We start from the raw sequence: 113,900 nt of genomic DNA, 5'->3' as shown, positions 1-113,900 counted from the left end.
AGGGGCGCTACAGCGAAGGGCCGATCAATGAGATCGCCAATTTGAAACCCTACACCAACGCCCGACTGATTTTCGAGCTGGATGACTATGTCATCCAGGCCCCGAAAAAAAACGCGCACATTCGCAATATGCCGGACAACGTCGAGATGGAACGTCTGGTCCGGCGCGCCATCGGTCTGTGTGATCGGGTGGTGGTATCGACCCAGCCTCTGGCCGATGCGTTGTCGTCCATGCACCATGACATTCGGGTCGTACCGAACATGCTGGCGACCGAGCTATGGGGCGATCTGCGCAGTCAGCGCCGCACCTCGAGAAAACCACGGGTAGGTTGGGGCGGTGGCACCAGTCACTCGGGTGATCTGGCAATCATTGCCGACGTCGTCCGCGAATTGGCCAGCGAAGTGGATTGGGTTTTCTTCGGCATGTGCCCGGAGGAATTGCGCCCTTACATGCACGAATTCCATGGCGTTATCGACCTCAGTATCTACCCGGCGAAACTGGCCAGTCTGAATCTGGACCTGGCCCTGGCGCCGCTGGAGTTTCATATCTTCAACGACTGCAAGAGCAATCTGCGCTTGCTGGAGTATGGCGCCTGTGGCTACCCGGTGGTGTGTACCGACACCGCAGCCTATCGAGGTTATCTGCCGTGTACACGAGTCATCACCAACAGTACTGATGAATGGCTGCAGGCCATTCGCATGCACCTGGCCGACCCGGATGCCAGCTACCGCATGGGTGATGAGCTGCGCGAAGCGGTGCTGCGCGATTACATGCTGCGCGCAGATAATTTACGGTATTGGGAAAATGGCTGGCTGGCCGATTAAAGTCGCCCGCCATCAAAAGATCGCAGGCTCCTGCGATCTTTTGATTCTGACCGCTCTATCACCCCGCCTCACACACCGTCGCAAAGCCCCTTGAAAAGATTGCAGTCTGCGCCGGCGCCGGTGGCGGTTCGAGCTGGCGCGTTTCCTGCAAGTCCCCCATATATCGCCATAAATCGTGCATTTCCGGCGCTGCCTGAAAGGCATCGAGCGGCGTTGAGCGTTTTATCCAGAAGGCCTGCAAAAGCTTGATACAGCTTGGCTGAGCCCTGTGACGAACAAGAGGGGACAAGATGAAGGCAGTTATTCTGGCGGGTGGCCTGGGTACGCGGATCAGCGAAGAATCGCACCTCAAGCCCAAGCCAATGATCGAGATCGGCGGCAAGCCAATTCTCTGGCACATCATGAAGCAGTACTCCGCACACGGAATTCACGATTTCGTGATTTGCCTGGGGTACAAGGGCTACGCGATCAAGGACTTCTTCGCCAACTACTTCCTGCACACCTCTGACGTCACTTTCGACATGTGTAACAACCGCATGGACGTTCACCAGAACTACAGCGAGCCTTGGCGTGTCACCCTGATCGACACCGGTGAAGAGACCATGACCGGCGGGCGTTTGCGTCGCGCCAGTCGTTACGTCGAAGACGAGAAGGCGTTCTGTTTTACCTACGGCGATGGCGTGTCGGATCTGAATATCGGCGCGCTGGTGGATTTCCACTTGAGCAACGGCAAGCTGGCCACGGTCACGGCGGTGCAGCCGCCGGGGCGTTACGGCGCGCTGGAGCGTGACGGTGATCTGGTTCGTGGTTTCACCGAAAAACCTCGCGGTGATGGCGGCTGGATTAACGGTGGCTTCTTTGTCTTGTCGCCCAAAGTGCTGCCGCTGATCACCGCTGACGAGACGGTCTGGGAGTCCGAGCCGTTGACGACCCTGGCCGCCCAGGGCCAGTTGAATGCGTTCCAGCACGATGGTTTCTGGCATCCAATGGACACCCTGCGTGACAAGAACCATCTGGAGCATCTGTGGCAAAGCGGGGAGGCCCCGTGGAAGCAATGGGACTGAGTCCGCAGTTCTGGCACGGCAAGCGGGTGCTGTTGACCGGTCACACCGGTTTCAAAGGCAGTTGGTTGACGTTATGGCTGCAAAGCCTGGGGGCCGAGGTCAGCGGTTTTGCCCTGGATCCGTCCACCGGGCCGAGCCTGTTCGAACTGGCGCGCGTCGCTGAAGGCATCAACGATCAGCGTGGTGATTTGCGTGATCTGGCCGCCTTGCTGGAACTGATCGCCGAGGTTCAGCCAGAAATCGTCCTGCATCTGGCGGCGCAGCCGCTGGTGCGTGAAGGCTACCGCGACCCGCTCGGGACCTACTCGAGCAATGTCATGGGTACGCTCAACCTGCTGGAAGCGATTCGCCAGGTCGGCGGGGTACGTGCCTGCGTGTTGGTGACCACCGACAAGGTCTACGCCAATCAGGAGTGGCCGTGGCCCTATCGTGAGGACGAAGCCCTCGGTGGCCATGATCCTTACAGCAGCAGCAAGGCCTGTTGCGAGTTGCTCGCGCAGTCATACGCTGCCTCGTTTTTCCCCACAGAACGTTATGCCGAACACGGCCTGGCCCTGGCCACCGCGCGCGCCGGGAATGTCCTCGGTGGCGGCGATTTCGCCCCGGAGCGTTTGATCCCCGATGTGCTCAAGGCCTGGTCGGCGAATGAGCCGGTCACCCTGCGTTATCCACAGGCCGTTCGCCCTTGGCAGCATGCTCTGGAACCCCTGGCAGGTTACCTGCAACTGGCGGCGGGGCTCTTTGAGCATGGGCCGAAATTCGCCGGTGCCTGGAACTTCGGGCCTGGCGAAGGCGACATGTGCAGCGTCGGCGAAGTGGTTGAGCTGCTCTCCAGGCGCTGGCCGCAAGCGCGGGGTTTGCGCATAGAACCGAGTGATTTGCATGAGGCCGGTCTCTTGCGCCTGGACAGCAGCCGTGCCCGTCAGTTGCTGGCGTGGCAACCGCGCTGGTCGTTGCAAGAGTGCCTGACGCAGACCCTGGATTGGCACCTGGCCTGGGAAAATGGTGATGACATGCGTGCCATCACCCTGGATCAGTTGAGCCTTTACCGGGGGGCGCTGTGAGCGAGTTCCGGATCAGTGCATTGCCTCTCAACGGTTTGTTCAGTGTTCAGCACAAGCGTCATGAAGATCCGCGCGGGCACTTCGCCCGACTGTTCTGCGAAGGCAGCCTGAGCGCCTTTGGCGAGCCGTTCCATATTCGTCAGATCAATCACTCCTGCACCCGTGAGCGCGGTAGCGTGCGTGGTTTGCATTATCAGAATGCCCAGGCGCCGGAAGCCAAGCTGATTACTTGTCTGCGCGGTGAAGTCTGGGACGTTGCGGTCGACCTGCGACCGGACTCGGCCACCTTCCTGCAGTGGCACGCCGAGCATCTGTGCGCTGGCGACGGCCGCAGCCTGTTGATTCCGGCCGGCTTCGCCCATGGCTTCCAGACCCTGAGCGACGACGCCGAGCTGCTTTATCTGCATAGCGCCGATTATGCCCCGGATCACGAGGGTGGCCTGTCGGTGCTCGACCCGCGCCTGGCGATTGCCTGGCCCAACCCTGTCAAAAATCTGTCGGCCCGGGATGCCGCTCATCCCCGGATCGATGACCATTTCCCTGGAGTGCGTCTATGAACTGCCGAGGTTGCGGCATCCCGTTGGCTTTGCCGTTGATCGATCTGGGCACCTCGCCACCGTCCAACGCGTACCTGCGGGCTGACCAGTTGGAGCAGGCCGAGCAGTGGGTGCCGTTGAAAGTGGCGGTCTGCCAGGCATGCTGGCTGGTTCAGACCCAGGACTACACCAGCGCCGATAGTCTGTTCGATGCCGACTATGCGTACTTCAGTTCCTTTTCCAGCACCTGGCTGGCCCATGCCGAGCGCTATGTGGCCGAGATGGTCGAGCGTTTCGGGCTGAGCGCCGACAGTCGTGTGGTGGAAATTGCCGCCAACGATGGTTACTTGCTGCAGTACGTTGCACAGCGCGGTATCCGTTGCCTGGGCGTCGAGCCGACCCGCAGCACGGCGCAAGCTGCGCGGGAGAAGGGGCTGGAAATACGCGAACTGTTCTTCGGCCGCGACACGGCGTTGCAGTTGCTCGGCGAGGGTTGGGCGGCGGATTTGATGGCGGCCAACAACGTGTTGGCCCATGTGCCGGAGATCAATGATTTTCTCGGCGGGTTTGCAACCCTGCTCAAGCCGACCGGCGTCGCGACGTTCGAATTTCCTCACTTGCTGACGCTGATGGCCGGTCAGCAGTTCGACACTCTTTACCATGAACACTATTCCTATCTGTCGCTGAGCGCCGTACAGCGTTTGTGCGAACGCAACGGTCTGGAAGTCTTCGATGTCGGCGAACTGCCGACCCATGGCGGCTCACTGCGGGTTTTCGTGCAGCGCGCCGATGGCCAGCGTCGTGAGGTGCAACCAGCGGTGCAGCAGCAATTGCAGAGCGAGTTGGCAGCAGGCGTGAAAACCCCGGAGTACTACGCCACCCTGGCCCCCGCTGCCGAGCGCATCAAGCACGAACTGCTGCGCTTTCTGTTGCAGGCCAAGGCCGACGGCAAGCGGGTGGTCGGCTACGGCGCCGCAGCCAAAGGCAACACCTTGCTCAACTATGCGGGGGTCAAACCGGACCTGCTGGCCTGGGTGGCGGATGCCAGCCCGCACAAGCAGGGCAAGTTCTTGCCGGGCAGTCGCATTCCCGTGGTTTCTCCCGAACGGATTGAAATCGAGAAGCCGGATTACGTCCTGGTGCTGCCATGGAATCTGCTGGATGAGATCACCCAGCAATACGCAGTTGTGCGCAACTGGGGCGCTCGTTTTGTCGTTGCCATTCCGGAGTTGAGCTTCAGATGAGCCGAATTCATTACACCAAGCCCAGTGTGGGCGAGCTGGAAGCCAAGTATGTGCTGGATGCCGTGCAGCATGGCTGGGGCGAGCGTTGCTACGAATACATCACGCGTTTCGAAAAAACCTTCGCGCAGCACATGGGCGTGCCGTACGCCATCGCGACATCCAGTTGCACCGGTGCCTTGCACATGGGGATGGCGGCGCTGGGTATCGGCCCGGGCGATGAAGTGATTCTGGCCAACACCAACTGGATCGCCTCGGCGGCGCCCATCGATTACCTGGGTGCCACACCGGTCTTTGTCGACGTGTTGCCGGACAGCTGGTGCCTGGATCCGCAGCAGGTCCGGCAAGCCATTACGCCGCGGACCAAAGCCATTGTGGCGGTGCACCTGTACGGCAACCTGTGCGATCTGGACGCATTGCTGGATATCGGTCGCGAACACGGCATTGCCGTCGTCGAAGACGCCGCCGAAGCCATTGGCTCGCAATGGCGTGGAAAAGCGGCCGGCTCGCTGGGGGCCTTCGGTGCGTTCTCCTTTCATGGCACCAAGACCATGACCACCGGGGAAGGCGGGATTTTCGTGACCTCGGACAAGGCGCTGTATGAGCGGGTGCTTACGCTCTCCAATCACGGCCGGGTCAATGGCAGCACGCGCCAGTTCTGGCCGGATTTCATCGGCTTCAAATACAAGATGAGCAACCTGCAGGCGGCGATCGGGTGTGCCCAGATCGAACGTGTCGATGAGCTGATCGCACGCAAGCGCGCGATCTTCGATCGTTATGCCCAAGGGCTGCTGGATATCCCGGTGCTGTCCATGAACCCGCAACCGGATCATTCCAGGAACGGCTACTGGATGCCCACGGTGGTGTTCGACGCCAGTACCGGTGTCACTCGGGAGATGTTGATCGAAGCCTTTCAAGCTGCCGACATCGATGCCCGGGTGTTTTTCTGGCCGTTGTCGGCGCTACCGATGTTTGCCGATAAACCGGTGGATACACCAATGGCGTTTTCGCTGTCGGAGCGGGCCATCAACCTGCCGAGCTATCACGACATGAGCGATGCCGATCAGCAGCGGGTGATCGATGTTATTCGCACCGTCTGCAAGCAAAGGAATCTGCTGTGAACGTCTACTTGTTGGGCGCGGCGAACCCTGAAGCGGTGCGCATGATTGGTTCAGTCCAGCGTGCCAGCCCCACGGTGAAATTTGCCTTCCTGGACAACGATGCGGCCAAGCACGGCACGCTGTTTTACGGCATTGCGGTGATCGGCGGGGTGGAGCGGGTGGCCGACTTGAAGGGACCGGACACGCGCTTCGTGAACCTGATCACCCGCGATACCAAAACCCGTTACGAGACGACCCGGCAGATCATCGAAGCCGGCGGAACACTGGGCAACTTTCTGCACCCGGGTATTGACCTGGCCATGACGCAATTGGGGACGGGCAACTATCTCCAGGAAGGCGTGATCATTCAGGCCGAAGTGTCCCTGGGCGATAACAGCAGCATCAGTTACGGCAGTCTGATCGGACACGAGGGCCGGATCGGTCACTCCGTGTTCATGGCGCCTGGTGTCGCTATCGCTGGCTGTGTCGAGGTCGGCGATGGGGCCTTCATCGGCACCAACGCCACCATCCTGCCGCGTTTGCGCATCGGTCGCTGGGCCACGGTCGGCGCCGGGGCGGTGGTCACCAGGGATGTCCCTGACTACGCGGTGGTCGTGGGTAATCCCGCCCGAATTATCAAGACTCAGACTGTTCCTTATCGGGACGGCCGGGTTTTCAACTAATAAAAACCCCCGTATCGGAGTGTTTGCATGAATCCTCATGAGCAGTTTCGTGAAGAAGTAAGCCAGAACATCGAAGGCTTGCAGCAAGACAAAAAGCTTCAGGCTGAGTCGCTGGATTGGGTCGGTGTCACGGCCAGGCACAAGTACACCTACAACTTCAGCTGGATGGGCCGGCCGATCATTCAGTTCCCTCAGGACATGGTCGCCATGCAGGAAATCATCTGGGACCTGCGCCCTGATGTGATCGTCGAAACGGGCATTGCCCATGGCGGCTCCCTGGTGTTTTACGCCTCAATGCTGGAGCTGATCGGCCACGGCGAAGTGCTGGGTGTGGATATCGACATTCGTCAACACAATCGCGAAGCCATTGAAGCCCACCCGATGGCGAGACGGATCAGCATGATCCAGGGGTCGAGCATCGATCCGGCCATCGTTGATGAAGTTCGTGCGCGGGTTGCCGGCAAGACAGTGCTGGTGGTTCTGGACTCCAACCATACCCACGAACACGTGCTTGAAGAGTTGCGCCTGTATGCACCGCTGGTTTCGGTCGGCAGCTACTGCGTGGTGATGGACACCGTGGTCGAAGACATGCCGCAAGATGCCTTCCCGGATCGTCCCTGGGGCAAGGGCGACAATCCGAAAACCGCGGTCTGGGCCTACCTGGAAGAGAACCGCGACTTCGAGATCGATGCACGGATTCACAGCAAGCTGCTGATCACCGTGGCGCCGGACGGCTATCTGCGTCGGGTTCGTTAAGCAACGACATCATTGTTGAGTTCATCGGGCGATACGCCGGTTGTGGGGAAAAATTATGCAAGGCAAGTACGGTTCTGAAAGCGGATTACCACTGAACGAGTTGTTGACGGTGGTCCTGATTACCCACAACCGTCCGGCATTTGCGCGCCGGGCGGTGAAGTTTTACAGCGCCTTGCCTTGCAGGATTCTGGTGCTGGACTCTTCGACTCAGGCCACCGATGGCATCGATGGCGTGTACCCCTCGGTCGACTATCAGCACCTGCCGCAGTACGGCTACTGGGGCATTCGGGCCAAGCTCGACTACGGCGTGCAGCAAGTCACCACGCCCTACATGGTGTTTGCCGCCGACGATGACTTCATCGTGCATGATGCCCTCGACGCTTCGGTCTCGTTCCTGGAAGCGAACCCCGATTACGGCATGTGCCATGGCTATTGCCTGATGTACCTGGCCCTGGCCAACAGCGTGAGCTACTACCGTCGGGACAAGAAGGTCTGTGAAGACTATTCGTCCGAGCGCGCTCAGGATCGTGTCATCGATTTCATGCATCAGTACATCCCGCCGTTCTATGCCGTTCACCGCACCGCGTTGTTGCGTGACTGGTACGCGGTCATGCCGGAGGACACCATCTTCGAATGGCAGGAAATCGGCCATGCGTACTACATGCTGGCAATGGCCAAGGCGCGAATTCTGCCGATTCCTTATGTGGTGCGAGAGGTCAATTACCTGGAGTCGGAGCACAACACCGAGATCTACAGCACCCTGACCCTCGGCGATGCCAAATCGGTGGCCGATCGTGAGGCGTTTGCCCAATTACTGGCGACGCTGCCGAGTACCCGCACCGGCCTCGACCCGGAACAGGCCAGGCAGTTGGCACTGGACAGTTTCGAGGCGATGGCCGACAGCTTGCGCACCCGTCGGGCGCTGACGGCGGAGCCGATTTTCGAGTCGCGCTGGACCAATGTGCAGAAGGGGCCGGACCGCCGATTCGGGCTTTTGCAGTACGTCGAAATGCCTTTTTACAATCAGGCGTTCTTCGACCTGTTGAGCCAGTTCGAGTTTCTGCTGCACGCCATGCCGGCCGGCCGCGTTCAGCTTCAGGGGCTCGAAGGTATCTGGACCCAGCAGGAAGACCTGATGCGGCCCCGCAACAACGACACCGCCGAAAGCGTAGTCGAGCGGCTGGGGTATGCGTACGACAGCAGCCCGTTCAACCGTCGGGTGGTCAAGCGCCTGGCGCAACAGTTGGAGCTTATGGGCGAAGCGCACGACGCACGTGACATGTTCGCCTGGGCCGAGCGTCTGGACGCGGTATCGACTCAAGGCAATGACGAGGTGTTCGGTGCCATGCGTTCCGGTCGCCTGCTCAAGTGGCTGGCGGCACGCACCCCGGACGCTGACGAAGTCGCCGCGACGTCGCGTTATCTGGCCGCCCACAACGGTGGTCCGCAGTTTGGCATTCTGGTGCTGGACCTGGACAACGACGCAGCCAGGCTACAGACCACCCTCGACAGTCTGCTGGAAGGTCACAGCCACGCGTTCAAGATCGTGGTGTTCACTACCGGCGAGGCGCTGGCGGCGACGACGGTGCACAACACTCTGCACTTTGTTTGCGTGACCCAGGCCAACTATGTCGACAAACTCAATCAGATCGCGCGTCAGTCGCCGTGCGACTGGTTGCTGCTGACTGAGGCGGGCGACGAGTTCACCGCCGGTGGCCTGTTGCGCGCCGGTCTGGAACTGCAAGCCGCCCCCGAATGCCGGGCGGTGGCCACCGATGAGATTCAGCGTGACGCCAATGGCGCATTGGTCGATGTATTCCGTCCAGGCTTCAACCTCGACCTTCTGCAAAGCCTGCCGGCGCTGATGGCGCGGCACTGGCTGATCCGCAAGGATGTGCTATTGGAGGCGGGCGGTTACAAGGCCGACTTCAGCAAGGCCCTGGAATTCGACTTGCTGCTGCGCATCATCGAGGAGGGTGGCATGGCCTGGCTGGCCCACCTGGACGAGCCGTTGTTGATCGCCCGGGCACCAGTGCCGCAAGACAACGCCCACGAACGTCAGGCGTTGATTCGTCACCTCGCGACTCGCGGATACAAGGCGCAAATCAGCTCAACCGAACCGGGTACCTATCACATCGATTACCGCCACCCCGAGCGTCCGTTGGTGTCGATCATCGTTCACAGCCAGGACAACCTGCAGGAGTTGCAGCGTTGCCTGACCGGCATTCTGCAGAGAACCCGCTACACCCGTTATGAAGTACTGATCGCCGACAACGCGAGCCAGTCGCCCGAGGTCACGCAGTGGCTGGCCGGCCTTGGACAACCGGGTGACAAGGTCCGTGTTCTGCGGGCCGAAGAGCGACTCAGTGTGTCGGCTTTGTACAATCTGGCCGGTCAGCAGGCTCAGGGTGAATACCTGGTGCTGCTGGCGGCGGACAGTGAAGTGGTCAACCCGAACTGGCTCGAATCCCTGCTCAACCAGGCCCAGCGTCCAGAGGTTGGCGTGGTCGGCGCCAAGCTGCTCGACCGCGACGGCAAAGTGACTCAGGCCGGGTTGATTCTGGGCATGAACGACAGTGTCGGTTCTGCCTTCGTCGGTGAGTCGAAGGATGCCAAGGGCTACCTGAATCGCCTGGTGCTGGAACAGAACTATTCGGCCGTCTCGGCAGTGTGCCTGATGATCCGCAAAGCACTGTTCGACGAAGTCGCAGGGCTGGACGAAAACGCATTCGCCGAAGCCTTCGGTGATGTCGACCTGTGCCTGAAAGCGGGCCAGGCCGGCTATCTGGTGGTGTGGACTCCGCAAGTGCAGGTCATCCACCCAGGCAACCTGCCCGACGCACCGCAGGCCCTCGAAGCCTTGCGCGAAAAGTGGGCCGGGCCGTTCCAGCACGATCTGGCCTACAACAAGAACCTCGCCCTGACCGGCAAGGGGTTCACCCTTGGCAGCGCTTGCGGTGTGGATTGGGCGCGGTTGCTGGTTTAAGTCTGGCGCACAGGTAAAAGGATTCACGGCATGTTCAACGGTAAATCGATTTTCATCTCCGGCGGCACCGGTTCGTTCGGCCGCAATTTTATCCGCCGGCTGCTTGAGCAGTACCAGCCCAAGCGCGTGGTGGTGTTCTCGCGCGACGAACTCAAGCAGTACGAGATGCAGCAGACCTTCAATGCACCCTGCATGCGTTATTTTCTGGGTGACGTGCGCGATGCCGAGCGTTTGCGCCAGGCCATGCGCGGCATCGATTACGTGGTGCACGCAGCGGCCCTCAAGCAAGTGCCGGCGGCCGAGTACAATCCCACCGAATGCATCCGCACCAACGTCAACGGCGCGGAAAACATCATCGCTGCGGCCATCGACAATGGTGTGAAAAAAGTCATTGCCTTGTCCACGGACAAGGCCGCGAGCCCGATCAACCTGTATGGCGCGACCAAGCTGCTGTCGGACAAATTGTTCGTCGCGGCGAACAATATCGCCGGCGATCAGCAAACCCGCTTTGCCGTGGTGCGCTACGGCAACGTTGCCGGTTCCCGCGGGTCTGTCGTGCCGTTTTTCAGCAAGTTGATTGCCGAGGGCGCGCGGCAGCTGCCGATCACCGACGAGCGCATGACCCGCTTCTGGATCACTCTGGATCACGGCGTGCAGTTCGTGCTCGACAGCTTTGCCCGTATGCACGGTGGTGAAGTTTTCGTACCGAAGATCCCGTCGATTCGTATTGTCGATCTGGCAAGTGGCATGGCCGGACATCTGTCGCATAAAAACGTCGGGATCCGTCCGGGTGAAAAGCTCCACGAACTGATGGTGCCCCTCGACGATGCGCGCATGACCCTGGAGTTTGCCGATCACTACACCATTCAGCCGTCGATTCGCTTTACCAGTGTCGATGTCGACTTCTCTGTGGATGGTCTGGGCGAGCGGGGCAAGTCGGTGAATGAAGACTTCGAGTACCGCTCCGACACCAATCCGCAATTCCTCTCGGTCGGGCAGATCGCCGAGCTGCACGCTGAGCTGTCGGCATGATCCCGTACGGTCGGCAAAGCCTGGATCAGGCGGATATCGATGCGGTGGTTGCCGTGTTGCAGTCCGACTGGTTGACCCAGGGCCCGACTATCGAGCGTTTTGAGCAGGCAATGGCTAAACGTTGCGAGGCCGGTTTTGCGGTGGCAGTCTGCAACGCCACCGCGGCCTTGCACATCGCCTGCCTGGCAGCCGGGCTCGGACCGGGTGACCGACTCTGGACCACCCCGAATACTTTCCTGGCGTCGGCCAACTGCGGACGTTACTGCGGCGCCGAAGTGGATTTCGTCGATATCGATCCGCTGACCTGGAACCTCGATGCCAACGCGCTGGCGATCAAGCTCCAGGCGGCGGAGCGCAGCGACACGTTGCCAAAAGTGCTGGTGGCGGTGGCCTTCTCCGGGCAGAGCTGTGACCTGCAGGCCATCGGCAAACTCGCCGGGCAGTATGGCTTCACGGTGATCGAAGATGCCTCTCACGCGGTCGGCGCTTCTTATTGCGGGCGCCCCGTGGGTTGCGGTGAATACGCGGCAATGACGGTGTTCAGTTTTCATCCGGTGAAAATCATCACCAGTGCCGAAGGCGGGATGGTGCTGACCAATCGCCCGGAATTGGCTGAACGTTTACAGCGTTTGCGCAGCCACGGCATGACTCGCGACCCTGCGCAGATGACTGAACCGAGCCACGGCCCCTGGTACTACCAGCAGATCGAGCTGGGTTTCAACTACCGGATTACTGACCTTCAGGCCGCGCTGGGGCTTTCGCAACTGGATAAACTTGAAGGTTTTATCGCGCGGCGTCGTGAGCTGGCCGCCCGCTATGATCGGTTACTGGCAGATCTGCCGTTGACCCTGCCAAGTGCTCAATCCGGTGCAGAGTCAGCCTGGCATCTGTACGTGGTACGCCTGCAGCTCGAGCGGATCAAACTCAGTCATCGAGAGGTCTTCGAGGCGCTGCGCGCGTCCGGGGTCGGGGTTAATCTGCACTATATTCCGGTACACCTGCAGCCGTATTACCGCGAGCAGGGTTTCACCGAAGGCGACTTCCCTGAAGCGCAGCGCTACTACGCGCAAGCCATCAGCTTGCCGATGTTTCCAATCCTGAGTGATGAGCAACAGGATTATGTGGTCGAGCAGTTGCGGCGCTTGGTCGGCTGAACAGCTGCCCATTGGCCTTTGATAAGAGTGATCTATGCGTGAAGCAAGTGAGCAGGAAATTTTCTGGCAAGGTGACTTCGGCGACGACTATGTGGCTCGCAATCAGGGCCATCAGCTAGTCGCGGCCAATCTGGCGCTGTTTTCCAAGGCGTTGGCGCGCACCTCCCGAATCGACAGCCTGATCGAATTGGGGACCAATACCGGGAACAATCTGCAAGCGCTGCATCAGTTGCTTGCGGGGTGTGCCTTGCACGGTGTCGAGATCAACGCGAAGGCTTACGCCCAAGCCCGAGCCTTGGGTATTGCCGATATCTGGCACGGGTCGTTGTTCGATTATCCCCGTGACCGGACCTTCCAGTTGACCTTGAGCAAAGGGGTGCTGATCCACCTGGCGCCCGAGCTGTTGCCTGCCGCCTACGCACAGCTCTATGAGTTGAGTGAGCGCTATATCCTGATTTGTGAGTATTACAACCCTGCACCGGTCGAGGTGCCGTATCGCGGCAACAGCGGCAAGTTGTTCAAGCGCGATTTCGCCGGCGAAATGCTCGATCGCTACACTGATCTGCAATTGCTCGACTATGGCTTTGGATACCATCGTGATCCTCAGTTTCCCGTCGACGATATCACCTGGTTTCTGCTGGAAAAACGCACGTGAACAGCGTCGCAATCATCCCAGCCCGCGGGGGCAGCAAGCGCATCCCGCGCAAGAACCTCAAGCTGTTCGACGGCGAACCGATGATTGCCCACTCGATACGTACCGCGCTGAACTCAGGCTTGTTCGATCAGGTGCTGGTCAGCACTGATGACGAAGAAATTGCTGAGCTGGCCCGCGCCCGTGGAGCAACAGTGCCGTTCATGCGCCCGGCGGAGCTGGCAGATGATTTCACCGGAACCGCAGCGGTGATCGCTCATGCCTTGAATACACTGCATGAGCAGGGACAGCACTACGAGTACGCCTGCTGCATTTACGCGACCGCTCCGTTGCTGCAAACGCGGTATTTGCATCAGGGCCTGGACGTGTTGGAGCAGCATCCAGAGAAATCCTTTGCCTTCTCGTTGTGCAGTTTTGGCTTCCCCATTCAACGTGCGTTGACCATCGATGCGCAAGGCACTCTGACTTCGCTCTATCCGGAGTTTCGCGACACCCGCTCCCAGGATTTGCCCGCCGCCTATCAGGATGCCGGGCAGTTTTACTGGGGGCGAGCCGAGGCCTGGTTACGCGGGGACAGGCTGTTCTCTGAAAAGAGCCTGCCAGTCATTTTGCCTCGGCATCTGGTGCAAGACATCGACACCGAAGAGGACTGGAAGCGCGCCGAATACCTGTACGCCGCGTTGAAGGCCGGTGGAGAGCTTTCGTGAGAGTCCTGATCCGTGCCGACGCTTCGCTGGCGATTGGCAGTGGTCATGTGGCGCGATGCCTGACGCTGGCAAACGTGCTTCGTCAGCAGGGTGTGCAGGTGGCGTTCGCCTGTCGTCGGCTGCCGGGCAATCGCCTGGAGAGTCTGCAAACCCAGGGTTTCGAGACTTTCGCGTTGCCTGATGAGTATCCGCAGGAACATCCCGAGCAGGGCATTGAGGCGTTGTTGCCCTGGCAGGCCGAGATTGTTGAACTCCAGAACGTTTTAAAGACCACGCAACCCTTCGACTGGATCATCGTCGACCATTACGGCCTCGATCATCGTTGGCAGACGGCGGCCCGACAGTGGGCGCAGCGGATTGCGGTGATCGACGATCTGGCCAACCGGCAGCACGATGCCGATCTGCTACTGGACCAGAATCTGACGGCGACCGCGCACGTCTATGGGCCATTGACCGATCCCGGGTGCCAACAGTTGCTCGGCCCGCGCTTCGCCTTGTTGCGCGACGAGTTCCGTCGCGAGCCGATTGCGATCAAGGATCAGGCACGTCGGGTACTGGTGAATTTCGGCGGCTTTGACGCTGTGGGTGAGACCTGGAAAGCAATGTTGGCAATGGCTGACTTTGGTGAATTGGACGTTGATTTCGTGGCGGGCGTCGACAATCCGGCCTGGACGCAAATGCAGGTGCTGGCTGCCAGCCGTCCCCATTGGCGGCTGCACAGCCATGTCAGCGATTTTGCCCGGTTGATGGCCGAGGCCGATCTGTTTGTCGGCGCGGGCGGCGGTACCAGTTGGGAGCGCGCGGCCATGGGGCTGCCAACGATTTGCATTGCGGTGGCCGCCAATCAGCAACTGAACGCCGAACGCTTGGCGAGCGCCGGCGCCCATGTATATCTAGGGGCCAGCGCCCAGGTCAGTATTGAGCAGCTGCGCCAGGCCATTGGTTTTTTGCTGGGTAATGCTGGTTTGCGGCAAAGTCTGGCGCAGCGCTCCCGACAGTTGGTCGATGGGTTGGGTGCGCGGCGTGTGGCTGTCGCGTTGTCTGGAGTTGTCCTGCAATTACGCAGGGCCACGCTTGAGGATGCGCGACTGCTGTTTGATGGCCGCAATGCCGAGGCGGTCCGCCGTTGGGCCGTGCAGTCCGAAGAAGTAAGCTGGAAGAACCATCAGGCCTGGCTCGCGGCCAGTCTATGCAACCCTCAGCGCTTGCTGTTGATCGCTTGCGCCGCTGACGGCCCTGTCGGGGTGCTGCGCTATGACCGCGTCAAGGCTCAGGCCGAGGTGTCGATTTATCTGTTCGAGGGGCGTTCAGGGTTGGGTTGGGGCAGGGCGTTGCTGGCGCGAGGGGAAGCGTTTGTTGCAGCGCTATGGCCTGATCTACACCTCATCACGGCTCAAGTGCTTGCCGGCAATCAAGTGTCGTCTGGTTTGTTTCGCCGCGCCGGCTACCAGCAAAATGCCTGTGAATTCAGGCGGGTGTTAAAGGATCATCCTAATGACTAGTTTCAAGATCGGTTCGCGTTCGATCGGTGCCGATGCGCCGCCATTTATCATCGCCGAGATGAGCGGCAACCATAACCAGTCGCTGGAACTTGCGTTGCAGATCGTCGAGGCGGCAGCGAAGGCCGGTGCCCATGCCTTGAAGCTGCAAACCTATACCGCCGATACCATGACCCTGGACCTGGATCATGGTGAGTTCTTCATCAAGGATCCCAACAGCCTCTGGGCCGGCTCGTCGCTGTACGCATTGTATGAAAAGGCCCATACGCCATGGGAATGGCATGCGCCGATTTTTGCCCGAGCCAAAGAGCTGGGCATGCTGGCATTCTCGACGCCCTTCGATGAGAGCTCGGTGGATTTCCTCGAAAGCCTGGACGTGCCGGCGTACAAAATCGCCAGTTTCGAAAACACCGATTTACCGTTGATTCGACGGGTCGCCGCCACCGGTAAACCGTTGATCATCTCCACCGGCATGGCCAGCATCGCCGAACTGGACGAGACTGTCCGCGCAGCCCGTACCGCTGGCTGCACAGATCTGGTGTTGCTCAAGTGCACCAGCACCTACCCGGCCTCCCCGGAAAACAGCAATGTGCGCACCATCCCTCATTTGCGGGAGCTGTTTGGCTGTGAGGTGGGGTTGTCCGATCACTCCATGGGTGTTGGTGTTTCAGTGGCGGCGGTGGCGCTCGGGGCGACGGTGGTGGAAAAACACTTCACCCTGGACCGTAGCGCTGGCGGTGTGGATGCGAGCTTTTCTCTGGAACCGGCCGAGTTGGCCAGCCTGGTAATCGAAACCGAACGCGCCTGGCAGGCCATGGGCCAAGTGCGTTATGGCGTGAGCGAGGCGGAGCGGAAATCGCTGGTTTATCGCCGCTCACTCTACGTGACACGGGATATGGCGGCCGGTGAAGTCTTCAATTCGGGCAACGTGTGGGCCATCCGTCCGGGCCTCGGACTGCCCCCCAAGCACATTGATGCGATACTCGGTCGACACGCTCGAAACCCTCTGAAACGTGGTACGCCACTGGATTGGTCGTTGGTCGAGTAGCAGCTTGTGTGGTTGATTCGGCAAAATAGCGTGACCTGCGAGTCATAACGCGCATCTTCACTGTATTGTATTGTATTGACCGGGAATATGGCGCCTGGCCACTGGCTGGCCCAGTGATGGCCTTTTGTTTTTCCCGCTGGCGCCCTCTTGGGGTGATGTAAAATCTCTGTTTGTCGGCGCCCCTCGATTCCTGCGAGCGGTGGTATTCAGCTGTTTATTATTGGGAAGCCGTAATGATTGGCATAAAGAGCATTGCGAGCTACGTACCCGTAGCCGGCGTAGACAATTACGCGCAAGGTGCAAAATTCGACAAGGATGAAGAGTTCATTCTGGGTAAAATCGGTTCCGCTTTCCTGCCGCGCAAACACGCCGGGCAGGAAACCTCGGACCTGTGCGTCGAAGCAGTCAATGCACTGTTCGCCAACAATCCCGAGCTCAAGCGCGAATCGATCGATGCGTTGATCGTCGTCACCCAGAACGGCGACGAAGAGGGCCTGCCGCACACCGCAGCCATCGTTCAGGACAAACTTGGTCTGCCGACTACCGTGGCCGCCTTTGATATTTCCCTGGGTTGCTCGGGCTATGTCTATGGCATCTACGCAATCAAAGGCTTCATGGAAGCTGCGGGCCTGAAGAATGGCCTGCTGGTGACCGCTGATCCGTATTCAAAAATCGTCGACCCGGAAGACCGCAATACCACCATGCTTTTTGGTGATGCTGCGACGGCTACCTGGATGGGCGAAGACGCGCCGTGGCAACTGGGTAAAGCCAAGTTCGGCACCGATGGCTCTGGCGCGCCGCACTTGAAAGTCACCGATGGCGTGTTCTTCATGAATGGTCGTCAGGTGTTCAACTTCGCCTTGTTGAAGGTTCCGGCGCATTTGCATGAGCTGCTTGACGATTCCGGCCTGCAGGCCAGCGATATCGATGCGTTCTGCATTCACCAGGGTAGCGCGGCAATCGTCGATGCGGTGGCGCGACGCTTCGAAGGCGAACCGGAAAAGTTCATCAAGGACATGGTCGAGACCGGGAATACGGTGTCATCGAGCATTCCACTGCTGCTGGAAAAGCACGTGCTCGACAGCTCCTGGAAGCGTGTCGCGCTAAGCGGTTTCGGCGTTGGCCTGTCTTGGGGCTCTGCGATTATCTATCGCCCTTGAACTAAAGTCCCCGGCAGCAAAAATAGCGCTCCAAGGTGTAACCTTGAGCGCTATTTTTTTGCATGAATGATGAGCGAGGCAGCATGAGCGAGAGCTTTGAGCACAATGCCCAGGTAATACAGAACCGTTGGCCGGCGCTGCTCGCCCGTCTGTTGGATGAAGACAGTCAGGCCTTGCAGGCCGATTTGGTGGAGGGCCTGGGTTCGACCCTGAGCATTGCCGGCATTCAGCTCACCAGTCGCCATGATCGTACCCGCGAGGCTCGCTTACAGGCCGACAGCCTGCCTCCCGAGAGCCCGGTGCTGCATGTCTATGGCACGGGGCTGGGCGACCTGCAGCACGTGTTGCTGGAGCGGCCGATGCTTCAACGTCTATATGTTCATATCCTCAACGGCGCGATTTTCGCGCTGGTACTGCAGTTGCTCGACCAGCGGCAATGGCTCAACGATCCGCGCGTCGAGCTGATGTATGCAGGTGACTTGTCAGACATTCGGTTGCCATTTTTTGTGCTGCCCTCCGAGATGGTGCTGGCGGATGACTTCAATGCCAGGATCCGGGATCGATTGGTCAGCGAAGTGCATTTGAGCTTCAACAATCGCGAGTTCGATCCGCAGTCCCCGCAGATCATCCAGCGCCTGCAGGACAGTCTTGAACTGGTGCGCAGCGATCGTGATGTTGCCGAGCTATTTGGCTCGCGGGCGGGTCAGGAAATCTACGTGATTGCTACCGGGCCGAGCCTGGAGCAGCACTTTGACAAACTACGGACTATTCGCGCCCAGGCGCAGCGCCCCTTGTTCATCAGTGTCGATACGGCCTACCGGCCGTTGATTGAACACGGCATCAAGCCAGATCTGGTGGTGAGCGTCGACCAGCGGATCAGCGCCCGACACTTGCCGCCTGAAGACTCCGACAACATACCTCTGGTGTATCTGCCGATGAGTGATCCACAGGTGATGTCTGCCTGGAAAGGAGTGCGCTACGCGGCCTACTCTGCCAGCCCGATCTATGCCGCGGTGCGCAAGCAAATCGCTAAAGCCGAACTCTACGTCGGCGGCAGTGTGATTCATCCGGCGGTAGATCTGGCGGTGAAGATGGGGGCGGCGCAGATCACCGTATTCGGAGCCGACTTTGCCTTCCCGATGAACAAGACCCACGCCGGCTGGAATGATGGTGAGCTGGGGCCGGGCGTTAACCTGGCCAGGCACTGGGTGCTCGATGGTCATGGGCAGCGAGTCAAGACGCAATTGAATTTCCGCCGATACCTGAATGAGCTGGAGCGTTACATCGCCAGGCATCCACAGGTGCGTTTCTTCAATAGCAGTCGGGCGGGCGCGATGATTACAGGCACGACGTTCAATCAGGAGTTCGTGCAATGAACCGGATTGCGCAGTGTGTTATTGACAGTCGGCAGTGTGCCGGGCTGTTCCGCCTGGGACGCGATGTCGAGGCGGCGTTGAATATGGTCGAGGTGTTTGACGAGGCGCAGAGCCTGTTCAGCCGAGCCTCGCCGGATATCCAGCAGCAGTGGGCGCAACTCCTGATGCGCATACTGGCCTGTCAGCAGGCCCAGGATTGGTCAGGGCTTGCTGATTACATGGAGTATGAACTGGTCGAGCTGCTGGATGCCGGCCTGAGTTATTCCTGAAAAATCCTGTTCCGGTAAAAAGCGTCCTGCTCTCCTCATTGCCGGCAATTCTCTGACGTCATTTTTCTTTTGCATACCCTCCCAAACCTTTGTTTTGTGGGGGGGTGGCAGTGTGATGGCAATTTTTTTTAAAAAAGCCCTAAAGCAACCTGCTATCGCGACGATAACTATTACGAAGGTTCTCTAGGCCACACCCGGCGGTTGCCAGGGCCGGAAGCCGCTGTACCCATCCAATGAGGAACTCACCATGTCTTTAGGCGTAAACACTAACGTTGCTTCCCTGTCTGTTCAAAAGAACCTGAACAATGCCGCGAACGCTCTGTCTCAATCGATGACACGCCTGTCTTCCGGCCTGAAAATCAACAGCGCCAAAGACGACGCTGCCGGCCTGCAGATCGCTACCCGTATGAGCAGCCAGATCCGCGGTCAGACCGTAGCGATCAAAAACGCCAACGACGGTATTTCGATGGCTCAGACTGCTGAAGGCGCTCTGCAAGAGACCACCAACATTCTGCAACGTATGCGTGAACTGGCTGTTCAGGCCCGTAACGGCACTAACGGCACCGCTGACCAGACTGCGACCAACGCAGAATTCACGCAGATGTCCGACGAGCTGACTCGTATTTCGCAAAGCACCAACCTGAACGGCAAAAACCTGCTGGACGGTTCCGCTGGTAGCATGACCCTGCAAGTGGGTTCCAACACCGGTACCGCCAACCAGATCACCCTGACTCTGAGCAGCAAGTTCGACGCCGTCAGCCTCTCCGTAGGTAGCGGTACTACTGTACTGACCGGTGCCACCAGCGCCGCAGCGGGTTCCGCCATCGACGGCGCAATCACTGCAATCGACGCTGCAATCGCCTCCGTAGGTGCCACTCGTGCAGCCCTGGGTGCTTCGCAAAACCGTCTGACCAGCACTATCTCCAACCTGCAGAACGTTAACGAAAACGCCACCGCTGCACTGGGTCGCGTACAAGATACCGACTTCGCTGCGGAAACTGCTCAACTGACCAAGAACCAAACTCTGCAATCGGCTTCCACCGCTATTCTGGCGCAAGCCAACCAGCTGCCAAACGCCGTACTGAAACTGCTTCAGTAATTTCGCAGTGAGTTTTGGCGGGGGAGCGCGCTGGTCGTGCTCTTCCGCTTTTTTACTTTAGGAGGTGATGGACATGGATATGAGCGTAAAGCTGAACTTGTCTTACCCGGCGGTTAAACCGGTGGGCAGCACGACCGATAAACCGGCTGGGGCGCCTGGGGTCGACAGCGTACAGGCTGTGGCTGGTAGTAAAGACTCTGATTCGGAGAAGTTGAAAACCGCCGTGCAGGAAATCGAAAAGTTCGTGCAGTCGATCAAGCGCAACCTGGAGTTTTCAATCGATGAAGCCTCCGGCAAGGTCGTTGTAAAAGTGATTGCTACTGCAACGGGGGAAGTGGTGCGACAGATCCCTTCCGAAGAGGCGTTGAAGCTGGCGGACAGTTTGAATACGGCGAGTAATGTGTTGTTCGACGCGAAAGCCTGACAACTGGCATGAATAGTGTCTTTACATTCTTTTGATGGCGATTGTGGTCAAAAGGCTGGCAACAGACTGAAAGGGAGATGTACATGGCAAGTCCAATTACAACGTCTACAGGCCTTGGCTCTGGTCTTGACATCAATTCGATCGTTACTGCGTTGGTCAATGCCGACAAGGCGGCCAAGCAGGCGCAGATCAACACTCAAACCACGCTCACCACGTCGAAGATTTCCGGTGTTGGCTCGCTGAAAAGCGCCCTGGCTGCTTATCAGGCCGCCATGGACAAGCTCAACAGTGCTACAAGTCCGGCTTTTGCGGGCTTTTCGGCGACTTCGTCGACGCCGGCAACGCTCACGGCTACCACTGACAATACCGCAGTCAACGGTAGCTATAACGTTGTTGTCAATAATCTGGCCACCGGTTCGAAAGTCGCCAGTGCTTCCTTTGCTGGCGGTGCTACCAGTGCCATTCCGACTGGTACCTTGCAAATCAGTCAAAATGGCACTGCCTACAACGTCAGTATTCCGTCCGGTGCGACCTTGCAGTCAACCCGTGATGCGATCAACAGCACGCTGAAAACCCAGGGCATCACGGCCAACATCGTCACCGACAGCAATGGTTCGCGCCTGGTGATCGGGTCGACCACCACAGGTAAGGGCTCGGATCTTACGGTCAGCGGCATTGCCGGTCTGGCAATCGACGGCACGAAGCTGGCGGACACCACTAATACCGCAAGTGCCGGGACTATCGGCGCGTTTGCCAGCGACGCGAGTCTCACAATCGACGGTCTGGCAGTGACCAGCAAGAGCAATACTGTCAATCAGGCGGTGGGTGGCCTGAGCATGACGCTGGTTGCACCGGGTTCCTCGACGGTGACAGTGGCAACCAATACCACGGGTTTGCAGACCTCGATCCAGTCGTTTGTCGATGCCTATAACACGCTGGTGAAGACTGTAACCTCCCTGACCCAGGCCACTGCGGATGCGAATGGCAAGCTGACCGTCTCTGCTGCGATGACCGGTGACTCCCTGCCGCGTTCGCTCATTGCCGATGTGCGTAACGTGTTGGTCACTCCCGGGGCGGGGGGGCAGTTATCGGTGCTGTCGCAATTGGGTATCACCACTGATCAAAAGGCCGGCACGCTGAATTTCGACACGACCAAGTTCACCAAGGCGATGACCGATAAGGCGCTGGGTGGTCAGGTCCAGACGCTGTTTACCGGTACCAACAGTACCAATGGTCTGCTGGCCCGAATGGGGGCGGCGATCAAGCCCTACTCGCAAACCGGCGGCCTTCTTGATCAGCGCAACAGCAGTCTGGGCAAGCAGAAAAGCGATCTGACCAATCAGCAGGCGGCACTGGATCTGCGGGTCACCAGTCTGACGACCACTCTGACCGCCAAGTACAACGCCATGGACTTGCTGGTTGGGCAGATGAAGGCGACGGCGACCAATATTTCGTCGTTCTTCACATCCCTTAATGCGCAGAAATCCTCTGGCTAGTCATGAACTGGTGCCAAAAACCCGGCTGCGTTTTTAGCGCGCCGGGTTTTTGCCTTTCGATCTAAAGTTTTTTGACTCGTAGACGATACATTGGTTATACGAGCCCTTGAGTTGTGATGAGGTAGAACATGAATCCGATGTTAGCCCTTCGGCAATATCAGAAGGTTGGAGCGCAAGCCCAGACCTCCGAAGCCAGCCCGCACCGCTTGGTGCAGATGCTGATGGAGGGCGGGCTGGATCGTATTGCTCAGGCCAAAGGCGCCATGGAGCGCAAGGATATTCCGGGTAAAGGTGTGTTGATCAGCAAGGCTATCGGGATCATCGGTGGCTTGCGTGAGGGGCTGGATCTCGAGACTTCGGCCGATTCATTGGGGGACCTGGATAATCTCTATGTCTACATGATGAAGCGTCTCGCTGAGGCCAATATCAACGGCGATCCAAAGATTCTCGACGAGGTCGCCGGCTTGCTTCGCACCGTTAAAGAAGGCTGGGATGCCATTGCTGTGCCTGGTCCGCAGTTCTAGGGAGATCACCATGAGTCTTGTACTGCAGCGTATCGAAGAAACCCGTGAGGCCCTTGTAGGGGCATTGGCCGAGCGTGACTGGGAGGCCATCGGCCAGTTGGACCTGGCATGCCGTGCCTGCATGGAAGATGTGCTGAGTGAGGCTTCGCTGGACGAGATGGCGCTGCGTAATAATCTGGAAGAGTTGCTAGGGGTTTACCGGCAATTGCTGGAAACCGCGATGGGCGAGCGTCAGGCGATAGTTGACGAGATGTCGCAGATCCATCAAGCACAGAGCGCGGCAAAGGTTTACCATCTATTCGGTTAATACTCAGTTAATCCGAACGTAGTGCGTCATAAATTTGACTGTGCACGCTTTTTTGACTTAACTAGTGGCTGATTTCAGAATTCAGGCGTCTATCTGGCAGAAAGTGCCTACAAGCGTCTAGCTTGCCCCTCATGTTGGGCATTGAGTTGACTAGGGAAGTTGCTATTGCATGTGGCGTGAAACCAAAATTCTGCTTATTGATGACGATAGCGTCCGTCGCCGCGACCTTGCGGTGATTTTAAATTTTCTTGGCGAAGAAAATTTACCCTGTGGTAGCCATGATTGGCAGCAGGCTGTCGGCTCTTTGTCATCCAGTCGTGAAGTAATCTGTGTCTTGATCGGGACCGTAAATGCTCCTGGCGCGGTTTTGGGTTTGTTAAAGACACTCTCAATGTGGGATGAGTTCCTTCCGGTTTTGTTAATGGGCGATATTTCTTCCATTGACCTGCCTGAAGACCAGCGCCGCCGAGTGCTTTCCACGCTGGAAATGCCTCCCAGCTACAGCAAATTGCTGGACTCCCTGCACCGTGCCCAGGTCTATCGCGAGATGTACGACCAGGCCCGCGAGCGCGGTCGTCATCGCGAACCCAATCTCTTTCGCAGTCTTGTTGGCACCAGTCGGGCGATTCAGCATGTCCGCCAGATGATGCAGCAAGTGGCCGACACCGATGCCAGCGTGCTGATCCTTGGCGAATCCGGCACCGGCAAGGAAGTGGTAGCGCGCAATCTGCACTACCACTCCAAGCGTCGTGACGGGCCGTTCGTGCCGGTCAACTGTGGTGCGATCCCGGCCGAGTTGCTGGAAAGCGAATTGTTTGGCCACGAGAAGGGCGCTTTCACTGGCGCGATCACCAGTCGTGCCGGACGTTTTGAACTGGCTAACGGCGGTACGCTGTTCCTCGACGAAATCGGTGACATGCCGTTGCCTATGCAGGTCAAGCTGCTGCGTGTGTTGCAGGAGCGGACCTTCGAGCGTGTCGGCAGCAACAAGACCCAAAGCGTCGATGTGCGAATCATTGCGGCGACCCACAAGAACCTCGAAAGCATGATCGAGGTTGGCAGTTTCCGCGAAGACCTGTACTACCGCCTGAACGTATTCCCGATCGAAATGGCACCGCTGCGCGAGCGCGTCGAAGACATTCCGTTGCTGATGAACGAGTTGATCTCGCGCATGGAGCACGAGAAGCGCGGTTCGATCCGCTTCAACTCGGCGGCGATCATGTCGCTGTGCCGTCACGGTTGGCCGGGCAACGTTCGTGAGCTGGCCAACCTGGTGGAGCGCATGGCGATCATGCATCCGTACGGGGTCATCGGTGTGGTCGAGCTGCCGAAGAAATTCCGTTACGTGGACGATGAAGACGAGCAAATGGTCGACAGTCTGCGCAGCGATCTGGAGGAGCGGGTGGCCATTAATGGGCATGCCCCGGACTTCGCGGCCACAGCGATGCTTCCGCCGGAAGGTCTGGACTTGAAGGACTACCTTGGTGGTCTGGAACAAGGCTTGATTCAGCAGGCGCTGGATGATGCCAATGGCATCGTGGCGCGGGCTGCCGAGCGTTTGCGCATTCGTCGTACCACCTTGGTGGAGAAGATGCGTAAGTACGGTATGAGCCGTCGTGATGGCGATGAACAGGCGGATGATTGACGCCTGTTTTTTAACGTGCTGAAAAGCACGTACCCCGCCTCGACAATAACTGTTCGTCTTTGACGGCATCTCTTGCCGTCATACGGCGTTGCCGCTCCTCGCCATGGCGGGCTATGACTCGTCGCGGCGCCTTGTCTGGCGGCAAGAGCCGCTCGTCAAAAACTGAACGTATTGCCGAGGCGGGGCACGCATTATTTTTCGGCACGGGTATTGCTATAGCTCTCGCAACGTTCCGTTTAACTGACGGTCAGCCAAGCGAGAGAGCACGATGCCCCAAGCCGCCCAGATGTCTCCTGCCCCTGATGCGCAAGGGCAATCGTCGTCCGTAGAGCAGGCAAGCCGGCTTGGGCTTGAGCAGGCGTTTGCACTGTTCAACCAGATGTCGAGCCAACTTACCGACTCCTACAGCATGCTTGAAGCGCGAGTCACCGAACTCAAGGGTGAGCTGGCGGTGGTCAGTGCTCAGCGCATGGAAGAGCTGGCCGAAAAAGAGCGCTTGGCCAATCGACTGCAAAACCTCCTTGACCTGTTGCCCGGTGGCGTCATCGTCATCGATGCGCAAGGCATGGTCCGTGAAGCCAATCCGGCGGCGTGTGAATTGCTCGGCCTGCCGCTGGAGGGTGAGCTCTGGCGTCGGGTCATCGCGCGCTGCTTTGCGCCCCGCGAGGACGACGGTCATGAAATTTCCCTGAAAGATGGTCGACGGCTGTCGATTGCCACCCGGTCGCTGGATGCCGAGCCGGGTCAATTGGTGCTGCTCAACGATCTGACTGAAACCCGTCACCTGCAAGATCAACTTGCCCGCCATGAGCGCTTGTCGTCCCTGGGGCGGATGGTCGCTTCTTTGGCCCACCAGATTCGCACGCCGTTATCGGCCGCCTTGCTGTACGCCAGTCATCTGACCGAACAGGAACTGCCGGTAGCCACTCAGCAACGCTTTGCCGGACGGTTGAAAGAGCGCTTGCACGAGCTGGAGCATCAGGTGCGCGACATGCTGGTGTTCGCCCGTGGCGAGTTGCCGTTGACTGACCGTGTTACCCCTCAGGCATTGATGCAGTCGCTGCAAGCCGCAGCACTGACCCATGTTCAGGATTTACCGGTGCGCTGGCAGTGCGACAGTCATGCTGGCGAGCTGCTGTGCAACCGCGACACGCTGGTGGGGGCTGTGCTCAATCTGATTGAAAACGCCATTCAGGCCAGTGCCGGCAATGTCTGTTTGAAGGTGCATCTCTATACCCGTGAAAACACCTTGCGCTTGTGCGTCAGTGACAACGGCAGTGGTATCGATGCGGCCGTGCAGGCCAGATTGGGTGAGCCGTTTTTCACCACTAAAACCACTGGGACCGGCCTCGGCCTGACGGTAGTCAAGGCGGTGGCGCGTGCTCATCAGGGAGAATTTCTGTTGCGCTCACGGCCGGGCCGCGGCACCTGCGCGCTGGTGGTTTTGCCACTTTTTTCTTGTGAGCAGCCCAGTGTTCAAGGAGTGGAATGAGGCTCATGGCAGTCAAGGTTTTACTGGTCGAAGACGATCGTGCGCTGCGCGAGGCGTTGACGGATACGCTGCTGCTGGCCGGGCATGACTACAAGGCTGTCGGCTCGGCAGAGGAGGCTCTGGAGGCGGTCGCCGCCGAAGCGTTCAGTCTGGTGGTCAGTGATGTGAACATGCCGGGGATGGACGGTCATCGGTTGCTCGGCCTGTTGCGTGCGCGTCAGCCGCAGTTGCCTGTCTTGTTGATGACGGCTCACGGTGCGGTCGAGCGGGCGGTGGACGCCATGCGCCAGGGGGCAGCCGATTATCTGGTCAAGCCGTTCGAGCCCAAGGCGTTGCTCGATCTGGTGGCGCGTCATGCCTTGGGTTGTCTGGAGGGGGCGCAGGATGAAGGCCCGGTGGCCTTCGAGCCAGCCAGTGCACAGTTGCTTGAGTTGGCGGCGCGGGTCGCCCGAAGTGATTCCACGGTGTTGATTTCTGGTGAGTCCGGTACGGGTAAGGAGGTGCTGGCACGTTACATTCATCAGCATTCTCATCGAGCGAGTCAGCCGTTTATCGCAATCAACTGTGCGGCGATTCCCGACAACATGCTCGAGGCCACCTTGTTCGGTCATGAGAAGGGCTCGTTCACGGGCGCCATTGCCGCTCAGGCCGGCAAATTCGAGCAGGCTGATGGCGGTACTATTCTGCTCGACGAAATCTCCGAAATGCCTTTAGGGCTACAGGCCAAGCTATTGCGTGTATTGCAGGAACGCGAGGTTGAGCGCGTTGGTGCGCGCAAACCGATCGCGCTGGATATTCGCGTGGTTGCGACCACCAATCGTGATCTGGCTGGCGAAGTGGCGGCGGGGCGGTTTCGTGAAGATCTCTACTATCGTCTGTCCGTGTTTCCGTTGGCCTGGCGTCCGTTACGCGAGCGCACCGCCGATATCCTGCCACTGGCCGAGCGTCTGCTGGCCAGGCACGTCAATAAAATGAAACACGCCGCCGCGCGGTTTTCGAGCGAGGCTCGGGCTTGCCTGGTCGGTTATCCGTGGCCGGGCAACGTACGTGAGTTGGATAACGCGATCCAGCGTGCGCTGATCCTGCAGCAAGGCGGATTGATTCAGCCTCAGGATTTTTGTCTGGCGGGACCTGTGGCCTGTGCGCCGCTTCGTGCATTGGGTGTGCCCAGCTCGCCGCAAGTGCGCGGCACGCCGGTAGATATGGAGCAGGGTGAGTCGGCGGGCGGGCTGGGGGATGATCTGCGTCGTCGCGAGTTCCAGATGATCATCGACACCCTGCGTTCCGAGCGCGGTCGCCGCAAAGAAGCGGCCGAGCGCCTGGGCATCAGTCCACGGACATTGCGCTACAAGCTGGCGCAAATGCGCGATGCCGGAATGGACGTTGAGGCTTACTTGTTCGCGACCTGATGGGTCGGCAAAGACCGGGAGCGGGTTTTGTTCATGGTTGCCATGGAGCTGGCACCCTTGTTGCTAACACCTGTCTATCCGCTGTGTGAGTGTCAAAAAATTGCGGGTCGTCAGAGAGAGTAGACCATGAGCCAGGGTATTGAATTTAATCGATTGATGTTGGATATGCGTTCCATGCAGATGGATGCCATGGCTCAACCTAAATCGGCTGTCGCAGTGCCGGAAATGGGCGGCAGCAGCTTTTCCGACATGCTCGGGCAGGCTGTCAACAAGGTCAACGACACTCAGCAGGCATCGAACCAATTGTCGAGTGCCTTCGAAATCGGCAAAAGCGGCGTCGACCTGACGGATGTGATGATTTCCTCGCAGAAGGCCAGCGTCTCTTTCCAGGCATTGACACAAGTGCGTAACAAGCTGGTTCAGGCGTACCAAGACATCATGCAGATGCCAGTTTAAGGAAGAGATTGAGTCATGGCAGAAGCAGTCGCCGATAACGTTCCGGTCAAGGCCAGCCCAGCAGGCGGCAAGCCGCCGCTGTTCGGTTTGTCCTTTCTGGAAAACCTCTCCGAGATGACCATGCTGCGTCAGGTTGGCCTCATGGTTGGTCTGGCAGCGAGCGTGGCGATTGGGTTTGCCGTGGTGTTGTGGTCCCAGCAGCCCGATTATCGTCCGCTGTATGGCAGCCTTGCCGGTATGGACGCCAAGCAGGTCATGGACACTCTGGCCTCCGCAGACATTGCCTATACCGTTGAGCCTAATTCCGGTGCGTTGCTGGTCAAGGCTGATGATTTGCCACGGGCGCGACTCAAACTTGCCGCTGCCGGTGTGACTCCGCGCGACGGCAATATCGGTTTCGAAATCCTCGATAAGGACCAGGGCCTGGGTACCAGTCAGTTCATGGAGGCGACCCGTTATCGTCGCGGCCTTGAAGGGGAATTGGCGCGGACCATCTCCAGTCTGAATAACGTCAAGGGCGCGCGCGTGCACCTGGCGATTCCGAAAAGCTCGGTGTTTGTGCGCGACGAGCGCAAGCCAAGTGCTTCGGTACTGGTTGAACTGTATTCCGGCCGCTCGCTGGAGCCGGGTCAGGTTGTGGCGATTATCAATCTGGTGGCAACCAGTGTTCCCGAGCTGAGCAAGTCGCAGATCACTGTGGTCGATCAGAAGGGCACCCTGCTCTCCGACCAGGCGGAAAACTCCGAACTGACCATGGCCGGCAAGCAATTCGACTACAGCCGCCGCATGGAAAGCATGCTCACTCAGCGTGTGCACAACATTCTGCAGCCAGTACTGGGCAACGACCGCTATAAGGCCGAAGTGTCCGCTGACGTGGACTTCAGTGCCGTCGAGTCGACTTCCGAACAGTTCAATCCTGACCAGCCTGCATTGCGCAGCGAGCAGTCAGTCAACGAACAACGCTCCAGCAGTAACGGCCCGCAAGGTGTGCCGGGCGCCCTGAGCAACCAGCCTCCGTCCCCGGCCTCCGCGCCGCAAACCACGGCCGGCGCTGCGCCTGCTTCCGGTATGGTGCAGCCGGGGCAACCGTTGCTCGATGCCAACGGTCAGCAAATCATGGACCCGGCCACAGGTCAGCCAATGCTGGCGCCGTACCCGGCGGACAAGCGTCAACAATCCACCAAGAACTTCGAGCTTGATCGCTCCATCAGCCACACCAAGCAGCAGCAGGGACGCTTGAGTCGTCTGTCGGTTGCGGTGGTGGTCGATGATCAGGTCAAGGTCAATGCAGCCAACGGCGAAACCACCCGCGCGCCATGGAGCGCCGACGAATTGGCGCGCTTCACTCGCCTGGTGCAGGACGCCGTCGGTTTCGACGCCAGCCGGGGCGACAGTGTCAGCGTGATCAATGTGCCGTTCTCCGCCGAGCGCGGTGAAGTGATCGCCGAAATTCCGTTCTACTCGCAGCCATGGTTCTGGGACATCGTGAAACAGCTGCTCGGGGTATTGTTCATCCTGGTGCTGGTGTTCGGTGTGCTGCGTCCGGTGCTCAACAACATCACCGGCAAAGGCAAGCAGTTGGCGGGTATCGGTAGCGACGCCGAGCTGGGCGGCATGGGTGCTCTGGATGGCGAACTGAGCAACGACCGCGTCAGCCTTGGTGGCCCGCAAAGCATCTTGCTGCCTAGCCCGAGCGAAGGCTATGACGCACAGTTGAATGCAATCAAAAGTCTGGTGGCAGAAGACCCGGGTCGGGTGGCTCAGGTCGTGAAAGAGTGGATTAACGCAGATGAGTGATAACCGAGCTGCTACCGAAAAACTCACTCGAGTCGACAAAGCCGCGATTCTGCTGCTGTCCCTGGGTTCAACCGATGCCGCGCAAGTGTTGCGGCACATGGGGCCCAAGGAGGTTCAGCGTGTCGGCGTGGCCATGGCGCAAATGCGCAATGTGCACCGCGAGCAGGTCGAGCAGGTCATGAGCGAGTTCGTCAATATCGTCGGCGACCAGACCAGCCTCGGCGTCGGTTCCGATGACTATGTCCGCAAGATGCTCACTCAGGCCCTGGGCGAAGACAAGGCCAACGGCCTGATCGACCGGATCCTGCTGGGTGGCAACACCAGCGGCCTGGACAGTCTGAAGTGGATGGAGCCGCGGGCGGTGGCGGACGTGATCCGTTACGAGCACCCGCAGATCCAGGCCATCGTCGTCGCTTATCTGGACCCGGACCAGGCCGGTGAAGTGCTCGGGAATTTCGATCACAAGGTGCGGCTGGATATCATTCTGCGGGTTTCCTCGCTCAATACCGTGCAGCCGGCGGCGCTGAAAGAGCTCAACCAGATTCTCGAGAAACAGTTCTCCGGCAACTCCAATGCGGCTCGTACCACCCTGGGTGGTATCAAGCGTGCTGCCGACATCATGAACTTCCTCGACAGCTCGATCGAAGGTCAGTTGATGGACTCGATCCGCGAAGTCGACGAAGACCTGTCCGGTCAGATCGAAGACCTCATGTTTGTGTTCAACAACTTGTCCGACGTCGACGACCGCGGTATCCAGGCGCTGCTACGCGAGGTCTCATCCGACGTGCTGGTGCTGGCTCTCAAAGGCTCGGACGAAGGCGTCAAGGAAAAGATCTTCAAGAACATGTCCAAACGGGCGGCCGAACTACTGCGTGACGACCTCGAGGCCAAGGGCCCGGTACGCGTCAGCGATGTGGAAACCGCTCAGAAAGAAATCCTCACCATTGCCCGCCGTATGGCCGAAGCCGGAGAAATTGTTCTCGGCGGGAAGGGCGGCGAAGAAATGATCTAAGGCAGGTCCATGTCTTCCAGAAATGATGAGTCCCCAAGCGACCTGATTCGCGCCCGGGATGTCGGCGGTTTCGACATCTGGTCGTTGCCCAGCTTCGACCCGCATCAGCCGGAGCCGGAACCTGAGCCGGAGCCTGTAGAAGAAACACCGGCCGAGATGGAAGAAGTGCCGCTGGAAGAAGTCCAGCCACTGACCCTCGAAGAGCTCGAAAGTATCCGCCAGGAGGCTTATAACGAAGGTTTCGCGACCGGTGAGAAAGAGGGCTTTCACAGCACTCAACTCAAGGTTCGCCAGGAAGCCGAGGTTGCCTTGAGTGCCAGGCTCGCCAGCCTCGAGCGGTTGATGGAAAACCTCTTCGAGCCGATTGCCGATCAGGATTCACAGATCGAGAAGTCGATGGTCGGGTTGGTCGAGCACATTACACGTCAGGTGATCCAGCGTGAGCTGGCTATCGACTCGACACAGATCGAACAGGTGATGCGCGAAGCGTTGAAGCTGCTACCGCTCGATGCCGAAAATGTCCGCCTCTTTATCAATCCGCAGGATTTCGACCAAGTCAAAGCCCTGCGCGAACGCCACGAAGAAAAATGGCGGATCGTCGAGGATGCGGCGTTGCAGGCCGGTGGTCTGCGGGTTGAAACCGCCCACAGCCGCATTGATGCGACCATCGAAACCCGTATCACCCAGGTCATGGCCAAGCTCTTCGACCAGTTGCACGAACAGGCCCTGCATCCAGCCAAACCTGACCTGAGTGTCGAGCTTGCTGCTGTTGAGAATCATCGCGTCGAACTGGATCGTGCGGATGCGTCTTGAGCGAACCAGCTTTGGCAAGCGCCTGAGCAGCTACGCCGAAGCCACCGAGCTGGCGGGCCAGCCGATCCTTGAAGGGCGATTGCTGCGCATGGTCGGCTTGACCCTTGAAGCAGAAGGCTTGCGTGCTGCCATGGGCAGTCGCTGCGTGGTGATCAACGATGACAGTTATCACCCGGTACAGGTAGAAGCTGAAGTCATGGGTTTCTCCGGCAATAAAGTCTTTCTGATGCCGGTGGGCAGTGTCGCTGGCATCGCGCCGGGCGCGCGGGTCGTTCCGTTGGCCGATACCGGTCGTTTGCCAATGGGCATGAGCATGCTCGGGCGGGTGCTCGATGGCGCCGGGCGCGCGCTGGACGGCAAGGGCGGCATGAAGGCCGAAGACTGGGTGCCGATCGACGGTCCGACCATCAACCCGCTCAAGCGTCATCCTATCAGCCAACCGCTGGACGTCGGCATTCGCAGTATCAACGGATTACTGACCGTCGGCCGCGGTCAGCGTCTCGGGCTGTTCGCCGGTACCGGTGTCGGCAAGAGCGTGCTGCTGGGCATGATGACGCGCTTTACCGAGGCTGACATCATTGTCGTCGGGCTGATCGGCGAGCGGGGTCGTGAAGTTAAAGAGTTCATCGAGCACATTCTCGGTGAAGAAGGCCTCAAGCGTTCGGTGGTGGTGGCCTCGCCCGCGGACGATGCGCCACTGATGCGCCTGCGTGCCGCCATGTATTGCACGCGTATTGCCGAGTATTTTCGCGACAAGGGCAAGAATGTTCTGTTGCTGATGGATTCCCTGACCCGTTTCGCTCAAGCCCAGCGAGAAATCGCCCTGGCCATCGGCGAGCCGCCGGCGACCAAGGGCTATCCGCCTTCAGTGTTCGCCAGATTGCCGAAACTGGTGGAGCGCGCAGGTAACGCCGAAGCGGGCGGGGGGTCGATCACGGCTTTCTATACCGTGCTTTCAGAGGGTGACGATCAGCAGGACCCTATCGCCGATGCGGCGCGAGGCGTACTTGACGGTCATATCGTGCTGTCGCGGCGCTTGGCCGAGGAAGGTCACTACCCGGCCATCGACATCGAGGCGTCCATCAGTCGGGTCATGCCGTCGGTGGTCAGCCCGGAGCATATGAGGCGTGCGCAGCACTTCAAACAACTCTGGTCGCGCTACCAACAGAGCCGCGACTTGATCAGCGTCGGTGCCTATGTGCCCGGCGGCGACCGGGAAACCGACACGGCCATCGCCTTGCAACCGTCGATGCTTACCTACCTTCGCCAAGGCTTGAACGACAACATCGGCATGGGCGAGAGCGAGGCTCATCTGGCATCGGTGTTTGCTCCTGTGGCCGGCGGTTAAGTCGTCGTGGTCCAGAGCCGTGCGGCGCGCCTGGCGCCAGTGGTCGACATGGCTGAAAGCGCCGAGCGCACTGCCGCCCAGCGTCTGGGGCACTTTCAGGGGCAGGTCCGTCTGGCGGAGAGCAAGCTGGGCGACCTGGAGCGCTTTCGTGGCGAGTACCAGCAGCAATGGATCGACCGTGGCAGTCAGGGGGTGTCCGGACAATGGCTGATGAATTACCAGCACTTCCTCAATCAACTGGAAACGGCGGTCGGCCAGCAGCGACAAAGTCTTGTCTGGCACCAGAACAATCTGAACAAGGCGCGAGAAACCTGGCAGCAGGCTTATGCGCGGGTCGAGGGGTTGCGCAAGCTGGTTCAGCGCTATATCGATGAAGCGCGTCAGCTTGAAGACAAGCGCGAACAGAAGCTGCTCGACGAATTGTCGCAGCGCTTGCCGCGTCAGGATCAGTATTGATCCGCTATTTCCGGTTTTGCCGGTTGCCCGCGGGCGTGCGGGGTGCTAAACCTTTTACACGTTGCCAATGACAAGGAAGCATTATCATGTCGGTCGTTACTGAAGTTTCACCGGACGGGCAAAAGCTGACGATCTCGATCAAGGGTCGTTTTGATTTCGGCAAGCATCAGGAGTTTCGCGAGTCCTATGAGCGACTCAATAAAACACCCGAGTACATTGTGGTCGATTTGAAAGAGGCCACTTATCTGGACAGCTCCGCGCTGGGCATGCTGCTGTTGCTGCGTGATCATGCCGGCGGAGAAAAATCCGATATACGGGTGATCAACGGTAGCTCGGACGTTCGTAAGATCCTCGCCATCTCCAACTTCGACAAGCTCTTCGACATCAGTTGATCGCCATGCAGCCGGTGTCTGAACCGCTGACCGTCCTGATCGCCGAAGACAGTGCAGCCGATCGCCTGCTGCTGTCGAGTATCGTCCGTCGCCAGGGGCATGAAGTGCTGACGGCCGGCAACGGTGCCGAGGCGGTGGCCGTGTTCGGGCAGCAGCGACCGCAGCTGGTATTGATGGACGCGATGATGCCGGTGATGGACGGTTTCGAGGCCGCCCGGCAGATCAAGCAGTTGGCCGGCGAAACGCTGGTGCCGATTATCTTTCTGACCTCTCTGACCGAAAGCGAAGCCCTGGCTCGTTGCCTGGAAGCGGGTGGCGACGACTTTTTGGCCAAGCCTTATAACCAGGTGATTCTAGCCGCCAAGATCAAAGCGATGGACCGATTGCGCCGGTTGCAGGCGACGGTGCTTGAGCAGCGCGACCTGATTGCCAGTCACCATGACTATTTGCTCAATGAGCAGCGGGTCGCCAAGGCGGTATTCGACAAGGTGGCGCATGCCGGGTGTCTGAATGCGCCGAATATCCGTTACCTGCAATCGCCTTATGCCTTGTTCAACGGCGACTTGCTGCTGGCAGCGTTTACGCCCGCCGGCGATATGCACGTTCTGTTGGGTGACTTCACCGGCCACGGTTTGCCGGCGGCGGTGGGGGCCATGCCGTTGGCGGAAGTCTTCTATGGCATGACTGCCAAAGGCTATGGTCTGTCGGAAACCCTGCGCGAGATGAACGCCAAGCTCAAGCGCATCTTGCCGGTCGATATGTTTTGCTGCGCCACGATGCTTTGCCTGAGTGGTCAGCGACGGGCAGTGGAGGTCTGGAATGGCGGGATGCCGGATGGCTATCTGCATTGCAGCGCAACGGGCGAGCGTACGTCGCTGTTGTCGCGGCATTTACCGTTGGGTGTACTGGGTGCGCAAGACTTCGATGATCGAACCGAAGTCTTCCCCATGGCGCTCGGGGACCGGATCTTTCTGTTGTCGGATGGGGTGATCGATACCTGTGACGCCAATGAGCAATTGTTTGGCGTTGAACGATTAGAGCGGGTATTTGCTGCCAATAGCCATCCAGCCCGGCTGTTCGAGGAGATCGAGCAAGCGCTGAAGGATTTTCGCGGTGAGGCGCGCGACGATGTCAGCATGGTCGAGGTGAGCCAGCTTGCGGCAGAGCTGCTGAGCGCTCCAGTGATGGTTTATTCAGACAGCGGCCAATCCTGCCCGCTGGATTGGTCGGTGAGTTTCGAGTTCCGTGGGGCTACGCTCAAACGCTTCAATCCCCTGCCTTATTTGCTGCGGTTGTTGCTTGAAGTGCATGGGCTGCGGGCGCAAAGCGGAGCGCTTTACAGTGTGATGTCCGAGCTCTATTCCAATGCCCTGGAGCACGGCGTGCTGGGGCTCGATTCAAGCCTCAAGCGCGATGCCCTGGGCTTTACGCAGTACTATCACCAGCGCAACACGCGCCTCACCGAGCTTGAAGACGGCTACGTGCGGGTGCACTTGCAGGTGGAGCCGCGAGGCGAAGGTGGATGCCTGGTGGTTCGGGTCGAGGACAGTGGTGCAGGTTTTGATGTGCAGCGAGTAATGGCCAGACCCATTGATACCGGCAGGTTGTCGGGGCGTGGAGTGAGCCTGATTCGCCAGTTGAGTCGCAGTGCGAGCTGGTCTGACGATGGCCGCAGCGCCCGCGTGGAGTTTTACTGGGAGGCTCTGGCATAATCCGCGAATTCTTGATCAAGGAGCGAGCAAGTGGATGAGATTCATCTGGACCACGATGTGCTGAGCGCATTGCAGGAAGTCATGGAGGATGAGTATCCGCTGCTGCTGGATACCTTTCTCTCAGATTCGGAAGAGCGTTTGAGGCAGTTGCATAAAGCCGATGATGCACACCAGCTCGTAGCTGCGGCTCATAGTTTCAAGGGCAGTAGCAGTAATATGGGCGCTACCCGTCTCGCCGAGCTGTGCCATCAACTTGAGCTGCGGGCCAAAGAGCCGTCGCCTGCCGATATCGAAAAGCTGGTGGCAGAGATTGACGGCGAATTCGCTATCGTCCGCCCTCTGTATGAGGAGGAGCTCGAGCGTTTCCATTGTTGAAAAAAAGCCGCCGCCTGGCGGTTTTTAACTTTACTGAACCAATCTGGCTCGACCTTTGCTAGATATCCTCCAACTGTGCCTACGATCCCAGTGCAGCGGAGACCGTTTTATGCCCCTCACCCCGAACATGCTTCTTCAGGCCGCGTCGAAGGCCAAGACTCCGGCCGCCACTGCCAATACCCCGGCAGTCGTTGCCGGGCCTGGGGATAAGGCTTCAAGCTTTGCACAGGTCTACGCCAAAGAGTCGCAGAGCAAACCTGCCGCGACAGGTGTGGGATCAGTCAGGCCGGTGCGCGACACGGTCGCGGTTAGCGCCGGCAAGAAGGGCACGGTCAGTGATAAAGCTGCCGCCCCGGAGCCGGCAGTTGCCGATAGCGGCAATTCCTTGCCTGCCGATAAAACGGCCGATTCGCACGATAAGCTCGCCAGTGATAATGCGCCCGCGACCGACACCCCGGTGGCTGACAGTGTGCCGGCCGACCCGACATTGGACCCTGCGTTGATGCAAACAGTGCAGCCGGTCGTGTCGGCCCCTGCGCCCGAAACGCCGCCAGTGGTTGCTGCCGTGCAGCCGCAGGTTGAAGCCCCGCTCGCCGCAGTGGCGACTGCCCCATGCGCGCCTGCCCAGGCGGCGGTGGCAGATCCCCAATTTGATCCGCAAGCCGATCCGCTCGATGCGCTGCCCGCCGTGCGTCTGGCCCTTGAGCAAAGCGGGCATGTGTCGGCTTCCAGTCAGGTTCAGTCCAAAGCTGCACCGGATCAGTCTGAGCTGACTGCGGCGCAAACCTTTGCCAACGGCCTGGCGACCATGGTGGATCAGCAAGCGGCTAAAGACAGTACCGACCAGGGCGGTGACAAGGCGTTCAGCGGCTTGATCGACGGTGGCCTCAAAGATCTGAAAGATGCCTCCAGCGATACCCGTGTCGATGACTTCGCCAACCGCTTGGCGGCGCTGACCCAGGCTGCAACGCCAAAGACCGCCAATGCGCTGCCGGTGAATCAACCGTTGGCCATGCATCAGAGTGGCTGGACCGAAGAGGTGGTCAATCGGGTCATGTACCTGTCCAGTGCCAATCTCAAGTCCGCCGATATTCAGCTGCAGCCGGCAGAGTTGGGGCGTCTGGATATTCGCGTGAACATGGCAGCGGATCAGCAGACTCAAGTGACCTTCATCAGTGGTCACGCCGTCGTGCGTGAGGCGCTGGAAGGGCAGGTACACCGCTTGCGCGACATGTTCTCCCAGCAAGGTATGGGGCAGGTCGACGTCAACGTGTCCGATCAGTCCCGTGGCTGGCAGGGCCAGCAGCAGGCCCAGCAAGGGCAGAATCGCAATGGCGGCAATGGCGGTCGGCTGGATTCGGGCGACGATGAGCTGCCGATGAGTGTGGCTGAAGTCGCCGCCAGCACCACCAGTGTGGTGGGTTCCAGTGCGGTGGATTATTACGCCTGATTGAATCTGCATCGCCTGTTGATCGTTCCCACGCTCGCGCGTGGGAACGATCATTCACCATTCCGTTCGTTTTCCGTCCTGACAACTCTGGCATAACACTTGCTCTTGCCTTGCCGTGCGACTGTGAAAACCCGAATAGTGACGGATTATTGGCATGGCGAAGAGCGAAGCAGTGAAAGACCCCGCCGGGAAAGGCAAACTCAAGCTTATTCTCCTGATTGTTCTGGCTTTACTGCTGGTTATCGGCGTGTCAATCGGGGCGACCTGGTACGTCATGCACAGTGCCAAAAGCAAGCCTGAACCGACTGCTGCGGATGTGGCCAGCAGCGTCAAACCGGCAGCGATCTATGAGCCAATGGCTCCGGCTTTCGTGGCCAATTTCAATCAGAACGGTCGTCAGCGTTACCTGCAGGTGAGCATTACGATGCTCGCGCGCAATCAGGCCGATCTGGATGCGCTGAAAGTCCACATGCCGGTGATCCGCAATAACCTGGTCATGCTCTTCTCCGGGCAAAGCTTCGACAGCCTGGCGACCCCGGTCGGCCAGGAAATGTTGCGCCAGAAGGCGACTGCCAGCGTGCAGGAAGTGGCGCAGAAAGAAGTTGGCAAAGTGGTGGTCGAGCAGTTGCTCTTTACTAACTTCGTACTGCAGTAGGAACACGACATGGCCGTGCAGGACCTGCTGTCCCAGGATGAGATCGATGCGCTGTTGCATGGTGTCGACGACGGTCTGGTTCAGACCGACAACGCTGCTGAGCCCGGTAGCATCAAAAGCTATGACCTGACCAGCCAGGATCGCATCGTCCGCGGACGCATGCCCACCCTGGAAATGATCAACGAACGGTTTGCCCGCTATACCCGCATCAGCATGTTCAACATGCTGCGTCGTTCGGCGGACGTTGCCGTCGGTGGCGTGCAGGTCATGAAGTTCGGTGAATACGTTCACTCGCTGTATGTGCCAACCAGTCTCAACCTGGTCAAGATCAAGCCGTTGCGCGGTACCGCATTGTTCATCCTGGACGCCAAGCTGGTGTTCAAGCTGGTGGATAACTTCTTTGGTGGTGACGGTCGTCACGCGAAGATCGAAGGGCGCGAATTCACACCCACCGAGTTGCGCGTGGTGCGCATGGTGCTGGAGCAGGCCTTCATCGATTTGAAGGAAGCCTGGCAGGCGATCATGGAAGTGAATTTCGAGTACATCAACTCGGAAGTAAACCCGGCCATGGCGAACATCGTCGGGCCGAGTGAGGCCGTCGTGGTCTCGACCTTCCACATCGAACTCGATGGTGGCGGCGGCGATCTGCACGTGACCATGCCGTACTCGATGATCGAACCGGTCCGGGAAATGCTCGATGCGGGCTTTCAGTCGGATCTCGATGATCAGGACGAGCGCTGGGTCAAGGCCTTGCGCGAGGATGTGCTGGACGTCGATGTGCCACTGAGCGCCACGGTCGCACGCCGTCAATTGCGTCTGCGGGACATCCTGCATATGCAGCCCGGCGATGTGATTCCGGTAGAGCTTCCGGAAGAATTGGTCATGCGCGCCAACGGTGTGCCGGCCTTCAAGGTCAAGCTGGGCTCCCACAAGGGCAACCTGGCATTGCAAGTGGTTGAGCCGATCGAGCGCCGTTAAGCGGCGCCTGTACTAATTCGCTTTGTTAAATGATTTTTTGCCCGCCGAGGATAACTGATGGCTGACGAACACGATGTAATTTCCCCGGATGATCAGGCCTTGGCTGATGAGTGGGCTGCCGCTCTGGGAGAAGCCGGTGATGCCGGTCAGGACGATATCGATGCCTTGCTGGCGGCCGATGCGCCGACGTCCAACCGATTGCCGATGGAAGAGTTTGGCAGCGTGCCAAGGAATAACGACCCGGTCACTCTCGACGGTCCGAACCTGGATGTGATCCTGGATATCCCGGTATCGATTTCCATGGAAGTCGGCAGCACCGATATCAATATCCGTAACCTGTTGCAGTTGAACCAGGGTTCGGTGATCGAGCTCGATCGTCTGGCGGGTGAGCCATTGGACGTGCTGGTCAATGGCACGCTGATCGCTCACGGCGAAGTTGTGGTGGTCAACGAGAAGTTCGGCATACGCCTGACGGACGTGATCAGTCCTAGCGAACGCATCAAGAAGCTGCGCTAAGTGAAGACGTTTCTCGGTGTACTCCTGGCCTTGCCATTCAGCGTGCTGGCGGCCGAACCACTGGCTCAGGCCGCAGCGCCGGTGGCCAGCAGCGGTGTTGCCGGGCAACTGACGCAGTTGGTGGTGGGCTTGTTGCTGGTGTTGGGCTTGATCTTCTTCCTGGCCTGGCTGTTGCGCCGGGTTCAACAGGCAGGGCCGGGTGGCAAAGGGCAGGTGATCGAGCTGATCGGTTCGCGGGCCCTCGGGCCGCGGGATCGGCTGGTGTTGGTGCAGGTCGGCAGCGAGCAGATTCTGCTGGGGCTGACGCCGGGCACCATCACCGCGTTGCATGTACTCAAGGAGCCGGTGCAGGTGCCCAGCACCGAGCAAGCGGCCCCCGAGTTCGCCCAGCGCCTGATGGAATTGTTGGGCAAGGATCAGAAGGAAAAGAAGTAATGGGCGCATTGCGCATAGTGCTGACGCTGGTGCTGATGCTCGCGGCGCCGTTGGCGTTCGCCGCCGATCCGTTGTCGATTCAGGCGATCACCTTGGGTACGGGGGCCAACGGGCAGCAGGAATACTCGGTCAGCCTGCAGATTCTGCTGATCATGACGGCGCTCAGCTTCATTCCGGCGTTCGTCATGCTGATGACCAGCTTCACCCGGATCATCATCGTGTTCTCGATTCTGCGTCAGGCCCTGGGCCTGCAGCAGACGCCGTCGAACCAGATTCTCACCGGCATGGCGTTGTTTCTGACCATGTTCATCATGGCGCCGGTGTTCGATCGAGTGAATCAGGACGCCTTGCAGCCATACCTGGCTGAAAAGCTCACGGCCCAGGATGCAGTAGCCAAGGCGCAAGTGCCGATCAAGGACTTCATGCTGGCGCAGACCCGCAGCAGCGATCTGGAGTTGTTCATGCGTTTGTCCAAGCGCACTGACATTGTCACTCCGGACCAGGCGCCGCTGACCATTTTGGTCCCGGCCTTCGTCACTTCCGAGCTGAAAACCGCGTTCCAGATCGGTTTCATGATTTTCATTCCGTTCCTGATCATCGACCTGGTGGTGGCCAGTGTGCTGATGGCCATGGGGATGATGATGCTCTCGCCGCTGATCATTTCCCTGCCGTTCAAGATCATGTTGTTCGTACTGGTGGATGGCTGGGCGTTGATCATCGGTACGCTGGCGAGCAGTTTTGGCGGTGTTTAAAACCTTGTTGGCGGGTGGTGCGTTATGACTCCTGAAGTCGCTGTAGACATCTTCCGTGAAGCGCTCTGGCTGACCACGATGATGGTTGCCATATTGGTCGTTCCGAGTTTGCTGGTGGGTTTGCTGGTGGCAATGTTTCAGGCGGCCACGCAGATCAACGAACAAACCTTGAGCTTCCTGCCGCGTTTATTGGTGATGCTGGTCACGTTGATCGTCGCCGGGCCCTGGTTAGTGCAAACCTTCATGGAATACATCCTGCAGTTGTACGGCAGTATTCCACAGGTCATCGGTTAAACCATGTCGATGCTTGCGCTGACCGACACACAGATCAGCACCTGGGTGGCGTCCTTCATGCTGCCACTGTTTCGTGTCGGCTCCTTGCTGATGGTCATGCCGATCTTCGGCACGACCCTGGTGCCCAGGCGCGTGCGTCTGTACTTCGCTCTGGCGATCACCGTGGTCATTGTTCCGGGTTTGCCACCCATGCCTGAGGTGCACGCGCTGGACCTCAGTGGGCTGCTGTTGATTGCCGAGCAGATCATCATTGGCGCCGTGCTGGGGTTCTCCTTGCAGCTGTTCTTCCAGGCGTTCGTGGTGGCTGGGCAGATCATTGCGATTCAGATGGGCATGGGCTTCGCCTCGATGGTCGACCCCACCAACGGCGTGTCGGTGGCGGTGATCGGGCAGTTCTTCACCATGCTGGTGACGCTGCTGTTTCTGTCGATGAATGGCCACTTGGTAGTCTTCGAGGTGCTCACCGAAAGCTTCACCACCTTCCCGGTGGGCGGTGGCCTGGTGGTCAATCATTTCTGGGAATTGGCCGGCAAGCTGGGCTGGGTGCTGGGCGCGGCCCTGTTGCTGGTGTTGCCGGCGGTCACCGCGTTGCTGGTAGTCAACATCGCCTTCGGTGTGATGACCCGTGCGGCGCCGCAATTGAACATCTTCTCCGTCGGCTTTCCGCTGACGCTGGTGCTGGGTCTGGTGATTTTCTGGGTCAGTCTGGCCGACATCTTCAATCAGTATCAGCCGCTGGCCAGCGAGGCTCTGCAATTTTTACGCGAACTGGCACAGGCGCGCTGAGTCATGGCAGAGAGCGAAAGCGGTCAGGACAAAACAGAAGATCCCACGGACAAGCGCAAGAAGGATTCGCGGGACAAGGGTGAGGTGGCCCGCTCCAAGGAGCTCAATACCTTGGCGATCATGCTCGGTGGGGCAGGTGCGTTGTTGGTATACGGCGGCGGCCTGGCGCAGGATCTGCTGGAAATTATGCGCCTGAACTTCTCTCTGCCCCGTGAAACGCTGCTCAGTCCGGGGGCTATGGGGCTGTACCTGCTGCATTCAGGCAAGATCGCGATACTGGCGGTGCAGCCGGTGCTGCTCACGCTGTTACTGGTGGCGTTTCTCGGCCCGATTTCGCTGGGTGGCTGGTTGTTTGCCGGCAGTAGTCTGGCGCCCAAGTTCAGCCGGATGAACCCGGCCAACGGGCTCAAACGGATGTTTTCCTCAACGTCGCTGATCGAGCTGCTCAAGGCACTGGCGAAGTTTTTGCTGGTGCTGTTTGTGGCGCTCTCGGTGCTTTCCTCGGATATCGACGACCTGCTGCGCATCGCTCATGAGCCGCTGGAGCAGGCGGTCATTCACAGTGTTCAATTGGTGGGGTGGAGCACCTTGTGGATGGCCTGCGGCCTGATTCTGATCGCTGCGGTGGACGTGCCGGTGCAGCTCTACCAGAGCCATCAAAAGCTGCTGATGACCAAGCAGGAAATACGTGACGAGCACAAGGATCAGGAAGGTCGGCCTGAGGTCAAACAGCGGATTCGTCAGTTGCAGCGAGAGATGTCCCAGCGGCGGATGATGGCGGCGATTCCCGAGGCGGACGTGGTCATCACCAACCCGACTCACTATGCGGTGGCCCTCAAATACGATCCGGAAAAAGGCAGCGCGCCGGTGCTGCTGGCCAAGGGCAGTGATTTCCTGGCCTTGAAAATTCGTGAAATCGCCGTAGCCAACGAAGTCCTGCTGCTCGAATCGCCAGCCCTGGCCCGTTCGATCTATTACTCCACCGAACTTGAGCAGGAAATCCCGGCGGGGTTGTATCTGGCGGTGGCCCAGGTCCTGGCCTACGTCTACCAGATCCGTCAGTACCGAGCCGGCAAAGGCAAGCGTCCGGATCCGTTGAAAGATCTGCCGATTCCGCAGGAATTGCGGCGCGACTCGTAATTACCGGTGATAGTCCCGGCCCCCGCATGTTTTCTGAATAAACTCGTTGCCCTTGAGTCCATCGCGAGCAAGCTCGCTCCTACGTGGGTAGGGGTTTGATGTCCGAATGTGGCCCATTGTAGGAGCGAGCTTGCTCGCGATGGCGCCCTCCCGGGCACTGCAAATCCTTGATCCTTATGCATCTTTCATAGCCCACTATTTCCTGTCTGCGCAAAAGTTGGAAGGCTTCTTGCAGTAGCCCCCGTGCGTCGCTTCAGGCGTCAAAAGTTTGCTTCAGGGAACGGGGAATACCGGTGGATCGCTCTCAGTTAATCAACGCCGCTCGCAGCAACCTGGCTGACCTCTCTCGAGGCAATCTGGGTGTGCCGCTGTTGCTGTTGGTCATGCTGGCCATGATGATGTTGCCGGTTCCTGCGTTCCTGCTGGACGTGTTCTTCACCTTCAACATTGCCCTGTCGATCGTCGTGCTGCTGGTCTGCGTTTACGCGTTGCGGCCGCTGGACTTTGCGGTGTTTCCGACCATTCTGCTGGTGGCCACGCTGTTGCGGCTGGCGCTGAACGTGGCCTCCACTCGGGTGGTGATGCTCCACGGTCAGGAAGGTCATGCCGCCGCCGGTAAGGTGATCCAGGCCTTTGGTGAGGTAGTGATCGGCGGCAACTACGTGGTGGGTATCGTGGTCTTCGCGATTTTGATGATTATCAACTTTGTGGTGGTGACCAAGGGTGCCGGACGGATTTCCGAGGTGAGCGCGCGTTTTACCCTCGATGCGATGCCTGGCAAACAGATGGCGATCGACGCCGACCTCAACGCTGGCCTGATCGACCAGCCGCAGGCCAAGCTGCGCCGTCTTGAAGTGGCACAAGAGGCAGAGTTCTACGGCTCGATGGACGGTGCCAGTAAATTCGTTCGCGGTGACGCCATCGCAGGTCTGCTGATTTTGTTCATCAACCTGATCGGTGGTATGGCGGTCGGCATCTTCCAGCACGGCATGGGCTTTGGCGATGCGGGCAAGGTTTATGCGTTGCTGACCATTGGTGACGGATTGGTGGCGCAATTGCCTTCACTGTTGCTGTCGACGGCGGCGGCGATCATGGTGACCCGTGCTTCCGGTTCCGAAGACATGGGCAAGCAAATCAGCCGGCAAATGTTCGCCTCGCCCAAGGCCCTGGCGGTGGCGGCAGGGTTGATGGCGGTTATGGGGCTGGTGCCTGGCATGCCGCACGTTTCGTTCCTCAGCCTGGCTGCGGTGGCCGGTGGTATGGCTTATCTACTCTGGAAGAAGCAAAACGTTGTCAAGGTTCAGGCTCTGGAAGAGGTCAAGCGTCAGCAGGAGCTGCTGCCTTCACCGGCGCGTGCTCAGGAAACCAAGGAGTTGGGCTGGGATGACGTGACGCCGATCGACATGATCGGTCTGGAAGTCGGCTATCGACTGATCCCGCTGGTGGACCGTAACCAGGGTGGTCAGTTGCTGGCGCGGATCAAGGGGGTGCGCAAGAAGCTCTCCCAGGATCTGGGCTTCCTGATGCCGACCGTGCACATCCGTGACAACCTCGATCTGGCGCCGAGTGCCTACCGCCTGACCCTGATGGGGGTGATCCTCGCCGAGGCGGAGATCTATCCGGATCGCGAACTGGCGATCAACCCTGGGCAGGTCTATGGCACGCTCAATGGCATCACCGCCAAAGATCCGGCCTTTGGTCTGGAGGCAGTCTGGATCGAAATCAGTCAGCGTCCTCAGGCGCAGTCTCTGGGTTACACCGTGGTCGACGCCAGTACGGTAGTGGCGACTCACCTCAATCAGATTTTGTACAAGCACTCCAGCGAGCTGATCGGCCACGAAGAAGTTCAGCAGCTCATGCAATTGCTGGCCAAAAGCTCGCCAAAACTGGCCGAGGAGCTGGTGCCGGGCGTTGTTTCGCTGTCGCAACTGCTCAAAGTGCTGCAAGCATTGTTGGCCGAACAGGTTCCGGTTCGCGACATTCGCAGTATTGCCGAGGCCATCGCGAACAATGCGTCCAAGAGTCAAGATACTGCCGCTCTGGTGGCAGCCGTGCGGGTTGGCGTATCACGCGCTATCGTCCAAAGCATTGTAGGCACTGAGTCCGAGCTACCTGTGATCACCCTGGAACCAAGGTTGGAACAGATATTGCTCAATAGTCTGCAGAAGGCAGGACAAGGTCAGGAAGAGGGCGTTCTGCTGGAGCCAAGCATGGCTGAGAAGTTGCAGCGCTCGTTGATCGATGCGGCGCAACGTCAGGAAATGCAAGGTCAACCGGTGATTCTGTTGGTAGCAGGTCCGGTGCGCGCGATGCTCTCGCGGTTCGGACGTCTCGCAGTCCCGGGTTTGCACGTGTTGGCGTATCAGGAAATTCCTGACAACAAGCAAGTGACCATCGTTGCGACAGTAGGGCCCAACGGCTGAGGTAGTGGTTTATGCAAGTTAAGCGTTTTTTCGCCGCCGATATGCGTCAGGCCATGAAACTGGTTCGCGATGAGCTGGGCGCTGATGCCGCCATTATCGGCAATCGCCGGATCGCCGGTGGTGTCGAGCTGACTGCAGCCCTGGATTACAAACTGTCCGCGCTGGCGCCTCGTGTACCGAACATCGAGCTCGAAGACGAGTTGCGTAAAACCCAGTCGCGAATCGTCACGGCTCAGGCTGAACTGAGCCTGCGCGGTGACGGCGATTCAACCACCAATCGTCAGTTGTTCGCCGGTTTGCCGCTGACCGCCGCCGAACCGTTGATCGAGCCGACCTTCGCTGAGCCCCGTCGTCCAGCACCGGCACCCGCTGCTTCGCCTTCCGTGGATCAGCGCGTGTTTGACTCGATGCGATTCGAGCTCAGCGGTCTGCGTGAGCTGCTGGAAGTGCAGTTGGGCTCGCTGGCCTGGAACCAGTTGCAAGGCAGCCGGCCACAGCAGGCCAATCTTTGGCGTCGCCTGCAACGTATCGGTTTGTCCGGTCCGCTGTCGCGCGACCTGCTGGCACTGATTACTGAAATTGAAGAGCCACGTCAGGCCTGGCGCATGCTGTTGGCGCACCTGGCGCGGATGATCGCGACCCCCGAGATCGAGCCGCTGGAAGAGGGCGGGGTGATTGCCATGGTCGGTCCTGCCGGCATGGGCAAGACCACCACGCTGGCCAAGCTGGCGGCGCGTTATGTGCTCAAGTACGGCGCGCAGAACATCGCGCTGGTGAGCATGGACAGCTACCGTATCGGGGCCCAGGAACAGCTCAAGACCCTGGGGCGTATCCTCAATGTCTCCGTGACCCACGTCGACCCGGGCCAGTCCCTGGCGCAGGCGCTCGATCCGCTGTTGCGCAAGCGCGTCGTGTTGATCGATACCGCCGGCCTTCAGGCCAGCGACCCGGCGTTGCGCATGCAGCTGGAAAGCCTGGCCGGTCGCGGGATCAAGTCAAAGAATTATCTGGTGTTGGCAACAACCAGCCAGAAACAGGTACTAACCGCCGCTTATCACAGTTACAAACGCTGCGGGCTGGCAGGGTGCATCCTGACTAAACTGGATGAAACGGCAAGCCTGGGCGAAGTGTTGAGTCTGGCGATCAGTCACGAGTTACCCGTTGCTTATCTGACCGATGGGCCGCGGATTCCGGATGATCTGCATTTACCACGCCGCCATCAATTGGTCAGTCGCGCCGTGAGTGTGCAGATGCAGGAAGAACCCAGCGAAGAAGCCATGGCTGATATGTTCGCTGACCTCTACCACAGCCCGACCAAGCGGGTCGGCTAAGGTAATAACGAATAGATTGCAGTGAATCTACATCGATGGTCTGCCATGCATTGTTTCAGTGGTGAACGCGCAGCCAGTTATGTGGCCTCCGTCTAAGTAAGACAAGGTATAGAAAGAACATGGGCAGCATGCATCCCGTACAGGTGATTGCGGTGACCGGCGGCAAAGGTGGCGTCGGGAAGACTAACGTGTCAGTGAACTTGTCCCTGGCTCTAGCTGAGCTCGGCCGGCGCGTCATGCTGCTGGATGCCGATCTGGGGCTGGCGAACGTCGACGTTCTGTTGGGACTGACACCCAAACGCACTCTGGCCGATGTGGTCGAGGGGCGTTGTGAGTTGCGCGATGTACTGCTTCAGGGGCCAGGCGGCATTCGCATCGTCCCGGCAGCATCCGGTACGCAGAGCATGGTGCATCTGAGCCCGGCCCAACATGCCGGCCTGATCCAGGCCTTTAGCGATATCGGCGACAACCTCGACGTGCTGGTGATCGACACCGCCGCCGGTATTGGTGATTCGGTTGTCAGTTTTGTTCGCGCGGCCCAGGAAGTGCTGCTGGTGGTCTGCGACGAGCCGACCTCGATCACCGATGCCTATGCCCTGATCAAATTGCTCAATCGTGACCATGGCATGAACCGCTTCCGTGTGCTCGCCAACATGGCGCAGAGCCCGCAGGAAGGTCGCAATCTGTTCGCCAAGTTGACCAAGGTCACGGATCGCTTCCTGGACGTAGCCTTGCAGTACGTCGGTGCGGTTCCCTACGACGAGTGTGTGCGCAAGGCTGTGCAAAAGCAGCGTGCGGTCTATGAGGCCTTCCCTCGTTCGAAGTGCGCCCTGGCGTTCAAAGCCATTGCTCAGAAAGTCGATACCTGGCCGCTGCCTGCCAATCCACGCGGGCATCTGGAATTCTTCGTCGAGCGGCTGGTGCATCAAACGGCAGGGCCGGTGCTATGAGCGCCAGCGGGTACAACCTCTACAAGGCGTCGGCACGTGACAGCCAGTACGAGCTGATCGAGCGCTATGCGCCACTGGTCAAGCGTATTGCCTACCACTTGCTGGCACGCCTGCCAGCCAGTGTTCAGGTCGAGGATCTGATCCAGGCCGGGATGATCGGCTTGCTGGAAGTGTCGACCAAATACGACGCCAGCAAGGGCGCGAGTTTTGAGACTTATGCGGGGATCCGCATTCGTGGCGCGATGCTTGATGAAGTGCGTAAAGGTGACTGGGCTCCACGTTCGGTACACCGCAATACCCGGATGGTCAGTGACGCAATCCGCTCAATTGAAGCTAAAACCGGACGTGACGCTAAAGATCACGAGGTTGCGGCCGAACTCCAATTGAGTCTCGATGATTATTACGGGATTTTGAACGACACCTTGGGTAGTCGGTTGTTCAGCTTCGACGATCTGTTGCAGGACGGCGAGCATGAAGGGCTGCACGAGGATGGCGCGAGTGCTCATCTCGAGCCGTCGCGTGATCTGGAAGATGAACGCTTCCAGGCTGCGTTGGCGGACGCGATTGCCAATTTGCCGGAGCGTGAGCGACTGGTGTTGGCGCTGTACTACGACGAAGAGCTGAACCTCAAGGAAATCGGTGAGGTCCTGGGAGTCAGCGAATCGCGGGTCAGCCAGTTACACAGCCAGTGCGCGGCCCGTTTACGGGGGCGTTTGGGGGAGTGGCGAGCGCGCTGACAGGCAGTGTGGGGACACTGCGAACGAGGCTGGTATGGCGTAGCCGCACCGGTCACGGCCCGTTGTGCTCCATGCAACCGTTGAGTGTTACGCCGAATTGATTGAATGGCGCGTTCAGGTGCTGGGCGCGTTTTAAGACTGCTTGGAGGTCGAATTGGACAAGAACATGAAAATCCTCATCGTTGATGACTTCTCAACGATGCGGCGGATCATAAAAAACCTGTTGCGTGACCTTGGGTTCACCAACACGGTCGAGGCGGATGATGGTACTACCGCGATTCCGGTCCTCAACAGCGGGAGCATCGACTTTCTGGTAACGGACTGGAACATGCCCGGCATGACCGGTATCGACTTGCTGCGCCACGTGCGTGCCGATGAAAAGCTCAAGCACCTGCCGGTGTTGATGGTGACGGCCGAAGCCAAGCGCGAGCAAATCATCGAAGCCGCTCAGGCCGGCGTGAACGGCTATGTGGTCAAACCATTCACGGCTCAGGCGCTGAAAGAGAAGATCGAAAAAATCTTCGAGCGCATCGGTTGATATGCGGAGCCAGTCCGCCACGGGGGAGCTATGGAGCATAACGAATCTTCACTGGGCGATTTTGAATCGACCCTGAAAAAACATGCCAGCGAACTGGTCGAAAGCCTTGAAAAAGGTAAATTCGGCGACGCCGTGCAACTGATCCATGAGCTCAACCAGACCCGTGATCGCGGCCTGTACCAAGAGGTAGGCAAGCTCACCCGCGAGCTGCATAGCGCAATTGTCAATTTTCATATTGACCCGCACATGCCGCAAGCCGAGGAGGTTTCACAGATCACGGATGCCACTGAGCGCCTGTCCTATGTGGTCAGGCTGACCGAGGCTGCGGCCAACCGCACCATGGACCTGGTCGAGAACAGCACCCCGTTGGTCAATGGCCTGAGCACCGAGGCTCAGGCCTTGAGCGTGGACTGGGGACGGTTCATGCGTCGTGAAGTCGGTGCCGAGGAGTTCCGTGAACTGGCCCGGCGGGTAGACGGTTTCCTGACGCGTAGCGAGCAACAGACTCGTGTCGTGTCGAGCAATCTCAACGACATCCTGCTGGCTCAGGATTACCAGGACCTCACAGGCCAGGTGATCAAGCGCGTGACCCAATTGGTCACGGAAGTCGAAAGCAATCTGCTCAAACTCGTGTTGATGGCCAGTCACGTCGACCGGTTTGCGGGCATTGAACATGACCGCGAATCGATCCTCGCGGAAAAAGATCCGGAAAAACATCTGTCTCAGGGTGAAGGTCCGCAGATTCATGCCGATAAACGTGAAGACGTTATGTCCGGTCAGGACGATGTAGACGATTTGCTTTCCAGCCTTGGATTTTAGGCCGACTTATCAGGAGCACCCATACACATGAGCTTCGGCGCCGATGAAGAGATCCTTCAGGATTTCCTGGTTGAGGCCGGCGAGATTCTTGAGCAACTGTCCGAACAACTGGTTGAGCTTGAAAGCCGACCAGATGATGCGGACTTGCTCAACGCAATTTTTCGCGGTTTTCACACTGTAAAAGGGGGCGCCGGCTTCCTCCAGCTCAACGAGCTGGTGGAGTGCTGTCACATCGCCGAGAACGTCTTCGACATCCTGCGCAAGGGTGAGCGTCGGGTCGACTCGGAATTGATGGACGTGGTTCTGGAAGCGCTGGATGCCGTGAACGGTATGTTCACCCAAGTCCGCGAGCGCACCGCGATCACCGCTGCAACACCTGAATTATTGGCAGCGTTGGCGCGGCTGGCCGAGCCTGCCGCTGCCGATGTTGCACCGGCGGTTGAAGTGAGCGCCGAACCTGTCGTCGAGAGCGAATCGGGCGACATCACCGACAATGAGTTCGAACAGCTGCTCGATTCGCTCAATGCGGTCAAAGCCCAGGCAGAGACGCCTGCGGTGGTTCAGCTGGCTCCAGCGGCTCCAGGCAGCGATGAAATCACCGATGCCGAGTTCGAGTCGTTGCTCGATCAGTTGCACGGCAAGGGCCAGTTCGCCGTTGACGCCGTCACGGCACAAGCTGAGCCTGCTGCGCCAAAGGGCGAAGCGGCCAGCAACGAGATTACCGACGACGAATTCGAAGCATTGCTCGATCAGTTGCACGGCAAAGGTACATTCGCGGTAGATGCACTGGATGCGGCGATCGCTTCGGTGCCAGCTGCTGCCCTGCCAAGTGCTCTGGCGGCTGGCAGTGATCTGATTTCCGATCATGAGTTCGAGTCGTTGCTTGACGAGTTGCACGGCAAAGGCAAGTTCACTGAAGTACCTGCTGCTGCGACTGCGGTAGTGGCGGCGCCTGTTGCCAAAGTGGTTGCACAGCTGGTCACAAAAGCACCTGAAGCCAGGGCCCAAGCCCCAGAACCGGCGGCTCCTGCACCGGCTGCAGCCAGAGCGCCTGCGGCTGCGTCATCGGAAAAACCGGCCAGTGAAGCCGAGACCACCGTGCGGGTCGATACCGCGCGGCTGGACGAGATCATGAACATGGTCGGCGAATTGGTGCTGGTCCGTAACCGCTTGGTCCGTCTGGGCCTCAATAGCGGCGATGAAGCCATGTCCAAAGCCGTGTCGAACCTCGACGTGGTGACGGCCGATCTGCAAACCGCGGTGATGAAAACCCGGATGCAGCCGATCAAGAAAGTCTTCGGTCGCTTCCCGCGACTGGTACGCGATCTGGCTCGCCAGTTGAAGAAAGAGATCAACCTGGAGCTGGTCGGCGAAGAAACCGACCTCGACAAGAACCTCGTCGAGGCCCTGGCCGACCCGTTGGTCCACTTGGTGCGCAACGCGGTCGACCACGGTATCGAGTCCCCGGAAGAACGCGAAGCATCGGGCAAGTCCCGTGGCGGCAAGGTGATTCTGGCGGCCGAGCAAGAAGGCGACCATATCCTGCTGTCGATCTCCGATGACGGCAAGGGCATGGACCCGAGTGTCCTGCGTTCCATTGCGGTGAAACGCGGTGTGATGGACAAGGATGCCGCTGATCGTCTGAGCGACACCGAATGCTACAACCTGATTTTTGCACCAGGTTTCTCGACCAAAACCGAGATTTCCGACGTGTCGGGTCGTGGTGTGGGCATGGACGTGGTGAAAACCAAGATTTCCCAGCTCAACGGTTCGATCAACATCTACTCGACCAAGGGCCAGGGCTCGAAGATCGTCATCAAGGTCCCGTTGACCCTGGCGATCATGCCGACGCTGATGGTCATGCTCGGCAACCAGGCCTTTGCTTTCCCGCTGGTCAACGTCAACGAGATTTTCCATCTCGACCTGTCGCGCACCAACGTGGTCGATGGCCAGGAAGTGGTGATCGTGCGCGACAAAGCGCTGCCTCTGTTCTATCTCAAGCGCTGGCTGGTCGCTTCCGCCGCTCACGAAGAGCAGCGTGAAGGCCATGTGGTGATCCTTTCAGTGGGCACCCAGCGGATCGGCTTTGTCGTCGATCAACTGGTCGGTCAGGAAGAGGTGGTCATCAAGCCATTGGGCAAGATGCTTCAGGGAACCCCGGGCATGTCCGGCGCCACCATCACCGGTGACGGCCGCATTGCGCTGATTCTCGATGTTCCGAGCATGCTCAAGCGTTACGCCGCACGGCGTATTTGATTCTGATGGAGCGGGGCGACTGAGCCTCGCTCCGTCTAACGGAGTGTTTATGGCAGTCAAAGTCCTGGTGGTGGACGATTCGGGGTTTTTCCGCCGCCGCGTCTCGGAAATTCTTTCAGCGGATCCGAGCATCCAGGTCGTCGGTACGGCGACCAACGGCAAAGAAGCGATCGATCAGGCGCTGGCCCTCAAGCCAGACGTGATCACCATGGACTACGAGATGCCGATGATGGATGGCATCACGGCGGTGCGGCACATCATGCAGCGCTGCCCGACTCCGGTATTGATGTTCTCCTCGCTGACCCATGAAGGCGCCCGGGTAACCCTCGACGCTCTGGATGCCGGTGCGGTGGACTTCCTGCCGAAGAATTTCGAAGACATCTCGCGTAATCCCGAGAAGGTCAAGCAACTGCTGTGCGAGAAGGTTCACAGCATTTCGCGCAGTAACCGTCGTTTCAGTGCCTACAGCGAACTCGCCTCGCAACCGGCCGCTGCGCCCGTGCCTGCACCGTCGCCCTCTGTCAGCACTTTCGGCAGCAGCGCGCCTGTACGTCCCGCACCCGCGCCGATGCCTGCCCGTGTTCCTGCGGCCAGCCCGAGCTCGCCCGCACCGAAACGCAAATCCTACAAACTGGTCGCCATCGGTACGTCTACGGGCGGCCCGGTAGCGTTGCAGCGGGTGCTGACTCAGCTGCCAGCAAATTTCCCGGCGCCGATCGTGCTGATCCAGCACATGCCAGCGGCCTTCACCAAGGCGTTTGCCGAGCGCCTGGACAAGCTGTGCCGCATCACTGTCAAGGAAGCGGAGGACGGCGATATTCTGCGTCCAGGCCTTGCTTTGCTGGCACCCGGTGGCAAGCAAATGATGATCGATGGCCGTGGCGCGGTGAAAATCCTTCCGGGCGACGAGCGTCTGAACTACAAGCCGAGCGTGGACATCACCTTTGGTTCGGCAGCCAAATCCTACGGTGACAAAGTTCTGGCGGTGGTGCTCACCGGCATGGGTGCCGATGGTCGCGAAGGCGCGCGTCTGCTCAAGCAGGGTGGCAGCGCCATCTGGGCCCAGGATGAAGCCAGCTGCGTGATCTATGGCATGCCGATGGCCATTGTCAAAGCCGATCTGGCGGATGCTGTGTACGGCCTGGACGATATAGGCAAACATCTGGTCGAGGCTTGCCTCTGATGGATGTTTTAAGCCTTATCGGGATCATCATGGCGTTTGTCGCCATCATTGGTGGCAATTACCTGGAAGGTGGTCATCTCACCGCACTGGCCAATGGCCCGGCGGCGCTGATTGTGTTGGGCGGCACCGTCGGCGCTGCGTTGTTGCAGTCGCCAATGAGCGCCTTCAAACGCGCCATGCAGATCTTTATCTGGATTTTGTTTCCGCCCCGTGTCGATCTGCCCGGTGGCATCGATCGGGTGGTGAACTGGAGCCTGATCGCCCGCAAGGAAGGTTTGCTGGGTCTTGAAGGCGTGGCTGATACCGAGCCCGACAGCTACTCGCGCAAAGGCTTGCAGTTGTTGGTCGATGGCGCCGAACCGGAAGCGATCCGCAGCATCCTCGAGGTGGACTTCTACACCCAGGAAAGCCGTGACACCGACGCTGCCAAGGTTTTTGAAAGCATGGGCGGTTATGCGCCAACCATCGGCATTATCGGTGCTGTCATGGGCCTGATCCATGTCATGGGCAATCTGGGCGACCCTTCGCAACTGGGCAGCGGGATCGCCGTGGCGTTCGTTGCGACCATCTACGGTGTGGCCAGCGCCAACCTTGTATTGCTGCCGATTGCCAGCAAGCTCAAGTCCATCGCGTTGCGCCAGTCGCGTTATCGCGAAATGCTGCTCGAAGGAATCCTGTCGATAGCCGAAGGTGAGAACCCTCGTTCCATTGAGTTGAAGCTTCAGGGCTTCATGGACTAATGGAGTAGCCCATGGCACGTCGTCGCCAACCTGAAGAGCACGTCAACCACGAACGTTGGTTGGTGTCCTACGCCGACTTCATCACACTGCTGTTTGCTTTCTTCGTGGTGATGTATTCGATCTCGTCGATCAACGAAGGCAAATACAAAGAGATTTCCCAAGCCCTGATCGGCGTGTTCAACGACTCGCAACGCACCCTCAAGCCGATTCCCATCGGTGACGAGCGGCCCCAGACGGTCACGCCGGCCAAGCCGTTGGTCAAGGACAGCGAGCAGATTGACGCGGGCATTGCTCAGGCGAGTAACGACCCGTTGAAGTCCATTGCCGATGACATCAGCGCCGCGTTCGGTGACTTGATCAGCTCCAATCAAATGACCATCCGCGGTAACGAGTTGTGGGTCGAAATCGAATTGAATTCCAGCCTGCTGTTCGGCAGCGGTGACGCCATGCCCAGCGATGTCGCGTTCAATATCATCGATAAGGTGGCGAAAATTCTGAAGCCCTTCGACAACCCGATTCACGTTGAAGGTTTCACCGATGATCAGCCGATCCGCACTTCGCAATACCCGACTAACTGGGAGCTGTCGTCAGCTCGCTCCGCCAGCATTGTGCGCATGCTGGCCATGGAAGGAGTGAATCCGGGCCGTCTGGCTTCGGTCGGTTATGGTGAATTTCAGCCGGTGGCCAATAACGCGACCTCCGAAGGCCGTGCGCGCAATCGCCGCGTGGTGCTGGTGGTGTCGCGCAACCTCGATGTGCGCCGCAGTCTGACGGGCACCGGCACGGCAAATGCCAAACCCGATGCCGCATTGAAGCGTGCTGGCACACAAACTGCACCCTCGTCCGTAAAGTCGACGAGACGAGAGAGTGCCGTCAATTCTCCGTCGCCCGCCCTATAACTTAGCGCTATTTCTCGGTTGAGCCTGTTCGACCGGGAGGAACAATCTGAATGAGAGTCTGGGCAGTTGCCAATCAAAAGGGTGGTGTCGGTAAAACCACCACCTCCATCGCTCTAGCCGGTTTGCTGGCTGAGGCGGGCAAGCGCGTGGTCGTGGTTGATCTCGACCCCCACGGCTCCATGACCAGCTACTTCGGCTATGACCCCGACAGCCTGGAACACAGCAGCTACGACCTGTTCCTGCACAAGGGTAGCGTGCCGGCGGGGTTGCCCGGTCAACTGCTGCTGCCCACCAGTGACGAACGCATTTCCCTGTTGCCCTCGAGCACCGCGCTGGCGACCCTTGAGCGTCAGTCACCAGGGCAGAGCGGTCTGGGTCTGGTGATCGCCAAGAGCCTCGCGCAGTTGTGGCAGGATTTTGATTACGCGGTGATCGACAGCCCTCCGTTGCTCGGCGTGCTGATGGTCAATGCCTTGGCGGCCAGCCAGCAGTTGGTGATCCCGGTACAGACTGAACACCTGGCGGTCAAAGGCCTCGAGCGCATGGTCAACACCCTGGCGATGATCAATCGTTCGCGCAAGCAGGCGTTACCATTTTGCATCGTGCCAACCCTGTTCGATCGCCGAACCCAGGCGTCCATGGGCACATTGCGGGTACTGCGCGACATGTATCCCGAGGACATCTGGCAAGGCTACATTCCGGTCGATACCCGTTTGCGCGATGCCAGCCGGGCAGGGCTGACGCCTTCTCGGTTCGACGGCAAAAGTCGTGGGGTTCTGGCCTATCGGTCATTGCTCAAGCACCTGCTTTCCCTGCAACTCGTCCCACAGGTGGCCTGAGATGACGCTTCTTTCTGCGGGGAGTGTTCCAATGAACAGTCCGGTAAAAATCACTACTCGCCCGCAATTGGCGCTGCAGTCTTATCTGGACGCGTTGTTGCAGGACGCGACCGAGGAGCTTGAGCTCGAAGCGTTGACTGAGGTCATAGCGCCGCAAGACACGCTGGATGAGTTTCAAGCCGCCGTGCTGGAAGAGCAGGCCCGTGATGCGCAACAGCGAGGCATGGCCGTTCCGGCTGTAGCTGCCGCCGTGCGGGTGCAGGCGCCGATGCCGATTGCCGTGCCGGTGCTGGAAGCGCCTGCGCCGATTCTCGCGCCGGTTTCACTGGTCGCACCAATGTTGCAAGCGTTGGTCGAGCCGGTGGCCGAAGTCCATCTGCCGCCGAGCAACACACCGCCACCTGTGGAAAACGATGGTCGCCCGTCGTGGGCAGCCGAGCCGTTCGAATGCCTGCTGTTCGATGTGGCCGGTCTGACGCTCGCAGTGCCGCTGGTGTGCCTGGGTTCCATCTATTCCCTGGCCGGTCACGAGTTGACGCCGCTGTTCGGTCAGCCGGAATGGTTCCTCGGGATTCTGCCGAGCCAGGCTGGCAATCTGAAAGTGCTGGATACCGCTCGCTGGGTCATGCCGGATCGTTACCGCGATGATTTCCGCCAGGGCCTGCAATACGTGATCTCGGTTCAGGGCTATGAATGGGGGCTGGCGGTGCATCAGGTCAGCCGTTCCTTGCGCCTGGACCCGAACGAAATCAAATGGCGTAGCCATCGTGGTCAGCGGCCATGGCTGGCCGGCACGGTAATCGAGCATATGTGCGCGTTGCTGGATGTCTCGGAGCTGGCGGAGCTGATCGCCAGTGGCGGTGCCAAACACATGAACGGCCGCAAGCCGATCCACAAACCTACATAACAAGCACCTGGCCGCATACAAGATGCGGTCGGCCAGAACATACACCGCACAGGCGGTTTTTCGAGGGGTCAGGGTATGAATGATAAGGCGTCGTCTGCAAAAGGTTCCGAAGATCCGATCCTGCAATGGGTAACCTTCAAGCTGGACAATGAAACCTACGGCATCAACGTTATGCGCGTTCAGGAAGTCCTGCGTTACACCGAAATCGCCCCTGTGCCGGGTGCGCCAAGCTACGTGCTGGGCATCATCAACCTGCGCGGCAATGTGGTCACCGTGATCGACACCCGCCAGCGCTTTGGTCTGATGAACGCCGAGATCAGCGACAACACCCGTATCGTGATCATCGAAGCCGACAAACAAGTCGTCGGGATCATGGTCGACAGCGTGGCGGAAGTGGTTTACCTGCGTCAGTCCGAGATCGAAACCGCGCCAAACGTCGGTAACGAAGAGTCGGCCAAGTTCATTCAGGGCGTGTGCAACAAGAACAACGAGTTGCTGATCCTGGTCGAGCTGGACAAGATGATGAGCGAAGAAGAGTGGTCGGAACTGGAGAGTATCTGATTGATTCTCGAGGTTGCTGTGATTGTGCTGGGGCTCCTCTGGGTAGGGACCCTGGCAATTTTCCTGGCTTACACCCGTAAACAGCGGCAGCAGGCCATCCTCAAGGCTCAGGGTGATGCGTTGCGTGATCAGCGCATCAAGGATCTGGCAAAGCGCGTTGACGATTACCAGAACGGTAGCGTGCGCATGGGCGAGGACTTGCACGAACTGCGCGCGGTGGTCAGGCCGTTGCCGGACAAACTGACCCAACTGGAGCAGCGCGATCCGACCAGCCTGTCATTTGCCCAGGCTGCACGCCTGGTCGGAATGGGCGCCAGCGTCGACGAATTGACCCAATCCTGCGGATTGACCCAGGCCGAAGCCGAGTTGATGAGCAAGTTGCATAAGGGTTAAAAAAGTGACGCGGTCAACGTAGCAGCTGCCGAAGGCTGCGTTCGGCCGCGGAGCGGTCGCAATCCGGCCGCCTCGGTTATCCTGATATACCGCCAGCAGTGAATTTACGACTGCTGCGCAGCCGAACGCAGCCTTCGCCAGCTGCTACGGGGCCTGCGTTCATCTTGCTGATCAATAATCCTCCCCCCGATCTGTCACATCCCGCTCCACCCTCGGCGCCTGCGGGTCATGGCCTTCGGGGAACTTGCCTTTCAGGTTCCAGGCAAAGGCGATGATCTCGGCGATGGTCCGGTATAACTCCTCCGGAATGCTGTCGCCCAGTTCCATTCTTGCCAATAGTCTTACTAGCTCGGCGTTTTCGTAGATCGGCACTTCATAGTCGCGGGCGATTTTCAGGATCGCTTCGGCCAGTTCGTCGTCGCCCTTGGCGGTGAGGGTCGGGGCCTGGTGGCCATCGTATTTGAGGGCGATGGCCTGGCGGGGTGGGGTGGGGTTTTTCATGCGGTTTCGTCGACCCAGCGTTGTTCGAGACGGGTTTGATTGCCTTGGGGCGCAGTGCCGAGGTGGCAATTCAGGTCGCCTACATTGAGCCCCGACGCCAATAACCGGGCGCGCAAACTGCCCAAATGACTCTCGATCAGGCTGGCGGCGTAGGGGCGTTCGGCCCAGAGCTGGCTGGAGAGCTTTCCCGAAACCAGCTGCGCCTGAACCTGCAGCGGCCCGAGGGGCTCCATGTCGAAGGCCAGCTCAACTCGCCACAACCGCTGTTTTGGCTCGCGCTCGGCGGGTTTTTCGTTGTGTTCCTTTGTCGATGCGTCTTCGCGCTGGAACTTGACCTGCAGCGGCACAATGTCTTGCTGGTTGCGCATGGGGATTTCCAGCTGCCAAGTGGTTTGTAGATTGCCATTGGCGGTGATACCCGTCTGCTCCAGGCTCGACAGTTGATGGCTTTGCAGGCGCGAAACGGCCGCAGCGGCTAAACGCAGCAAGTGTTCCAGGTCGCCTTCGCCCTCCAGGCTTTGCAGTAAACGTGAGGGTAGAGGGAAGTTGGTTGGCTGGGGTTTGGCGCTGACCTGACCGAGGGTGCCGAGGGCGCTGCGCACAAAACCTGGAAGCACCTGAGCCAGGGTATTGGCGGCGATGATCGCGTTGAAACTGGTGTTGCCCGGCAGGTCGGGGGTAATTTGCGCAATCAATCGCAGCAGATTGCCTTTCATGTCCGGTGTCAGCGACGGGTTCTGACCGGCGAGTAATTTCGCTTCAAGGAACAGACCGCTGTTGACCAGTGCCTGGGCCAGTCCTTTTGGCGTGCTCAGTTGCTGAGCGTCCGGCAACCCGGCCAGCAACTGGTCGATCGCGGCGCGCAAGTCGGCCGATGTCGCGTCGGACGGCACCTGGTTTTGCAGCGCGTTGATCAGCCCGTCCAGCGAGCCCTGGCGGCTTTGTTGGGCGATCAATTGTTGCGCCACGGCCAACTGTTCCTGGCGACTGCTCAGCGGCACGAAGCTGAGGGTTTGCGAATCCTGGACCATGGCACTGAGCAACGTGCCGATGCGCAACGGCTGTGGGCTGTCAATGCTCAAGGTGCTACCACTGAGCGCGGTATTGAGCAAACTCACCAGCGAGCGATACACCGCCGGTTGGCCAGTGGCTTGCGGCATCAGTTGGGTGGTCAGTACCTTGCCTTGCAACAAGGTGCCGACCGGTAATTGTGAAGTGTCCAGGCGGGTGAGGGTGGCGACGTTAGAGGCGATGGCCTGCTGCACTGTGATCGCCAGATTGCCGGCCGACGGTTGGCTCACCGCCAGGCTGGTGCCTTGCGGCAGCGGCTGGTTGCTGGTGGCCTGAACCGTGGTCTGGCGACCGCTGTCGAGGGTGACCTTAAGCAGCAACTGAAAAGTCTGATCCGCTTGTTTGAGCGACAGCACTTCAGCCTTGGCAGTTTGCCCGGCGGCGATCAAGCCTTCCAGCGGTTGCGCAAGCGTGAGCAACTCACCACTCACCACGGCCGGGCGCGTGACGCCGGGGCTTGGCTGCGGCAGCGGGAGGATGTTCATTTCGCCTGTCATCGGGTCGCAGCCTGTGGAAATTGCCCTCTTGAGGGCGGGGTACAGCATGTATAATGCCGCCCCGTTATCAGCGGAGTGCTAAAAACATCGCAAATGTTTGACGCAGCTCTCTAGTACAGGCCGCTAATACATCTATTCTGCATCACTATAACGGCCGTTCCACCGCCGACTTGAACCGTAAAGGCCCGCGATCTCTTGACCAGCCCTCTTCTAGAAGCCGTAGCGCTCGCCTGTGAGCGAGACTGGCGGATGCTCTTCGAAAACCTCGAATTTCGTCTGGCGGGCGGCGACATGTTGCAGATCAGCGGCCCCAACGGCAGCGGCAAGACCAGTCTGCTGCGCCTGCTCGCCGGGTTGATGCATCCGACCAGCGGCCAGGTGCTGCTCAATGGCCAGCCGTTGACCGCGCAGCGCAGCGAACTGGCGCGCAACCTGCTGTGGATCGGCCACGCTGCCGGGATCAAGGATTTGCTGACCCCGGAAGAAAACCTCAGCTGGCTCTGCGCCCTGCATCAGCCGGCCAGCCTTGAGGCCATCCGGGAAGCGCTGGCAGCGGTGGGCTTGCGCGGTTTCGAGGATGTGCCGTGTCACACCTTGTCCGCAGGTCAGCAGCGCCGCGTGGCCCTGGCCCGGCTGTATCTGGACAGCCCACCGCTGTGGATCCTTGACGAACCCTTTACCGCCCTCGACAAACAAGGTGTGGCGCAGTTCGAAGAGCATCTGGCCGTTCACTGTGAAAAGGGCGGGATGGTGGTGTTGACCACTCACCACACCTTGAACCGCATGCCTGCCGGTTATCGTGACATCGATTTGGGGCGCTGGGCCGTATGAGTGTTTTCGGACTACTGGTCGCCCGTGAGGCGCGGTTGTTGTTTCGGCGTCCGGCGGAACTGGCCAACCCTCTGGTTTTCTTCGCAATCGTCATCGCGTTGTTTCCGTTGGCGGTCGGTCCTGAGACTCAATTGTTGCAAACCTTGTCTCCGGGACTGGTCTGGGTAGCGGCCTTATTGTCCGTCCTGCTCTCGCTGGACGGGCTTTTTCGCAGTGATTTCGAGGATGGATCACTGGAGCAGTGGGTCCTTTCGCCGCACCCTCTGCCTCTTCTGGTTTTGGCCAAGGCACTGGCACACTGGGCGTTTTCCGGCCTGGCACTGGTTTTGCTCGCACCGTTACTAGCCTTGATGCTCGGTTTGCCTACCGCCTGTCTGCCGGTGTTGCTGCTTTCCCTGTTGCTGGGTACACCGGTGTTGAGCCTGCTCGGTGCGGTGGGCGCGGCGCTGACGGTTGGGTTGAAGCGTGGTGGACTCCTGCTGGCGCTGTTGATTCTGCCGTTGTACATCCCGGTATTGATTCTCGGCAGTGGCGCCTTGCAGGCGGCATTGCAGGGCATGCCGGCGACCGGGTATCTGCTGTGGCTTGGTAGCCTGACTGCCTTGGCGATAACCCTGACACCCTTTGCAATAGCCGCTAGTCTGAAGATCAGCGTCGGCGAATAATGAGGTCTGGTCAGTTTTGATCAGTAAAGACCCTGGCGGCTCGTGATAGCGAGCAGCAACCGTGATGGAAACAGTAATGAACTGGACTTGGTTTCATAAGCTCGGCTCGCCCAAGTGGTTTTACGGCATCAGCGGCAAACTGCTGCCTTGGCTGAGTGTTGCGGCGTTGCTGCTGATTGGCGTCGGTGTGGTCTGGGGCCTGGCGTTCGCGCCGCCGGACTACCAGCAAGGCAACAGCTTTCGGATCATCTACATCCACGTCCCGGCCGCCATGCTGGCGCAGTCCTGCTATGTGATGCTGGCGGTGTGCGGCATTGTCGGACTGGTGTGGAAGATGAAACTGGCCGATGTCGCGCTGCAATGCGCGGCACCGATCGGTGCCTGGATGACCGCCGTGGCGCTGCTCACCGGGGCGATCTGGGGCAAGCCGACCTGGGGCTCGTGGTGGGTCTGGGATGCACGACTGACGTCCATGCTGATTCTGCTGTTTCTGTACTTGGGTCTCATTGCGCTGGGCAATGCCATCAGCAATCGTGACAGCGCGGCCAAGGCCTGTGCGGTGCTGGCAATCGTCGGTGTGATCAACATACCGATCATCAAATACTCGGTGCAATGGTGGAACACACTGCATCAAGGTGCGACATTCAGTCTCACTGAGAAACCGGCCATGCCCGCCGAAATGTGGCTGCCGCTGCTGCTGACTGCACTGGGTTTCTATTGTTTCTTCGGTGCGGTGCTGTTGTTGCGCATGCGCCTTGAAGTGCTCAAGCGTGAAGCCCGCAGCAGCTGGGTCAAGGATCAGGTGCTGAATACTCTGGAGGCTGCACGATGAATTTTGCATCCTTCGGTGATTTTCTCGCCATGGGTCATCACGGTTTATATGTCTGGTCAGCCTATGGCATCTGCTTTGCAGTGCTGGCCCTCAACGTCGCGGCGCCGGTCCTGGCCCGCAAACGTTATCTGCAACAAGAGGCGCGTCGTCTGCGCCGGGAGAACGGCAAGTGAATCCGCTGCGTAAAAAGCGTCTATTGATCATCCTCGCGATCCTGGTAGGGGTCGGAAGTGCCGTTGGCCTGGCCTTGAGCGCCTTGCAGCAGAACATCAATCTGTTCTATACCCCGACCCAGATCGTCAACGGCGAAGCGCCGCAAGACACCCGCATTCGTGCCGGCGGTATGGTCGAGAAGGGTTCGCTGCAACGCTCCGGAGATTCTCTGGACGTGAAATTCATCGTCACCGACTTCAATAAATCCGTCACCATCACGTATCGCGGCATCCTTCCGGATCTGTTCCGCGAAGGGCAGGGCATTGTCGCCCTCGGCAAGCTCAATGGTGATGGCGTGGTTGTGGCCGACGAAGTGCTGGCCAAGCACGACGAGAAGTACATGCCGCCGGAAGTGAGCAAGGCCCTGAAAGACAGCGGTCAGTCGGCGCCTTCACCAGCCAAAGAGGGTTAATCGATGACTTCCGCACTCTTTATTCCCGAGCTGGGCCACCTGGCAATGATCCTGGCCCTGTGCTTTGCCATCGTTCAGGCCATCGTGCCGTTGCTGGGTGCCTGGCGCGGTGATCGGCTGTGGATGGGTCTGGCTCAGCCGGCGGCCTGGGGGCAGTTTACCTTTCTGGTATTCGCTTTCGGCTGCCTGACCTACGCCTTCATGACCGATGACTTCTCTGTCGCCTATGTCGCCAGTAACTCCAACAGCACCTTGCCCTGGTACTACAAGTTCAGCGCCGTATGGGGTGCCCATGAAGGTTCGTTGCTGCTCTGGGCGCTGATCCTCGGTGGCTGGACCTTCGCAGTGTCGGTGTTCTCCCGGCAGTTACCGCAAGTGATGCTGGCGCGGGTGCTGGCAGTAATGGGCATGATCAGCACTGGCTTCCTGCTGTTCCTGATCCTCACCTCCAACCCGTTCGCGCGCATCCTGCCGCAGGTTCCTACCGACGGTCGCGACCTCAACCCGTTACTGCAAGACATTGGTTTGATCGTTCATCCGCCAATGCTCTACATGGGTTATGTCGGTTTCTCCGTGGCGTTCTCCTTTGCCATCGCTGCCTTGCTTGGCGGTCGTCTTGATGCGGCCTGGGCTCGCTGGTCGCGGCCATGGACCATCGTCGCCTGGGCCTTCCTCGGTGTTGGCATCACCCTCGGCTCCTGGTGGGCCTACTACGAACTCGGCTGGGGTGGCTGGTGGTTCTGGGACCCGGTGGAAAACGCTTCCTTCATGCCTTGGCTGGTCGGTACCGCGTTGATTCACTCGCTGGCCGTTACCGAAAAACGTGGCGTGTTCAAAAGCTGGACCGTGCTGTTGGCCATTGCCGCATTCTCCCTGAGCCTGCTGGGAACCTTCCTGGTGCGTTCCGGCGTGCTGACTTCGGTGCATTCCTTCGCCTCTGATCCTGCGCGCGGCGTGTTCATCCTGATCTTCTTGCTGTTCGTGGTCGGCGGTTCGCTGACGTTGTTCGCGTTGCGTGCACCGGTGGTCAAGAGCCATGTCGGCTTCAACCTGTGGTCGCGGGAAACCCTGCTACTGGGCAACAACCTGGTACTGGTCGTCGTCGCGTCAATGATTCTGCTCGGCACCCTGTACCCGCTGGTGCTCGATGCCCTGACCGGCGCCAAGTTGTCGGTCGGCCCGCCGTACTTCAATGCGCTGTTCATTCCGTTGATGGCGCTGCTGATGGTGGTGATGGCGGTCGGGATGCTGGTGCGCTGGAAGGACACCCCGGTCAAATGGCTGGGGAGCATGCTCACCCCTGTGCTGCTCGGCAGTGCCGCGCTGGCCGTGGTGGCCGGCATCGCATATGGCGACTTCAACTGGGCCGTGCTGGCCACCTTCATGCTCGCTGCCTGGGTGTTGTTGGCCGGTGTGCGAGACATCTTCGACAAAACCCGCCACAAAGGCCTGATCAAAGGTCTGCCAACCCTGACCCGTAGCTATTGGGGCATGCAGGTTGCGCACCTTGGGATCGCGGTCTGCGCCTTGGGCGTGGTGCTTTCCAGCCAGAACAGTGCTGAGCGTGATTTGCGTCTGGCGCCGGGCGAATCCATGGACCTGGCCGGTTACCATTTCATCTTCGAAGGCGCCAGGCACTTCGAAGGCCCGAACTTCACCTCCGACAAAGGCGCTATTCGTGTCATTCGCGACGGCAAGGAAGTCACCGTGCTGCACCCGGAAAAACGTCTCTACACTGTGCAGAACTCGATGATGACCGAAGCCGGGATCGACGCCGGTTTCACTCGTGACCTGTACGTTGCCCTGGGCGAACCTCTGGGCGATGGCGCCTGGGCGGTCCGGGTGCACGTCAAACCGTTCGTGCGCTGGATCTGGTTCGGTGGCTTGCTCACTGGTCTGGGTGGCTTGCTGGCGGCGCTGGATCGACGTTATCGGGTCAAGGTGAAAAGCCGTGTGCGGGAAGCACTGGGCATGTCGGGAGCCACTGCATGAAGCGTTGGATAATGTTGTTGCCGCTGGTGTTGTTTCTGGTGGTGGCGGTGTTCCTCTACCGAGGGCTGTACCTGGACCCGGCCGAGCTGCCGTCGGCGATGATTGGCAAGCCATTCCCGGCGTTCTCGTTGCGGTCTGTGCAAGACAGCAAGACCCTGACCCGGGCCGATCTAATCGGCAAACCGGCGTTGGTCAACGTCTGGGCCACCTGGTGCGTTTCCTGCCGGGTCGAACACCCGGTGCTGAACAAACTGGCCCAACAGGGCGTGCTGATCTACGGCATCAACTACAAGGACGACAATGCCGCGGCATTGAAGTGGTTGAGTGAGTTTCACAACCCGTATCAGTTGGATATCCATGACGGGGAGGGCTCTCTGGGCCTGAACCTCGGTGTGTATGGCGCGCCGGAAACCTTCTTCGTCGACAGCAAAGGCATCATCCGCGACAAGTACGTGGGGGTGATCGACGAAGCGGTCTGGCGTGAAAAACTGGCCGCCAAATATCAGGCGCTGGTCGATGAGGCCAAGCCATGAAGCGCTGGATAGCCGCGGCCGTTCTCGGCCTGAGCATCGTAGGTGTGGCTCACGCCGCGATCGACACTTACGAGTTCGCCAATGACGGCGACCGCGAGCGTTTTCGTGAGCTGACCAAAGAGCTGCGTTGCCCCAAGTGCCAGAATCAGGACATCGCTGATTCCAACGCACCGATTGCCGCTGATTTGCGCAAAGAGATTTTCCGCATGCTCGGCGAGGGCAAAGACAATCAGCAGATCATCGACTTCATGGTCGATCGCTACGGCGATTTCGTGCGCTACAAACCGGCCCTGACCTCGAAAACCGCGTTGCTCTGGTTCGGTCCGGCGGGGCTGTTGCTCGGTGGTGTGGTGATCATTGGCGTGATCATCCGCCGGCGTCGCGTACAGCGCACTGATGCCCCGGATACGCTTTCCTTTGATGAGCGCAAGCGCCTCGATCAACTTTTGGATAACGATAAGAATGATTGATTTCTGGCTCGCTGCAGGTCTGCTCTTGTCAGTTGCCCTGAGTTTTCTGCTGATCCCTGTTTTACGCGGCCGCCGTGCCCAGCGTGAAGAGGATCGTACCGCGCTGAACGTTGTGCTTTACCAGGAGCGCGTGGCTGAGTTGCAAACTCAGCAGGAAGAGGGCGTACTCACTCCAGTGCAAATGGACACCGGCCGCGCGGAAGCGGTCCGTGAACTGCTGAACGACACCGAAGGCGCCGACACCGCGCGGGTTTCGCGTTTGGGCAAGCCGCTGCCGTTGCTGGCGGCGATACTGGTGCCGGTGTTGGGCCTTGGTCTGTACCTGCATTTCGGTGCCAGCGACAAGGTCGAACTGACCCGCGAATTCGCCCAGGCGCCGCAATCAATGGAAGAGATGACCCGCCGTCTTGAGCGTGCCGTCGCCGCGCAGCCGGACTCGGCTGAAGGCCTGTACTTCCTCGGTCGAACCTACATGGCCCAGGATCGCCCGGCGGATGCGGCGAAGATCTTCGAGCGCACCGTGGCGTTGGCCGGTCCTCAGCCGGAACTGCTCGGCCAATGGGCTCAGGCGCAGTACTTTGCCGATAACAGAAAATGGTCGGACAAGGTTCAGGCGCTGACTGACGAAGCGCTGAAGGCTGACCCGAAAGAAGTCACCAGCCTTGGCCTGCTGGGCATCGCCGCCTTTGAAGGCGAGCGTTATCAGGACGCCATCGACTACTGGAATCGTTTGCTGGCGCAACTGCCGCCAGATGATAACTCCCGTACTGCGCTGCAAGGCGGGATCGCCCGGGCCAGTGAAAAACTGCAGGCCAGTGGTGGCAAAGTCGCTCAAGCCCCGGCGGTTGTGGCGAAGGTTGCGGCACTGCTCAAGGTTCGTGTCGATCTGGCGGCGGATCTGAAAGCCAAGGTCCAGCCGGGCGACAGTGTATTCATCTTCGCCCGCGCCACCTCCGGCCCACCTGCGCCATTGGCCGCCAAGCGTCTGACCGTTGCTGATTTGCCTGCGACCGTCGAGTTGGGGGATGCCGACGCGATGATGCCGCAGTTGAAACTGTCGAACTTCCCTGAAGTCCAACTGGTTGCGCGCATCTCCCGCGCCGGCCAACCGACTGCCGGCGAATGGATCGGTCGCAGCCAGCCCTTGGCCAGCAGCACCACAGCGTCGCAACAACTGACCATCGACAGCCCGGATAAATAACAGAGAAGTCGCTTATGACCACCATCGCTCGTATCACTCTGCTCAGTCTGGTCCTGGGATTAAGCGCATGTGCGGTCCAGCAGCCGACCACCTTGCCACCCATCCCGCCTTCGGGGCCGGGCACTCAGCCGGTTCCAGCAAAAAAGCCCAGTACGCCGACGACACCCTCGAAACCCGCCAAGTCGCTGCCACGCACGTCCGCCAGCTTCGCCCCACCACCGGGCGGTAATAGCCATTGGGATGCGCGATTGGGTGTCTACGTCCTCGACGATCAGACCAACACCTTCTACCGCCAGCGCACTTACTACCGCTGGAACAACGGCTGGAGCCGCTCCGTCAGCCCGAACGGGCCTTGGGAAGAGACGGATATCCACGGCGTGCCATCGGGATTGGGGCGTCAGTTCCACGATTGAATCGCGTTGCGTGGCCGGTAAGGATCGCAGCCTGGCGACAGTTCCTACACCCACCGAGTACCCCCTGATTCATGGGGGGCGCGGAACTTGCAGGACAGGGCCGGGCGGCGCTTCGCTTGCTGGCGAAGCTTTTGAGCATTACACAGCCGCCAGCGACCCTTTCCCGGATACACTCAAAAACCGCACCAACGCCAACAGCGCAAGCGTGCTGCCGATGATCACGATTCACAACCGCCCACCCTGTTCGTGCAGTGCACTGGCGATCGCAGCACCAAAGGCGCGCCGCTCACCTGTGTCCGACGTCAGCGTCCGATGAGACATTCGCTCAAATCTCGTTAGATAGCTTGCTTGTGCTATCTACACTCTATGAATGTGACCGGCTCTCCAGCGTCTCTCTTGGATGTTTCCTCAAAGGAAGCCAAACCCATGAATCAGATTTGCAGCAGCGTGATACGAAGTACGGCACTGGCGTGGGCCATCATTTTATTGGCATTGATGCCCGCAGGCGCCGCTCAGACCCAGGACGCTCCGGGTATGCGCGTCGCCGTACGCGGTGAAATCATCGAGGTCGCCGGGGACGTGATGCAGGTGCGCGCCAATAGCGGAGAAAACGTGACCATCAACCTCACCCCGAACACCGTGGTGCGCGCGGTGACCCTGGCCAACATCGAAGACATTAAACCTGGCAGCTACATCGGTTCGGCCGCGGTGCCGCAGGCGGATGGGACGCTCAAGGCGCTGGAGGTTCACGTGTTCCCCCCACAAATGGCTGGCACCGGCGATGGCCATCGACCCTTCGATCTGGTCAAGGGCAGCAGCATGACCAATGGTAGCGTCGGTGATCTGGTGGTCAGCAACGGGCGCACCCTGACGGTCAATTACAAGGGCGGCCAACAGACAATCCTGGTGCCGGATGACGTGCCCATCGTCAACCTGGCTCCGGGCGATCGCAGCCTGCTCAAGGTTGGGGTCAAAGTTGTGTTGTTCGCCTCGCAAAGCGTCGATGGTACGCTGACTGCTCAATCGATTTCGGCCGGCAAGGATGGCGTGACGCCACCCATGTGAGCATCTTTCCGGCATGAAAAAGGCGACCCGAAGGTCGCCTTTTTCATGGGAGCCCAGCGCTTATTGCCCGCTGTAGACCTGATCGAAAACTCCACCATCGTTGAAGTGGGTCTTCTGCACGGTTCGCCAGTCACCGAAGGTTTTCTCTACCGAGAGGAAGTCGACTTTCGGGAAGCGGTCGGTGTACTTGGCCAGGACCTTCGGGTCGCGTGGTCGCAGGAAGTTGGCGGCAGCGATTTCCTGACCTTCTGGAGACCAGAGGTACTTCAGGTATTCGTCCGCTGCGGCGCGGGTGCCTTTTTTGTCGACGACTTTATCGACCACGCTCACTGGTGGCTCTGCTTCGGCGGAGACGCTCGGATAGATCACTTCGAACTGGTCGCGACCGAATTCGCGGGCAATCATTTCGGCTTCGTTTTCGAAGGTCACCAGCACGTCGCCAATCTGGTTGGTCATGAAGGTCGTGGTGGCGGCGCGGCCACCGGTGTCGAGTACCGGCGCTTGCTTGAACAGCTTGCCGACGAATTCTTTGGCCTTGTTTTCGTCGCCGCCGTTTTTCAGTACGTAGCCCCACGCCGAGAGGTAGGTGTAGCGGCCGTTGCCGGAAGTTTTCGGGTTCGGCACGATGACTTGCACACCGTCTTTTAGCAGGTCCGGCCAGTCTTTCAGGGCTTTCGGGTTGCCTTTGCGGACGATGAACACGGTGGCCGAGGTAAACGGCGCGCTGTGGTCCGGCAGGCGGGTGACCCAGTTGTCGGGAACCAGTTTGCCATTGTCGGCCAAAGCGTTGATGTCGGTGGCCATGTTCATCGTGATGACGTCAGCCGGCAGGCCGTCGATGACCGACCGGGCTTGTTTGCTGGAACCGCCGAAGGACATCTGCAGGGTGATGTTTTCGTTGTGCTCGGCTTGCCAGTGTTTCTGGAAGGCAGTGTTGTAGTCTTTGTAGAAATCTCGCATCACGTCGTAGGAAACGTTGAGCAGGGTCGGTGCGGCCTGAGCCACGCTACCCAAGGCCAGGCCAGCGGCCAAAAGTGAGGCGCTAAAGAGTCTTTTCACTGCGCATTCCTTGTTCTATTAAAAGTGATGCAAGTTGCCAGCGACTATAGCCGGGGCTTCATATCTCTTTAAAGATTAAAAAGAACTTTGCTTATTCTATTTTTTTGAATAGCGCATTGCCGCAACGTGAACAGAACGCTGCGTCGTGTTCATGATTGTTTTTTGGGCACACCGGGCAGTTGTGCTGCAACTGGGCGCCGCGCATGGCGCTGGCCAGTTCCGCAGTGAAAATCCCGGTGGGCACGGCGATAATCGAGTAGCCGGTGATCATCACCATGGCCGAGATCACTTGTCCCAGTGACGTCTTGGGCACGATATCGCCATAACCGACGGTGGTCAGAGTGACGATCGCCCAGTAGATCCCCTTGGGGATGCTGGTAAAGCCGTGTTCAGGGCCCTCGACCACGTACATCAGCGTTCCGAACACGGTCACCAGGGTGCAGACGCTGAGCAGGAACACGAGGATTTTCTGTTTGCTGCCGCGCAGGGCATCCAGCAGGTAGTTGGCCTGTTTCAGGTACGGGCTGAGCTTGAGTACGCGGAAAATCCGCAGCATCCGGATGATCCGGATGATCAGCAGGTACTGAGCGTCGCTGTAGTACAGCGCGAGGATCCCCGGGACGATGGCCAGCAGGTCCACCAGTCCGTAGAAGCTGAAGGCGTAACGCAGCGGCTTGGGCGAGCAGTACAGACGCAAGCCGTACTCGATGACGAAGATGACCGTGAAGCCCCACTCGATGTAGGCCAGCAGGTCTGCGTAGTTTTGATGGACGCTGTTGATGCTGTCGAGGATCACGATCACCAGACTGGCGAGGATGATTAACAGCAGTGCGCTGTCGAAACGTCTTCCGGCCATCGTGTCGGTCTGGAAAATCATGACGTAAAGCGGTTCACGCCAGTTTTTGCTGCTGTTCATGGAGAGCGCCTGAAGCAATGATCAGCGCAGCCTAGGGTGATTGTCCCTGATAGCGCAAGGCGCACTGTCCACGGCGGCCTGACGCAGTACGCGGGTGCCGGCGCGGATCAGCCAGCAGGCGAGGATGAAGGGTGCGGTGAGCGCCGATAGGCCCAAGGCGCTGAAGCCGGGTGTCAGCAGTATGGCCAGGGCAATGCCGAACAACGGTAGCCAGGGTTGGCGACGTTGCTGGCTGAAGGCAAGGGCGGCGAGCACTGCGTTGTAACCGCTCAAACCCAGCAGCGCGTTTGACGTTTCGTGATGCAGCAAGGCAAAGCACAGACCCGCGGCAGAACCCAGCAGCGCCCATAAGAAAGCGCGGCGGTCGGCGATCAGCAATCCGATAGCAATCAGTGCACCGGCCAGCGGATGACCCAGAAACATGACCTGACCAAGCCCTTTCAACGAGGCTGCGACCAGGTTGAGGGTGTTCATTTCAATCAAGGGTGCAGGAGACTGGGGTGCAGCAAAGTTCAGGAGTAACCAGCTCAATCCAACGAAGGGCGCGGTGTAGGCGGGCAGGCAATGCTGATCGCGGGCGCGCTTGAGCCATTGCTGAGTGAGTATCGCACTCAGGCCACCGCAGGCGATGATCAGCGGCGGCAACATCGCTGACCAGGGGAAATAAAGGCTCAGCAGCAAGCCGAGCAAAACACCGTTGTAACTGAACAGACCGGCCTGACGCTCAGCCTTGGCATAACCGCGACGTTGCGCGGTGAGCAACCCGGCGACACCGCCCAGCAGCGCACCGCCGAGCAAGGCTGGAGCAGTAAACAGAATGGCCAGCAGGCACAGCAGACCAAACAGCGGATGGCGCTGGAGGAAAATCTGGCTGAAGCCGTTGAGCAGGGCAGTGGCCCAGTCGGGGCAGTGGGTGTTGAAGTGGTTTGAGGGCATTTCGAGTCTATGTCTGGTAAACCGAGGCGCCCCCATCGCGAGCAGGCTCGCTCCCACACTGAATCTTTGTTCAGTTGTCAGATCTGCGAACAACACAAATCAACTGTGGGAGCGAGCCTGCTCGCGATGAGGCCGGAACAGGCGCTAAATCAACGTCTCGATGCGCAACGAGTTAGTTGATCCCGGCTGACCGAAAGGCACACCCGCAGTGATCAACAACGTGTCGCCACGCTTGGCCATGCCTTGCGCCTGGGCGATTTCCAGGGCCGTGGAGCAAACTTCGTCAACCTGACGCAATCGATCATTGACCACCGAGTGCACACCCCAGGCCACGGTCAGGCGGCGTGCGGTTTGCAGGTTTGGTGTCAGGTTGAGAATTGGCACTGTCGGTCGTTCCCGCGCTGCCCGCAAACTGGAGCTGCCGGATTCGCTGTAGTTCACCAGCACCGCCACTGGCAGGATGCTGCTGATGCGGCGGATCGCACAGCTGATGGCGTCGGACACCGTGGCTTCGGCCTGAGGCCGGCCGACGTCCAGTTGCGCCTGATAATCCGGGCCGCTTTCGACCTGGCGGATGATCTTGCTCATCATCTGCACCGCTTCCAGCGGGTAATCACCGGACGCGGTTTCTGCCGAGAGCATCACCGCGTCGGTACCCTCGGCCACGGCGTTGGCAACGTCAGTGACTTCGGCGCGGGTCGGTGCCGGGGAGAAGCGCATCGACTCGAGCATCTGCGTCGCCACCACCACGGGTTTGCCGAGCTGGCGGCAGATAGTGATGATGTTCTTCTGAATCTGCGGCACGCTTTCGGCCGGCACTTCCACGCCCAGATCGCCACGGGCAACCATGATCGCGTCGCTCAGCCCGGCAATTTCTCGCAAGTGTTCGACGGCTGACGGCTTCTCGATTTTCGCCATCAGAAAGGCTTTGTCGCCGATCAGTTCGCGGGCTTCGAGGATGTCTGCCGGACGCTGCACAAACGACAGCGCTACCCAGTCCACACCCAGCTCCAGGCCGAAGCTCAGGTCGCGACGGTCCTTGGCGGTCAGTGGGCTCAATTCGAGCAGGGCTTGCGGGACGTTGACGCCTTTACGGTCAGACAGCTCGCCGCCGTTGAGCACCGTAGTGTCGATGGCATCGGCATGTTTGGCGGTCACTCGCAGGCGTAGCTTGCCGTCGTCCAGCAGCAGGTCCATGCCCGGTTCCAGCGCGGCGATGATTTCCGGGTGGGGCAGGTTGACCCGGCGTTGATCGCCGGGCGTTGCGTCCAGGTCCAGACGCAGGGCTTGACCGCGCATCAGTTGAACCTTGCCCTCGGCAAACTTCCCGACCCGCAGTTTCGGACCTTGCAGGTCCATCAGAATCCCCAGCGGGTAATTCAGCTGTTTCTCGACTTCGCGAATCCACTGGTAGCGCTGAGCATGATCAGCGTGGTCGCCATGGCTGAAATTGAGGCGAAAGATGTTCACCCCGGCTTCGACCAGCTCACGGATATCGTCGATTCCGTCTGTGGCAGGGCCAAGGGTGGCGAGGATTTTGACCTTCTTGTCAGGCGTCATGTTTAGGGCTCTCGAGAATCAGGATGGCGCGAAAGTCGTTGACGTTGGTGCGGGTCGGTTCGGTGACGATCAACGCATCCAGCGCGGCGAAGTAGCCATAGCCGTTGTTGTTGTCCAGCTCATCGCTGGCGCTCAGACCCAGGGCGGCGGCGCGAGCGTAGCTGTCCGGGGTCATGATGGCGCCGGCATTGTCTTCGGAACCGTCAATGCCATCGGTGTCGCCGGCCAGCGCATAGACGCCGGGCAGACCCTTGAGGTTATCGGTGAGGCTGAGCAGGAACTCGGCGTTGCGCCCGCCGCGGCCATTGCCACGCACGGTGACGGTGGTTTCACCGCCAGAGAGAATCACACACGGCGCCGCCAGTGGCTGGCCGTGGAGCACAACCTGGCGTGCGATCCCGGCGTGGACCTTGGCCACTTCCCGGGACTCGCCTTCCAGGTCGCCGAGAATCAACGGGCTGAAACCGGCCTGACGAGCTTTCACCGCCGCCGCTTGCAACGATTGCTGCGGTCGCGCGATCAGCTGGAAGTGACTGCGGGTCAGGCCCGGATCACCAGGTTTGACCGTTTCCGATTCGGCGCTTTGCAGCCAGCTGCGCACGGTCGCCGGAACATCAATGGCATAGCGCTTGAGAATAGCCAGGGCTTCGGCCGAGGTGCTCGGGTCGGCCACGGTCGGCCCGGAGGCGATCACCGTTGCCAGGTCGCCCGGTACATCGGAAATCGCGTAGGTGTAGACCGTCGCTGGCCAGCAGGCCTTGGCCAGGCGGCCGCCCTTGATCGCCGAGAGGTGCTTGCGCACGCAGTTCATCTCGCCGATGGTGGCACCGGATTTGAGCAGGGCTTTGTTGATCGACTGTTTGTCGGCAAGTGTGATCCCGGCCGCCGGCAGTGCCAGCAATGCCGAGCCGCCGCCCGAGAGCAGGAAGATCACCCGGTCGTCTTCAGTCAGATCGCTGACCAGTTCCAGCACCCGTTTTGCCACGGCCAGACCGGCCGCGTCAGGCACCGGGTGGGCGGCTTCGACTACTTCGATTTTGTCGCAAGGGGCGCCGTGACCGTAGCGGGTCACTACCAGTCCCGAGACTTCGCCCTGCCAGCAACGCTCGACCACTTGCGCCATGGCCGCGGCGGCTTTACCCGCGCCAATCACGATCACCCGACCACTTCGATCGCTGGGCAAATGGGCTTCAAGGACGTGCTGCGGGTGGGCGGCGTCGATGGCTGTGGCGAACAGCTCACGCAGAAATTGTTGCGGATCGACCGACATGGCGGGCTCCCAATCTTATTGTTTTGGCTGATCGTTCCCATGCTCTGCGTGGGAATGCCTCAATGGACGCTCTGCGTCCGCTTCGGCGGTGACGCGGAGCGTCACGGGATGCATTCCCACGCAGAGCGTGGGAACGATCGGGTTGGTTTATTTATCGCGAATCGAGAAATTCGCCATGTGCTCAAGACCTTTGATCAGCGCCGAGTGGTCCCAGTTACTGCCACCGATGGCCGCGCAGGTGCTGAACACTTGCTGAGTGTTGGCGGTGTTGGGCAGGTTGATGCCCAGCTCGCGAGCACCGGCCAGGGCCAGGTTGAGATCCTTCTGGTGCAGGCTGATGCGGAAGCCAGGATCGAATGTGCCTTTGATCATGCGCTCGCCGTGGACTTCGAGGATCTTTGACGAAGCGAAGCCACCCATCAGTGCTTCACGGACCTTGGCGGGATCAGCACCGTTTTTCGAGGCGAACAGCAGGGCTTCAGCAACCGCCTGGATGTTTAGCGCGACGATGATCTGGTTCGCCACTTTGGCGGTTTGACCGTCGCCGTTGCCACCGACCAGGGTGATGTTCTTGCCCATGCTCTGGAACAGTGGCAGAGCGCGTTCGAAGGCCTGGCTGTCGCCGCCGATCATGATGCTCAACGTGGCAGCCTTGGCGCCGACTTCACCGCCGGACACCGGGGCATCGAGGTATTGCGCGCCTGTTTCGTTGATTTTTGCAGCGAAGGCTTTGGTCGCGGTCGGTGAGATCGAGCTCATGTCGATCACTATCTTGCCTGGACCGACACCGGCAGCCACGCCGTCGGCGCGGAACAGCACGTCTTCGACCTGCGGGGTGTCCGGAACCATGATGATAATGAACTCAGCTTCCTGAGCGACTTCTTTCGGGTTCGCCAGAGCGACCGCGCCAGCGGCCACCAGGTCGGCAGGTGCGGGGTCGTGGTGCGCCGAGAGGTACAGGCTGTGACCGGCTTTTTGCAGGTTCAACGCCATTGGGTGGCCCATGATGCCGGTGCCGATAAATCCGATTTTAGCCATGAGAAAATCCTCTTGTTTTTATTGCTTTATCACAAAATTCGTGGAGTGTCAGTGAGGCCGCTTCGCGGGCGAGCCTCGCTCCTACAGGGGGGCTCGTTCGACGTAGGAGCGAGGCTTGCCGCGATGAACGATGAGGCGGTCTTCAGTCAAATCGCGTTATGGGTTTTCAACCAGCCCAACCCGGCTTCAGTCGTGGTCAGCGGCTTGTATTCACAGCCGACCCAGCCCTGGTAACCGATACGGTCCAGGTGTTCGAACAGGAAGCGGTAGTTGATCTCGCCAGTGCCCGGTTCGTTACGCCCCGGGTTGTCGGCGAGCTGGATGTGATTGATCTCGTCCAGATGGTCTGCCATGGTCCGGGCCAGGTCGCCCTCCATGATTTGCATGTGGTAGATGTCGTATTGCAGGAACAGGTTGTTGCTGGCGACCTGCTCGCGAATCGACAGGGCCTGAGCGGTGTTGTTCAGGTAGAAGCCCGGAATGTCGCGTGTGTTGATCGCCTCCATCACCAGCTTGATGCCCACTGCTTGCAGCTTGTCGGCGGCGTACTTGAGGTTGGCGATGAAGGTCTTTTCAACGGTGGCGGCGTCCAGGCCTTGTGGGCGGATGCCGGCCAGGCAGTTGATCTGGGTATTGCCCAGCACTTTCGCGTAAGCGATCGCCAGATCGACACCCGCGCGGAATTCTTCGACCCGATCCGGCAGGCACGCGATACCGCGTTCGCCCTTGGCCCAGTCACCGGCCGGCAGGTTGAACAGCACTTGGGTCAGACCGTGGGCATCGAGCTGCGCCTTGATTTCGGCGGAGCTGAAGTCATACGGGAACAGGTATTCGACACCACTGAAGCCGGCCTTGGCGGCAGCTTCGAAGCGGGCAAGAAAACCCTGCTCGGTAAACAGCATGGACAGGTTGGCTGCGAAACGCGGCATGGTGGTCTCCTGTAAAGATTCATCGTTCCCACGCTCTGCGTGGGAATGCATCCGGTGACGCTCTGCGCCACCTAAGGGCTGGACGCGGAGCGTCCGGGGCGGCATTCCCACGCGGGAGCGTGGGAACGATCCTTCAACGCAATCAGTCGAGCAACGAAATCGCCGTCGGCGCATCGCTGCCGACCAGCGCCAGATCTTCGAATTCGTTGACGGAGTTGATCTCGGTGCCCATGGAAATGTTGGTCACGCGCTCCAGGATAATCTCGACGATCACCGGAACCTTGAACTCCTCGATCAGCTCTTCGGCCTTGCGCAGGGCAGGGGCGATGTCAGCCGGTTCGAAGACGCGCAGAGCCTTGCAACCCAGGCCTTCGGCAACCGCGACATGGTCGACACCGTAGCCGTTGAGTTCCGGAGCGTTGAGGTTGTCGAAGGACAGCTGCACACAGTAGTCCATGTCAAAACCGCGCTGTGCCTGACGGATCAGCCCCAGATAGGAGTTGTTCACCACGACGTGGATGTACGGCAGTTTGAACTGCGCGCCCACCGCCAACTCTTCGATCATGAACTGAAAGTCATAGTCGCCGGACAGCGCCACGACTTTGCGGCTCGGGTCAGCCTTGACCACACCCAGCGCGGCCGGAATGGTCCAGCCCAACGGGCCGGCCTGACCGCAGTTGATCCAGTGACGCGGTTTGTAGACGTGCAGGAACTGCGCGCCGGCAATCTGCGACAGACCGATGGTGCTGACGTAGCAGGTGTCCTTGCCGAACACCTGGTTCATCTCTTCGTATACGCGCTGCGGCTTGACCGGCACGTTGTCGAAGTGGGTCTTGCGGTGCAGGCTGGCCTTGCGCTGCTGGCAGTCTTGCAGCCAGGCGCTGCGGTTTTTCAGTTTGCCGGCAGCCTGCCATTCACGCGCGACTTCGATGAACACGGTCAGCGCGGCAGCGGCATCGGAAACGATGCCCAGGTCCGGGGTGAACACGCGGCCGATCTGGGTCGGTTCGATGTCAACGTGGATGAATTTGCGGCCTTCGGTGTACACGTCCACCGAACCGGTGTGACGGTTCGCCCAGCGGTTACCCACACCCAGTACCACGTCGGATTTGAGCATGGTCGCGTTGCCATAGCGGTGCGAGGTTTGCAGACCGACCATACCGACCATCAACGGGTGATCGTCAGGGATGGTGCCCCAGCCCATCAGGGTCGGGATTACTGGAATGCCGGTCAGCTCAGCGAACTCCACCAGCAAGTCACTGGCATCGGCATTGATGATGCCGCCACCGGCGACCAGCAATGGCCGTTCAGCCTGATCGAGCATGGCCAGGGCTTTCTCGACCTGCACGCGGTTAGCCGTTGGTTTGGCCAGCGGCAGCGGTTCGTAGGCGTCGATATCGAATTCGATTTCTGCCATCTGTACGTCGAACGGCAGATCGATCAGCACCGGGCCAGGGCGGCCGGAGCGCATTTCGAAAAAGGCTTTCTGGAAGGCATAAGGCACTTGGCCCGGTTCCAGAACGGTGGTCGCCCACTTGGTCACTGGCTTGACGATGCTGGTGATGTCGACCGCCTGGAAGTCTTCCTTGTGCATACGGGCCCGGGGTGCCTGGCCGGTGATGCAGAGGATTGGAATCGAGTCGGCCGAGGCGCTGTAGAGCCCGGTGACCATGTCGGTACCGGCAGGCCCGGAAGTACCGATGCACACGCCGATGTTACCGGCTTTAGTGCGGGTGTAGCCCTCGGCCATGTGCGAGGCGCCTTCAACGTGGCGAGCGAGGACGTGATCGATGCCGCCGACCTTTTGCAGGGCGGAGTACAGCGGGTTGATGGCTGCACCGGGGATGCCAAAAGCGGTATCAACCCCTTCGCGGCGCATCACCAGAACGGCGGCTTCGATTGCTCTCATTTTGCTCATGGTTTTGTGCCTCTTAGGTTTTGTAATTGTATACAAGTGGCTTTGCGCAGAGTGTATTCACGGCGGACGGCGCAGGTCAATCCATTTTATCAAGCGGCTGTTTCATTTGTCAGAAGCCAGAAGTACTGTGGCTTTTCGTCGCACAAGCAGCTTTTCGATAATTATTGTATACAAAAAAATAACTTATTGTGTTCTATTTGTCGCGTCGGGCTTCTCAAGAAAAAGAAACCCAAAGGCTTTCCCCTAACAAGATAAGGACGGCACCCATGAGCGCTTTAACCTTGAAAGACGCAGTTAGCCTGACTGGTCGAGCCATTGCTGCGGGGCGCAAGATCGCCGCGGCACCGCTGACCATCGCGGTACTTGATGCCGGAGGGCATCTGGTGACCTTGCAACGTGAAGATGGCGCGAGCCTGCTTCGCCCGCAGATCGCCATCGGCAAAGCCTGGGGCGCGATTGCTTTGGGCAAGGGTTCACGGCTATTGGCGCTGGACGCGCAGCAGCGGCCGGCCTTTATCGCCGCGCTCAATAGCCTGGGGCAGGGCAGCGTGGTGCCAGCGCCGGGCGGGGTGTTGATTCGCAATCAGCAGGGTGTGGTGATTGGCGCCATTGGCATCAGCGGCGATACCTCTGACATCGACGAGCAATGCGCAATCAGCGCCATCGAGGCGCAGGGGTTGCAGGCGGATGCGGGGGTGACGGCTTGATCAGTGGTGCCTGATCGATAGCAATAGTGAGCAAGCGAACGTCGCCCGGCCCGTCCCACATTAAATCTGTGTTAGCCGAGAATCCGGCAGATGAACTCAGTCTGGTGTGGGAGCGGGCTTGCTCGCGATGGGGGCAACTCGGTCTATTGGCTAAACCCAAATCGCATCCCAAAGCGGATAGTCGCCAATCCGCTTCACAAGTCCTGCCCGCATTGGGTTGGCCACGACATAACGCGCGACTCGTCTCAAACCCTCTTCATGGCGCACGGCGTGATCATGGTAACTCTGTTGCCAAAGGCTTCCAGTTCGCCCAGTGGCAGTGTTGACCGCTCGAGTACTAAAGGATTTGGTCCGGCACATCAGCTCACCCAAAGAATCTTGGTGCAGTTCAACAAGCCAGTGGAAATGATCCGGCATGACTACCCACGCCAGAGAACTTGCCAGTCCTTGTTCCTCAGCCTTTCTGAATTGATGAACCACTAGCCGACCCAGGGTGTAATCCCTGAAAACAGGCTCGCGATTGAGAGTGTTCGCGGTAAGCAGATAGATTCTGTTTTGTTCGGCATAGCGACCGATGCGCAAGCGATGTGATGCTGGCAGTTCAGGCATTCCGTTGCCCTTTCTGTAGAAAATTTACTGAAAGGGTAGATCGGTGAATGCCGGGTAGTGGTGTGGACCTTTAGCTGGATGTGTCTGGTAGATGGCTATCGCGAGCAAGCCCGCTCCCACATTAGATCAGTGTTGGCCACGAATCTTCGGCTGAACTCGTTTTAGTGTGGGAGCGGGCTTACTCGCGATTGAGGGCGCCGCGGTCTACTTGTCCGGCTCGCAGCCCTTGAGCACGAGGCGAATGATGGTCTGTGCCGCCGCTTCATAATCGGTTTCATCGAGCTTGGCCTTGCCGGTGACGACCGAGATTTGCCAGTCGAAATCGGCGTACGTCTGGGTTGCCGCCCAGATGCTGAACATCAGGTGGTTGGGGTCGATTTGGGCGATCTGCCCGCGGTCGATCCAGGTCTGGATGCAGTCGATATTGTGTTTGGCCTGGGCATTGAGCTGCTCGACCTGATCGGGGCTCAGGTGCGGTGCGCCGTGCATGATCTCGCTGGCGAACACCTTGGACGCGAACGGCAGATCGCGGGAGATGCGGATCTTGGAACGGATATAGCCACTGAGCACTTCGCTGGGCACACCGTCGGCATTGAACGGCGTCGAGGCCTGCAGAATCGGCTCGATGATGCTTTCCAGCACCTCGCGATAGAGGTTTTCCTTGGACTTGAAGTAGTAGTAGACGTTGGGCTTGGGCAACCCCGCCTTGGCCGCGATGTCACTGGTTTTAGTCGCAGCGAAGCCCTTGTCGGCAAACTCTTCGCTGGCTGCGCGCAGGATCAGTTCTTTGTTGCGCTCGCGGATGGTGCTCATAAACCAGGTGATTCCTTGCCTGTTCTGGCGGTTGCGCATGGTAGCACCGGCTTTGCGCGGGGCTCAAGAATGCCCCGCAGCGCCTTGTGTCGCGTTATGCTCGACAAAATTCATGATCGAAGGAAGCCTGATCCATGGCAGGAAGCAGTTTGCTGGTGCTGATCGACGACATCGCCGCCGTGCTCGACGATGTAGCCTTGATGACCAAGCTGGCCGCCAAGAAAACCGCCGGCGTGCTTGGCGACGACCTGGCGCTCAACGCCCAGCAAGTTTGCGGTGTGCGCGCCGAGCGTGAAATTCCGGTGGTCTGGGCCGTGGCCAAGGGCTCGTTTCGCAACAAGTTAATCCTCGTTCCTGCTGCATTAGCCATCAGCGCCTTGGCGCCGATGCTGGTGACTCCGCTGTTGATGCTCGGCGGGGCCTATCTGTGCTTCGAAGGCTTCGAAAAACTCGCCCACACGTTCCTTCACAGCGAGGCCGACGACAAGGCCGGCCATGATCAACTGATCGATGCCGTGGCAGATCCGGCCGTCGACCTGGTGGCCTACGAGAGGGACAAGATCAAGGGGGCTGTGCGCACTGACTTCATCCTCTCGGCAGAAATCATCGCCATCACCCTGGGCACTGTGGCCGACGCGCCGCTGATGCAACAGGTCATCGTGCTGTCGGGTATCGCCATCATCATGACCGTCGGCGTCTATGGCCTGGTGGCCGGCATCGTCAAACTCGACGATCTCGGGTTATGGCTAATCCAGAAGCCAGGGCAGGTGGCCAAACGCATTGGCGGCGCCATCCTGCGTGCCGCACCGTACATGATGAAAAGCCTCTCGGTGATCGGCACCGCGGCGATGTTCATGGTCGGTGGCGGGATTCTCACCCATGGTGTGCCGGCGGCTCATCACTGGATAGAAAGCGTGAGCCAGAGCACAGGTGGCTTTTCGCTGATCGTGCCGATACTGCTCAATGCTGTGGCCGGGATTATCGCCGGGGCGGTGGTCCTGGTGGGGGTGATGGCGGCGGGCAAGGTCTGGCGGATGGCGAAGGCCTGAAACGGCGTTCTACAAAACGCCAAAGAAAAAGGCCATTCGATTGAGTCGAATGGCCTTTTTTTCACCCATGGATCGCGTTACTCAGCAATCTGCAACTTGCGCGCCTCGGTGTAGACGTAACGCACTTTTTCGTACTCGAACGGTGAGTTCGTCTGTCCGTAGCGGAATCTGTTCTGGTAGCGCTTGTCGATGCCGCGCAGGACCCAGATTTCCGGATGGTTCTCGCTGACCTTCGAGACATTGAGGAAGTTGATCTGCGATTCCGCCGTGAAGTCGAATACAAGCCCGCCGGTATCACGCAGGTTCGACGGGCCGAGGATCGGCAGGACAATGTAGGCACCGCCCGGGACGCCATAGAAGCCCAGGGTCTGGCCGAAGTCTTCGTTCTGGCGCGGCAGGCCCATCATGGTTGCCGGGTCCCACAAACCTGCGATGCCGATGGTGGTGTTGAGCAACAATCGACCGGTGGTCTCCATGGAACGTTTACCCTTGAACTGCAACAGGCTGTTGAGCAGATTGGGCACATCACCGAGGTTGTTGAAAAAGTTGCTCACACCGCTGCGCAGGAAGCCTGGGGTGATATACCGATAGCCGTCGACCACTGGCAGGAACACCCACTGATCGAAGCGATAGTTGAAGTGGTAGACCCGGCGGTTCCACGACTCCAGCGGGTCATAGACATTCAGCGCGTTCAAGGTCGAGCGTTCGAATTCGCGCTGGTCCAGCCCAGGGTTGAACTTGAGTTTGGTCATGGGCTCGGTGAAACCGTCCTGATCGACCACGGTGGTGGTGTTGGCCTTGCTGTTGTCGGCGTTGGCATAGCCCGTGAAAAGTAACGCAGCGATAAGCAGGAGATGTTTATAACGGGCCCTATCCACGGAAGAACTCCAGCATGGCGTCGCTGTTGACGCGGTAGTTGAGGTTGCCGCAATGGCCGCCATGGGGGTAGACGGTCAGGCGGTCGCCGAAGGTTCTACGCAGAAAACCAAGGTCGCCCGGGCCGAGAATCAGGTCATCGGCGTTGTGCATTACGGCAATCTTCGGGTTGTTGTGCAGGTAGTCCTTGAGTGCATAAAGGCTGACCTGGTCGATCAGTTGCAGCACGCTGCCGCCATCGGTGCGGGCGCGCCACATCGGGATCAGTTGCTCGGTGATGTAACAATCGAAGTCGCATTGCAGGGCACGCTTGAGGAACGGTGTAAGACTGGTGCCTTCGGTGATCGGGTATTTGGGTGGGGTGATCAGGCCGCGGCGGTTGATCAGGTCCGAGGTGAAGGCAATGTCGGCCGCAGAAAAGCGGAACGAGGTACCGATCAGCATGGCCATCTGTTCATTGCTCAGATGCTGTTTGGACTGTTGAAAGTCGTAGAGCAACGCATCGTTGAGATCGATATAGCCTTTTTGCTGAAAGTAGCGAGTCAGTTTGTTCAACACCAGTTCATAAAATGTGGTGCTGTTGTTGATGCCCTTGACCTCGGTCTGGACCAGCTTGTCCAGGTTGGTAATCGAGGTGTAAAGGTTGACCGGAGGGTTGAGCAGCAGGACTTTCTTGAAGTTGAAACTGCGTCGGGTTTCATCCAGCTTGCTGACAAACGCCGCGTCCAGGCCGCCCAGGCTATAGCCGGTGAGGTAGTAGTCGGTGATCGGCAGTTTCGGGTTTTGTGCACGCACGGCCTGCATGACGCGGTACAGGTCCTCGGCGTCATCCTTGGTCACACCTGGCGTGGCATAGCGCGATGCAGCGCTCATGAAGTCGAAGCTGGTTGGCGACGACAGTTGCACCACGTGATAGCCGGCTTTGTAGTAGAGCTTTTTCAGGTATTCGTTAATGCTGCTGTTGTAGGGCGCGCCCGTACCGGAGATCAGGAAAATCAGCGGTGCGGCGTGATCCTGTTTGGCCATCCGGTAGGTGAGCTTCTTCACTGCCCAGAAATTGTCCGGCAGGTTGAACTCACGCTCCGGGCGCAACCTCAGGCTGTAATCAGCCTGATCGATATCCTCATCGGACGGCAGCTCCGGCCGCAAATCCGGTGGGGTAGTAGCAATCGTCGCCTCGAACGGGTTGGTCAGCGGGTAGCCATAACTGACGGCGTCGATATCGACCGCCAGTGCGGACGCACTCAAGATAAGGCCGCCAAACAAGGCAGCGAGGCGCAAGGAACGGAGCATGACTAGATCCCTAAGAAGAAGGTGCCGAGTGAGGTATGCAGGCTATGACCATCGCGCTGTCGCCGAAGTGCCATGCATCGGCACAAATAGCCGGTCCAGACAGCCATAATCGGGGTAATAGTAGCTAGACGATACACTTTGCAGCTGTTTGGTGGACAGTTATCTGTGCAACGCGCTTGCATACCCTCGTCGGGCGATTAAGCTGAGCGCCGTTTTCGTTTATCGGAGTGCTTCATGTCCCGTCGTCTGCCCGTGATTCTGCTGCTTATTGTCTTGCCATTATGGCTGGCCGCCAGTTATGGCATGCGTTATGGGCTTATGGAGGATGCCCGGTGGGTTGGCGTCTGTGTCGATGAGGCGAGCCGTTGGGAGTGCCAGGCGCGTTCGACCCTGGGGCTGATGATTCATTTCAAGATCATGGGCTGGACTGCGCTGGCAGCGGCGATCATTGGGTTCCTGGTGCCGGGGCGTGCCGGATGGAGTCTGGCGGTGCTGTCACTGTTGTTCGGCTTTCCGGCGCTGGCGTTGTATAACGTCAGTCTTGCGGTGTTTGCGGTGGTGATTGGGGCATTGCGGTTGGTCCGGGCGCCGGACGTTGCCGCTTGAGCTGAATCGCGAGCGAAAAAAAGGGATGACCGTGGTCATCCCTTTTTTGTACCTGTCGATCAGCCCTTGCGAGCCCGCAAACTGCGCCACAACGCAGCGACCATCAACACACTCACCAGCGCCCAGCCCCAGGCCTGCTGGTTTTGCAGGCCTTCGCGGTACAGCTGCGGGGCGATGCCGGCACCGATGATAAAGGTCAGCAAGGCGACCTCCCGGCGCGCAACGCTGATCGGGCGGCACAGGTAAACCAGCGCCGGCAGCAACAAGGCTGCGCTCGGGAAGCTGCGATAGCGTGGGTCGAACACCAGCTCCAGCATCATCACCGCTGTGGCAAAGCCTGCGGCCGCCAGCAGCCAGCCAGCGCGCTGTTCCAGCCAGTTGAAGGCACACTTGCGCCATGCGGTTTTGGCGCTCAGGGCAAGTGCTGCGTGGGCCAGCACCAGCAGATTCAAGCCGACCAGCAATCCGGCCCAGATCCATTCGCCGGCAAAGCGGCTGGTGACTCGTGCCAGTTCGCCCCAGGCGCCGATGGAGCAGGCGCCCAATGCGCCGAGCAGCGGCAGGAGCAGAGCTGTGCGAGTGCTGCGCACGCGACCGCCGAGGATCAGCGTGCCGAGGAAAAGCAACCCACCGATGCCCAGCCATTGAGGCCAGAAGGGCAGATTCGACACCGGCCCGGCCAATACACCCTTGTCCTGACGATCTGCATCGAACAGCCCCCAGTAGCCGCCGACAGCCCCCTCGCTGGCGCGCTTCCAGGGTTGGTCGAAGGCTTCAATCAGGTTGTAGTGCCAGCCATTGTGCTCAGCCAAGGCGACAAAACCACGAATGAACTTGGCTTCGTTGACCCGGCTTGGCAGCGCCGTTTCGCGCTGGCGGCCTTCGCTTGGCCAGCCGGTTTCGCCAATCATCACGTCTTTGGGGGCGAAGCGATTGCCAAATACCTGGCGGACTTGCGCGACCTGATTGAGGGCGGCGTCGATGTTGGACGGATCATCTTCCCAATACGGCAGCAAATGGATGGTCAGGAAATCTACTGCCGGGGCGATTTCCGGGTGCTTGAGCCAGAACTCCCAGACATCGGCGTAGGTCACCGGCTGTTTGACGTGGCTTTTCACCTTGAGAATCAGCTTGGCCAACTGGGCTCCGGTGACTTCCTTGCGCAGCAGGGCTTCGTTGCCGACGATCACCGAGGTCACTACATCCGCGTTGGCATTGGCCGAGGCGATCAGCATGTCGACTTCCTTGGCGGTATCCACCGGGTTGCTGTTGACCCACGCGCCGATCATCAGCTTCAAGCCGTGCTTGCGCGCCAGGTCGGGAAGGGCTTCGAGACCGGTCATGGAATAGGTGCGAATGCATTCGAAGCGGGTCGCCAACAGCGCAAGGTCGGCGTCCATGCGTTCGGGGCGCAACTTGAATGGTTCGTCGAACGGTGATTGGTCTTTATCGAACGGGGTATAGGAGGCGCATTGCAGCTTGTGCCTGGCGCTGGCTACATCCGGTAGCAGTACCGGTTGGCCGAGACCGTACCAGAAGCCGCAAAGCGCAAACAGGCCAAGCAGACAGGCGAATAGATAAGGTAAGAAAGGAAAGCGGGCAGTCGCGGGCATGGTCAGGCCGTCTGGGAGCAAAGCCGCGCATCTTACCTGCATTTGCCGCGTGCTTGGGGGGCTGCATAAATTTGACAAGCAATGTTCGGGCGGTACCCGGTGAGGTATTCCTCATTGTCACGATTACTGGCGTTCTGATGTCGTTTCTCGTTGCCTTGAGGTCGCAGCCAGAGCAGGTCGTCGCGCACGTCAGGTTGATGATCGAAGCATCAGTACTCCGCTGATATTCGGACGGGTTTGGCAATGAAGCGTGAAGGGGGCGCAAGTGACCTGTGTGGCTGGTTCGTTAGTTCAAATTCGGATGCCAGAAGTCCCTGGCCAAGGCGCTGTGACGAGTCATAGCCCGCTATGGCGAGGAGCAGCAACGCAGGATAGGGGCTTGTGGCGCCGAAGTTGACTAACAGAACCAGCCACACAGGCCAAAAGGCACCATAGCAATAAGTTGACGCCGCTCGGCATCCGTCGGGCGCAGCACTTTCGGGGAAGTAACGATGAAGATGCGACAACTCTTAGGTGCAGGTGCCGCTCTGGTACTTGCGATTGGTTCCAGCGTGGCCAGTGCCGACGGCAAAACCCTGAGCATCGGCTATGTCGACGGCTGGTCCGACAGCGTGGCGACGACCAACGTGGCGGCTGAAGTGATCAAGCAAAAGCTCGGTTATGACGTCAAGCTGCAGGCCGTTGCGACCGGGATCATGTGGCAGGGCGTTGCCACCGGCAAACTCGACGCGATGCTCTCGGCCTGGCTGCCGGTGACTCACGGTGAGTATTGGGCCAAGAACAAGGACAAGGTGGTCGACTACGGTCCTAACTTCAAGGACGCGAAAATCGGCCTGATCGTACCGGAGTACGTCAAGGCGAAGTCCATCGCCGACCTGAAAGATGACACTACCTTCAAGAGCAAGATCGTCGGGATTGATGCCGGCTCAGGCGTGATGCTCAAGACCGATCAGGCCATCAAGGATTACGGTCTCGATTACAAGCTGCAAGCCAGTTCCGGTGCGGCAATGATTGCCGAACTGACCCGTGCTGAAGAGAAGAACGAGTCCATCGCTGTCACCGGCTGGGTGCCGCACTGGATGTTCGCCAAGTGGAAACTGCGCTTCCTCGACGATCCTAAAGCCGTTTACGGCGCTGCCGAAACCGTCAACAGCATCGGTAGTAAAGATCTGGAGAAGAAGGCTCCGGAGGTCGCTGCCTTCCTGAAAAAATTCCAGTGGGGGTCCAAAGACGAGATTGGCGAAGTCATGTTGGCGATTCAGGATGGTGCCAAGCCTGAAGCTGCTGCCAAGGACTGGGTGGCCAAGCACCCGCAACGTGTTGCCGAGTGGACCGCCAAATAACCTTACCACGCGTCTGAATAGCAGGTATCAAGACCGTCTGGCGTTCGCGCCAGGCGGTTTTTTTCTGTGCGCCAGGCATGGCGCGTTGCGCGTCAGCGCAACCAGCTTGGATGTGGTGGCCACGCTTGGGGCTCAATGAGGCGCGTGCTTGTAACTCGGCATTCAATGGTCGAGGCCCTTGGCGGAACTCCGGAGCCCTCCACATGAATCAGGCGCTGGCAAAGAAACTATGGGATCGACTCGGGCTGGTCTCGATACTGGACACGATACGCCGGCTTAACCGCTTAACCTGAACCGCCGTATACGGAACCGTACGTACGGTGAGAGGACGGCGGATGTGAATCCGCCTCCTACTCGATTTAAAGCTATAACTCCACAGGGGGTATTTGTGCGATCTTCGCGCCATTCGCTTGCTGGAGTTGCTTGATGCCGACATTTCTCACCGATCACCCACTGCTCTGTGCCCTGGCCCTGGTCCTTATCGACATCTTTTTGTGGCGGTTGATTTCAGCCAGTGGCAGCAACTGGAAACTGGTGGTGCGGCTGGTGATTTTCTCGTTGTTCAGCGCGCTGCTGTTCAACGAGGGCATGAACCCGATGGAAACGCCGCCGTGGCCGGAGAATGTGCCGTTGCACCTGGCCGCGACCGGTCTGCAGATCGGTTGGTGGTTGTTCGGCGCGCGGACCCTGACGGTGCTGCTCGGTACCCTGATGATGCAGCGGGTCGGGCACACCGGGCGGTTGTTGCAGGATTTGCTCGGCGCGGTGATTTTCCTGATCGCGATCATTGCGGCGCTGGCCTACGTGCTCGATTTGCCGGTCAAGGGTGTGCTGGCGACTTCCGGGGCGGTGGCGATCATTGTCGGTCTGGCGCTGCAAAGCACCCTTAGCGATGTGTTCTCCGGCATCGTCCTGAACGCCACCAAGCCCTATCAAATCGATGACTGGATCTCGATCGATGGCACCGAAGGTCGGGTGACCGATATCGACTGGCGGGCGACGCGCTTGCAAACGACTCAAGGCAGCATGGCCGTGATCCCCAACTCCCTGGCGGCAAAAGCCAAGATCATCAATTTCAGCCGGCCCCGCGACATATTCGGTCTGTCCGTGAGCCTGCAGATCAGTCCCCATGCCCGGCCGCAAACGGTGATCGAAGCCCTGGAGCGCGCCATGCAGGGGTGTCGGCCACTGCTCGGCAGGCCAGCACCCAATGTTGCGCTGAAAAGCTCCAGCAGCGATGGGGTGGAATACGAAATCAGCGGGTTTGTATCGTCCATGGCTCAGAAGCGTGAAGTACGCAATCAGCTGTTCGATCTGGCGTATCGGCACTTGAGGGCGTCGGGTGTGAGCCTGTTGTCGACGGTGGAAAGCGCGACGCCGGCCAACTACTCACGGCCCCGGGCGCTGCTGGAAAGTTCGAATATTTTCTCGACCTTGCGTCAGGAGGAGAAAGACACCTTCAGCCAGAACATGACCCTGCAAACCTTCCGTGCCGGCGAGATGATCCTGGCCACTGGCGAGGTCAGCGATCATTTGTTCATTATCGAGTCCGGTGTGGTTTCGGTAGCCCTGAGCCGTGCCGGCACCAAGTTCGAAGCCGGGCGCATGGGGCCGGGAGAGGTGATCGGCGAGGCCGGGATCCTCTCCGATCAGGCCGTGATCGCCGATTTCTCGGCCAAGACCTTTTGCACCTTGTATCGCATCGAGAAGGAGTACTTGAAACCTTGCCTGGATGCGCGCCGCGATATCAGTGATGCAATGAAAAACCTGCTGGATTTCCGCCTGCACACCGCACACACCCTGACTCAGGAAGTGCCAAAAGTGATGGAGAAAAAAAAGGGCTTTTTGCAGTGGTTGCGCAGCAGGGCCTAGAGAGGTGGCCTGTTTATTGAGGGTGTCTGGTCTGACGCCTATCGCGGGCAAGGAGTAGGCGACTCGGTCTATCGGAGTCGTCGTTCCACCGATTGGTATCCTCAACTTCCAAAAAATTGGTTATTTGTGCAACTCACAGGCGGGGCTAACGTATCTACACCCCCACTTGTTATGGAGCACACCATGCAACCTCGTATCGATTTCTACACCGCTTCGCCGGATGCCTTCAAAGCCATGTTGGCGCTGGAAACTGCGGTATCGAAACTGCCACTGGAAAAAAGCCTGGTCGAGCTGGTCAAGCTGCGCGCTTCGCAGATCAATGGCTGTGCATTCTGCGTCGACATGCACACCGCTGATGCCCGTAAGGGCGGTGAAACCGAACGTCGTCTGTATGCGGTTTCGGTCTGGCGTGAAACGCCGTTTTTCACCCCGCGCGAACGTGCCGCACTGGCCTGGACCGAAGCCCTGACCCGACTCTCGGAAACCCACGCGCCGGATGAAGATTACGCACTGCTGAGCGCTGAATTCAGTGCCAGCGAAATGGTCGACCTGACCATGGCGATTTCCACAATAAATAGCTGGAACCGTCTTGCGGTAGGCTTTCGCAAGTTCCCGCAGGAATGAATCTGAGGCTCAATGAGCATCGGCAGACGGCGCGGCCGGTGGTTTGACCTTGCGCATCAAGGGCACCATCGCCGTGGCGATGATGAAGCAGGCCATGATCATCAGAAACGCGTCGCCATAGGTTTGTGTCTGGGCTTCGCGCCATGTCAATAGCCACAGTTGATGAAGGCTGGCGGTAACGCCCTGGTCGCCGGTCTGACCGAGGGCGGCGAAGTTACCGCCCACCTGCGTCAGCCACTGGTTCAAGGCTTCGTTGCTGCTATTGAGATGCTCGGCCAGTCGGGTGAAGTGCAGGTTGGTGCGGTCATTGAGGATGGTCGCGCAGGCAGCAATGCCAATCGCACCACCCAGATTACGCATCAGGTTGAACAACCCCGAGGCGTGCTTCAACCGAGACGGGGCCAGCCCACCGAGGGTCAAGGTCACGGCCGGCGGCACCGCCAATTGCTGGGCGATACCACGCAAGGCTTGCGGCAGTATCAATTCTCTGGCTCCCCAATCGTGGGTGATCGGGCTGAAATCCCACATCGACAAGGCAAACAGCCCCAGGCCGGTCATCATGATCCAGCGCAGGTCGATGCGGTTGGCCAGGAAGGCATACAGCGGAATCGCCATAATCTGGAACACCCCGGTGGAAAACACCGCAAGACCAATGTCCAGCGCGCCGTAGCCGCGTACCCGTCCGAGAAACAGCGGTGTCAGGTAAATGGTCGCGAAAAGGCCGATGCCAGTGACGAAGGAAAAGAAACAACCCAAGGCAAAATTGCGGTCTTTCAACGCCCGCAGATCAACGATCGGGTTGCCCACGTGCAAGCTGCGACCGATAAAGGCCAGTCCCGCCAACCCGGAGATCCATGCGGTCGTGAGGATGGTGCTGTCGCTGAACCAGTTCCAGCGCGGGCCTTCTTCGAGGGTGTATTCCAGGCAACCGAGAAACAGTGCCATGAAGACCATGCTCAGGTAATCGGCGCCCTTGAGCAGCGACAGTTCCGGCTCGTCGATTTTCACCAGCATTGGCACCGCCACCGCGACGAAAATTCCCGGTACCAGGTTGATGTAGAACAGCCAGTGCCAGGATGAGATATCGGTGATCCAGCCACCGATCACCGGGCCCAGGGTCGGAGCCAACGAAGCCACGGCGCCGATGGTCGCTGCGGCGATCACCCGTTGTTTGCCGGTGAAGAAAAAGAACGCGGTGGTGAACACCAGCGGGATCATCGAACCGCCGAGAAACCCTTGCAACGCGCGGAAGGCGATCATGCTCTGGATGTTCCAGGCCGCGCCGCAGAGCAAGCTGGCCAGGGTGAAACCGACCGCCGAGACGCAAAACAGCCAACGTGTGGAAAACACCCGAGAAAGCCAGCCCGAGAGCGGGATAACAATGATTTCGGCGATCAGGTAACTGGTCTGCACCCAGGCGGTTTCGTCGGTGCCGGCCGAGAGCCCGCCACCGATGTCGCGCAACGACGCCGAGACAATCTGGATATCCAGCAGAGCAATGAACATACCGATGCACATAGTGGCGAAGGCGAACACCTTGGTCGCGGTCGCCATGGTACTGGCATCGAAGGGCTGAGCCCGGGCAGCGAGGGCGCGACTCATGGTGCGCTGGCCTGGGCGACGGCCGCCGAGGGTTCTTTATGTTCGGCTTTCGTATCGACTGACGCGGTCACCGAAAGGCCCGGACGCAGTTGGCCCAGCACTGCGTCAGCCGGATCGAGGATGATTCGCACCGGCACGCGCTGGACGATTTTAGTGAAGTTGCCCGTAGCGTTTTCCGGCGGCAACACGCTGAACTGTGCGCCAGTCGCCGGGGCCAGGCTGTCCAGGTGGCCGTGGAACTCCCGACCGGGCATCACATCAGCGTGGATACTGACCCGCTGGCCGGGAACCATGAGTCTGAGCTGATCTTCCTTGAAATTGGCATCGACCCACAGGCCGCTGGCCGGTACCACCGAGAGCAGTTGCGATCCGGCCTGGGCATAGGCGCCCACCCGCGCCCGACGGTTGCCGATCACGCCATCTGCAGGCGCGCGCAACTCGGTGTAACCGAGGTTCAATCGGGCGATATCCCGCTCGGCCTGGGCTTGCATCAACGCCGCTCTGGCCTGCTGTTTCTGAGTGGCGATCACGTTCAACTGGCGCTGGGTGGCGAGCAGTTCAGCCTGCGCCCGGGCGCTGAGGGCTTGCGCGGTTTTGAAGGTGGCGTCTGCCCGTTGCGCACTCTCCACAGACACTGCGGAACTGCCGACCAGGCGTTTGTAGCGCGCATTGTCGTCGCGTGAGCGCGACATCTCCGCGCCCGTGGCATCGATCCCCGCCCGGGCCTGATCAATCACCGCGTGTTGCAGTTGTTCGGTGGCGTCGAGGTTGGCCAGCAAGGCTTCTTCGGCAGCTACCGCACCCTCGGCCTTGGCCAGGCTGGCGCGGTAATCCCGTGAGTCGAGACGGATCAGTACGTCACCGGCATGCACCTGTTGGTTGTCGGTCACCAGCACTTCTTCGATGTAGCCGGCCACTTTCGGCCCGATCACCGTGACATCGCCGCCGATGTAGGCATCGTCGGTATCTTCGATAAAGCGCCCGCTGGTCCACCAGTGCAGGCCATAGAGCCCGATCAGCACCAGCGCAGCGGCGGCCAGAATCATCAGCATCAGGCGCTTGAGCAGTGCAGGCCTGGGTGGGTTCAGTGCGGTAGCGATTCCGGGCTCTTCAACTGCAGTCATGCTGGTCATGGCAGGGTACCTGTCGGATCAGATAAATATTACGCGTGTAATATGATGCATGTAATATTGGCTCGCAAGCGAAATTTCCTGCCAGTCGTCAGGTGGGTTTAATACAACGGTTGTTTGAAGCGCGTCAGGAGCGCAGCGCCTGGTTGAACAAGCGCTTGCTCAGACGAAGGTTGAACGGGGACTGGATGCTGACTTTCAGGTACTACGCCAACCGGGAAAGAAAAATGCGCGGGATCTGCATGATTCAATACTCGGGTTGTTCAGCACCGACCACCAACACACTACAAGGCATCTTGTAGAGCAGGTGCTCTGCCGTACTGCCGATAAGTTTGTCCAGGCCATGCGGGCTCACTTTGCCCATGACGATGACATCGACGTCATGGGTGTCGGCATAACTGGCGAGGACCTTGGCCGGATTGCCCATGATCAGGTGGCGCTGCCCGGTCGGTATGCCGTTGCGTTCGGCCAACGCGTTGAAGGCCTCATCCTGAATGTCATACATGGTCTTGGCCATGCTTGAGGAGAAGAAGGATGAACCGCTGGCAAAGCCGAACTCTGACGAGGTGATCGATGACAGGTCATAGGCGTACAACACATCGATTTCGGCGTTGCATCGCATCGCCAGTTTCACCGCTTCGCGGATGATCCGGTCATTGAAGCCCGGGTTCTGGTCACTGTGATGGAGGGGGTCCACCGCTGCGACGATCTTGCGCGGCAAGGCATGACGGGTATTGCTCACAAAATGCAACGGTACAGGGCACTGGCGCATCAGGTGCACATCGAGAGGCGTGAACATGATCCGCGTCAACAGCGACTCGTGCTCCAGGGCCTTGATCAGCATGTCCATGGGTTGTTCGTTGAGGTGGACAAGGATTTCTTCCAGTGGACGTTCGACCCATGTCACTTCGGTGGTCACATCAACACCAATTTTGCGCAGGGGCCTGGCCTGTTCCTCAAGCCACTGGCGGTGCCGCCCGACGTAGCCCAAACGCATTTGCTCCAGCGCTTGCTCATTGACCAGGCCCGCTGTCGCCAGGCCCTCGAGATAATCAAAAGCCACGATGTGCAGCGCTGCACCTTCGGCCCTGGCCAGGGCGGCGGCCCTGTCGAAGGCTGCGCTGTGCTGCATCAATGGCGAAGTCACCAGCATGAAGCGTTTTTGTCTGGACATGACAAACCTCCCAAACAGTAAAGACAGCGGTCCCTCAGGGCCGTGACTGGACATCAAGTGGCAAGACGATTATCTGATCATGCCGCCAGTACGAGCAAACGGGTTGATTGGCATCAACGTCAGCCGGGGTGTCCGACGTGTGGTCGGGGATGAAGCGCCCGGTAACTGACTGGCGTTCAGGGCGTCAGTACGAGCGCCCCTTTGAACTGTCCTTGTCGCAGGCAGGCGAGGGCGGTATTGGCATCTTTCAGAGCAAAACAGGTGACATGGGAGCGAATGGGGGTATGACGAAATTCGGCGAAGAACGCCTTGCCGTCCTCGCGGGTCAGATTGGCCACCGAACGCAGTACTCGTTCACCCCACAGCAGTTGATAGGGAAAAGCCGGAATATCACTCATATGAATGCCGGCGCAGATCACACAGCCGCCCTTGATCGTCGCGGCAAGGGCCAGTGGTATCAAGGCCCCGACGGGGGCGAATATCAGCGCGGCGTCCAGCGGTTGCGGTGGCGGTTGTTCTGAAGACCCGGCCCAGACAGCGCCCAGTTTTCTGGCGTAATCCTGGCCTTGTGTGTCGCCAGGGCGGGTGAAGGCATACACCTGCTGGCCACGTGTTAGCGCGATTTGTATGACCAGATGAGCGGCGGCGCCAAAACCATAGAGACCCAGTCGCCGCGCTGTCCCCGCCAGCCGCAAGGCGCGATAACCAATCAGCCCGGCACACAGCAACGGAGCAGCCTCGACAGGCGGCAGCGCGGCTGGAATGGTGAGGCAAAAGCGCGCATCGGCGAGGACGTAGTCGGCATAACCTCCATCGAGCTGACACCCCGTGAAAAGTGCCCGATTACACAGGTTCTCCCGTCCTGCCAGGCAGAAAGCACAGTGTCCGCAGGCCCAGCCTAACCAGGGAACGCCGACCCGTCTGCCGATCCAGTAAGGTGCCACTTGCGAGCCGACCGCCACGACCTGACCAACAATTTCATGCCCCGGAACCCGCGGCAGCACCGCTTGAGGGAGCTCGCCGTCGAACAGGTGCAGATCAGTACGGCAGACACCGCAGGCCAGCACCTTGATCAGCAATTGATGGGGGGCAGGTGTCGGGACTGGACGCTCTTCCAACTGCAACGGCTGACCAGGGGAATGTAAAACCATGGCGCGCATGACCATTCTCCAGAGTAAGTGATATTAATCACTGTAGTTCGCAGGAGCAGACCGAACGAGAACCCTGGGGACCGGAGGCTACGGTGGTAAGCGCCGCACATCGCTGCGGCCGTCAATGCTCGCGTAACCGGGGAACATAGGCTTGGACGCATCAGTCAAACACTATGTGGGTATGTATGAAGCCGGTATCGGGGGCATACCACCTGGAGGAGGTTATTAAATGATTCATTATTCCTCTCAGCAAACGACCTTGCATGACCGGGCTGCTGCCGGTCGTAGCCTGGTGGAGCCGCTGCTTAAATACAGCGCAAAACCCGATGTCATTGTCCTCGCCTTGCCCCGAGGGGGTGTCCCGGTGGCCTATGAAGTGGCCACAGCCCTGGAGGTTCGCCTGGACCTGATGCTGGTCCGCAAGCTCGGCGTTCCTTCTCACCAGGAGTTCGCCATGGGTGCCATTGCCAGCGGTGGCATACAAATAGTGAATGAGGATGCGCTACGGGCTAACCACATTGATCAACGCACACTCGAGGCCGTGGCCGCACGGGAAGCGCAGGAGCTGCTGCGCCGCGAGCGCATCTACCGGGCAACGCGTCCGCCCGTGGCGTTGCAAGACCAGGTGGTGATTCTGATCGATGACGGGCTGGCCACAGGGGCTTCAATGATGGCCGCAGTACACGCCGTGCGCCTGCAAAAACCGGCACGCATCGTTGTCGCTGTACCGGTGGCGCCACTGGAGACCGCGGAGGCGCTGCGTAGCGAAGTGGATGAGCTGGTTTGCCCGCTCACCCCCGAATGGCTGATGTCGATCGGCAGTTGGTACGCGGATTTTTCCCAGACCCCGGACGAAGAGGTTATTGATTTGTTGCAACGCGCCTGGCAACGCGAATCGAATTCGGGGCAGGGAGTGCCTTAAGGCAGTCCAATGCTAAAGCCACAGCGTCGCAATCTGGAACTGGCGGACGTCGAGTTAGCCGCTGATTTGCGTTTGCCTGCAGCCGCAGGCGGATTGGTGGTGTTCGTCCATGGCAGTGGCAGCAGTCGCTCGAGCCCACGTAACCAGCAGGTTGCACAATCTCTGGCCCAGCGCGGTCTGGGCACGCTGCTGTTCGATCTACTCACCGAGCAGGAACAACACGTGGACTACCTGACCGGAGAGTTGCGCTTTGATATCGCGCTGCTCTCCAGACGACTGGTGGGTGTGATCGACTGGATAGGGCACAGGGCTGAATTGAAATCGTTGCGCATCGGGCTGTTCGGCGCGAGCACCGGGGCCGCAGCGGCGTTGTTGGCAGCGGCGCTGCGCCCGGACGTGGTGCATGCCGTGGTCAGCCGGGGAGGGCGGACCGACCTGGCCGGGGCAGCGCTGGCCCTGGTGAAGGCACCCACCTTACAAATCGTCGGAGATCAGGACCCGACGGTGCTTGGCCTTAACCGCCAAAGCGCCCTGGCCCTGCAGTGTGAGCACCGGCTGGACGTCATCGCCGGAGCCACCCACCTTTTTGAAGAACCAGGAGCCCTGGAGAAAGTCGCCAGCCTGGCTGGCGACTGGTTTGAGGTGTATCTGCACACGCCGGCAAAAAAAACGCCCGAATGAGCCAAACCTTGGAGCACGGCTTGCCGACGATGGCGATCTCAAGGACGCCATCGCCGGCAAGTCGTGCTCCTACAGGTGTGCGGATATCACACACCAAACGGAAAGGTTTCGTCCTCCGGTTCCAGTTCCTGGCTTTTCGGCAGGTGCAGTGCGGTCACCGGTTGCGTCTGTTCAATCCAGACCATGGCGTCGAATTGCTCGGCCAGCACCGCCTGGAAGTAGTGGCTGGCGAGCTCGCTTTCAGGTCGGTAAATCACCCCAATGGCCCGCTCCAGCAGTGGCTCGCTGAGGGCCTGGCGCAACGCTTCTCGCTGAGGATCGCGCCAGTCGGTCAATGACGCAGCGATGCCCGCCTCAAGGAACTGATACTCCCAACTGTCCGTTCGAGATGGCCGGATGTCCTTGATGTGCATGTCGCCATCCCAGTCATCGGCCGCCGCCACCTGGCCGCGGTCGGTGCTCATGCCGATCAGCACGACGTCGCGCCCATAGGCGCTGCGGCACAGCTGACCGATATTGAACTGGCCCTTCCAGCCCATCTGTGTGGCGGCGGCATTGCCGATATGGGAGTTGTGCGCCCACACCACGGCCCTGGCTTGAGGGCCACGATGCTCGAGCAGCGCACACAAGGTGTCGAACATATGCCTGTCACGCAGGTTCCAGGAGGTGGTCGAGCCTCGATAAATCGCTCGGTAGTATTGTTCCGCCGCCCGAACGACCTGGGCGTTTTGCGTGGCATTGAAGAAAGCTTCGTCGTCCTGGATAAGCCCGGCCATTTGTTCGGCCAATATGGCATTGAGCTGCTCGATCACCGCTTGCTCACAAGGCATGACGCCGCCGCGCTCGACAAAATGGCCATATAGCGCAGGATCATCCTGCCAGGGTGTCAGACAGCCATAACGCTGTCGTGCTTCGTGCGCAAGCTGAGGGTCGCCCAGGTCCAGGTAGTTCAAGACCTCGCGAATGGAATTGCGCAAACTGTAAACGTCCAACCCGCGAAACTCGACACGCAGCTCGGAGGCTTTCTGGCTGTTGTGCTGATGAAGCCAGTGGGCGAAAGCCCTCACATCGGTATTGCGCCACATCCAGGTCGGGAATCGGCTGAAGATATGACGTTTCCAGGCCGAAGGCGCCAGCCCGCGGACGTAACGGTCAACGTGGCCCGCATCCGGCCAGTCCGCTTCGACGGCAACAATATTGAACCCATGCTGCTCAATCAGCCGTTGGGTGATGGCCGCCCGGGTTCGATAGAAGTCGCTGGTGCCATGGCTGGCCTCACCGATCATCACCACACGAGCATCGGCGTAACGGTCGAACATCTCGCCGAAGGTCTGCGAATTCAACGCCGGCAGCTCCTCAGCGTACTGGCGTAACAAGGGGACAATGGAGGTCTGCACCCCGTTGGCACGGGAGCCGGGAAGTTTCTTCGAGAAGTCCTGGAAAGATGGGCTCATGAGCGTCATTCCGATGAGAGTGGATTGCCCGACGTGCAGCGCTCTGGGGCATCACGTCGACTGCCGGGGCAGCGCTGACTTGAGGGGCATTAGCGCGGGGAATTCTTCAGGCGTCAGGGTTTCCTTTTCCAGCAAGAGTCTGGCGCCGGCATCCAGATCAGCCCTACGGTCCTCAAGCAACGCCTTGGCGCGACTGTAGGCTTCATCGAGCAGGGCTCTGATGCCGAGATCGATTTCCCGCGCGGTTTGTTCCGAGTAATCCTTCTCCCCCCGATTCAACATGTGTTCGCCCAGGAAAGTGGGGGTCTGTCGCTCCAGCACCGACTGCCCGAGCTCCGTACTCATGCCGAAGCGGGTAATCAGTTGCCGGGCGATATCGGTCGCCCGGGTCAAGTCGTCCGCCGCTCCCGTGGAGATCTGGCCATAGGCGATGTACTCGGCGGCCCGCCCGGCCATCAACACTGCGATGCGGTCCTTGAGCATCTGACAACTGATCAGAAAGTGATCTTCGGTCGGGCGTTGCAGGGTATAGCCCAACGACCCGATAGCGCGGGGAATGATCGAGACCTTGTGCACCGGATCCATTCCCGGCAAGGTGCTGGCGGCCAGCGCATGGCCCATTTCGTGATAGGCGACCACCAGACGTTCTTGTGGCTGCAGCAAGCTGCTCTTGCGCTCCACTCCGGCGACGATACGCTCCACCGCAGCGGTGAAATCATCGAGGCTGACCGCCTGGGCACCGCGACGGGTTGCGACGATAGCGGCTTCATTGATCAGATTCGCCAGGTCCGCGCCGGTGAAGCCGGTAGTGATCTCGGCAATGCGCCCGCAGTCGACGCTGAGCTCAACGGTGATTTTCTTGATATGCACTTTGAGAATCTCGAACCGGCCCTTGCGGTCCGGGCGATCAATGACGATCTGACGATCGAAGCGGCCGGCCCGCAGCAGCGCCGGGTCGAGGACTTCCGGACGATTGGTGGCGGCCAGCAGAACCACGCCTTCGCGGGGATCGAAGCCATCGAGCTCCGCCAGCAGTTGGTTGAGTGTCTGCTCTTTTTCGTCGTTGCCACCGAACGCACCGATCCCCCGCATCTTTCCCAGGGCATCCAGTTCGTCAATGAAAATGATGCAGGGTGCCGCCTGACGAGCCTGTTCGAACAAGTCGCGGACCCGGGCGGCGCCAACGCCGACGAACATCTCGACGAACTCGGAGCCGGAGATGGAGAAAAACGGAACCCCGGCTTCACCGGCGATGGCCTTGGCGACCAGGGTTTTACCGGTTCCGGGAGGGCCAACCAGCAAAGTCCCTTTGGGGATGTGGGCACCCAAGCGGGTGTACCTGGCCTTGTCTTTCAGAAACGAGACAATTTCCACCAGCTCGGCCTTGGCTTCGTCAATACCGGCTACATCGGCGAAGGTCACGCCCGTATCGCGTTCGACGAATACTTTGGCCCGCGACTTGCCGACACTCATCAGGCCACCAAGGCCCTGCTTCTCGGCAAGGCCGCGAAACAGAAAAAGCCAGACGCCCATGATCATGATAAAGGGCAGGAACCAGCCGAGCAGATTGCCCAGAAAGGTGTTTTCGTTGACACCGGAAAAACCGACGTCTGATTGAGCGAGTTCTGCCGCCAGGGTTGGGTCGACCCGCACTGTGCTGAACAGGTTATGACCGTTGATAGGCTCTTGCAGCTTGCCGTTGATTTGGTCCTTGGTGATGCTCAACTCGCTGACCTTATGCTCGTTCAGCAACTGCAGGAACTGACTGTAAGGGATCGACTCGACGGCAGCGCGTCCGGCAAACAGGAACTGCGCCAGTGTCAACGCGACGAAGGTGATGAGGAAGTATGAAAAATTCCACTGATCGGTCTTCTTCATGGTCTGGGCTCGAGAGTGAACGATGCATGTGAGCAACGACCCTGTGCAGTGCTACGCAGAGTCGTTCTGCGCCCTACACTTGAGTATTGGTTAAAATTTTAGACCTGCTGTCAGTCGATCAGTTTTATGTATATCGAGCGGGCGCCCTGTGGTTTGCCCGCAGCAGCTGCCGAAGGTTCGGGCCGTGTACGGACGATCTTTTGATCCTCGGTCAGAACGCGATCCTGGGTGAGTGCTGAAAAGATCGCAGGCTGCGCCAGCGCCTGCAAAGGGGAAACCCAGAAAAAGCCCCTTGCCAGGTTTTTCTGGCAAGGGGCCAATGGGCACGCGGTTTTAGTCGGCTTTAATTCGCACAATTTTTTCCGGTTTTATGGCCTCGGCTTTTTTCGGCAGAGCCACCGTCAGCAAGCCTTTGCTGAAATGCGCGTCGATCTTGTCGACATCGACCCCTTTGGGCAGGTTGAAGACCCGCTCGAATGAGCCGTAGCTGCGTTCAGTGAGGTGATAGCCCTTCCTCTGTTCTTCCCTGTCTGCTTTCTTTTCGCCTCTGATGATCAGGCTGCCATTGGACAGTTTGATCTCAATGTCCTTCTCATCCATACCGGGAAGTTCGGCGGTGATTTCGTAGCTTTTATCCTGCTCGGCAATGTCCACGGCGGGCATGCCACGACCGCTCATCTCCCGATTCCAGAATGGCTCGACATCAAAGAGGCCGCGGCTGAACGGCTCGACATCGAAGAGGCTACGGCCGAGCGGCGAAAGCGCCGAGCCTCGACCGAAGTCTTCGAACAAATTGTCGACCTGTTGGCGCAGCGCGTCGAAGGGACGCCAGAGATCCTTGCTCACTGATGGCTGGCTGGTCTTCTGTTCGGTGCTGATCGGCATTTTTTTAACGGTAGACATATCATTTCTCCTCTTGGATGACTCGAGCTGGACTGCGAATGTCCGGGTCGCATGTCCACGTCGAGAGAGGCAATCAGGGGATATCAACGCCCTGTGGCGTCAGATTCCCCGCCACCGTATCCAGGTAGCGAATGCTGCTTGTGGTACGGGTATATAAACTCCTTTTGCACTTATAAGCATAGGCGCGCCAGAGGTCTGGATCATTCCAACGGGGAGGCAGGCGAGAAAAACGCGACGAGCGGATAGCGGGCTTCAAAAAATCAGATCGTTTTGTTGATTCGCCAGGGGCTTCGCAGAAGCGTTGCAGTCGAGTGGAGCGCTCTAAAGAGTGCAACGCTGGAGTGCGCATGCTGGTGAAGCCTGTTGGTGAGTGCCGGTGTCGGGGTGAACTGTAGGTGGAGACGTTAAACAGGGCTGTAAATCCGTGGCGCGCTTCGGTGGGGGACGTGGATCAAGTTGAGGCGGTGCTTGATTGCCCACTGCACGGTCAATGCGGTGGGTGCCGACAAGCTGACCAGCGTGCCAAACTTCGCCCTTACCGCTTTGTGAATAAGCTCCAGGCTGCAGCGGCTAGTCACTACCGTGAAGCCACAACGTGCATCGATCTGTGCATGCTGCATAGCGCCTATCAATTTATCCAGCGCGTTGTGGCGGCCGATATCTTCGCGGCACAAGAGCGCCGAGCCGTGAGTGTCGAAGTACAGCGCCGCATGCAGCGCGCCACTGCTGCGTGCCATTATTTGAGCCTGTTCGATGCGCTCACGCAGTCCGCTGAAGTGTTCCGCGAGAGGGAGGGGAACAGGCTCCAGAATGTCCAGTTGCGGAAGTGCCTGCTCCAGCGCTTCCACACCACACAACCCGCAACCACTGGTACCCGCCATTTGCCGGCGATGATTCTTCAGTGCCCAGAAGGCGCGACTGGAGATCTGTACATCCGCCTGACAGGCCTGGTCGAAGTGCGAGAGACGGATGTCGTGGATTTCGTTCAGATTTTCAACAATATCGTTACTCACGCTGAAACCCCGGATGAAATCCTCGATATTGCCGGGTGAAACCATCATCACGGCCTGGCTCAGTCCGTTGTACGTAATGGCCAGGGCGATCTCGGACGCTAACGCAGCCTGGGAGACGGGTGCGCGCGTATCGTATTCTCGATAGGTGACGTTCAGAGGCTTTGGCGCAGGTGCATTCGCATCGCTTTGCTCAGATGATTGTTCGACTCGGCAAGACATGACAAAACCCTCGAATCAGCTCTTTGCGGCAAATAGTTTTCTGGCTTCAGCAAAACACTTCTCGGCGATTGCCGAGCGAGGTTCGGTTTTGCGCATCACGAGACCCAGTGGCGCGAGAACACTTGCATCTGGAAGGTTGATAAAGGCCAGATTCTCAATCGGGTTTTCCAGACCATTGTTCAGCGGCATGATCGAGCAGCAAAAACCTTCGTGAATCGCCTGGAACAACTGATAAGTCGAGTCGGTTTCGAGTATTGGCTGTGGGTCTAGCCCGCGGCTGCGGAAACTCAGATCAACGGATTTTCGATAGTGCATGCCATTGCTGATCGTCCCCAATGGCAGCTCGGCGGCATCTTCCCAGCTCATTTCTGTTCCTTCGAAATGGAAGTGGCGAGTGTCGTACAGCAAGCCGACGCGGGTCTCTCCTATTTCGAAAAAATCCAGATAGTCCGGACTCACATGATCGAGATAACAGATGCCCAGATCCAGTTGGTTGTTACCTATGCCTTCGATGATTCGGTCTGAGCTCATGGATGACAGGCTGAATTTGAGCTCTGGGAACGTATGGGAAAGCCCCTGAACGTAGCTGATGGGATTAAAGCCGCTGAGAGGCACCAGACCCAGACGCAAATTGCCGACTAACTGACCGCGACACGCGGCGGCTTCGGCGAACAGCCCGTCATGTGCGGCGAGCAATGTTCTCGCCCATGCCAGCACGCGTTCACCCGCCTGGGTGAAACCTTCAAAGCGCTGGCCTCGGGTGACCAGCTCCAGACCCAGTTCATCTTCAAGATTGCGCAAGCGCATGGACAGCGTCGGCTGAGTAATGTGGCAACGAGCAGCGGCCTGCCCGAAGTGTCGAGTCTGTTCCAGCGCAATCAGGAACTTGAGTTGTTTGATGTCCACGATGGCACCTGCTGAGGGAAGTATGTGATGTAAGTATTAACACAGGAGTCCAGGACGCATGGATTGTTTGAAAAGTCCCGAACCGACCCTTTGGAGGAAACAGTGTGAACTTATTCAAATGACGCAGATAGCGTTTCGCAAAGCAGTTCCGGGGTGTTGAAATTACATAGGCGCGAGTCGTCCGAGGCGCACGACAACGCCCTCGGGTCACGTTTCAACAGCGCGCGTAACAGGCTTCGCTCTCCCTCATCCCAGTCTTGCTGCAAACCCTGTAGCAGCACCTTGGGAATCAAGCTGAACATGGGTTGCCATTGCCCGGCCTGCTGCACCATCAACGCTGAACCCGTCGCAGGGCGCGCCTCTAACAGAGCCCTGATCAGCGGCGCGTCAATGTTCGGTGCGTCGCAGGCGAGAATCAGTAGCCACGGATGGTGCGCAACAGCCAGTCCGGCCAGGACTCCCGCCAGAGGTCCCGGGAAATCCCTTTGTGAGTCCTCGACCAATTGATCGGCATAGGCTCGATAACTTTTTTCATTACGGTTGCAGGAGATGATCAAGTCATCGGTGAAGGGTCGTACTACAGCGTGTACATGCGCGATGAGCGGCTTCCCTTTCCAGGGCAGCAGCCCTTTATCCCGTCCCCCCATACGCGCCCCGCGCCCGCCAGCAAGTAGTAGCACTGAGCAGGGTACAGATGAAGCTGCAGTAGAGCAGGTAAGTGTCATGATTAAAAACACGGATAGTTGGGTGAGCAGACGATCTCACTGTTTATCTTGTCAGTCCAATCAGAAGTATTTAATGATCGATCGATTGACTCTATCAAAACCGAATTTAATTAGAATAAGGAATCACTGTGGATGAAAAAACCTTCGATAGACGCGCTCGATAATCTGGTCGGCCAGAGTGATTAGACAGTGACCGTTTTAGCGCTTTAGCCTCTAGCAATTGTTTTCATTATTGCCTGCCGGAGAATGACATGAGCGTTAAGTCGGATGCGTTATTTGTACCGTTGAATATTGCCGTGCTGACCGTCAGTGATACCCGTGAATATGCCAATGATACCTCTGGGCAATTGCTGGTCAGTCGATTACTGGAAGCGGGCCACACCCTGAGTGAACGCAACTTGCTCAAGGATGACCTGTACAAAATCCGGGCACAGGTCGCAAGCTGGATTGCCGACGAGGGGATTCAGGTCGTGCTGATTACCGGGGGCACCGGATTCACTGGCCGCGACAGTACACCTGAGGCGGTGACCTGTTTGTTGGATAAACAAATTGACGGCTTTGGAGAGTTGTTTCGGGCGATTTCTATCCTCGATATTGGCACGTCCACTGTACAGAGCCGGGCCTTGGCCGGACTGGCCAACGGCACACTGGTGTGCTGCCTGCCAGGTTCTACTGGCGCCTGTCGAACCGCGTGGGAAGGCATTCTTGCCGAGCAGTTGGATGCACGCCACAGGCCGTGCAATTTCGTGCCGCACCTCAAGCCTGTGCAAGTCTGCGGGTCACGGGGATGAGTCAGTCACCGCTGATGCCTGTGGAGGAGGCCATCGCCAGGCTGCTGGCCATGGCTGAGGCCCAACGTCTCGATGATAGCGAGTCAGTACAGCTGAGTGATGCACGGCAACGGGTGCTGGCCAGTGACCTGGTGGCGACCCTGGATCTTCCGCCTTGGCCGAATAGTGCCATGGACGGTTATGCCTTGAATGTGGACGACTGGAGCGGACAGCCACTAGCCGTATCCCAACGAATTTTTGCCGGTCAGGCCCCCGAAGCGTTGCTACCGGGGACCTGTGTACGAATCTTTACCGGAGCGCCTGTCCCCGAGGGTGCCAACAGTGTAGAGATGCAGGAGAACGTCGAGCTTTTGGATGATGGCCGCGTCAGCTTCAACCAGTCACTGACAGTTGGCCAGAATATTCGACCGCAAGGCCAGGAGAACCGTGTCGGGCAGGTTTTGCTCCCTGCCGGCAAACGACTGGGACCTTTCGAGTTGGCCATCGCAGCGGCGCAGGGATGTACGCATGTGCATGTCGTACGGCGCCCACGGGTCGCGCTGCTCTCCACAGGCGATGAACTGGCCGAACCGGGTATGCCCTTGAAGCCCGGCTGTATCTACAACAGCAATCGCACCTTACTGAGCCACTGGTTAAGTGCATTGGGTTGCGACGTAATCGATGCAGGTATTCTCCCCGACCGGCCGCAGCAGACGCGCCTCAAACTCGAACAGTTGCAACACAATGCGGACTTGATACTCACCACCGGTGGCGTGTCCGCAGGTGACGCCGATTGTCTCGGGCAGGTGCTGCGTGAATGCGGTAAACCGTTGTTCTGGAAGCTGTCCATAAAGCCGGGTAAGCCACTGACGGTGGGACACTTTGGCACAGTGCCGGTCATCGGTCTGCCAGGAAACCCGACGTCGGCTCTAGTGACTTTTGGGCTATTGGCCCGGGCTTACGTGTTGCGCATCCAGGGTGTCGAAGACGTCACACCATTGAGCTTCCCGATTAGCGTCGGTTTTGACTGGCCTAAAGCAGGAGGCCGCAGGGAGTACCTGAGAGCCAAATTGGAGGAGGGGCGAGCCGTACTCTATCCGAACCAGAGTTCAGGCGTGTTGCTGGGCGCATCCTGGGCTGATGGCTTGGTCGAGATTCTGGAGGGCTGTGCGCTGCAGGCAGGTGACACGGCACGGTTTATTCCGTTCTGCGACTTGTTTTAGAGCGCCCCATCCACCCCTCAGCCATTTGGACGGGGTGGATTCCTTTTGCTCACTCATCACTACCTTCCCAGCGACTTGCTGCCAGCCGATCACTCTCTCTACTGCATACCCAACGGTCACCGGATCGGGTTTCTTCACGTTTCCAGAAGGGTGCTCGTGTTTTCAGAGAGTCCATTAAAAAGGCGCAGGCATCAAAGGCAGCCTGTCGATGTTCGCTGGCAACTCCGACAAACACGATGGGGTCGCCGACGTTCAAAAGACCCACGCGGTGAACTATTTTCACTTTTTGAATAGACCACCTTTCATTGGCCTGGTCGACGATGAGTTGTAATGACCGCTCTGTCATTCCTGGATAATGCTCCAGGAAGAGGTTGCTTACCTTTTCCCCCTGATTGATATCACGGACATAGCCAACGAAGGTCGCCACTGCCCCAACGCTATAGTCTTCGGCGTGCAAATTGCTATTCAGTTCACCTAAGTTGAACGCCTCAGCCTGGATCTGAATAGTCATCACTCAACCACCCGTCACTTGGGGGAAGAAGGCGATCTCATCGAACTCTTCAATGGAGGCGCCGAGTGTACATAACTCCTGGTTCAGCGCGCACATGAGGCTGGTTTCACTGAGTACTTGCTCCCAAACCTCTCCTCGGGTGATCAGGAATTTTCTGACATCGTCAATGCTTCGCAATGACGCGTTCAGAGCAATTTTTTCTCCGCCAATACCGAGTTGCTCTCGATAACGCGCAAAGTAGTTGATGAGAATCATTGAGCGGCACCTGCTTCAAAGTGACCTGATCTTCCGCCCTGTTTTTTGAGCAGCTGAATTCTATCAATGATCATCCCTCGGTCGACGGCTTTGCACATATCGTAGATAGTCAGAGCCGCAACACTTGCAGCAGTGAGAGCTTCCAGCTCAACGCCTGTTCTGCCGTTAAGTCGGCAGGTGCTCACAATTCTTACGCTATCGGGCTCGACAGTCTTCACCTCGATGTGAATTGAGCTGAGCATCAATGGGTGGCATAAAGGGATGAGTTCATGGGTTTTTTTCGCCGCCATGATCCCTGCGATTCGAGCGACCGCAAACACATCACCTTTGGGATGCCCATTGTGTTGGATAAGTTTCAACGTAGAAGGTCGCATACGTATCCAGGCCTGTGCTTGAGCTTCACGGTTGGTCGGCTCTTTTTCGCTGACATCGACCATATTGGCTCTGCCCTCGGCATCTAAATGAGTCAGCGTCCCGGAATCGGGTTGTTTGAATTCATTCATGTTTATCCTCCACCCCTGCGGGTGCTTAATGAGTAGGTTGTGCTAATCAGTTCAGCACGAAGTCCACGGGCTGAAGTATGGGAGGGAGTTCTGTCGCACCCAGGGCGTCAAGCACCTCACGTTCGATGTTGCGCACGATGGCATTCGTTGGAAGGTCGTTTTCATCTTGACCAAAGGGGTCTTCCAGTTCGTCGCCAATAGCATCCAGCCCAAAAAACGTATAACTCACAATGGCGGTGAAGACTGGCGTTAGCCAGCCCAGTGGCTCGGCCATCGCAAAGGGCAACAAAATGCAAAATATGTAAATTGTCCTGTGTAGCAAGAGTGTGTAAGGGAAGGGGAGTGGAGTACTTTTGATACGCTCGCAGGTCGTTTGCGTAGTGGTCAGATTGGTCAAATGATTGGCCATCAGCGTGTAACGCCATTCGCTGATGTGGCCTGATTCGGCGAGTGTTGAGCACTGTTGGCCGACTTGACGCAGAATCCTTTCAGGGATGTTAGGTGTATTTGAAGAGGGTAACTGGCTAAGCCACGTACCCGCTGCACTGAGCTCGTCTTCTTTGCGAAGTCTGGCGTTCAGCGCATGGGCAAACCCGCAGAGATTTCGCAACATCATGCTGCGTTGCTGTTTGTCTTTAATGACCTGCGTTTCCCGGATCATCGAGCGTACGTCCATCACCATCGCACCCAGCGCTTTGCGCGCTTCATACCAACGGTCGTAGCAGGCGTTGTTACGGAAATTCATGAAGATTGAAAGTGATAACCCCAACAGCGTGAAGGGGGTGGCATTGACCTTTGAGAAGTACGCAGGATGGAGTGTTTCGACCAGGACAATAGCGGAGGCCAGGAGTGTCACCAGAAGGCTTCGCAGCGCGATACGCTTGGCAATCGAGCCTTTGAGTGAAATCAGAACATTGATCAGATTAGGTTTGGCTCTAACGATCATGGGAAGCAGCCTTCTAGAGAATAATGATGTGAAAGCCGGGCAGGCTATCCGCCCGTCATGTTCATAAAACGGACAACTTGCACGTCATCATTGAGTTCAAAGTGGTGTCGGTACGGCTTGATTTTCATCGCCTCGATGATTGCCTTCTCCAGGCGCTCCGGCTCTCCTGGGTGGCGGCGAAGCACTTCCTTCAGGTCGACGGAATGTTCATTGCCCAGGCACAGCAGGAGTCGGCCTTCGACGGTTAACCGAACACGATTGCAGGTAGCGCAAAAATTGTGGCTGTGGGGCGAGATAAACCCCAGGCGAATATGCGGCGCCTCAGCCAGGCGCCAATAACGCGAAGGGCCTTGGGTCGATTCCGCGGAGTCGATGAGCGTGTAGCGTTCGGCAATACGCTCGCGCACGTGCGCGCTTGAAAAGAACGCCCCTGCACGGCTGTGCTCGCTGATTACACCCAGTGGCATCTCTTCGATGAAGGAAATGTCCAGTCCACGATCAATCGCAAAGCCAACGAGATCGTTTATCTCGTGATCGTTGCGCCCTTTCATGACGACGCAGTTGAGTTTGGTATGTTGAAAACCTGCTGCATTCGCCGCGTCAATACCGGCGATGACGTTAGCCAGATCACCCGTGCGGGTCAGTTCGCGGAAGCGATGGGTATCGAGGCTGTCGAGACTGATGTTAAGGCGCTTGAGCCCCGCATCGAACAAGGGTGCCGCGAGCTTGCCCAGCTGTGAACCGTTTGTGGTCATGCACAGTTCACGCAGCCCCGGCAGCGCTGCAATGCGTTCACACAGCGCTACCACGCCGGGGCGAATCAACGGTTCGCCACCGGTCAGGCGGATTTTTCGGGTGCCCAGCGCCACAAAGCTTTCAGCTAGCTGATAGATCTCTTCCAGCGTCAATATTCGTTGTCGCGGCAAGAATTCCATGTTCTCGGCCATGCAATAAACACAGCGGAAATCGCACCGGTCGGTCACAGACATTCTGAGATAGTCGACTCGCCGAGAAAAACTATCCATCAAAATTCGATCTGACATCACAACCTCCATCAGCGATCCAGGTGTATCAGCCATGGCGCCGGTTTTGGAAGACCACTGTTACATAGGGCCTTGATGACCCAAGACTAAGGTCATTTAAAGTGGCCGTCTAATCACTATTAACAACTGATTGATCAATGGAATCTATTGAGCAGGAAGTGGCTCGGATTCTCGCTGTCTTGAATTTGTAATTGATTGATTTTTAGTGATTATTTTCTTGATAGATCCTTTCGATGATCTGGTCATTATTTGCAATTAGACAGGCATGTAATGCGCGGAATAGTCTTGCTTCGTACCCCTGAATTGGGCCCGTGAAGTAATTGAATGCGAATAACCTGTCGCTAAATAAAGTCGCATTTTTATAGGCGCACAAAAACAGAAATTAACAATGACTTGACATCAGGCTACCGCCTACGTGCACGTCTTGGAGAAGTATCATGAGCGAAGTTGAACGTTATAAACCGTATAAGGGGGCGGCCGCAGGCTGGGGCGCGCTGATTGCTGTTACCAGGAACTGGTTGGGCAGCGAAAATGCGTTCAAGAATATTCGAGCCATGCTCAAGACCAACCAGAATGGCGGATTCGACTGCCCGGGCTGTGCGTGGGGCGAATCGCCGGAGAGTGGCATGGTCAAGTTCTGCGAAAACGGCGCCAAAGCGGTCAACTGGGAAGCCACCGGCCGTCTGGTCAACCCGGCGTTTTTCAACAAATACACGGTGTCGTCGCTGGCGGCGCAAAGTGACTATTGGCTCGAATACCAAGGGCGCTTGACTCACCCCATGCGCTATGACGCCTCCGCTGATCGTTACGTCGAAACCAGCTGGGACGATGCTTTTGCCTTGATCGCCAAACACCTGAAAGGGCTGACGTCGCCTGATCAGGCCGAGTTTTACACGTCCGGCCGGGCCAGCAACGAAGCGGCTTACCTCTATCAGCTATTCGTTCGTGCCTACGGCACCAATAACTTCCCTGACTGTTCGAACATGTGCCACGAGGCGAGCGGCCTGGGCATGGGTGACAGCGTCGGCGTGGGGAAGGGCACAGTGACGTTCGATGATCTGGAGGAAGCCGACGCCATTTTCGTCATCGGCCAGAACCCAGGCACCAACCACCCACGGATGCTTGAGCCACTGCGCGAAGCGGTGAAGCGGGGCGCGCAGGTGATCTGTTTCAACCCACTGAAAGAGCGGGGTCTGGAACGCTTCCAGCACCCGCAGCATCCGCTGGAAATGCTCACCAACGGCTCCGAACCCACCTCGTCCGCGTACTTTCGTCCGGCATTGGGCGGCGACATGGCGGCTATGCGCGGCATCGCCAAGTTCCTGTGGCAGTGGGAGCGTGAAGCGCTCGCGAACAACAGCGAGGCGGTGTTCGACCGCGCGTTCATCGCTGAGCACACCTCGGGCCTGGAGACCTACCTGGCCGAAGTCGACGCCACGACCTGGGAGCATATCGTCGAACAGTCCGGCCTGACTCTGGCGGACATCGAACTGGCTGCCCGCATGTACCGCAGAGCCACGCGGGTCATCATGTGCTGGGCGATGGGGGTGACCCAGCACACCCACTCGGTGCCGACCGTCCAGGAGATCGTCAATGTGCAGTTGTTGCGTGGCAATGTCGGTCGCCCGGGTGCAGGGCTGTCGCCGGTGCGCGGGCACAGTAACGTGCAGGGCGACCGCACCATGGGCATCAACGAGCTGGCACCCCCTGAGTTTATTGACGCGCTGGAAGCGCGCTTTGCGTTCAAGGTTCCGCGCAAACACGGCCACAACACGGTGATGGCGATTGCTGCAATGGAAGAGGGGCGCTCGAAAGTATTCATCGGCCTGGGCGGCAACTTCGCCCAGGCGACCCCCGACAGCCCGCGTACTCATGCCGCACTGCGCAACTGCGACCTCACGGTGCACATCGCCACGAAGCTCAATCGCAGCCATCTGGTCACCGGCCGCGAGGCCCTGATTTTGCCGTGCCTGGGGCGCACCGATATCGACATGCAAGAGGAGGGGCCGCAAGGCGTTACGGTGGAAGACACCTTCAGCATGGTGCACATTTCCCACGGCCAACTGAAACCCAAGTCCGCGTTGATGCGTTCGGAACCGGCGATCATTGCCGGGATTGCCAACGCAACATTGGGTAAACACCCCATTGACTGGCTCTGGGCGATCGCAGATTACGGTCGCATCCGTGACCTGATTGCCGACACCATTCCCGGCTTCGAGGATTTCAATAAAAAGTTGCTGCACCCCGGTGGCTTTCACCTGGGCAACGATGCCGCCAAACGCATCTGGAAAACCGCCACTGGCAAAGCGCAGTTTGCCCCCAGCGTATTGCCGGAACACCTGGTCAGCGAAGGCGTGCGCAACCTGGACGTGAAACCGGATCTGATCCTGCAAACCATGCGCTCCCACGATCAGTACAACACCACCTTGTATGGACTGGATGATCGTTATCGCGGCGTCTACGGCATGCGCGATGTCGTATTCGTCAACGAGCAGGACATTCGCAAACTGGGTTACGAGCCGGGGCAAAAGGTCGACATGATCTCGCTGTGGGGGGATGGTCGCGAGCGTCGAGTGACCGGCTTTACCTTGATCGCCTACGACATTCCACCCGGTCAGGCCGCCGCCTATTACCCGGAAACCAACCCGTTGGTGCCGCTGGAAAGTTATGGCGACCGCACGTACACGCCGACCTCGAAGTTCATCGCCATTCGCCTTGAGCAGGCGAAGGCCAGCAACCTGATCCAGTCCTTCGGCGCTTGAGTCTGGCCGGGGTGGCGTGATTGCCGCCCCAGCCTCACCAGATCATTGGAAATCTGTTCGCTGCGAGCCGTGAGGCTCACTGCGGCCGGGCTTTGTATGCACGAGCATCGAGCCACTATGAGGGTATCGTCATGTTAAATCTGGAGGCGCTGGACCTTGCGCGAATTCAATTCGCGTTTACGGTCTCGTTTCACATCATATTTCCTGCCATCACCATCGGGCTTGCCAGTTTCCTGGCGGTCCTCGAAGGTCTCTGGCTGAAAAGCAACAACTCGGTTTACAAGGACCTCTATCACTTCTGGTCGAAAATCTTTGCCGTCAACTTCGGTATGGGTGTGGTCTCCGGGCTGGTCATGGCTTACGAGTTTGGCACCAACTGGAGCCGCTTTTCTGACTTCGCCGGGAGTATTACCGGGCCATTGCTGACGTATGAGGTGTTGACGGCGTTTTTCCTTGAGGCAGGCTTCCTTGGGGTGATGCTGTTCGGTTGGAACCGGGTAGGGCGCGGGCTGCACTTCTTTGCCACGGTGATGGTCGCCATCGGTACGTTGATCTCGACCTTCTGGATTCTGGCCTCCAACAGCTGGATGCAGACGCCACAGGGTTTCTCGATCGTGGATGGCCGGATTATGCCGATGGACTGGCTGGCCATCGTCTTCAATCCGTCGTTCCCTTTCCGACTGGCTCACATGGCCATCGCTGCGTTTGTGGCAACGGCGTTCTTTGTCGGGTCTTCCGCGGCCTGGCATTTGCTGCGTAAGCATGACACGCCTCAAGTGCGCAAAATGCTTTCGATGGCGTTGTGGATGGCGTTGATCGTGGCTCCGATCCAGGCCGTGGTCGGTGATGCCCATGGTCTGAATACCCTGGAACATCAACCGGCGAAAATTGCCGCCATTGAAGGGCACTGGGAAAACGTCGGTAATGAGCCGACTCCACTTGTGCTGTTCGGCATCCCGGACATGGGTGCCGAGAAGACCCGTTATGCGATAGAAGTCCCTTACCTGGGCAGTCTCATCCTGACTCACAGCCTGGATAAACAAATCCCTGCTCTCAAGAGTTTCCCTAAAGAGGACCGTCCCAACGCGACCATCATTTTCTTCAGCTTTCGGATTATGGCCGGGCTTGGAATGTTGATGATCCTCACGGGTTTGCTGGGTCTTGCCTTACGCCGTAATGGCGCGCTGTACCGCAATCGCCTGTTCCTGCGCCTGGTGTTGTTCATGGGCCCTACAGGTCTGATAGCAATGTTGGCGGGCTGGATCACCACCGAGGTAGGCCGTCAGCCGTGGGTCGTCTATGGACTTCTGCGCACTGCCAATGCGGCTTCCAATCACACGGTCACGCAGCTCAGCGTTTCGCTGGCGGTGTTTGTATTGATTTACTTCTCGGTTTTCGCGGTGGGCATCGGTTACATGATGAAGCTGGTACGCAAAGGCCCTCAGCCACATCACGAGCATCCGCCTCAGGGCGGTCCCGGTCAGGAGCGTACGCCACGCCGCCCCCTGTCCGCCGTCGCCGAGACGTTCGCGTCCGGCGATCACGTCAACTGAGCAAGGGGATTGATCATGGGCATTCAAGGTATAGATCTGTCGTTGATATGGGGCGTCATCATTGCCTTTGGGGTGATGATGTACGTGATCATGGATGGGTTCGATCTGGGGTTGGGCATCCTGTTCCCGCTCATCCCGGATAGGCAGGAACGCGATGTGATGATGAACACCGTAGCGCCTGTCTGGGACGGTAACGAAACCTGGCTGATACTCGGTGGGGCGGCACTTTACGGCGCGTTTCCCTTGGCCTACTCGGTGATTCTGGAGGCGTTGTATCTGCCACTGATTTTCATGCTGGCCGGGTTGATATTTCGCGGCGTGGCGTTTGAGTTCCGGTTCAAGGCCAGCCCGGAAAAGCGCCACATCTGGGATATGGCCTTTATCGGTGGCTCACTGCTGGCAACGTTTTGCCAAGGCATCGTGATTGGCGCTTATATCGCTGGAATTCCGGTGGTCAATCGTGAGTTTGCAGGCGGCACCCTGGACTGGCTGTCACCCTTTCCATTGTTCTGCGGTCTGGGGCTGATCGTCGCCTACGCGTTATTGGGCAGTACCTGGCTGCTGGTCAAGACCGAAGGCATGCTTGAGTCACGCATGCGTCATTACACCCGACCGCTGGCGTTCGTGCTGACGGCGGTGGTGGCGGTGCTCTGTATATGGACACCGTTGCTGCATCCCGAGATTGCGACGCGCTGGTTCACACACGCGCATATCGTGGTCTTTGGCGGGTTGTTGATCCTCGGTGTGCTGGCGCTATTCGGGCTGCTTGGGACGTTACGCCAATATCATTCTCACTGGCCCTTTGTGTTCACGTTGGCGCTGGTATTTCTGGGTTATATCGGCCTGGCATTCAGCATCTGGCCGAATATCGTACCGCCCTCCATCAGTTTGTGGGAGGCCGCATCGCCGCCTTCAAGCCAGTTGTTCATTTTGATCGGCACGTTGTTCATTCTGCCAATCATTCTGATGTACACATGCTGGAGCTACTACGTGTTCCGCGGCAAAGTGAGGATCGGCGATGGCTACCATTGACAGCGAAAACGTCCGGACCGCTGAAGTATCGGCTACGCAAAGCGAATCCGCCCCTTGGTATCGACGGGTTCTTTGGTTGATCGCCATTTGGTTCGGCAGTGTTATTGCACTGGGGGTAGTGGCCAGCTTGTTCCGGCTGATGATGCATATGGCCGGAATGACCACTCATTGATCGCATGATTTCATGCCACGAATGCCCGGCGCGATCTCTCGCGCCGGGCACTTTTTTGTCTGCGTTTGATCGTTCCCGCGCTCTGCGTGGGAATGCCGCCCTGGACGCTCCGCGTCCATGTGACGCAGAGCGTCACCGGGATGCGTTACCACGCA

General features: G+C 58.9%; 113 protein-coding genes and 1 pseudogene (1 of these 114 running past the window's edge). 84 read left to right on the top strand and 30 right to left on the bottom strand.

Features of this window, described 5'->3' with window-relative positions; genetic code table 11:
• The 58 genes from AC07VR_RS19430 to AC07VR_RS19145 form a co-directional block, all read left to right on the top strand.
• Positions 1-824, top strand: the 3' portion of a protein-coding gene (locus AC07VR_RS19430; RefSeq protein WP_495012225.1) for a glycosyltransferase. The gene continues 2,773 nt to the left of window position 1, outside the view; 824 of the gene's 3,597 nt are visible here — the last part of the coding sequence; its start codon lies off the left edge, out of view; it ends in the stop codon at positions 822-824.
• Between the two features lie 290 nt (positions 825-1,114).
• A complete protein-coding gene (gene rfbF / locus AC07VR_RS19425; protein WP_494994245.1) occupies positions 1,115-1,888 on the top strand; it encodes a glucose-1-phosphate cytidylyltransferase in 774 nt (257 codons plus the stop codon).
• Positions 1,870-2,952 carry a CDP-glucose 4,6-dehydratase gene (gene rfbG / locus AC07VR_RS19420; protein WP_494994244.1) on the top strand — a complete coding sequence of 361 codons (1,083 nt, stop codon included), beginning with the start codon at positions 1,870-1,872 and terminating at the stop codon, positions 2,950-2,952. Before rfbF ends, rfbG begins: the two co-directional genes overlap by 19 nt.
• Positions 2,949-3,509: a dTDP-4-dehydrorhamnose 3,5-epimerase family protein gene (locus AC07VR_RS19415; RefSeq protein ID WP_495012224.1), complete on the top strand. Its 561-nt coding sequence runs from the start codon at positions 2,949-2,951 to the stop codon at positions 3,507-3,509. Before rfbG ends, AC07VR_RS19415 begins: the two co-directional genes overlap by 4 nt.
• Entirely contained in the window at positions 3,506-4,732 is a 1,227-nt protein-coding gene (locus AC07VR_RS19410; RefSeq protein ID WP_495012223.1) for a methyltransferase domain-containing protein, read from the top strand. The genes AC07VR_RS19415 and AC07VR_RS19410 overlap by 4 nt, the downstream gene beginning before the upstream one ends.
• Entirely contained in the window at positions 4,729-5,850 is a 1,122-nt protein-coding gene (locus tag AC07VR_RS19405) for a DegT/DnrJ/EryC1/StrS family aminotransferase (RefSeq protein ID WP_495012222.1), read from the top strand. Before AC07VR_RS19410 ends, AC07VR_RS19405 begins: the two co-directional genes overlap by 4 nt.
• Positions 5,847-6,512 (top strand): acetyltransferase, encoded by a 666-nt coding sequence (locus tag AC07VR_RS19400; protein WP_495012221.1) that lies wholly within the window; start codon positions 5,847-5,849, stop codon positions 6,510-6,512. Before AC07VR_RS19405 ends, AC07VR_RS19400 begins: the two co-directional genes overlap by 4 nt.
• 27 nt (positions 6,513-6,539) lie before the next feature.
• Positions 6,540-7,268, top strand: coding sequence for a cephalosporin hydroxylase family protein (locus AC07VR_RS19395; protein ID WP_495012220.1), 729 nt, complete (start codon positions 6,540-6,542; stop codon positions 7,266-7,268).
• Positions 7,269-7,323: 55 nt separating this feature from the next.
• Entirely contained in the window at positions 7,324-10,254 is a 2,931-nt protein-coding gene (locus tag AC07VR_RS19390; RefSeq protein ID WP_495012219.1) for a TIGR00180 family glycosyltransferase, read from the top strand.
• Between the two features lie 30 nt (positions 10,255-10,284).
• Complete coding sequence (gene pseB / locus AC07VR_RS19385) at positions 10,285-11,286, top strand: UDP-N-acetylglucosamine 4,6-dehydratase (inverting) (RefSeq protein WP_494994237.1); 1,002 nt, start codon at positions 10,285-10,287, stop codon at positions 11,284-11,286.
• Positions 11,283-12,440 carry a UDP-4-amino-4,6-dideoxy-N-acetyl-beta-L-altrosamine transaminase gene (gene pseC / locus AC07VR_RS19380; protein ID WP_495012218.1) on the top strand — a complete coding sequence of 386 codons (1,158 nt, stop codon included), beginning with the start codon at positions 11,283-11,285 and terminating at the stop codon, positions 12,438-12,440. Before pseB ends, pseC begins: the two co-directional genes overlap by 4 nt.
• A gap of 34 nt (positions 12,441-12,474) precedes the next feature.
• Positions 12,475-13,095 (top strand): pseudaminic acid biosynthesis-associated methylase, encoded by a 621-nt coding sequence (locus tag AC07VR_RS19375; RefSeq protein WP_495012217.1) that lies wholly within the window; start codon positions 12,475-12,477, stop codon positions 13,093-13,095.
• Positions 13,092-13,799: a pseudaminic acid cytidylyltransferase gene (gene pseF, locus AC07VR_RS19370; protein ID WP_495012216.1), complete on the top strand. Its 708-nt coding sequence runs from the start codon at positions 13,092-13,094 to the stop codon at positions 13,797-13,799. Before AC07VR_RS19375 ends, pseF begins: the two co-directional genes overlap by 4 nt.
• Positions 13,796-15,301 carry a UDP-2,4-diacetamido-2,4,6-trideoxy-beta-L-altropyranose hydrolase gene (pseG, locus tag AC07VR_RS19365; RefSeq protein ID WP_495012215.1) on the top strand — a complete coding sequence of 502 codons (1,506 nt, stop codon included), beginning with the start codon at positions 13,796-13,798 and terminating at the stop codon, positions 15,299-15,301. The genes pseF and pseG overlap by 4 nt, the downstream gene beginning before the upstream one ends.
• Entirely contained in the window at positions 15,294-16,346 is a 1,053-nt protein-coding gene (gene pseI / locus AC07VR_RS19360) for a pseudaminic acid synthase (protein WP_495012214.1), read from the top strand. The genes pseG and pseI overlap by 8 nt, the downstream gene beginning before the upstream one ends.
• 233 nt (positions 16,347-16,579) lie before the next feature.
• The gene (locus AC07VR_RS19355; protein WP_494994231.1) at positions 16,580-17,506 is read left to right on the top strand and encodes a ketoacyl-ACP synthase III; all 927 of its coding nucleotides are present in this window, start codon (positions 16,580-16,582) and stop codon (positions 17,504-17,506) included.
• 83 nt (positions 17,507-17,589) lie between these two features.
• A complete protein-coding gene (locus AC07VR_RS19350) occupies positions 17,590-18,882 on the top strand; it encodes a motility associated factor glycosyltransferase family protein (RefSeq protein ID WP_495012213.1) in 1,293 nt (430 codons plus the stop codon).
• Positions 18,879-19,151 (top strand): hypothetical protein, encoded by a 273-nt coding sequence (locus AC07VR_RS19345; protein ID WP_495012212.1) that lies wholly within the window; start codon positions 18,879-18,881, stop codon positions 19,149-19,151. The genes AC07VR_RS19350 and AC07VR_RS19345 overlap by 4 nt, the downstream gene beginning before the upstream one ends.
• A gap of 247 nt (positions 19,152-19,398) precedes the next feature.
• Positions 19,399-20,250: a flagellin domain-containing protein gene (locus AC07VR_RS19340; RefSeq protein ID WP_419119285.1), complete on the top strand. Its 852-nt coding sequence runs from the start codon at positions 19,399-19,401 to the stop codon at positions 20,248-20,250.
• A 73-nt stretch (positions 20,251-20,323) separates the two neighbouring features.
• Positions 20,324-20,674, top strand: a complete 351-nt coding sequence (locus AC07VR_RS19335) for a flagellar protein FlaG (RefSeq protein ID WP_494994228.1) — start codon at positions 20,324-20,326, stop codon at positions 20,672-20,674.
• A gap of 83 nt (positions 20,675-20,757) precedes the next feature.
• Positions 20,758-22,170 (top strand): flagellar filament capping protein FliD, encoded by a 1,413-nt coding sequence (gene fliD / locus AC07VR_RS19330; RefSeq protein WP_494994227.1) that lies wholly within the window; start codon positions 20,758-20,760, stop codon positions 22,168-22,170.
• Positions 22,171-22,298: 128 nt separating this feature from the next.
• Entirely contained in the window at positions 22,299-22,694 is a 396-nt protein-coding gene (fliS, locus tag AC07VR_RS19325) for a flagellar export chaperone FliS (protein WP_494994226.1), read from the top strand.
• A 10-nt stretch (positions 22,695-22,704) separates the two neighbouring features.
• Positions 22,705-23,001, top strand: a complete 297-nt coding sequence (gene fliT, locus AC07VR_RS19320) for a flagellar protein FliT (protein WP_494994225.1) — start codon at positions 22,705-22,707, stop codon at positions 22,999-23,001.
• A 169-nt stretch (positions 23,002-23,170) separates the two neighbouring features.
• A complete protein-coding gene (locus tag AC07VR_RS19315; RefSeq protein ID WP_494994224.1) occupies positions 23,171-24,646 on the top strand; it encodes a sigma-54 dependent transcriptional regulator in 1,476 nt (491 codons plus the stop codon).
• A 286-nt stretch (positions 24,647-24,932) separates the two neighbouring features.
• Positions 24,933-26,138: a sensor histidine kinase gene (locus AC07VR_RS19310; RefSeq protein ID WP_495012251.1), complete on the top strand. Its 1,206-nt coding sequence runs from the start codon at positions 24,933-24,935 to the stop codon at positions 26,136-26,138.
• A 5-nt stretch (positions 26,139-26,143) separates the two neighbouring features.
• A complete protein-coding gene (locus AC07VR_RS19305) occupies positions 26,144-27,547 on the top strand; it encodes a sigma-54-dependent transcriptional regulator (protein ID WP_495012211.1) in 1,404 nt (467 codons plus the stop codon).
• A 126-nt stretch (positions 27,548-27,673) separates the two neighbouring features.
• Complete coding sequence (gene fliE, locus AC07VR_RS19300; protein ID WP_419119279.1) at positions 27,674-28,003, top strand: flagellar hook-basal body complex protein FliE; 330 nt, start codon at positions 27,674-27,676, stop codon at positions 28,001-28,003.
• Positions 28,004-28,018: 15 nt separating this feature from the next.
• Entirely contained in the window at positions 28,019-29,800 is a 1,782-nt protein-coding gene (fliF, locus tag AC07VR_RS19295; RefSeq protein ID WP_494994222.1) for a flagellar basal-body MS-ring/collar protein FliF, read from the top strand.
• The gene (fliG, locus tag AC07VR_RS19290) at positions 29,793-30,812 is read left to right on the top strand and encodes a flagellar motor switch protein FliG (protein ID WP_494994221.1); all 1,020 of its coding nucleotides are present in this window, start codon (positions 29,793-29,795) and stop codon (positions 30,810-30,812) included. Before fliF ends, fliG begins: the two co-directional genes overlap by 8 nt.
• A gap of 9 nt (positions 30,813-30,821) precedes the next feature.
• Positions 30,822-31,625, top strand: a complete 804-nt coding sequence (fliH, locus tag AC07VR_RS19285; RefSeq protein ID WP_494994220.1) for a flagellar assembly protein FliH — start codon at positions 30,822-30,824, stop codon at positions 31,623-31,625.
• Positions 31,615-32,973: a flagellar protein export ATPase FliI gene (gene fliI, locus AC07VR_RS19280; protein ID WP_495012210.1), complete on the top strand. Its 1,359-nt coding sequence runs from the start codon at positions 31,615-31,617 to the stop codon at positions 32,971-32,973. Before fliH ends, fliI begins: the two co-directional genes overlap by 11 nt.
• A 6-nt stretch (positions 32,974-32,979) precedes the next feature.
• Entirely contained in the window at positions 32,980-33,429 is a 450-nt protein-coding gene (gene fliJ, locus AC07VR_RS19275; protein ID WP_495012209.1) for a flagellar export protein FliJ, read from the top strand.
• An 86-nt stretch (positions 33,430-33,515) separates the two neighbouring features.
• Positions 33,516-33,821 carry an STAS domain-containing protein gene (locus AC07VR_RS19270; protein WP_494994217.1) on the top strand — a complete coding sequence of 102 codons (306 nt, stop codon included), beginning with the start codon at positions 33,516-33,518 and terminating at the stop codon, positions 33,819-33,821.
• Positions 33,822-33,826: 5 nt separating this feature from the next.
• Positions 33,827-35,533: an ATP-binding SpoIIE family protein phosphatase gene (locus tag AC07VR_RS19265; protein WP_494994216.1), complete on the top strand. Its 1,707-nt coding sequence runs from the start codon at positions 33,827-33,829 to the stop codon at positions 35,531-35,533.
• Positions 35,534-35,563: 30 nt separating this feature from the next.
• Entirely contained in the window at positions 35,564-35,908 is a 345-nt protein-coding gene (locus tag AC07VR_RS19260; protein WP_495012208.1) for an Hpt domain-containing protein, read from the top strand.
• 109 nt (positions 35,909-36,017) lie between these two features.
• Positions 36,018-37,358, top strand: a complete 1,341-nt coding sequence (locus AC07VR_RS19255; protein ID WP_495012207.1) for a flagellar hook-length control protein FliK — start codon at positions 36,018-36,020, stop codon at positions 37,356-37,358.
• A gap of 154 nt (positions 37,359-37,512) precedes the next feature.
• Positions 37,513-38,013, top strand: a complete 501-nt coding sequence (gene fliL / locus AC07VR_RS19250) for a flagellar basal body-associated protein FliL (RefSeq protein ID WP_494994213.1) — start codon at positions 37,513-37,515, stop codon at positions 38,011-38,013.
• Between the two features lie 9 nt (positions 38,014-38,022).
• On the top strand, positions 38,023-38,991 hold the full coding sequence (gene fliM / locus AC07VR_RS19245) for a flagellar motor switch protein FliM (protein ID WP_494994212.1): 969 nt from the start codon (positions 38,023-38,025) through the stop codon (positions 38,989-38,991).
• Positions 38,992-39,048: 57 nt separating this feature from the next.
• Positions 39,049-39,507: a flagellar motor switch protein FliN gene (gene fliN / locus AC07VR_RS19240; RefSeq protein WP_494994211.1), complete on the top strand. Its 459-nt coding sequence runs from the start codon at positions 39,049-39,051 to the stop codon at positions 39,505-39,507.
• On the top strand, positions 39,508-39,942 hold the full coding sequence (fliO, locus tag AC07VR_RS19235) for a flagellar biosynthetic protein FliO (RefSeq protein WP_495012206.1): 435 nt from the start codon (positions 39,508-39,510) through the stop codon (positions 39,940-39,942).
• On the top strand, positions 39,942-40,694 hold the full coding sequence (fliP, locus tag AC07VR_RS19230) for a flagellar type III secretion system pore protein FliP (protein WP_495012205.1): 753 nt from the start codon (positions 39,942-39,944) through the stop codon (positions 40,692-40,694). Before fliO ends, fliP begins: the two co-directional genes overlap by 1 nt.
• Before the next feature lie 24 nt (positions 40,695-40,718).
• Complete coding sequence (fliQ, locus tag AC07VR_RS19225; RefSeq protein WP_494994208.1) at positions 40,719-40,988, top strand: flagellar biosynthesis protein FliQ; 270 nt, start codon at positions 40,719-40,721, stop codon at positions 40,986-40,988.
• Between the two features lie 3 nt (positions 40,989-40,991).
• The gene (fliR, locus tag AC07VR_RS19220) at positions 40,992-41,774 is read left to right on the top strand and encodes a flagellar biosynthetic protein FliR (protein WP_494994207.1); all 783 of its coding nucleotides are present in this window, start codon (positions 40,992-40,994) and stop codon (positions 41,772-41,774) included.
• Between the two features lie 3 nt (positions 41,775-41,777).
• Complete coding sequence (flhB, locus tag AC07VR_RS19215; protein ID WP_494994206.1) at positions 41,778-42,914, top strand: flagellar biosynthesis protein FlhB; 1,137 nt, start codon at positions 41,778-41,780, stop codon at positions 42,912-42,914.
• A gap of 293 nt (positions 42,915-43,207) precedes the next feature.
• Positions 43,208-45,337 (top strand): flagellar biosynthesis protein FlhA, encoded by a 2,130-nt coding sequence (gene flhA / locus AC07VR_RS19210; RefSeq protein ID WP_494994205.1) that lies wholly within the window; start codon positions 43,208-43,210, stop codon positions 45,335-45,337.
• Between the two features lie 11 nt (positions 45,338-45,348).
• Positions 45,349-46,668, top strand: coding sequence for a flagellar biosynthesis GTPase FlhF (gene flhF / locus AC07VR_RS19205; RefSeq protein ID WP_494994204.1), 1,320 nt, complete (start codon positions 45,349-45,351; stop codon positions 46,666-46,668).
• 119 nt (positions 46,669-46,787) lie between these two features.
• Positions 46,788-47,618, top strand: coding sequence for a flagellar synthesis regulator FleN (fleN, locus tag AC07VR_RS19200; protein ID WP_494994203.1), 831 nt, complete (start codon positions 46,788-46,790; stop codon positions 47,616-47,618).
• The gene (gene fliA, locus AC07VR_RS19195; protein ID WP_494994202.1) at positions 47,615-48,355 is read left to right on the top strand and encodes an RNA polymerase sigma factor FliA; all 741 of its coding nucleotides are present in this window, start codon (positions 47,615-47,617) and stop codon (positions 48,353-48,355) included. Before fleN ends, fliA begins: the two co-directional genes overlap by 4 nt.
• A gap of 166 nt (positions 48,356-48,521) precedes the next feature.
• A complete protein-coding gene (locus tag AC07VR_RS19190) occupies positions 48,522-48,893 on the top strand; it encodes a chemotaxis response regulator CheY (protein WP_003183998.1) in 372 nt (123 codons plus the stop codon).
• Between the two features lie 30 nt (positions 48,894-48,923).
• On the top strand, positions 48,924-49,712 hold the full coding sequence (locus tag AC07VR_RS19185) for a protein phosphatase CheZ (protein ID WP_494994201.1): 789 nt from the start codon (positions 48,924-48,926) through the stop codon (positions 49,710-49,712).
• A 27-nt stretch (positions 49,713-49,739) separates the two neighbouring features.
• Complete coding sequence (locus AC07VR_RS19180; protein WP_495012204.1) at positions 49,740-51,968, top strand: chemotaxis protein CheA; 2,229 nt, start codon at positions 49,740-49,742, stop codon at positions 51,966-51,968.
• A gap of 49 nt (positions 51,969-52,017) precedes the next feature.
• Complete coding sequence (locus tag AC07VR_RS19175) at positions 52,018-53,151, top strand: protein-glutamate methylesterase/protein-glutamine glutaminase (RefSeq protein ID WP_495012203.1); 1,134 nt, start codon at positions 52,018-52,020, stop codon at positions 53,149-53,151.
• On the top strand, positions 53,151-53,891 hold the full coding sequence (locus AC07VR_RS19170) for a flagellar motor protein (protein WP_494994198.1): 741 nt from the start codon (positions 53,151-53,153) through the stop codon (positions 53,889-53,891). Before AC07VR_RS19175 ends, AC07VR_RS19170 begins: the two co-directional genes overlap by 1 nt.
• Positions 53,892-53,902: 11 nt before the next feature.
• Positions 53,903-54,790: a flagellar motor protein MotD gene (gene motD, locus AC07VR_RS19165; RefSeq protein ID WP_495012202.1), complete on the top strand. Its 888-nt coding sequence runs from the start codon at positions 53,903-53,905 to the stop codon at positions 54,788-54,790.
• 50 nt (positions 54,791-54,840) lie between these two features.
• The gene (locus AC07VR_RS19160; protein ID WP_494994196.1) at positions 54,841-55,629 is read left to right on the top strand and encodes a ParA family protein; all 789 of its coding nucleotides are present in this window, start codon (positions 54,841-54,843) and stop codon (positions 55,627-55,629) included.
• A 31-nt stretch (positions 55,630-55,660) separates the two neighbouring features.
• Positions 55,661-56,536 carry a CheW domain-containing protein gene (locus AC07VR_RS19155; protein WP_495012201.1) on the top strand — a complete coding sequence of 292 codons (876 nt, stop codon included), beginning with the start codon at positions 55,661-55,663 and terminating at the stop codon, positions 56,534-56,536.
• Positions 56,537-56,611: 75 nt separating this feature from the next.
• Entirely contained in the window at positions 56,612-57,097 is a 486-nt protein-coding gene (locus AC07VR_RS19150; RefSeq protein WP_008024622.1) for a chemotaxis protein CheW, read from the top strand.
• Positions 57,098-57,490, top strand: a complete 393-nt coding sequence (locus AC07VR_RS19145) for a DUF2802 domain-containing protein (protein WP_494994194.1) — start codon at positions 57,098-57,100, stop codon at positions 57,488-57,490. It begins immediately after the preceding gene.
• A gap of 171 nt (positions 57,491-57,661) precedes the next feature.
• Here the strand turns inward: AC07VR_RS19145 and AC07VR_RS19140 are convergent, their stop codons facing one another.
• Positions 57,662-57,991, bottom strand: coding sequence for an EscU/YscU/HrcU family type III secretion system export apparatus switch protein (locus AC07VR_RS19140; RefSeq protein ID WP_495012200.1), 330 nt, complete (start codon positions 57,989-57,991; stop codon positions 57,662-57,664).
• Positions 57,988-59,559, bottom strand: coding sequence for a flagellar hook-length control protein FliK (fliK, locus tag AC07VR_RS19135; RefSeq protein WP_495012199.1), 1,572 nt, complete (start codon positions 59,557-59,559; stop codon positions 57,988-57,990). The genes AC07VR_RS19140 and fliK overlap by 4 nt, the downstream gene beginning before the upstream one ends.
• Before the next feature lie 249 nt (positions 59,560-59,808).
• On the opposite strand from fliK, the gene ccmA reads away from it, so the two are divergent.
• The 11 genes from ccmA (at position 59,809) to AC07VR_RS19080 (ending at position 68,186) form a co-directional block, all read left to right on the top strand.
• Complete coding sequence (gene ccmA, locus AC07VR_RS19130; RefSeq protein WP_495012198.1) at positions 59,809-60,390, top strand: cytochrome c biogenesis heme-transporting ATPase CcmA; 582 nt, start codon at positions 59,809-59,811, stop codon at positions 60,388-60,390.
• Positions 60,387-61,055 (top strand): heme exporter protein CcmB, encoded by a 669-nt coding sequence (gene ccmB, locus AC07VR_RS19125; protein ID WP_494994190.1) that lies wholly within the window; start codon positions 60,387-60,389, stop codon positions 61,053-61,055. Before ccmA ends, ccmB begins: the two co-directional genes overlap by 4 nt.
• A gap of 76 nt (positions 61,056-61,131) precedes the next feature.
• Positions 61,132-61,887, top strand: a complete 756-nt coding sequence (locus AC07VR_RS19120) for a heme ABC transporter permease (protein WP_494994189.1) — start codon at positions 61,132-61,134, stop codon at positions 61,885-61,887.
• Positions 61,884-62,060 (top strand): heme exporter protein CcmD, encoded by a 177-nt coding sequence (gene ccmD, locus AC07VR_RS19115; protein ID WP_494994188.1) that lies wholly within the window; start codon positions 61,884-61,886, stop codon positions 62,058-62,060. Before AC07VR_RS19120 ends, ccmD begins: the two co-directional genes overlap by 4 nt.
• Entirely contained in the window at positions 62,057-62,512 is a 456-nt protein-coding gene (gene ccmE / locus AC07VR_RS19110) for a cytochrome c maturation protein CcmE (protein WP_494994187.1), read from the top strand. Before ccmD ends, ccmE begins: the two co-directional genes overlap by 4 nt.
• 3 nt (positions 62,513-62,515) lie before the next feature.
• Entirely contained in the window at positions 62,516-64,504 is a 1,989-nt protein-coding gene (locus tag AC07VR_RS19105) for a heme lyase CcmF/NrfE family subunit (RefSeq protein ID WP_494994186.1), read from the top strand.
• Complete coding sequence (locus AC07VR_RS19100; protein WP_495012197.1) at positions 64,501-65,037, top strand: DsbE family thiol:disulfide interchange protein; 537 nt, start codon at positions 64,501-64,503, stop codon at positions 65,035-65,037. The genes AC07VR_RS19105 and AC07VR_RS19100 overlap by 4 nt, the downstream gene beginning before the upstream one ends.
• Positions 65,034-65,507, top strand: coding sequence for a cytochrome c-type biogenesis protein (locus AC07VR_RS19095; protein WP_494994184.1), 474 nt, complete (start codon positions 65,034-65,036; stop codon positions 65,505-65,507). The genes AC07VR_RS19100 and AC07VR_RS19095 overlap by 4 nt, the downstream gene beginning before the upstream one ends.
• Positions 65,500-66,708 carry a c-type cytochrome biogenesis protein CcmI gene (gene ccmI, locus AC07VR_RS19090; RefSeq protein ID WP_494994183.1) on the top strand — a complete coding sequence of 403 codons (1,209 nt, stop codon included), beginning with the start codon at positions 65,500-65,502 and terminating at the stop codon, positions 66,706-66,708. Before AC07VR_RS19095 ends, ccmI begins: the two co-directional genes overlap by 8 nt.
• Before the next feature lie 14 nt (positions 66,709-66,722).
• Positions 66,723-67,121, top strand: coding sequence for a hypothetical protein (locus AC07VR_RS19085; protein WP_495012196.1), 399 nt, complete (start codon positions 66,723-66,725; stop codon positions 67,119-67,121).
• Between the two features lie 495 nt (positions 67,122-67,616).
• Positions 67,617-68,186, top strand: coding sequence for a hypothetical protein (locus AC07VR_RS19080; RefSeq protein ID WP_494994293.1), 570 nt, complete (start codon positions 67,617-67,619; stop codon positions 68,184-68,186).
• Between the two features lie 60 nt (positions 68,187-68,246).
• Here the strand turns inward: AC07VR_RS19080 and AC07VR_RS19075 are convergent, their stop codons facing one another.
• The 8 genes from AC07VR_RS19075 to gcl all read right to left on the bottom strand — a co-directional run bounded on the left by AC07VR_RS19075 (position 68,247) and on the right by gcl (position 77,812).
• A complete protein-coding gene (locus AC07VR_RS19075) occupies positions 68,247-69,245 on the bottom strand; it encodes a sulfate ABC transporter substrate-binding protein (RefSeq protein ID WP_495012195.1) in 999 nt (332 codons plus the stop codon).
• A gap of 91 nt (positions 69,246-69,336) precedes the next feature.
• Entirely contained in the window at positions 69,337-70,161 is an 825-nt protein-coding gene (locus tag AC07VR_RS19070; RefSeq protein WP_495012194.1) for an ion transporter, read from the bottom strand.
• A gap of 21 nt (positions 70,162-70,182) precedes the next feature.
• Positions 70,183-71,097, bottom strand: coding sequence for an urea transporter (locus AC07VR_RS19065; RefSeq protein ID WP_494994179.1), 915 nt, complete (start codon positions 71,095-71,097; stop codon positions 70,183-70,185).
• Positions 71,098-71,241: 144 nt separating this feature from the next.
• Positions 71,242-72,657, bottom strand: a complete 1,416-nt coding sequence (pyk, locus tag AC07VR_RS19060) for a pyruvate kinase (RefSeq protein ID WP_495012193.1) — start codon at positions 72,655-72,657, stop codon at positions 71,242-71,244.
• Positions 72,647-73,927, bottom strand: a complete 1,281-nt coding sequence (locus AC07VR_RS19055) for a glycerate kinase type-2 family protein (RefSeq protein WP_495012192.1) — start codon at positions 73,925-73,927, stop codon at positions 72,647-72,649. The genes pyk and AC07VR_RS19055 overlap by 11 nt, the downstream gene beginning before the upstream one ends.
• 147 nt (positions 73,928-74,074) lie before the next feature.
• Complete coding sequence (locus tag AC07VR_RS19050; RefSeq protein WP_495012191.1) at positions 74,075-74,965, bottom strand: 2-hydroxy-3-oxopropionate reductase; 891 nt, start codon at positions 74,963-74,965, stop codon at positions 74,075-74,077.
• A gap of 146 nt (positions 74,966-75,111) precedes the next feature.
• Positions 75,112-75,894: a hydroxypyruvate isomerase gene (gene hyi, locus AC07VR_RS19045; protein WP_495012190.1), complete on the bottom strand. Its 783-nt coding sequence runs from the start codon at positions 75,892-75,894 to the stop codon at positions 75,112-75,114.
• Positions 75,895-76,036: 142 nt separating this feature from the next.
• Entirely contained in the window at positions 76,037-77,812 is a 1,776-nt protein-coding gene (gene gcl / locus AC07VR_RS19040) for a glyoxylate carboligase (protein ID WP_495012189.1), read from the bottom strand.
• Between the two features lie 266 nt (positions 77,813-78,078).
• Here gcl and AC07VR_RS19035 point away from each other — a divergent pair, with 266 nt between their 5' ends.
• The gene (locus AC07VR_RS19035) at positions 78,079-78,519 is read left to right on the top strand and encodes a GlcG/HbpS family heme-binding protein (protein WP_494994173.1); all 441 of its coding nucleotides are present in this window, start codon (positions 78,079-78,081) and stop codon (positions 78,517-78,519) included.
• Positions 78,520-78,669: 150 nt separating this feature from the next.
• Here AC07VR_RS19035 and AC07VR_RS19030 read toward each other — a convergent pair whose 3' ends face one another.
• Both AC07VR_RS19030 and AC07VR_RS19025 read right to left on the bottom strand, forming a co-directional pair.
• Complete coding sequence (locus tag AC07VR_RS19030; RefSeq protein WP_495012188.1) at positions 78,670-79,128, bottom strand: REP-associated tyrosine transposase; 459 nt, start codon at positions 79,126-79,128, stop codon at positions 78,670-78,672.
• A gap of 204 nt (positions 79,129-79,332) precedes the next feature.
• Positions 79,333-79,941, bottom strand: a complete 609-nt coding sequence (locus AC07VR_RS19025) for a TetR/AcrR family transcriptional regulator (protein WP_495012187.1) — start codon at positions 79,939-79,941, stop codon at positions 79,333-79,335.
• Between the two features lie 134 nt (positions 79,942-80,075).
• Between AC07VR_RS19025 and AC07VR_RS19020 the strand changes: the two genes are divergently transcribed.
• Positions 80,076-80,990 carry a DUF808 domain-containing protein gene (locus tag AC07VR_RS19020; RefSeq protein ID WP_495012186.1) on the top strand — a complete coding sequence of 305 codons (915 nt, stop codon included), beginning with the start codon at positions 80,076-80,078 and terminating at the stop codon, positions 80,988-80,990.
• Between the two features lie 77 nt (positions 80,991-81,067).
• Here AC07VR_RS19020 and AC07VR_RS19015 read toward each other — a convergent pair whose 3' ends face one another.
• On the bottom strand, positions 81,068-81,772 hold the full coding sequence (locus tag AC07VR_RS19015) for an MlaA family lipoprotein (RefSeq protein ID WP_495012250.1): 705 nt from the start codon (positions 81,770-81,772) through the stop codon (positions 81,068-81,070).
• Between the two features lie 88 nt (positions 81,773-81,860).
• Positions 81,861-83,159, bottom strand: coding sequence for a serine/threonine protein kinase (locus tag AC07VR_RS19010; RefSeq protein WP_495012185.1), 1,299 nt, complete (start codon positions 83,157-83,159; stop codon positions 81,861-81,863).
• Between the two features lie 234 nt (positions 83,160-83,393).
• Between AC07VR_RS19010 and AC07VR_RS19005 the strand changes: the two genes are divergently transcribed.
• On the top strand, positions 83,394-83,765 hold the full coding sequence (locus AC07VR_RS19005) for a hypothetical protein (RefSeq protein ID WP_494994168.1): 372 nt from the start codon (positions 83,394-83,396) through the stop codon (positions 83,763-83,765).
• A gap of 59 nt (positions 83,766-83,824) precedes the next feature.
• Here AC07VR_RS19005 and AC07VR_RS19000 read toward each other — a convergent pair whose 3' ends face one another.
• Positions 83,825-85,420, bottom strand: a complete 1,596-nt coding sequence (locus AC07VR_RS19000) for a glycoside hydrolase family 17 protein (RefSeq protein ID WP_494994167.1) — start codon at positions 85,418-85,420, stop codon at positions 83,825-83,827.
• A gap of 449 nt (positions 85,421-85,869) precedes the next feature.
• Between AC07VR_RS19000 and AC07VR_RS18995 the strand changes: the two genes are divergently transcribed.
• The 4 genes and pseudogenes from AC07VR_RS18995 (at position 85,870) to AC07VR_RS18980 (ending at position 89,217) form a co-directional block, all read left to right on the top strand.
• The gene (locus AC07VR_RS18995) at positions 85,870-86,721 is read left to right on the top strand and encodes a glycine betaine ABC transporter substrate-binding protein (RefSeq protein WP_494994166.1); all 852 of its coding nucleotides are present in this window, start codon (positions 85,870-85,872) and stop codon (positions 86,719-86,721) included.
• Between the two features lie 122 nt (positions 86,722-86,843).
• Positions 86,844-87,014, top strand: a pseudogene (locus AC07VR_RS18990) (group II intron reverse transcriptase/maturase); the annotation flags it as partial.
• A 133-nt stretch (positions 87,015-87,147) separates the two neighbouring features.
• On the top strand, positions 87,148-88,593 hold the full coding sequence (locus AC07VR_RS18985) for a mechanosensitive ion channel domain-containing protein (RefSeq protein ID WP_495012184.1): 1,446 nt from the start codon (positions 87,148-87,150) through the stop codon (positions 88,591-88,593).
• Positions 88,594-88,776: 183 nt separating this feature from the next.
• Positions 88,777-89,217: a carboxymuconolactone decarboxylase family protein gene (locus AC07VR_RS18980; protein WP_495012183.1), complete on the top strand. Its 441-nt coding sequence runs from the start codon at positions 88,777-88,779 to the stop codon at positions 89,215-89,217.
• Positions 89,218-89,226: 9 nt separating this feature from the next.
• Here the strand turns inward: AC07VR_RS18980 and AC07VR_RS18975 are convergent, their stop codons facing one another.
• The 4 genes from AC07VR_RS18975 to AC07VR_RS18960 form a co-directional block, all read right to left on the bottom strand.
• A complete protein-coding gene (locus AC07VR_RS18975; RefSeq protein WP_495012182.1) occupies positions 89,227-90,819 on the bottom strand; it encodes a DHA2 family efflux MFS transporter permease subunit in 1,593 nt (530 codons plus the stop codon).
• Complete coding sequence (locus tag AC07VR_RS18970) at positions 90,816-91,952, bottom strand: HlyD family secretion protein (protein WP_495012181.1); 1,137 nt, start codon at positions 91,950-91,952, stop codon at positions 90,816-90,818. The genes AC07VR_RS18975 and AC07VR_RS18970 overlap by 4 nt, the downstream gene beginning before the upstream one ends.
• A gap of 244 nt (positions 91,953-92,196) precedes the next feature.
• On the bottom strand, positions 92,197-93,123 hold the full coding sequence (locus AC07VR_RS18965; RefSeq protein WP_495012180.1) for a universal stress protein: 927 nt from the start codon (positions 93,121-93,123) through the stop codon (positions 92,197-92,199).
• 176 nt (positions 93,124-93,299) lie between these two features.
• Positions 93,300-94,283, bottom strand: coding sequence for a zinc-dependent alcohol dehydrogenase family protein (locus AC07VR_RS18960; RefSeq protein ID WP_494994160.1), 984 nt, complete (start codon positions 94,281-94,283; stop codon positions 93,300-93,302).
• A gap of 220 nt (positions 94,284-94,503) precedes the next feature.
• Between AC07VR_RS18960 and AC07VR_RS18955 the strand changes: the two genes are divergently transcribed.
• Positions 94,504-95,196 (top strand): phosphoribosyltransferase, encoded by a 693-nt coding sequence (locus AC07VR_RS18955; RefSeq protein WP_495012179.1) that lies wholly within the window; start codon positions 94,504-94,506, stop codon positions 95,194-95,196.
• Between the two features lie 9 nt (positions 95,197-95,205).
• On the top strand, positions 95,206-95,877 hold the full coding sequence (locus AC07VR_RS18950) for a dienelactone hydrolase family protein (protein ID WP_495012178.1): 672 nt from the start codon (positions 95,206-95,208) through the stop codon (positions 95,875-95,877).
• 86 nt (positions 95,878-95,963) lie between these two features.
• On the opposite strand, the gene AC07VR_RS18945 is transcribed toward AC07VR_RS18950, so the two are convergent.
• From AC07VR_RS18945 to mobA, 6 genes are all read right to left on the bottom strand, one after another.
• Positions 95,964-97,331 (bottom strand): erythromycin esterase family protein, encoded by a 1,368-nt coding sequence (locus AC07VR_RS18945; protein ID WP_495012177.1) that lies wholly within the window; start codon positions 97,329-97,331, stop codon positions 95,964-95,966.
• A gap of 51 nt (positions 97,332-97,382) precedes the next feature.
• Complete coding sequence (ftsH, locus tag AC07VR_RS18940) at positions 97,383-99,209, bottom strand: ATP-dependent zinc metalloprotease FtsH (protein WP_494994156.1); 1,827 nt, start codon at positions 99,207-99,209, stop codon at positions 97,383-97,385.
• A 333-nt stretch (positions 99,210-99,542) separates the two neighbouring features.
• Positions 99,543-100,112, bottom strand: a complete 570-nt coding sequence (locus AC07VR_RS18935) for an Hsp20/alpha crystallin family protein (protein ID WP_495012176.1) — start codon at positions 100,110-100,112, stop codon at positions 99,543-99,545.
• A gap of 404 nt (positions 100,113-100,516) precedes the next feature.
• Positions 100,517-101,344 (bottom strand): formate dehydrogenase accessory sulfurtransferase FdhD, encoded by an 828-nt coding sequence (fdhD, locus tag AC07VR_RS18930; RefSeq protein WP_495012175.1) that lies wholly within the window; start codon positions 101,342-101,344, stop codon positions 100,517-100,519.
• Between the two features lie 15 nt (positions 101,345-101,359).
• The gene (locus AC07VR_RS18925) at positions 101,360-102,250 is read right to left on the bottom strand and encodes a LysR family transcriptional regulator (RefSeq protein ID WP_494994153.1); all 891 of its coding nucleotides are present in this window, start codon (positions 102,248-102,250) and stop codon (positions 101,360-101,362) included.
• 110 nt (positions 102,251-102,360) lie between these two features.
• On the bottom strand, positions 102,361-102,975 hold the full coding sequence (mobA, locus tag AC07VR_RS18920; RefSeq protein ID WP_495012174.1) for a molybdenum cofactor guanylyltransferase MobA: 615 nt from the start codon (positions 102,973-102,975) through the stop codon (positions 102,361-102,363).
• A 251-nt stretch (positions 102,976-103,226) separates the two neighbouring features.
• Here mobA and moaB point away from each other — a divergent pair, with 251 nt between their 5' ends.
• Together moaB and AC07VR_RS18910 are read left to right on the top strand one after the other, a co-directional pair.
• Entirely contained in the window at positions 103,227-103,766 is a 540-nt protein-coding gene (moaB, locus tag AC07VR_RS18915; protein ID WP_494994151.1) for a molybdenum cofactor biosynthesis protein B, read from the top strand.
• Positions 103,763-104,968 carry a molybdopterin molybdotransferase MoeA gene (locus AC07VR_RS18910; RefSeq protein WP_495012173.1) on the top strand — a complete coding sequence of 402 codons (1,206 nt, stop codon included), beginning with the start codon at positions 103,763-103,765 and terminating at the stop codon, positions 104,966-104,968. Before moaB ends, AC07VR_RS18910 begins: the two co-directional genes overlap by 4 nt.
• A 49-nt stretch (positions 104,969-105,017) precedes the next feature.
• Here the strand turns inward: AC07VR_RS18910 and moaE are convergent, their stop codons facing one another.
• From moaE to moaA, 5 genes are read right to left on the bottom strand one after another with little or no spacing between them, the layout of a single operon-like run.
• Complete coding sequence (moaE, locus tag AC07VR_RS18905; protein ID WP_495012172.1) at positions 105,018-105,479, bottom strand: molybdopterin synthase catalytic subunit MoaE; 462 nt, start codon at positions 105,477-105,479, stop codon at positions 105,018-105,020.
• A gap of 3 nt (positions 105,480-105,482) precedes the next feature.
• Positions 105,483-105,734 (bottom strand): MoaD/ThiS family protein, encoded by a 252-nt coding sequence (locus AC07VR_RS18900; protein WP_494994148.1) that lies wholly within the window; start codon positions 105,732-105,734, stop codon positions 105,483-105,485.
• Entirely contained in the window at positions 105,731-106,237 is a 507-nt protein-coding gene (gene moaC / locus AC07VR_RS18895; RefSeq protein WP_495012171.1) for a cyclic pyranopterin monophosphate synthase MoaC, read from the bottom strand. Before moaC ends, AC07VR_RS18900 begins: the two co-directional genes overlap by 4 nt.
• A 46-nt stretch (positions 106,238-106,283) precedes the next feature.
• The gene (locus AC07VR_RS18890; protein WP_495012170.1) at positions 106,284-107,183 is read right to left on the bottom strand and encodes a bestrophin family protein; all 900 of its coding nucleotides are present in this window, start codon (positions 107,181-107,183) and stop codon (positions 106,284-106,286) included.
• Positions 107,184-107,227: 44 nt separating this feature from the next.
• Positions 107,228-108,226 carry a GTP 3',8-cyclase MoaA gene (moaA, locus tag AC07VR_RS18885; RefSeq protein ID WP_494994291.1) on the bottom strand — a complete coding sequence of 333 codons (999 nt, stop codon included), beginning with the start codon at positions 108,224-108,226 and terminating at the stop codon, positions 107,228-107,230.
• A 437-nt stretch (positions 108,227-108,663) separates the two neighbouring features.
• On the opposite strand from moaA, the gene AC07VR_RS18880 reads away from it, so the two are divergent.
• The 4 genes from AC07VR_RS18880 (at position 108,664) to AC07VR_RS18865 (ending at position 113,745) form a co-directional block, all read left to right on the top strand.
• Positions 108,664-110,988 carry an FdhF/YdeP family oxidoreductase gene (locus tag AC07VR_RS18880; protein WP_495012169.1) on the top strand — a complete coding sequence of 775 codons (2,325 nt, stop codon included), beginning with the start codon at positions 108,664-108,666 and terminating at the stop codon, positions 110,986-110,988.
• 131 nt (positions 110,989-111,119) lie between these two features.
• Positions 111,120-112,541: a cytochrome ubiquinol oxidase subunit I gene (locus AC07VR_RS18875; RefSeq protein ID WP_494994144.1), complete on the top strand. Its 1,422-nt coding sequence runs from the start codon at positions 111,120-111,122 to the stop codon at positions 112,539-112,541.
• A 15-nt stretch (positions 112,542-112,556) separates the two neighbouring features.
• Positions 112,557-113,573 (top strand): cytochrome d ubiquinol oxidase subunit II, encoded by a 1,017-nt coding sequence (gene cydB / locus AC07VR_RS18870; protein WP_495012168.1) that lies wholly within the window; start codon positions 112,557-112,559, stop codon positions 113,571-113,573.
• Positions 113,560-113,745, top strand: a complete 186-nt coding sequence (locus tag AC07VR_RS18865; protein ID WP_494994142.1) for a DUF2474 domain-containing protein — start codon at positions 113,560-113,562, stop codon at positions 113,743-113,745. Before cydB ends, AC07VR_RS18865 begins: the two co-directional genes overlap by 14 nt.
• Positions 113,746-113,900: the final 155 nt, after the last annotated feature.

This window comes from Pseudomonas sp. GW821-FHT02H09, from assembly GCF_059421425.1.
The sequence above is the reverse complement of the archived record's forward strand: the minus strand, read 5'-3'. Positions and strand labels throughout refer to the sequence as shown.

Excerpts from the sequence above, each read along its gene's own strand:
- fliD (WP_494994227.1), top strand. The coding sequence starts at position 20,758 with ATGGCAAGTCCAATTACAACGTCTACAGGCCTTGGCTCTGGTCTTGAC.
- AC07VR_RS19190 (WP_003183998.1), top strand. The coding sequence starts at position 48,522 with ATGAAAATCCTCATCGTTGATGACTTCTCAACGATGCGGCGGATCATA.
- AC07VR_RS19410 (WP_495012223.1), top strand. The coding sequence starts at position 3,506 with ATGAACTGCCGAGGTTGCGGCATCCCGTTGGCTTTGCCGTTGATCGAT.
- AC07VR_RS19405 (WP_495012222.1), top strand. The coding sequence starts at position 4,729 with ATGAGCCGAATTCATTACACCAAGCCCAGTGTGGGCGAGCTGGAAGCC.
- AC07VR_RS18950 (WP_495012178.1), top strand. The coding sequence starts at position 95,206 with ATGCTAAAGCCACAGCGTCGCAATCTGGAACTGGCGGACGTCGAGTTA.
- AC07VR_RS18980 (WP_495012183.1), top strand. The coding sequence starts at position 88,777 with ATGCAACCTCGTATCGATTTCTACACCGCTTCGCCGGATGCCTTCAAA.
- AC07VR_RS19085 (WP_495012196.1), top strand. The coding sequence starts at position 66,723 with ATGACCACCATCGCTCGTATCACTCTGCTCAGTCTGGTCCTGGGATTA.
- pseI (WP_495012214.1), top strand. The coding sequence starts at position 15,294 with ATGACTAGTTTCAAGATCGGTTCGCGTTCGATCGGTGCCGATGCGCCG.
- pseB (WP_494994237.1), top strand. The coding sequence starts at position 10,285 with ATGTTCAACGGTAAATCGATTTTCATCTCCGGCGGCACCGGTTCGTTC.
- AC07VR_RS19375 (WP_495012217.1), top strand. The coding sequence starts at position 12,475 with ATGCGTGAAGCAAGTGAGCAGGAAATTTTCTGGCAAGGTGACTTCGGC.
- AC07VR_RS18970 (WP_495012181.1), bottom strand. The coding sequence starts at position 91,952 with ATGACCAGCATGACTGCAGTTGAAGAGCCCGGAATCGCTACCGCACTG.
- AC07VR_RS19005 (WP_494994168.1), top strand. The coding sequence starts at position 83,394 with ATGTCCCGTCGTCTGCCCGTGATTCTGCTGCTTATTGTCTTGCCATTA.
- AC07VR_RS18975 (WP_495012182.1), bottom strand. The coding sequence starts at position 90,819 with ATGAGTCGCGCCCTCGCTGCCCGGGCTCAGCCCTTCGATGCCAGTACC.
- AC07VR_RS18865 (WP_494994142.1), top strand. The coding sequence starts at position 113,560 with ATGGCTACCATTGACAGCGAAAACGTCCGGACCGCTGAAGTATCGGCT.
- AC07VR_RS18890 (WP_495012170.1), bottom strand. The coding sequence starts at position 107,183 with ATGATCGTTAGAGCCAAACCTAATCTGATCAATGTTCTGATTTCACTC.
- ftsH (WP_494994156.1), bottom strand. The coding sequence starts at position 99,209 with ATGAAGAAGACCGATCAGTGGAATTTTTCATACTTCCTCATCACCTTC.
- AC07VR_RS19395 (WP_495012220.1), top strand. The coding sequence starts at position 6,540 with ATGAATCCTCATGAGCAGTTTCGTGAAGAAGTAAGCCAGAACATCGAA.
- hyi (WP_495012190.1), bottom strand. The coding sequence starts at position 75,894 with ATGCCGCGTTTCGCAGCCAACCTGTCCATGCTGTTTACCGAGCAGGGT.
- AC07VR_RS19175 (WP_495012203.1), top strand. The coding sequence starts at position 52,018 with ATGGCAGTCAAAGTCCTGGTGGTGGACGATTCGGGGTTTTTCCGCCGC.
- AC07VR_RS19310 (WP_495012251.1), top strand. The coding sequence starts at position 24,933 with ATGTCTCCTGCCCCTGATGCGCAAGGGCAATCGTCGTCCGTAGAGCAG.
- AC07VR_RS19160 (WP_494994196.1), top strand. The coding sequence starts at position 54,841 with ATGAGAGTCTGGGCAGTTGCCAATCAAAAGGGTGGTGTCGGTAAAACC.
- AC07VR_RS19095 (WP_494994184.1), top strand. The coding sequence starts at position 65,034 with ATGAAGCGCTGGATAGCCGCGGCCGTTCTCGGCCTGAGCATCGTAGGT.
- AC07VR_RS19340 (WP_419119285.1), top strand. The coding sequence starts at position 19,399 with ATGTCTTTAGGCGTAAACACTAACGTTGCTTCCCTGTCTGTTCAAAAG.
- fliK (WP_495012199.1), bottom strand. The coding sequence starts at position 59,559 with ATGACAGGCGAAATGAACATCCTCCCGCTGCCGCAGCCAAGCCCCGGC.
- cydB (WP_495012168.1), top strand. The coding sequence starts at position 112,557 with ATGGGCATTCAAGGTATAGATCTGTCGTTGATATGGGGCGTCATCATT.
- AC07VR_RS19020 (WP_495012186.1), top strand. The coding sequence starts at position 80,076 with ATGGCAGGAAGCAGTTTGCTGGTGCTGATCGACGACATCGCCGCCGTG.
- AC07VR_RS19155 (WP_495012201.1), top strand. The coding sequence starts at position 55,661 with ATGAACAGTCCGGTAAAAATCACTACTCGCCCGCAATTGGCGCTGCAG.
- fleN (WP_494994203.1), top strand. The coding sequence starts at position 46,788 with ATGGGCAGCATGCATCCCGTACAGGTGATTGCGGTGACCGGCGGCAAA.
- AC07VR_RS18995 (WP_494994166.1), top strand. The coding sequence starts at position 85,870 with ATGAAGATGCGACAACTCTTAGGTGCAGGTGCCGCTCTGGTACTTGCG.
- fliF (WP_494994222.1), top strand. The coding sequence starts at position 28,019 with ATGGCAGAAGCAGTCGCCGATAACGTTCCGGTCAAGGCCAGCCCAGCA.
- AC07VR_RS19170 (WP_494994198.1), top strand. The coding sequence starts at position 53,151 with ATGGATGTTTTAAGCCTTATCGGGATCATCATGGCGTTTGTCGCCATC.
- ccmB (WP_494994190.1), top strand. The coding sequence starts at position 60,387 with ATGAGTGTTTTCGGACTACTGGTCGCCCGTGAGGCGCGGTTGTTGTTT.
- AC07VR_RS19030 (WP_495012188.1), bottom strand. The coding sequence starts at position 79,128 with ATGCCTGAACTGCCAGCATCACATCGCTTGCGCATCGGTCGCTATGCC.
- AC07VR_RS19350 (WP_495012213.1), top strand. The coding sequence starts at position 17,590 with ATGAGCGAGAGCTTTGAGCACAATGCCCAGGTAATACAGAACCGTTGG.
- AC07VR_RS18945 (WP_495012177.1), bottom strand. The coding sequence starts at position 97,331 with ATGAGCCCATCTTTCCAGGACTTCTCGAAGAAACTTCCCGGCTCCCGT.
- fliS (WP_494994226.1), top strand. The coding sequence starts at position 22,299 with ATGAATCCGATGTTAGCCCTTCGGCAATATCAGAAGGTTGGAGCGCAA.
- mobA (WP_495012174.1), bottom strand. The coding sequence starts at position 102,975 with ATGACACTTACCTGCTCTACTGCAGCTTCATCTGTACCCTGCTCAGTG.
- AC07VR_RS19185 (WP_494994201.1), top strand. The coding sequence starts at position 48,924 with ATGGAGCATAACGAATCTTCACTGGGCGATTTTGAATCGACCCTGAAA.
- moaA (WP_494994291.1), bottom strand. The coding sequence starts at position 108,226 with ATGTCAGATCGAATTTTGATGGATAGTTTTTCTCGGCGAGTCGACTAT.
- AC07VR_RS19140 (WP_495012200.1), bottom strand. The coding sequence starts at position 57,991 with ATGAAAAACCCCACCCCACCCCGCCAGGCCATCGCCCTCAAATACGAT.
- AC07VR_RS18900 (WP_494994148.1), bottom strand. The coding sequence starts at position 105,734 with ATGATTCTCATCAACTACTTTGCGCGTTATCGAGAGCAACTCGGTATT.
- AC07VR_RS18965 (WP_495012180.1), bottom strand. The coding sequence starts at position 93,123 with ATGTCCAGACAAAAACGCTTCATGCTGGTGACTTCGCCATTGATGCAG.
- ccmI (WP_494994183.1), top strand. The coding sequence starts at position 65,500 with ATGATTGATTTCTGGCTCGCTGCAGGTCTGCTCTTGTCAGTTGCCCTG.
- gcl (WP_495012189.1), bottom strand. The coding sequence starts at position 77,812 with ATGAGCAAAATGAGAGCAATCGAAGCCGCCGTTCTGGTGATGCGCCGC.
- AC07VR_RS19035 (WP_494994173.1), top strand. The coding sequence starts at position 78,079 with ATGAGCGCTTTAACCTTGAAAGACGCAGTTAGCCTGACTGGTCGAGCC.
- AC07VR_RS19050 (WP_495012191.1), bottom strand. The coding sequence starts at position 74,965 with ATGGCTAAAATCGGATTTATCGGCACCGGCATCATGGGCCACCCAATG.
- AC07VR_RS19120 (WP_494994189.1), top strand. The coding sequence starts at position 61,132 with ATGAACTGGACTTGGTTTCATAAGCTCGGCTCGCCCAAGTGGTTTTAC.
- AC07VR_RS19255 (WP_495012207.1), top strand. The coding sequence starts at position 36,018 with ATGCCCCTCACCCCGAACATGCTTCTTCAGGCCGCGTCGAAGGCCAAG.
- AC07VR_RS19025 (WP_495012187.1), bottom strand. The coding sequence starts at position 79,941 with ATGAGCACCATCCGCGAGCGCAACAAAGAACTGATCCTGCGCGCAGCC.
- AC07VR_RS19265 (WP_494994216.1), top strand. The coding sequence starts at position 33,827 with ATGCAGCCGGTGTCTGAACCGCTGACCGTCCTGATCGCCGAAGACAGT.
- pyk (WP_495012193.1), bottom strand. The coding sequence starts at position 72,657 with ATGACGCCTGACAAGAAGGTCAAAATCCTCGCCACCCTTGGCCCTGCC.
- fliP (WP_495012205.1), top strand. The coding sequence starts at position 39,942 with ATGGGCGCATTGCGCATAGTGCTGACGCTGGTGCTGATGCTCGCGGCG.
- fliL (WP_494994213.1), top strand. The coding sequence starts at position 37,513 with ATGGCGAAGAGCGAAGCAGTGAAAGACCCCGCCGGGAAAGGCAAACTC.
- AC07VR_RS19070 (WP_495012194.1), bottom strand. The coding sequence starts at position 70,161 with ATGAACAGCAGCAAAAACTGGCGTGAACCGCTTTACGTCATGATTTTC.
- AC07VR_RS19270 (WP_494994217.1), top strand. The coding sequence starts at position 33,516 with ATGTCGGTCGTTACTGAAGTTTCACCGGACGGGCAAAAGCTGACGATC.
- motD (WP_495012202.1), top strand. The coding sequence starts at position 53,903 with ATGGCACGTCGTCGCCAACCTGAAGAGCACGTCAACCACGAACGTTGG.
- AC07VR_RS18935 (WP_495012176.1), bottom strand. The coding sequence starts at position 100,112 with ATGTCTACCGTTAAAAAAATGCCGATCAGCACCGAACAGAAGACCAGC.
- AC07VR_RS19355 (WP_494994231.1), top strand. The coding sequence starts at position 16,580 with ATGATTGGCATAAAGAGCATTGCGAGCTACGTACCCGTAGCCGGCGTA.
- flhF (WP_494994204.1), top strand. The coding sequence starts at position 45,349 with ATGCAAGTTAAGCGTTTTTTCGCCGCCGATATGCGTCAGGCCATGAAA.
- fliT (WP_494994225.1), top strand. The coding sequence starts at position 22,705 with ATGAGTCTTGTACTGCAGCGTATCGAAGAAACCCGTGAGGCCCTTGTA.
- AC07VR_RS19100 (WP_495012197.1), top strand. The coding sequence starts at position 64,501 with ATGAAGCGTTGGATAATGTTGTTGCCGCTGGTGTTGTTTCTGGTGGTG.
- AC07VR_RS18985 (WP_495012184.1), top strand. The coding sequence starts at position 87,148 with ATGCCGACATTTCTCACCGATCACCCACTGCTCTGTGCCCTGGCCCTG.
- fliG (WP_494994221.1), top strand. The coding sequence starts at position 29,793 with ATGAGTGATAACCGAGCTGCTACCGAAAAACTCACTCGAGTCGACAAA.
- AC07VR_RS19065 (WP_494994179.1), bottom strand. The coding sequence starts at position 71,097 with ATGCCCTCAAACCACTTCAACACCCACTGCCCCGACTGGGCCACTGCC.
- AC07VR_RS19010 (WP_495012185.1), bottom strand. The coding sequence starts at position 83,159 with ATGCTCCGTTCCTTGCGCCTCGCTGCCTTGTTTGGCGGCCTTATCTTG.
- fliN (WP_494994211.1), top strand. The coding sequence starts at position 39,049 with ATGGCTGACGAACACGATGTAATTTCCCCGGATGATCAGGCCTTGGCT.
- AC07VR_RS19055 (WP_495012192.1), bottom strand. The coding sequence starts at position 73,927 with ATGTCGGTCGATCCGCAACAATTTCTGCGTGAGCTGTTCGCCACAGCC.
- ccmD (WP_494994188.1), top strand. The coding sequence starts at position 61,884 with ATGAATTTTGCATCCTTCGGTGATTTTCTCGCCATGGGTCATCACGGT.
- ccmA (WP_495012198.1), top strand. The coding sequence starts at position 59,809 with ATGCTCTTCGAAAACCTCGAATTTCGTCTGGCGGGCGGCGACATGTTG.
- flhB (WP_494994206.1), top strand. The coding sequence starts at position 41,778 with ATGGCAGAGAGCGAAAGCGGTCAGGACAAAACAGAAGATCCCACGGAC.
- AC07VR_RS19105 (WP_494994186.1), top strand. The coding sequence starts at position 62,516 with ATGACTTCCGCACTCTTTATTCCCGAGCTGGGCCACCTGGCAATGATC.
- AC07VR_RS19305 (WP_495012211.1), top strand. The coding sequence starts at position 26,144 with ATGGCAGTCAAGGTTTTACTGGTCGAAGACGATCGTGCGCTGCGCGAG.
- AC07VR_RS19080 (WP_494994293.1), top strand. The coding sequence starts at position 67,617 with ATGCCCGCAGGCGCCGCTCAGACCCAGGACGCTCCGGGTATGCGCGTC.
- pseC (WP_495012218.1), top strand. The coding sequence starts at position 11,283 with ATGATCCCGTACGGTCGGCAAAGCCTGGATCAGGCGGATATCGATGCG.
- fliE (WP_419119279.1), top strand. The coding sequence starts at position 27,674 with ATGAGCCAGGGTATTGAATTTAATCGATTGATGTTGGATATGCGTTCC.
- AC07VR_RS18880 (WP_495012169.1), top strand. The coding sequence starts at position 108,664 with ATGAGCGAAGTTGAACGTTATAAACCGTATAAGGGGGCGGCCGCAGGC.
- AC07VR_RS18875 (WP_494994144.1), top strand. The coding sequence starts at position 111,120 with ATGTTAAATCTGGAGGCGCTGGACCTTGCGCGAATTCAATTCGCGTTT.
- AC07VR_RS19315 (WP_494994224.1), top strand. The coding sequence starts at position 23,171 with ATGTGGCGTGAAACCAAAATTCTGCTTATTGATGACGATAGCGTCCGT.
- fliH (WP_494994220.1), top strand. The coding sequence starts at position 30,822 with ATGTCTTCCAGAAATGATGAGTCCCCAAGCGACCTGATTCGCGCCCGG.
- AC07VR_RS19390 (WP_495012219.1), top strand. The coding sequence starts at position 7,324 with ATGCAAGGCAAGTACGGTTCTGAAAGCGGATTACCACTGAACGAGTTG.
- fdhD (WP_495012175.1), bottom strand. The coding sequence starts at position 101,344 with ATGTCTTGCCGAGTCGAACAATCATCTGAGCAAAGCGATGCGAATGCA.
- AC07VR_RS19180 (WP_495012204.1), top strand. The coding sequence starts at position 49,740 with ATGAGCTTCGGCGCCGATGAAGAGATCCTTCAGGATTTCCTGGTTGAG.
- rfbF (WP_494994245.1), top strand. The coding sequence starts at position 1,115 with ATGAAGGCAGTTATTCTGGCGGGTGGCCTGGGTACGCGGATCAGCGAA.
- fliM (WP_494994212.1), top strand. The coding sequence starts at position 38,023 with ATGGCCGTGCAGGACCTGCTGTCCCAGGATGAGATCGATGCGCTGTTG.
- fliA (WP_494994202.1), top strand. The coding sequence starts at position 47,615 with ATGAGCGCCAGCGGGTACAACCTCTACAAGGCGTCGGCACGTGACAGC.
- AC07VR_RS18955 (WP_495012179.1), top strand. The coding sequence starts at position 94,504 with ATGATTCATTATTCCTCTCAGCAAACGACCTTGCATGACCGGGCTGCT.
- moaC (WP_495012171.1), bottom strand. The coding sequence starts at position 106,237 with ATGAATGAATTCAAACAACCCGATTCCGGGACGCTGACTCATTTAGAT.
- moaB (WP_494994151.1), top strand. The coding sequence starts at position 103,227 with ATGAGCGTTAAGTCGGATGCGTTATTTGTACCGTTGAATATTGCCGTG.
- AC07VR_RS19335 (WP_494994228.1), top strand. The coding sequence starts at position 20,324 with ATGGATATGAGCGTAAAGCTGAACTTGTCTTACCCGGCGGTTAAACCG.
- AC07VR_RS19150 (WP_008024622.1), top strand. The coding sequence starts at position 56,612 with ATGAATGATAAGGCGTCGTCTGCAAAAGGTTCCGAAGATCCGATCCTG.
- fliI (WP_495012210.1), top strand. The coding sequence starts at position 31,615 with ATGCGTCTTGAGCGAACCAGCTTTGGCAAGCGCCTGAGCAGCTACGCC.
- AC07VR_RS19000 (WP_494994167.1), bottom strand. The coding sequence starts at position 85,420 with ATGCAGGTAAGATGCGCGGCTTTGCTCCCAGACGGCCTGACCATGCCC.
- fliQ (WP_494994208.1), top strand. The coding sequence starts at position 40,719 with ATGACTCCTGAAGTCGCTGTAGACATCTTCCGTGAAGCGCTCTGGCTG.
- fliR (WP_494994207.1), top strand. The coding sequence starts at position 40,992 with ATGTCGATGCTTGCGCTGACCGACACACAGATCAGCACCTGGGTGGCG.
- AC07VR_RS18960 (WP_494994160.1), bottom strand. The coding sequence starts at position 94,283 with ATGCGCGCCATGGTTTTACATTCCCCTGGTCAGCCGTTGCAGTTGGAA.
- AC07VR_RS19345 (WP_495012212.1), top strand. The coding sequence starts at position 18,879 with ATGAACCGGATTGCGCAGTGTGTTATTGACAGTCGGCAGTGTGCCGGG.
- AC07VR_RS18910 (WP_495012173.1), top strand. The coding sequence starts at position 103,763 with ATGAGTCAGTCACCGCTGATGCCTGTGGAGGAGGCCATCGCCAGGCTG.
- moaE (WP_495012172.1), bottom strand. The coding sequence starts at position 105,479 with ATGACTATTCAGATCCAGGCTGAGGCGTTCAACTTAGGTGAACTGAAT.